The organism is Pseudomonas sp. TE3895 (genome assembly GCF_056278855.1).
The window spans coordinates 1,510,946-1,623,672 of record NZ_JBWBQE010000001.1; the positions used below are offsets into that span (position 1 = coordinate 1,510,946).

Genomic DNA, 112,727 nt, shown 5'->3' on the forward strand with positions numbered 1-112,727 from the left:
GAGGGCGGCAGTGACCCGTCCATCGCCCGCTCCTGGCTGCGCTGCCTGGAGGATTACCACCTCGACCCGGCGGTGATCGAAGCGCCGGTGGTGCTTGAGCATGGGCGCCTGCTGGAAAGCCGCGAGCGCCTGCATCAGGTGCTGCAAATTGCCGACCATGAAATGAACAGCCTGCACCAGCAGCTTTCCGGCGCAGGCCACGCGGTGCTGCTGACCGACGCTCGTGGGGTGATCCTCAATTGCGTCAGTGCCCCCACCGAGCGGCGCAGCTTCGAGCGTGCGGGGCTGTGGTTGGGCGCTGACTGGAGCGAGGCGCGCGAGGGCACCAATGGCATCGGCACCTGCCTGGTCGAGCGCCAGGCGCTGACCATCCATCAGAACGAGCACTTCCGTGGCCGTCACACCGGGCTGACCTGCTCGGCCAGCCCGGTGTTCGACCCGCATGGCGACCTGCTGGCGGTACTCGACGTGTCCTCTGCGCGCCCCGACGTATCGCGGCAAAGCCAGTTCCACACCATGGCGTTGGTCAACCTGTCGGCAAAGATGATCGAAAGCTGCTATTTCCTGCGCCATTTCGAGCAGCAATGGTTATTGCGTTTTCACCTGCAAGCCGAGTCGGTCGGCCTGTTCAGCGAAGGCTTGCTGGCGTTCGACGGCGATGGGCGCATTTGCGCTGCCAACCAAAGCGCACTGAACCTGCTGGGCACGGTACGGGGCGGCGTGCTGGGCAAACCGTTGGCGTGCTTTTTCGCGTGCAGCCATGACGAAATGTTCAGCCGTGCCACGCCCGGCGGCAGTACTGCCTGGCCGCTGCGCACCCTTGACGGTCGCCAGGTGTTCGCCAGCCTGCGGGGGCAGGCCCGGGCGCCGGTGTGGTCGGTGCCGGCCGCCCAGCCGCGGCCCGCAGGTGAAGTGGAGCCGCTGGTCTGTCTGCTGGACCCTGCGTTGCAAAATGATTTCCGCCGCAGCGTGCGGGTGTTCGAGCGCGATGTACCATTGCTGCTGCGCGGCGAGACCGGCTGTGGCAAGGAGGCCTTCGCCCAGGCTGTGCATCAGGCCAGTGAGCGGCGCGGCAAGCCGTTTGTCGCCATCAACTGCGCGTCTATCCCGGAAAGCCTGATCGAGAGTGAGCTGTTCGGGTACCGCGGCGGCAGTTTTACCGGCGCGCGCAAGGAGGGCATGCGCGGCAAGCTGTTGCAGGCCGACGGCGGCACCTTGCTGCTGGACGAGATCGGCGATATGCCGCTTGCCCTGCAAACCCGACTGCTGCGGGTACTGGAGGAGCGCCAGGTGGTGCCGATCGGGGGAGAGCCACAGGCGGTGGACGTGCGCATCGTCAGCGCTACGCACCGTGACCTGCTGGAACGGGTTGAACAGGGCAGTTTCCGCGAGGACCTGTATTACCGCCTCAATGGCCTGGAGGTAGCGCTGCCGGCGGTGCGCGAACGCAGTGACAAGGCGCAGTTGCTGGACTTTCTGCTACGCCAGGAGACGCAGGGGCAACGCATAGACATCGAGCCCAGGGCGCGGCAGGCGCTGCTCGCATTTAACTGGCCGGGGAACGTGCGGCAGATGCGCAATGTGCTGCGTACCCTGGTGGCGCTTTGCGAAGATGCCCGCATCACCTTTACGGACCTCCCCGCAGTCATTCGCGCCAGCCCACCTCCCGTGGGGGCGGGCGAGCCCGCGAAGATGTCCGACCAGGCAATAGAGGGCGAGGGCGTTGCCCTCGTTCGCGGGCAAGCCCGCCCACACAGGTCCGGCGGTGCCGCTGAGATTGTGGGTGAATCTGGAGGGCCCGAGGTTCTGCTCGACGCAGAGCGGCAAGCGCTGAAGGAGGTACTGGAGGCAAAACACTGGCATCTCACCCGTGTCGCCGAGCACTTGGGCATCAGCCGCAATACCTTGTATCGAAAACTGCGCAAACACGGCATTACCAGGGGTGACTGAGCGAAACAGCGGGTGCGATTTGTCGCGCCCTGGGCTACCCTGCCTCGATGTTTTGCGAGGTCGACCATGCATATTCACATTCTCGGTATTTGCGGCACTTTCATGGGTTCGCTGGCGGTGCTGGCCAAGGAACTTGGCCACCGCGTCACTGGCTCCGACGCCAACGTCTATCCCCCAATGAGCACCCAGCTCGAAGCCCAGGGTATCGAACTGACCCAAGGCTATGACCCGGCCCAGCTGGATCCGGCGCCAGACCTGGTGGTCATCGGCAACGCCATGTCGCGCGGCAACCCAGCGGTTGAATACGTGCTGAACAAGGGCCTGCCCTACGTCTCCGGCCCGCAGTGGCTGGCCGACCACGTGCTGCAAGGCCGCTGGGTGCTGGCCGTTGCCGGTACTCACGGCAAGACCACCACCAGCAGCATGCTGGCCTGGGTGCTGGAGCACGCCGGCATGAGCCCGGGCTTCCTGATTGGTGGCGTGCCGCAGAACTTCTCGGTGTCGGCCCGCTTGGGCGACACGCCGTTCTTTGTGGTGGAAGCCGACGAGTACGACAGCGCCTTCTTCGACAAGCGCTCGAAGTTCGTCCACTATCACCCGCGTACCGCAATCCTCAACAACCTTGAGTTCGATCACGCGGACATCTTCCCGGACCTGGCCTCGATCGAGCGGCAGTTCCACCACCTGGTGCGGACTATCCCCAGCGAAGGCCTGGTCATCCACCCGACCACCGAGCAAGCGCTGGAGCGTGTGATCGGCATGGGCTGCTGGACCCCTGTGCAAACCACCGGGGAGGGCGGCCAGTGGCAAGCCCGCCTGCTCAGCCCAGATGGCTCGCGCTTTGAAGTCCTGTTCGAGGGCGAAGTGCAGGGTGTGGTGGACTGGGCGCTGACCGGCCAGCACAACGTCGCCAATGCCTTGGCCACCCTGGCAGCAGCGCGTCATGTAGGCGTGGTGCCGGCCATGGGTATCGACGGCCTGAGTGCGTTCAAGAGCGTCAAGCGGCGCATGGAGAAGGTTGCCGAAGTACAAGGTGTGACCATCTACGATGACTTCGCCCACCATCCGACCGCCATTGCCACCACGCTCGACGGCCTGCGCAAGCGGGTGGGGGAGGCGCCTGTGATCGCGGTGATCGAGCCTCGCTCCAACTCGATGAAACTCGGTGCCCATCGTGACGGCCTGCCAGAAAGCGTCAACGACGCCGACCAGGTGATCTGGTATGCACCGGCCAACCTCGGCTGGGACCTGGCCGCCACCGCTGCGCAGTGCAAGGTACCCAGCGTGGTGGCCGACAGCCTCGAAGCGATCATCGAGCGGATCAAAGGCCAGGCTCGCCCAGGCACTCATGTGGTGATCATGAGCAACGGCGGCTTCGGCGGCCTGCACGGCAAGCTGGCCGAGGCGCTGAAGTGAACGGGCCGGAACGCATCACCCTGGCCATGACGGGCGCCTCGGGTGCCCAGTATGGCCTTCGCCTGCTCGATTGCCTGGTACGCGAAGACCGCGAGGTGCACTTCCTGATCTCCAAGGCCGCACAGTTGGTGATGGCCACCGAGACGGATGTTGTGTTGCCGGCCAAGCCCCAGGCGATGCAGGCCTTCCTGACTGAATACACCGGCGCGGCCGATGGGCAGATCCGTGTGTATGGCAAGGAAGACTGGATGTCGCCGGTAGCCTCGGGTTCTGGCGCCCCGGCGGCAATGGTGGTGGTCCCCTGTTCCACTGGCACCTTGTCGGCCATCGCCACTGGCGCCTGCAACAACCTGATCGAGCGGGCTGCCGACGTCACCCTCAAGGAGCGTCGCCAGCTGATCCTGGTGCCACGCGAAGCGCCGTTCTCCACCATCCACCTGGAAAACATGCTCAAGCTGTCGCAAATGGGCGCGGTGATCTTGCCGGCGGCTCCGGGGTTCTATCACCAGCCGCAGACCATCGACGACCTGGTCGACTTTGTCGTGGCGCGTATCCTCAACCTGCTGAACATCCCCCAGGATATGTTGCCGCGTTGGGGCGAGCACCACTTCGGGGTGGATGATTGAAGCGAGCACTGGCGGGATTGCTGGCGCTGGTGATGCTGGGTGGGTGCGCCACGGTGCGCACGCTGGATGCCAACAAGCCCGGCGCACCGGTGGTGTATGCCGGTACCCGGCTGGATTGGTATGTGATCAATGGCGGGTGTTGCCCGCGGGATCATTACGGGGCGGACGCTCCGGCGTATCCGCGCCTGGATCTGCCCGGCAGCATGCTGCTCGATACCCTGCTGCTGCCGTTGTCTTTGCTGACAGCGGCCGGCATAGGCTTCCAGGCTAGCGGCGGTCTGTGATGGCCCTTCGCGCGCACGCCCTCTTCCACAGGATCTCCGTAATCTTCCGGTGACTACTCACCAGTGGGAGCGGGCGTGCCCGCGAAGAGGCCAGCACAAGCGAAGCCTAGATCTTGCCCAACCTGCGCAACTCATCCGACTCCACAACCCGCACGCCGTCTTCTTCCTCCAGCGCCAGCCGCCACAGTGCTCGCGCCAGGGTACAAGCCTCGATTCCCCGATACTTCCCGGGTATCAACCTGGAAAATGGCGCAACAAGCTGTTCAGTGAGCCGTGGCTCCAGCCGCTCGCCCAGCAGGAACGAGGGCCGCACGATGGTCAACTGTGGCCAGTCCTGAGCCTTGAGCGCTTCTTCCATCTCGCCCTTGACCCGGTTATAGAAAATTGACGACTTAGGGTCGGCGCCCACTGCACTGACCACCAGCAGATGCCGTGCGCCCATTTCTCGGGCACGCTTGCTGAAGGCGACCACCATGTCCAGATCCACTGCGCGGAAAGCCGATTCGGAACCCGCCTGCTTCAGTGTGGTGCCCAGGCAGCAGTACGCGATGTCGACCCGCCCGGCCAGTTGCGGAAGGAATACCGCCGGGTCGCCCACCGGGTTTTCCAGGTGCGGGTGCTCGGCCAATGGCCGGCGTGTAGGCGCCAGGACACGGGTGATGGTGGGCTCGTTGAGCAGGCGGTCTAGCAGGTGTTCACCGGTCAGGCCGGTGGCTCCGGCAAGCAGGACATGCTGAGGCGTCAAGTACATGATGTCTCTCCCTTGTTACACACAAGTCTAGTGAGTGCCGGGCATTTTTGCCTGTTCCCTCACGTTGGCCTGTGTGGTGTTACGCAATGCTTCTTCGGCTTGTTGCTGGCGCAGGTGATGCCAGTGCTCAAGCACGGCCGGCGGTGCCCACAGCTGCGGCTCGGAGGCCTCGAAGCCTTCCCTTTGTTCTCTTTCGGCAACGCTGGCACGTGCCAGTTCAAACGCCTGTTTCAGGTCGTCGGTCTGGTTCAGCGCTTCAGCGAACAGGGCATCGCCAAAGTAGGTGAAGTCGGCTTCCTCCGAGCAACCGAAGGAGACGCGGTCGGCCCGGGCAGCGGTCATGATGAGCGTGCGCTCGTCTTTGAGCGGAGCGATATAGCCCCCTGAATAGCAGGCGGAGATGACGATTACCTTGTCGCGATCCTTCAGCGGCGCCAAGGCAGTGGCCAGCTCGTCAGCGGCCAGGTCGGCCAGTTGCAGACGGGGCTGGTCGAGCACCAGCTGGTGGTCCTGGCTGCCATGGCTGGTGAGGTAGATGAACACCAGGTCTTCGGGGCCGCTGCGCTCTGCCAGGATGGCGGCAGCGCGGGAGAGGTTTTCGCGGGTGGCCATGGGGCGTGTGGCCATGTGGTCGCGGTGGTTGACCAGGGTCACTTGGCCACGGGCGCCAAAGCGCACCTTTAGCAGGTTGCTGACGTAGTCGGCTTCGCGCAGGAATACGCTTTGCTGGCCATCGCCGGCCACTACCAGGCTATACAGCTGGATCGGTGGCGCCGAGCGAGGTACCCGAGCCAGCGCCTCGTCCAGCAGCCGGCCCTGGTTGAGCAACGCCAGGTCCAGTGGGTCTGGCAGCAGCTTGCCATTCTGGTCGCGCACGCGCACGCCGTTGGCCCATGTTCCGCTTTCGACCTTGCCACTGGGCAGAATCAGCCGCCCATGGCCATGGTAGGCATCGTTCAGGAAACCGCCGATGTACTTGCTGCCGTCGGCCAGTTGCAGGCTGCCCTGGCCCGACAGACGCCAGTCGGCGAACTCACCCTTGTAGTGGCTGCCATCGCTGCCCAGCAACTCGCCTTCGCCGATCAGCGAGCCGTCCTTGAATTCACCGATCCACACGTCGCCATCGGCATTTTCGTAGCGGCCTCGGCCCTCCAGGCGGTTGTCCTTGAACTCGCCGATGTACTGCTCGCCATCAACGCTGTCGTAGGTGCCGGCGCCTTGTAGCTGGCCGTTGACGAAGTGGCCGCTGAACTGGTTGCCGCTGGCATCGCTGCGCACCCCGGCGCCGTTAGGCTTGCCCTTGGCGAACAGGCCTTGGTAGCGACTGCCGTCGGCCAGTTCCAGTTGGCCTGCACCGTCGTACAGGTCGTCCTTGAACTGACCGCGGTATGTCTGGTCGGCTTGCTTGAGGGTGCCCTCGCCGTCGCGGCGGCCGTGGCGGAAGGTGCCGCTATAGTGGCTGCCTGGGGTGATCAGGTCACCCAGGCCCTGAAACAGCCCCTCGGCGAACTGGCCGCGGTAGACCTCACCGTTCTGGCCATGCCATTCGCCCTGGCCGTGCCACTGGCCGTCCTTGAAGCTGCCGGCGTACCAGCTGCCGTTGGGGTAGTCGATCCGGCCCTCACCCTGCAGCAGGCCATCGACCACCTGCCCCCGGTAACGCCCACCGTCAGGCAGCCGTGCGTCCGGCGGGAGCAGCGATTCGCCATCGCCACAGGCGGCGAGCAGCAGGACCAGGGTAATGGGGAGCAATGGACGCATGGCGATGACCGGGCAATAGGTCTGCCGAGTATGACGCAGAATGGGATCCTGAGACAGCGAGCCCCTGTGTCGGCGCACAGCCTTGGAACCTTGCGCGTGCCCTGTAGGAGCGGCTTCAGCCGCGAACACCGGCGAAGCCGGTGCCCTCGACCGTGTTGCTTCTTCGCGGGCCCGCCCGCTCCCACAGGTGCCACGTTGCCTTCAAGGTGCAATCAGCGCACACCTGGTGAAACGATGATCTTCACGTTCTCCTCTTTGTTGTTCACCAGTTCCTCGAAGCCCAGCTCGACAATCTGCTCCAATCCGATCCGGCCGGTTACCAGCGGGCGAATATCCAGCCGACCATCAGCAATGAAGGCAATCACGTCAGCAAACTCGCCGTTGTACGCCAACGCCCCCAGCACCTGTTTCTCGGTGGACACCAGCTCGAAGAAGTTGAACTCGCTGGGCTCTTCGAAAATACCCACCAGCACGCACTTGCCTGCTTTGCGGATGGTGTCGATGGCCAGCTTGGCCGTATGTTTGTTGCCGATGCACTCAAAACTCACATCGGCGCCCAGCCCTGCAGTCAGTGCGCGGATTTCCGCCAGGGCATCGCACTGGCTGGGGTCCAGCACCACGTTGGCGCCTACCTCTTTGGCCTTGGCTTTGCGTGCTGAGGACATTTCCAGGGCGATAACCTGCGCTGCGCCCGCGGCTTTGGCGCACATGATGGTGCAAAGGCCGATGGTGCCGGCCCCCACCACTACAACGGTTTGCCCAAGCAGGCTGCCGGCCTTTTTCACCGCGTGCATACCCACCGCCAGCGGTTCGATCAGTGCCCCGGCTTCGGCAGGGAAGCCCTGCGGCAGCCGGTAGAGCAGGTTGGCGGGCACGTTGACCAGCTCGGCGAAGGCACCGTTGTTCATCAGGCCGGTGAACGCCAGGCGTTCGCAGATGTTGTACAGGCCATGGGTGCAGTAATAGCAGGTACCACAATGCTGGCACGCGTCTGCCGCCACCGGGTCGCCTACGGCATAGCCTTCCACGCCTTCGCCAAGCTTGGCGATGTGGCCGCAGAATTCGTGGCCGAGGATGCACTGGCCCTGAATGCCGGTCAGCGGGTGCGGGGCCTCTACCGGGATGAACACCGGGCCGGCAACATATTCGTGCAGGTCGGAGCCGCAGATGCCGCACCAGTCCACCTTGATCTGCACCCAGCCCGGCGCTGGGTCGGCCGGCAAAGGTACCTGTTCGACACGAATATCGTTGCGGCCATGCCAGACGGCCGCGCGCATGTGGGTGTGGCTCAGGTCATTCATTGTTGTTCTCCAGGCTCACGAAAAGGGCTTAGTGCTTGCGCAGGAATGCGAGCAGTTGCTGGTTGACCTGTTCGGCCGCCTCCATCTGCACCATGTGGCCGGCCTCTGGCAGCACCAGTACTTCGGCCTCCAGGCCCTCGGCATGGCTGGCCGGGATGATCGCATCCTTGCCACCCCACACCACCAGTGCCGGGTGATTGCCAAGGACCCCGCGCAAGTCGTGGCGCTGCCGGTCGCCGTCGGCGAGCGCCCCAGCCAGCTGCTGCAGGGCCTGGTCCACACCTTCCAGGCGCTTGAACTTGAGCATGTCCTCCAGCATTTGCCGGGTGACCAGCGCCGGGTCGGCAAACAATTGCACCATCTGCGGTTTGAGTGCATTGCGGTTGGCCGCGGTGACGAAACCTTGCAAGTACTGCCCGTTGATCGCTTCGCCCAGACCGGCGCTGGCCACCAGGCTCAGGCTGGCCACCCGCTGCGGGGCCAGGCGCGCCACGTTGAGGCTGACGGCACCGCCCATGGAATGGCCGGCCAGGTGGGCCTTGGCGATGTCCAGGTGGTCGAGCAGGGCGAGCACGGTTTCGCTCAACTCATCCAGGTCGCCCCGCTGCAGGGCCTTGGCCGACTCGCCGTGGCCCGGCAGGTCGAGGGCGATGACCCGCCGCTCGGCAGCCAGCGCCGGGTGGTTGAACAGCCAGTTGTTGAGGTCACCGCCAAACCCGTGCACCAGCACCAGCGGTGTGCCGCCTTCACCCAGCTCGAACCAGCGCAGCAGGCGCCCGCCGACTTCCGCCTTCTGAGGGGCCGGCCCTTGGCTCTGGTCGGCGCCGCCTTCGGCGACGAACTCGGCCTGGAAGCGCTGTACCACGGCATCGATCTCGGCCTCTTCTGCTTCGCCTTCGACCACCACCGCCAGCAGCGCGCCGACGGGCAGGGTTTCATCCGGCTTGGCCACCTGGCGGCGCAGCACGCCGCTGAACGGCGCTTCGACGCTGCTGCTGATCTTGTCGGTCTCGACGTCCAGCACCTCGTCGCCCTTGCTGATTTCGTCACCCTCCTGCTTGAGCCAGGTGTCCACCCGGCCCTCGGTCATCGACAGGCCCCACTTGGGCATGGTCAGGGTATGGATCTGGCTCATGCGGCACTCCTTGCGGCTTCGATCACCTTGCGCACGGCGGCTTCGATCTTCGCCGCGTCAGGGATGTACAGGTCTTCCAGGGCGTCGGAGAACGGCACCGGGGTATGTGGCGCGGTGACCATTTCGATCGGCCCCTTGAGTGCGGCAAAAGCCTTCTGTGCCACCAGCGCGCTGATGTCGGTAGCCATCGAGCAGCGCGGGTTGGCTTCATCGATCACCACCAGGCGGCCAGTCTTCTCCACACTTTCCAGAATGCTGTCCTCGTCCAGCGGGCTGGTAGTGCGCAAGTCCAGTACCTCGCAGTCGATGCCCTGGCGGGCCAGGTTGTTGGCAGCCTCCAGCGCCACATGCACCATGCGCCCGTAGGTAACGAGGGTCACGTCGTCGCCATCGCGCAAGAAGTTGGCTTCGCCGAACGGTACGGTGTACACCTCTTCCGGCACCTCGCCCTGCATGCTGTACAGCAGTTTGTGTTCGCAGAAGATCACCGGGTCGTTGTCGCGGATCGCCTGGATCAACAGGCCCTTGGCATCGTAAGGCGAGGATGGGCACACCACCTTCAGGCCGGGGATGTGCGTCCATAGCGAGGTGAGCATCTGCGAGTGCTGGGCTGCCGCACGCAGGCCGGCGCCATACATGGTGCGCATCACCAGCGGGGTCACTGCCTTGCCGCCGAACATGTAGCGGAACTTGGCGGCCTGGTTGAGGATCTGGTCCAGGCAGCAGCCGGCGAAGTCGACGAACATCAGTTCGCACACCGGGCGCAGGCCCTGGGTGGCGGCACCGACGGCCGCGCCGACGTAGCCGATTTCCGACAGCGGCGCGTCAAGCACGCGGCCGGGGAATTGGTGATACAGGCCTTTGGTCACGCCCAACACGCCACCCCAGGCGTCATCCTCGCCGGGCGCACCGGCGCCGCCGGCGACGTCTTCGCCAATGATGAACACTGTGCTGTCGCGACGCATTTCCTGGGCCAGGGCTTCGTTGATGGCCTGCTGGTAGCTGATCTTTCTTGCCATGGTGGTTCTCCTGTTGTTCTTGTAATCCGCGGCTCAGGGGTAGGCGACGTAGACGTCGGTGAGCAGGTCGGCGGGCTGTGGCTTGGGATCGGATTTGGCGCGGCGTACGGCGTCTTCGATCAGGTCCTCGACGCGGGCGTCGATGGCGTCCAGTTGCTCGGCCGTGAGCAGGCCGGCGCGGGTGGTCTTGTTGCGAAATTGCATGAGGCAGTCGCGGGATTCGCGCAGGTTCTTCACTTCATCAGGGGCGCGGTAGGTTTGCGCATCGCCTTCGAAATGGCCGTAGTAACGGCTGAGCTTGACCTCGATCAGCGACGGCCCTTGCCCGGAGCGGGCGCGCTCGATGGCAGCGCCGGCGGCCTCGTAGACGGCAAAGAAGTCAAAGCCGTCGATGGTGACCCCTGGCATGCCGAAGCCGGCAGCGCGGTCGGCAATGTGGTCGCAGGCTACGGACCAGTTGGAGGCAGTGGCCTCGGCGTAGCCGTTGTTCTCGGCCACGAAGATGCAGGGCAGGTTCATGATCGACGCCATGTTCATGGCCTCGAACACGGCGCCCTCGTTGGATGCCCCATCGCCGAAGAAGGCTACCGACACGTCATCGCGGCCCTTGAGCTTGGCCGCCAGCGCCGCCCCGGCCACCAGTGGTGCGCCGGCGCCGACGATACCGTTGGCACCGAGCATGCCCTTTTCCAGGTCGGCAATGTGCATCGAGCCGCCTTTACCACCGCACACGCCGGTCTTCTTGCCGTAGATCTCGGCCATCATGCCGTATACGTCCACGCCTTTGGCGATGCAATGGCCATGGCCGCGGTGGGTCGAGGCGATGCAGTCGCTGTCGCGCAGGTGGGCCATGACCCCGGCTGCAGAGGCTTCTTCGCCGGCATACAGGTGGACGAAGCCGGGAATTTCGCCGGTGGCGAACTCCACATGCAGGCGTTCTTCGAAGGCGCGGATGGTCCGCATGACTTCATAGGCATGCAGCAGTTGATCAGTACTGAGTTGATTGGACATCTTGTTGTTCTCCGGGGTTGTCTCAACACGGGTTTGCAGGGTGCAGCCGGTGGCCGCGCGGGACGGCCAGCAGGTGGTGGCGGGCGGCATGCGCCAGCACGGCCTCGACATCCACACTGAGTGGGCCTTGGTGGTCGAGGGTGATGGTGGGGGTGTCATGCTCGGCAAATTCGATTTCGCGTTCGCCGTCCAGGGCCAGGGTGCCGCTGGCGAGGCTCAGGCGCTGGGCGACGCCGGGCGTCAGCTGACCGCAGGCGGAGATGCCGCAGGCTTGCAGCAGGCCGGGCGCCAACGGCGCCAACAGCGCCTGTTCGGCGTCGGGGGCCAGGCGTACCCAGGCGCCGTGCGGATCTTGCCGTGACACCGGGCACCACAGACCGCACAGGGCCGACAGGCCGATGGCGTGGGGTTCGGCGAAGCAGGCGAAGACTTCGCAGAGGTCCTCGCTGCGGCTGAGCGCACGGGCACCGATGAAGCGCTGCGGCGACACGGCCACCTCGACCAAGGCCCATTCGGCCAGCTGTTGTTCAGGCACGTTCACCAGTAAGCGTTTGTTGCGGCGCAAGCCGATGCTGGCCGGTACCCGGCCACTGGCAAGCAGGCCACCGGCCAGGCCCGCGCTGGTGGCTTCACGAAGTTCGGGGAAGGCGTTGTTGGTGCCGGTGGACAGGGTCAGCAGCGGCACGTCAGCGGCCTCGGCGGCGACCGCCTTGTGGGTGCCATCACCGCCCAGCACGGCGATCATCGCCACGCCGCGCTCGACCATGCGCCGGGTTGCCAGGCGGGTATCGGCCACGGTCTGGGTCAGTGGCAGGTCGAGGATCTCGATGGCCGGCCAGTGCTGGTCACGGGCCCCTGGGCCCTGGCTGGCCTTGAGCACTGCGGCAGCGATGCCGGTCATGTCGCTGGGCAACAACACCTGGCCAATGCCGGTGGCGCCGAAAGCGGCCAGCAGGCGCTGGATAGCCGAGGCCTTGTCGGTGCTTGAATAGAGCCCGGCATTGGCGGTCAGGCGGCGCAGGTCGCGGCCAGAGGCAGGGTTGGCAATGATCCCGACAATCGGGGCGGGTAGCGGCATGGCGCACCTCGTATTTTTGTTTGCAAGGGCAGGAGCAAGCGGGGTGCCAGCTTTCTTCGCGATGGCTGAAGTGGCCGGGCTAGAGGGTTCTGGTCGTGTTCGGGCAGGTCTTCACGGGTGTGGCGGCGAGACGCCGGGTGCCAGCGCCGGGCCAGCGTTGCCGAGACGCTGAGACGCTGCGTCTCAAGCCAGCCGGTAATCACACAGTGCTTGTCGGGGCATGCCCAGAGGCGCTTAATGGCCGGACAACGATAAAAACAGCAACGAGAACCGGAGGGCCTGAATGCTTGCCGCGAACTCCCGAGCCCATGTGGACTGCGTCAGCAGGGTGTTGAAGAATGCCGACCGCCTGCCGCAGGCGCCGGTACCACCGCTGATCCTCGATTCATGGCGCCGCTCCATGGATGTGTACCGCCTCGACCCCGGTTCCCAGCAGGGGCCGCGGATCCTTTCCCAAAGCCTGCTCAACGAATGCCGCGAACGCGCCGAGCTGTTCCTGCGCATCGCCAGCGATGCGGTGGCGCGCTTGCACGAACGGGTGCGCGGCGCTGACTACTGCGTGCTGCTTACCGATGCCCAGGGGCGCACCATCGATTACCGGGTCGAGTCGGCCATCCGCAACGACTGTCGCAAGGCCGGGCTGTATCTGGGGACCTGCTGGTCGGAGGGCGAGGAGGGCACATGCGGTGTGGCGGCGGTGCTGACCAGCAAGGCCCCGGTCACGGTGCACAAGCGCGATCACTTTCGCGCCGCCTTCATCGGCCTGACCTGCACAGCGGCGCCGGTGTTCGACCCGTTGGGCGAGTTGTTGGGCGTGGTCGATGTGTCGGCCTTGCAGTCGCCGGATGATCGGCGCAGCCAGCACCTGATCCGCCAACTGGTCGAGCAGACCGCCCGCGAAATCGAAAACGCTTTCTTCATGCACAGCGCCCAGGGCCACTGGGTGATGCGCGCGCATGGCACGCCGGGCTATGTGGAGAGCCAACCCGATTACCTGCTGGCCTGGGATGCCGATGGCCGCTTGCAGGCAATCAACAGCCTGGCGCGGCAACGGTTGGTGGAACGCCTGGGGCGCTTGCCCGAGCATATTGGCGAACTGTTCGACATCGACCAACTGCGCCGGGTGAGCGCGTCGTCCGCTCAGCGCCTGCCTGGTCTGGGCGGTTTGTATGGCCGGGTCAGCGCACCGCAGCAACGCCAGCGTGCGCAGCCTTTGCGCCAGGCCCAGGACACCCGTATCGAGCAACACCTGCGGTTGGCCACGCGGGTCAAGGACTGCAACCTGGCGGTGCTGGTACTGGGTGAGACCGGGGCCGGCAAGGAGGTATTCGCCCGCCAGCTGCACCAGCAAAGCCAGCGCTGTGATGGCCCGTTCGTTACCCTGAACTGCGCGGCCATTCCGGAAACCTTGATCGAGAGCGAGTTGTTCGGCTATGTGGCCGGGGCCTTCACCGGGGCTTCCAGCAAAGGCATGCAAGGGCTGTTGCAGCAGGCCGATGGCGGCACGCTGTTCCTCGACGAGATCGGGGACATGCCGCTGAACCTGCAAACCCGCCTGCTGCGGGTGCTGGCGGAGGGCGAGGTGGCGCCGCTGGGCGCGGCGCGGCGGGAGCGGGTGGATATTCAGGTGATCTGTGCGACCCATCGCGATCTGGCGGCGATGGTGGAGGACGGGCGATTTCGTGAAGACTTGTACTTCCGCCTGGCCAATGCCCGTTTCGAGCTACCCCCCTTGCGTGAGCGTGATGACCGGCTGGGGCTGATTCACCAGTTGCTGGCCGAAGAGGCGGCGGCCTGCGGGGTGGAGGTGGTGTTGGCGGATGACGCGCTGCAGGCGCTGTTGGTTTATCGCTGGCCGGGCAATTTGCGCCAGCTGCGGCAGGTGTTGCGGTATGCCTGTGCGGTGAGTGAAGGCGGGCAGGTGCGGCTTCAGGATCTGCCGCAGGAGGTGCGCGGTGAAGCGGTTGGTTCGGCTGAAAGCGGGGTGTCGTGCCCGGCCCGGCAGCTGTTGCTGGACGCGCTGATCCGCCATCGCTGGAAGCCGGCTGATGCGGCGCGGGCTTTGGGTATTTCGCGGGCGACGCTTTATCGGCGAGTGCATGAGCATCGCATCGACATGCCGCGGATGAAGGGGTAGAGCCCTGGGGGCGCAACGCGGCCCCAGCTTCAGGCAGGCAATAAAACAACCTGGCACAGAGCCGGGGGGCCACAAGGACGGCGTCAGTCCTGAGGCATGCGCGCAACCTGTGGGAGCGGCCTTGTGTCGCGATAGGGCCGCAACGCGGCCCCAGATTCAGGCAGGCAATAAAAAACCCCGGCACAGGGCCGGGGTTCTGGTACATCACACTACACGATCACTCCTGGTTGGCCAGTTTGTGCTCGAGGTAGTGAATGTTGACGCCGCCTTTGCAGAAGCCTTCATCACGCACCAGGTCGCGGTGCAGCGGGATGTTGGTCTTGATGCCGTCGACGACGATCTCGTCCAGGGCATTGCGCATGCGCGCCATGGCTTCGTCGCGGTCCTTGCCGTAGGTGATCAGCTTGCCGATCAGCGAGTCGTAGTTCGGCGGAACCGAATAACCGCTGTACAGGTGCGAATCGACGCGTACGCCGTTGCCGCCCGGGGCGTGGAAGTGCTTCACCTTGCCTGGGCTCGGGATGAACTTCTTCGGGTCTTCGGCGTTGATCCGGCACTCCAGCGAGTGGCCACGGATCACCACGTCTTCCTGGCGGAACGACAGCTTGTTGCCAGCGGCGATGCTCAGCATCTCCTTGACGATGTCGATGCCAGTGACCATCTCCGACACCGGGTGCTCAACCTGCACGCGGGTGTTCATCTCGATGAAGTAGAAGCGGCCGTTTTCGTACAGGAACTCGAAAGTACCGGCACCACGGTAGCCGATCTCGATGCACGCATCGACGCAGCGTTTGAACACTTCCTGACGGGCTTTCTCATCGATGCCCGGGGCGGGTGCTTCTTCCAGTACTTTCTGGTGACGGCGCTGCAGCGAGCAGTCGCGGTCGCCCAGGTGAATGGCGTTGCCCTGGCCGTCGGACAGTACCTGCACTTCCACGTGACGTGGGTTGGTCAGGAACTTCTCCAGGTAAACCATCGGGTTGCCGAAGGCAGCACCGGCTTCGGTACGGGTGAGCTTGGCCGAGGAAATCAGGTCCTCTTCCTTGTGCACCACGCGCATGCCGCGACCACCACCGCCACCGGCGGCCTTGATGATCACCGGGTAGCCGACGTCACGGGCAATCGCCAGGGCGACTTCTTCGTCTTCCGGCAGTGGGCCATCGGAGCCCGGTACGGTCGGTACGCCCGACTTGATCATCGCGTCCTTGGCCGAAACCTTGTCGCCCATCAGGCGAATGGTGTCGGCTTTCGGGCCGATGAAGGCGAAACCGGATTTTTCCACCTGCTCGGCGAAATCGGCGTTTTCAGCCAAGAAGCCGTAACCCGGGTGAATCGCAGTGGCGCCAGTCACTTCGGCGGCAGCGATGATCGCCGGGATATGCAGGTAGGAATCCTTGGACGATGCAGGGCCGATGCAGACCGACTCGTCTGCCAGGCCCAGGTGCATCAGTTCACGGTCGGCAGTGGAGTGCACGGCGACGGTCTTGATGCCCAGCTCTTTGCAGGCACGCAGGATCCGCAGGGCAATTTCCCCGCGGTTGGCGATCAGGACTTTTTCGAGCTTCCCAGACATCGTTGGCTCTCCGCGATTCAAACGATGGTGAACAGCGGCTGGTCGAACTCAACCGGCTGGCCGTCTTCTACCAGGATGGCGTCGATGACACCGCCAACATCGGCTTCGATGTGGTTCATCATCTTCATGGCTTCGACGATGCACAGGGTGTCGCCTTTCTTCACGGACTGGCCAACTTCAGCGAAGTTAGGCGAGGTCGGCGAAGGCTTGCGGTAGAAGGTACCTACCATTGGCGAACGGATCACGGTGCCTTTCAGGGCCGGGGCGGCAGCAGTGGCTTCGGCGGCTGGCGCAGCAGCGGCAACCGGCGCAGCGGCAGGGGCGGCGGCCATAGGCGCCGGTGCGTAGAACTGCTGGGCAGCTGGGGTCTTGCTGTGACGGCTGATACGGACCGACTCTTCGCCTTCCTTGATCTCCAGTTCGTCGATGCCAGACTCTTCCAGCAGCTCGATCAGTTTCTTGACTTTACGGATATCCATTAATCATCAACTCCCAAAGGTTCGGTCAGGGGGCGAAATACAAAAAAACGTATCTGAAACGTTTCTCTCGAACCCCGGCCCACTTAGGCCAGGGTTTTCATCATTTGGGCTGTGCGTTGGCAGCCAGTTGTTCCAGCGCGGACTCCAGGGCCAGGCGATAACCGCTGGCGCCCAGACCGCAGATCACACCTACGGCAACATCGGAAAAGTAGGAGTGGTGACGGAACGGTTCGCGTTTGTGCACGTTGGACAGGTGCACTTCGATGAATGGGATGCTCACCGCAAGCAATGCGTCACGTAATGCGACGCTTGTGTGGGTGAAAGCAGCCGGATTGATCAGGATGAAGTCCACACCCTCGTTGCGTGCGGCGTGAATGCGGTCGATCAGTTCGTATTCGGCATTGCTCTGCAGGTACTGCAGATGGTGGCCTGCGGCGCGGGCGCGTTGCTCCAGGTCCTGGTTGATCTGAGCCAGGGTCACGGCGCCGTAGTGGCCTGGCTCGCGAGTACCGAGCAGGTTGAGGTTGGGGCCGTGGAGCACCAGTAGCGTTGCCATCTGCGGATTCCTTGGATTTGTAGGGCAATTCGACACAGCGCGGCGAGTGTGCCGTAAAGCAACGGCAAGTGTCCAGTTCCCGGCAATAGCCAGCACGATGTCCGAGGTTCGCGCGAAGTATGTGACCGAATAATTAAATCCGGTCACTCATTTCAGGATTTTTCCGGGCTCGCGGGAAGTTATAGACCGACTTTGCCACGCACGCGCGTCAGAATCTGCGCAAATTCACCGGCATTTATCTCGCCAATCACCCGATCAGCGGTAATTTCGCTGCCGTTCGCAGCAAAAAACAGCAGGGCGGGTGGGCCGAACAGCTGGTAGCGGTCGAGCAGCGTGCGTTGCTCGGCATTACTGTCGGTGATGTCGAAACGTAGCAGTTTGAAGCCGGTCAGCTGTGTTTGTACTTGCGGTGCATTGAGCACCTCATGCTCGATCACCTTGCAGCTGATGCACCAGTCGGCGTACCAGTCCAGCAGCACTGGCTGGCCGGCGGCCTGGGCCTGCGCCAGGGCTGCGTCCAGAGCATCAGGTGTGCTGATGGTCTGCCAGGCATCGGCTTTTGCTGTCGGGAGGCTGCCGCTGGCGGTCAGTGATGTACCCGGCAGTGGGCGCAGTGGGTCGCCCTGGCCAGTGAGTGCGCCGTACCAGCAAGCCAGCGCGTACACCAGCAAGGCCAGACCGAGCAGTTGCGCCAGGCGCTGGGCCGCCGTCTTGACGACGAATTCCAGCGCGCCGAGGAACAGTGCCACACCCGCAGCGAGGAAACCGACCAGCAGCAAGGTCGCAGGGCCTGGCAGTACACGGCTGAGCAAGCCGATGGCCAGCCCCAGCAGCAGTACGCCAATGGCGTTTTTTACCGTATTCATCCACGGGCCGCTCTTGGGCAGCCAGGCCGCGCCACCGGTGGCCACCAGCAGCAGCGGTGCACCCATGCCCAAACCCAGGGTGAACAGCTTGAGCGCGCCGCCCAGGGCATCGCCGCTGGCGCTGATATAGAGCAAGGCACCGGCCAGGGGCGCCGATACACATGGAGAAACCAGCAAGCTGGAGAGCACACCGAGCACTGCTGCGCCCAGCAGCGAGCCGCCGCGGGTGTGGTTGGCGACGTTGTTCAGGCGGTTGCTCAGGGCCTGGGGCAGCCTCAGTTCGAAGAGGCCGAACATGGCCAGGGCGAACACCACGAAAAACAGCGCGAAGGGAACCAGCACCCAGGCCGACTGCAGGCGCGCCTGCAGGTTCAGGCTTGCGCCGAACAGGCCCATCAGTGCGCCGAGCACCGCGAAGCTGGCGGCCATTGGTAGCACGTAGGCCAGCGACAGCGCCAGGCCGCGCACGCCGCCAACCTGGCCGCGCAGCACCACACCGGAAAGGATCGGTAACATTGGCAGGACGCAGGGCGTGAAGGTCAGGCCGACCCCAGCGAGGAAGAACAGCAGCAGCGACTTCCAGTTCCAGCCGTGTTCGCGGGTGGCTGGCGTGTTTGCAGCGCCTTCGCCATCGATATTCAGGCGTGCGGTTTCCGGCGGGTAGCACAAGCCCTTGTCGGCGCAACCCTGGTAGCCCACCAGCAGGGTGAAGGCGCGTGGGTCTTTGCGCGGCAACTCGATATCGAGCACCCCGTGGTACACCTCGACATCGCCGAAGAATTCATCGTGCTTGGCCTCACCCTTGGGGATGTTCGGCGTGCCCAGGGTGATGTCGGCCGGTTCCGTGTGGAACTGGAAGCGGTGGCGGTAGAGGTAGTAGCCATCGGTGGCGACGAAGCGCAGCTTGATGGTTTGCGCATCGGCCTGGACCAGGTTGAGCTTGAAGGCCTCGTGTACCGGCAGAAAGTCGGCGTTGTTGGCCAGCGAAGCGGCGCCAAGGGTGGCGCTTGGGCGGTTGTCGAGCAGGCCTGCGGCGAAGGCAGGGCTGGCCAGCAGCAGGAACAGCATGAAAAACAGGCGACGCATGGCGGACTCGCGAGGTGGAACGTGCTCGGCATGATAACGGATGCGCAGGAATAATTGGCCCGAAACAAACGTAGGAGCGGGTTTACCCACGAAGCGCCGCGCGGGCGGCGCTCGATCTCAGACCCTGAACGCTCGCACCGCCCGGTTCAGCTCACCGCCCAGGCTCAGCAGCTGTTCACCTTGTTCACGTCCCTCGCCAATGCGCTGCAGGTTGTCTTCACCCAACGCGTGAATCCGCTCGCTGTGGTCACGAATCTCGCTCACCGCGCCACTCTGCTGTGCCGTGACATCGGCAATCCGCACCGCTGTATCGGAAATGGTGCGAATGGCACAGACAATCTCATCCAGTGCCCCATCCGCCGCCTGGGCTTGGTTGGCCGTGGCCTCGGCATGCTCCAGTTGCGCGCGCATCCCCGCCACCGAACTTCTGGCGGCCTGCTGCAGGCGGTCGATCAACGCCTGGATCTCGCCGGTAGCCCCCGTGGTGCGCTGAGCCAGTGAGCGCACCTCATCGGCGACCACGGCAAAGCCACGGCCCATCTCGCCGGCACGGGCCGCTTCGATCGCGGCATTCAGTGCCAGCAGGTTGGTCTGCTCGGCAATCGCGCGGATCACCGTCAGTACCCCGCCAATGGTGGCCGACTCTTCCGCCAATTGTTCGATCATGCGGGCGTTGCCTTGCACTTCATCGACCAGTTCACGCAAGCCCGACAGGCTCTGGCCGATTACCGCCTGGCCTTGTTCCACCGCACGCCCGGCATCGCGGCTGGCCTCGGCGGCTGCGCTGGCGTCACCTGCCACTTGTTGAATGGTCGCTTCCAGCTCGCCCAAGGCATCGCGGATCTGCCCGGTATCGCCGGCCTGGCGCTCGGCGCCGCCGTGCAGCGCAGCGCTCATGCCGGCCAGGGCGTGGCTGCTGCCGGCCACCTGCTCGGCGTTATGGCGGATGGTGCCGACCAGCTCCACCAGGTACTGACGCAGGCGGTTGAGCGACTCCTGGATGTCGTGCAGTTCGCGGTTGGTCTTGCCCAAGGCGATGGCTTGGGCGAAGTCGCCCTCGGCCCAGCGTGACAGGGCCGGGGCCAGTCCGGTCAGGGTACGCGCCAGGCGCCGTTGCAGCGTATCGATCAATAGGGCGATCAGCAGGATCAGGCCGATCATCAGGCCTTGGATGATGCGCACCTCGGCAGCGATTTTCGCATGCTGGCCGCGTACTTCGGGTTCCAACGCGGCGATGGCCTGTTGTACGGCTTCCAGGCGCTGGCCGGTGGTGGCGGCCAGCTCGGCGCGGCGCTCGATCTGTTCGCGGGTGCGTTGCAGTTCGGCCGGGTAGCGGTTGAGCAGGCTTTGCAATTCACGCTTAAGGCCCACGGCAATGTCTTCCTGCTGGGCGCTGCTCTGGGATTCCAGGCCCATCATCGCAGCGAAGTCGTCGGCTCCGGATTCGGCCGTGCGGGTTACGCCGAGCAGTGGCAGGCCGTCGACCGTCTGGGCCTGGGCGCGGATCAGTTGCAGCTCGCGTTCCACCTCATCGGCCAGCTCCGGGCGGCCGCTGCTGACCAGCTTGTCGCGAGCCAATGACAGCCGCCCCAGGTGCAGGGTGGCGTCGAGCAAGGGCAGCAAGTAGCGATTGGCCTCGGCGTTGCCACTGTCGCGGGCATAGCTGGCCATCTGCTCGAAGTTCGCCCCCAGCTCCCGCTCGGCTTGCAGCAGCAGGGCTTGTGGGTCGCCGGCCAGCTTACCGGCGGCCAGCAGTTCGTTGGCGGTGAAGGCCTGCAGGCTATCCAGGCTGGGGCGCAACTTCTCGGCCAGCTCTACGGGCCAATCCGTCAGTGCGGCCTGCAACTGCTGGGTCGCCTCCATGGCTGCGGCCTGACGCAGGGCATCGCCACTGCCCAGGTAGGCCTGGATATTGCGCGCCGTCTGGTTCTGGAACTGCTGAGACAGGCCCAGATAGCGCTCCATCAGCTGGTAGGGGCGCTCGAGGGCGCGCTGCGACCACCACAGGGTGGCGCCCAAGGCGATACACACGGTCACCAGCAACAGGGTGTTGAAATTGGTCAGCCACTTCAGGCGCATAGCCGCGAATTTCCTGCGCAGGTGAGAGGTAGGCGCCTGAAGTTATTGCGATTTTGTGACGGGGTGATGACGCCAGGGGCTTGGTGTCAGAAAAAAAGTGGCACAGTGCCTCTATTGGTGTGGCTGGCACAGTGAGTGCGAATCTCAGGGCTCAACACGAACGACGCAATTACGCCCCGCATGCTTGGCCCGGTACAGCGCCTCGTCCGCTGCACTGGCCATGGTCAGTGCATCCAACCCCTCGTCCAGTTGCACCACCCCTGCACTGAAGGTGCACTGCAAATCGCGCGGCTGCGCCGGGTAGAGAATTTCGGCAAAGCGCCGGCGAATTTCGTCCAGCACCTTGTGTGCGGCATCCAGCGCGGTATTGGGCATGACGATGGCGAACTCCTCGCCACCGTAGCGGCCAATGAAGTCGGTCTTGCGCAAGCGCTGCTTGAGGAATAGGGCAAGGCTCTTGATCACTCGGTCGCCCATGGGGTGGCCGTGGCGGTCGTTGATCTTCTTGAAGTGATCGATGTCGAGCATGGCAAAGCTCAACGGCTGCTGCTCACGGCGGGCGCGGAAGCTGCAGTCTTCCAGCAGCTGCAGGATATGAGTGTGGTTGTACAGCCCGGTCAGGCTGTCGCGGACCATGCGTGCCTTCAAATGGCGGGCGCGGGCGGCGCGGTTGCGCACGGTAGTGATCAGGTGGCGTGAGCGAAACGGCTTGGTCAAAAAGTCATCACCGCCTTCGCTCATGGCATCCAGTTGCTTGTCCAGGTCGTCCTCGGCAGACAGGTAGATGATCGGCACACTCACATAACGGTCACTGTGGCGGATTACCTTGGCCAGCTCCGGGCCGGTGCAGGCCGGCATGTACAGGTCGAGGATGATCAGGTCGGGCTGGAAGTCGGCAAGCTCGGCCATGGTGCGGATCGGGTCGGTCAGGCTGCGGGTGAGCATGCCGGCGCCGGCCAGTACACGCTCGGTGTACAGGGCCTGGGTGCGCGAGTCGTCGATGATCAGCACGCGCAACGGGTCGTGCGGGGCGGTGTTGGTCAGCAGTTCGACCTTTTCCAGCAAGCTGGAAGCTTCCAGGCTGCCGGTGAGAAAGTCCTGACCACCGGCGCGTACTGCGGCAAGGCGGGTCGGGGTGTCGGCTTCGTGATGGCTGAAGAACAGCAACGGAATGGCGCGTGCCAGGCCCTGCTGCACTTGGGCGGCCAGCAGCAAGCCCAGGCCGGCGCCGGTGAAGTCGACATCCATGATGATGGCCGAAGGCGGGTACTCGCTGATCGAGGCGAGAAACGCCGCTGTGCTGGGCAACGCTTGCACCACCAGACCAAAGAATTCCAGTTGCTGGGCCAGGCGCTGGGCGCGTTCGTGGTCCTGCAGCAGGATGTACACCGGTTTGCGCACGGGCAGCAGCAGCGGGTCGAGCGGGTCGTCCTTGCGCAGGCCGTTACGCGTCAGCTGTTGGACGGGGCACTGCGGGCTCGGCTCGACTGCTTGGCTCATGTCCTGGCTACTTATAGGTTGGGATGTGCAGGGGCAATGATGGCTCTATGCTAGCAGCTCTTTTCACGTGCGTGAGTGCCCTGCGTCAACAAAGCGGGCAGAACGAATATTCAGTTGCTGACTGAATGGTCGCTTATGCGTACGGTGGTGTCTGCTTTATAGTGCAGCCATTCGGGCTTCCCGTGGCACGCTAGCGCAGGCCTGTGGTCAAAGCCCCTGAACCGTCGTGACTGATTAAGGACAAAGCCATGCTGGACTGGAAAAACCGCGAGGCCAAAGCCGAGCCCCGTGAGCGTGTCGACGGGCGCGGCGCTGCCGCCCGTAGCTACCTTGGCGGCCTTTGGAGCCGTGCCCTGGGGACCCTGATCGGGTTGTACCTGCTGGTGTGTATCGGCCTGGGCTGGTACTGGAGCCAGGAGCCTGCTCTGTTCCCGGTGCAGCAAAACGCCCAGGCCGCAGCCGAACGTGCTGGCCAGCAGATGGTGGTGGGCTATACCACCATCGAAACCCTCAAGTCCGTGGCCGGCACCTTGCTGAACAAGCCGGGCGGGTACATTTCCAACGACCGCTTCCCGCCAGGGCTGTGGATGGACAACATGCCAAGCTGGGAATATGGCGTGCTGGTCCAGGTCCGTGACCTGTCCCGTGCCCTGCGTAAAGACTTCGCCCGTTCGCAGTCGCAGTCCACCGAAGACGCCGACCTGGCCAAGGCCGAGCCGCGCTTCAACTTCGACAACAAGAGCTGGATCCTGCCATCGAGCGAGTCGGAGTTCGAAGAGGGCATCAAGTCGCTGACCCGCTACCAGACCCGTCTGGCTGCCGGCGACAAGGGCGCTATCTTCTATACCCGCGCCGACAACCTGAACAACTGGCTGGGTGACGTGGCCACCCGTCTGGGCTCGCTGTCGCAGCGCCTGTCGGCCAGCGTTGGCCGGGTCAAGCTCAACACCACGCTGAAGACCGAGTCGGTCGTTGCCGGCCAGGCGCCGCAGGTGGATGAGGAGCTGGTGGAAACCCCATGGCTGCAGATCGACAACGTGTTCTATGAAGCCCGTGGCCAAGCCTGGGCGCTGTCGCACCTGCTGCGTGCCATCGAGGTGGACTTCGCCGACGTGCTGGCGAAGAAGAATGCCACCGTCAGCGTGCGTCAGATCATCCGTGAGCTGGAGGCCTCGCAAGAGCCGCTGTGGAGCCCGATGGTGCTCAACGGCAGTGGCTTCGGCATGTGGGCCAACCACTCGTTGGTCATGGCCAACTACATTTCCCGGGCCAACGCTGCGGTTATCGATCTGCGTCAGCTGCTGTCGCAGGGTTGATGATGGCTATCGGCCCAACCGAGGCCGCCCATCGGGCGGCTTCCGACCGCGAGCTGGTCACCTGGGTGGACGAAACCGACCAGGTACTGGGCGCCTTGCCCCGTGCCGAGCTGCGCGAGCGTGGCCTGATCGGTCGCTGCACGTTCATTCTGCTGTTCAACAGTGCCGGTGAATTGTGTGTACACCGGCGTACCCTGAGCAAGGCGCTGTACCCCGGGTATTGGGATGTGGCGGCGGGCGGCATGGTCACGGCTGGGGAAGCGTATGCCGAGTCGGCCGCGCGCGAGCTGGCCGAAGAGCTGGGCATCGAGGGCGCCGAGCTGCGCTTTCACGAGCGGTTCTACTTCGACCAGCCGGATAACCGCTTGTGGTGTGCGGTGTATTCGGCGGTGTCGGATGCACCGTTGCGGTTGCAGCCGGAAGAGGTGATCGAGGCGCGCTTCATCGGTCTGGAACAGGCTGAGCAGGAAAGCCTGAGCAAGCCTTATTGCCCGGACTCGTTGGCGGCGTTGCAGCGCTACAAGGCCACTTTGTAGGCTCGGGTTTGCCCGCGAAATACCGGCCCAGACACCCGTTTCGCAGGGCAAGGGCTTTGCCCTTGTTCGCGGGTAAACCCGCTCCTACACAACCGGCGTATTTATCGTTACACTGCGCGCCCTTTTCGGGCTGCCGCAATTCTTGCAGCAGTAGCGCCGCCCCTGCCAGAGTGGGGCTTCGCGGTCGGCCTCAACCCCAAGGCACGACCAGTTTTTGTCCTCAGCACCGAGGAACAAAAGTGGCCAAGAAAGCTTCTTCTTTTTCCGCCCTTGGCGGTCTCGTGTACTCCACCGACGCCGGTCGGCACTGCCCCGACTGTGGCCAGCCGGTGGACGCCTGCACCTGCAAGCAGCAAATCATCCCCGAAGGCGACGGCATTGCCCGCGTGCGCCGCGAAAGCAAAGGCCGTGGCGGCAAGACCGTGACCACTGTCACCGGCGTGCCGCTGCCGCCCGACCAGCTCAAGGAGCTGGCGACCACGCTCAAGCGCCGCTGCGGTACCGGCGGCGCCCTGAAGGACGGGGTTATCGAGATCCAGGGCGACCATGTCGAGCTGTTGATCGGCGAGCTGACCAAACAGGGTTTCAAGGCGAAAAAGTCCGGCGGCTGAGGCCATCGCACGATTTTTTGCCCAGCGCTTTCTAAACTCGTTCCCGTGGTCAGAGTCTATGCCTGAGCACGGATGAATCGTCATTTTCAGCTTTTACACTCGCCCCGCTGCCTGCGGGCAGTGTCTTCGACTTATTTATAGGGGACTTGAATGTCCGTACGACGCACACGCAAAGACGATGGTAGCCAATGGACCGTGGCCGACAGCCGCAGCGTTTATGGCATCCGCCATTGGGGCGCTGGCTATTTCGCCATCAATGAAGCCGGGCGCGTCGAAGTACGCCCCAACGGCCCTCAAAGTGCTCCGATCGACCTGTTCGAACAGGTCGACGAACTGCGCCAGAGCGGCTTGTCGCTGCCCTTGCTGGTGCGCTTCCCTGACATTCTGCAGGACCGTGTGCGCCAGCTGACCGGTGCCTTCGACGCCAACATCGCGCGCCTGGAATACCAGAGCCAGTACACCGCGCTGTACCCGATCAAGGTCAACCAGCAGGAAGCGGTGGTGGAAAACATCATCGCCACGCAAAACGTTTCCATCGGCCTGGAAGCCGGCTCCAAACCCGAGTTGCTGGCAGTGCTGGCGCTGGCGCCGAAGGGCGGCACCATCGTCTGCAACGGCTACAAGGACCGTGAGTTCATTCGCCTGGCACTGATGGGTCAGAAGCTTGGCCACAATGTGTTCATCGTCATCGAGAAAGAGTCGGAAGTGGCCCTGGTGATCGAAGAGGCCGCCGAGCTCAAGGTGAAACCACAGGTTGGCCTGCGCGTTCGCCTGTCGTCGTTGGCCTCGAGCAAGTGGGCCGACACCGGTGGCGAGAAGTCCAAGTTCGGTTTGTCCGCCGCCCAGTTGCTTTCGGTGGTGCAGCGCTTCCGCGATGCGGGCCTGGATCAGGGCATCCGCCTGCTGCACTTCCACATGGGTTCGCAGATCGCCAACCTGGCCGACTACCAGCACGGTTTCAAGGAAGCCATCCGTTATTACGGCGAACTGCGTGCGCTGGGCCTGCCGGTCGACCACATCGACGTGGGTGGCGGCCTGGGTGTGGACTACGACGGCACTCACTCGCGCAATGCCAGCTCGATCAACTACGACATGGACGACTACGCCGGCGTGGTGGTGGGCATGCTCAAGGAGTTCTGCGACGCACAGGGCCTGCCGCACCCGCACATCTTCTCGGAGAGTGGCCGTTCGCTGACCGCGCACCACGCCATGCTGGTGATCCAGGTCACCGACGTCGAGAAACACAATGACGACGTACCGACCATCGAGAACAAGGAAGCCCTGCCCGAGACCGTGCAGTGGCTGGTCGACCTGCTTGGCCCGACCGACATCGAGATGGTCACCGAGACCTACTGGCGCGCCACCCACTACATGGGTGATGTGGCCGCGCAGTACGCTGATGGCAAGATCAGCCTGGGTGAGAAGGCCTTGGCCGAGCAGTGCTATTTCGCCGTGTGCCGCCGCCTGCACAACTCGCTGAAAGCCCGCCAGCGCTCGCACCGCCAGGTGCTGGACGAGCTGAACGACAAGCTGGCCGACAAGTACATCTGCAACTTCTCGGTGTTCCAGAGCCTGCCAGACACCTGGGCCATCGGCCAGGTCCTGCCGATCATCCCGCTGCACCGCCTGGACGAAGAGCCGATGCGGCGTGCGGTATTGCAGGACCTGACTTGCGATTCCGACGGCAAGATCAACCAGTACGTTGACGAGCAGAGCATCGAAACCAGCATGCCGGTGCATGCGGTGAAGGAAGGCGAAGATTACCTGCTGGGCGTGTTCCTGGTGGGTGCCTACCAGGAAATCCTGGGTGACATGCACAACCTGTTCGGTGACACCGACTCGGTGAACATCTACCAGAATGCCGACGGCAGCGTGTACCACGCGGGTATCGAAACCCACGACACCATCGAAGACATGCTGCGCTACGTGCACCTGTCGCCGGAAGAGTTGATGACGCATTACCGCGACAAGGTCGCCAGCGCCAAGATCACTGCGCGTGAGCGGACCCAGTATCTGGATGCCTTGCGCCTGGGCTTGACCCGGTCTTCGTACCTGTCGTCGTAATTGACGGGGCCGCCCCGCAAAAACTGCACGGTTTGCTTGTTTTTGTGGGCGCGGCCTCGCGTCGCGATATGAGGGCGAAGCCCTCACCGTGTCATACCCGGTAATGGTCCTGTCCTCGCCCGTCGCATTCGCGGCGCTAACTTTGAATGCACAATTCAAAGGAGAACGACATGGAACGTCCAGGCTCCCATCGTTTACGTAATGGCCGGGTGTCCGAATCCGGGCGCCTCTACCTGTTGACTACAACTACCCGCAGCCGAACGCCGTTGTTCAAAGACTTCCGATTCGCCAGGACCGTGATCCAGCAGTTGCGGTTCAGCGATGAGCGCAAGGCTTGTCGATCGCTGGCATGGGTGTTGATGCCGGATCACCTTCACTGGCTCATCGAGCTGGGTCCAGTGAGCCTGGGTAGGCTGATGTGCGAATTCAAATCCAGAAGCAGCTGTGCCTTGTACAAGGCCGGTGTTGAAAGACGGCATATCTGGCAAACCAGCTTTCATGACCGGGCTTTGCGTCGCGAGGAGGATGTGCGAGCGGTGGCCCGCTACATCATCGCCAACCCCATTCGGGCCGGCCTGGTGCGGCGGGCTGGCGAGTATCCCCACTGGGACTGTGTATGGCTGTGAGCATGTGAGGGCTTCGCCCTCATTTCGCGACACAAGGCCGCTCCCACAGGGACCGCGAAAGCAGGCCGACCCGCTATCCCATGTGGGAGCGGCCTTGCGTCGCGATGGGCCGCAAAGCGGCCCCAATCAGCCAAACCACAGGTCCCTCTGCTGCAACCGCCACCCGACCCACCCCAACGTCACCGCCCGCAACCCCATGAACCCAAGAAACGCCATCCACAACCCATGGTTGCCCAACCCGCTCATGGCCAGTGCCACCGGCAGCGCAATCAACACCGAAACCAGCATTGCATTACGCATTTCCCGCGCCCGGGTCGCGCCGATGAACAAGCCATCCAGCAAGTAACTCCACACCGCGATCAACGGCAGCAACGCCAGGTAGGGCAAATACGGATAAGCCGCCGCCCGCACACTGTCGATATCAGTCTGCAAGTCGATGAACAGGTGCCCACCCAGCAGGAACAGCCCGGCAAAGCCCAGGCTGGTGATCAGTGACCAACCACAAGCGACCACCAGCGAGCGGCGCAAAGTGTCGCGGTCACGGGCACCAATGGCATGGCCGCACAAGGCCTCCACCGCATGGGCCAGCCCATCCAGCGCATAGGCCGTCAGTAGCAGGCCATTGAGCAACAGGGCGTTGGCCGCCACGGTCGCTTCGCCCAGACGCGCGCCCTGCACGGTGATCAGCAGGAACACCAGTTGCAGCGCCAGGCTACGCAGGAAGATGTCGCGGTTCACCGCCAGCAGTGGCCTCCAGGCCTGCCAGCGCTTGAGCGCTGCCCACACGATCTGCCCCGGGTAAGCCCGCAGGGCCGGGCGGGTCAGGGCCAAACCGAGCAGGGCGGCACTCCATTCGGCAATCACCGACGCCCGCGCCGAGCCCAGCACACCCCAGTCCAGGCCCAGCACGAACCACAGGTTCAAGGTGATGTTCAGCAGGTTGGTGGTCAGCAGGATGGCCAGTGGCGCCCTGGCGTTCTGGGTGCCGAGGAACCAGCCGACCAGCGCGTAACTGGCCAGCGCCGCAGGCAGGCCAAGCAGGCGGGTATGGAAGAAGTCTTCGGTGGATTGCTGCAGGGCTGCGCTGGGTTGCATCGCATGGAGTGCCAGCTGGCTGAAGGGCAGGGCCAGCAGGCCGATCAACAGGGCGAAGCCGACCGCCAGCAGCAGCCCTTGCACCAGTACCTGGCGTAGCGCTGCACCGTCGCCACGGCCGGCGGCCTGGGCAGCGAAGCCGGTGGACCCCATGCGCAGGAAGCCCATCAGGCCGACCATGAAGGTGAACAAGGTGGCGCCCACGGCCACGGCGCCCAGTTGGTGGGCGTGCGGGAGATGACCGATGACCGTGCTGTCGACCAGCGCCACCAGCGGTACCGAGATGTTGGACAGGATCATCGGCGCGGCCAGCGCCCAGACCTTGCGGTGGGTGGGGCGGTGGCGCCAGTCGGCAGCGAGTTGGGGCATGTGCATTCCATGAGATTTTGGGGCCGCTGTGTGCCCCTTCGCGAGCTTGCTCGCTCCCACAGGAAAGTGTTGCTCTTGCGGCCGGCGCCAAACCTGTGGGAGCGGGCAAGCCCGCGAAGGGACGCAATGCGGCCCCTTTAACGAATGGCCACAGTGTAACGACCAGGCAACCATTTAGCGCGACCATGGTCTGACCTGGCGCGCAACGCCGGGTGCTGCACCTGACGTTGCGCTATAGTTGCTGCCCTCACGTACACGCTGCCCAAGAGTTCCTATCTCATGTTCAACAAAGGATTGTTGCTGGCCTGCGCGCTGGCGTTGCTCAGTGCCTGTGACTCTTCCACGCCGGGCAAACCGGCGCCGGTCGAGAAAACCGTGGCGCCCGCGCCCGCCGAAACCCCCGCCCCCAAGCGTGAGGACCCGGCCGTGCTCGCCAAGCGCTACGAGGGCCGCGAACTCACGGTGCTGGACGTATCGGAAGTGCAGCTCGATGGCGCGGCAACGCTGTCGATCAGCTTCTCAGCACCGCTGGATGCCAAGCAGGACTTCGCTACCAAGGTGCACCTGGTCGACACCGTCAAGGGTAAGCTAGATGGCGCCTGGGAACTCTCCGACAACCAGATGGAGCTGCGCCTGCGCCACCTGGAGCCGCAGCGCAAGCTGGTGCTGACCGTCGACAAGGGGCTGCTGGCAGTCAACGGCAAGCAGCTGGACAGCGAGTCGATCACCCGCCTGGAAACCCGCGACATGCAGCCGACCATCGGCTTTGCCAGCCGCGGCTCGCTGTTGCCTACGCGCCTGGCCGAAGGCCTGCCGGTGATTGCCCTGAACGTCGACAAAGTGGATGTCGAGTTCTTCCGCGTCAAGCCAGACATGCTCTCGACCTTCCTGGCCAACTGGGGACGCAACAGCAGCCTGTACTACTACCAGTCCAAGGAAACCTTGGACATGGCCGAGCTGGTCTACAGCGGCCGCTTCGATCTAAACCCGGCGCGCAACACGCGCGAGACCGTGTTGCTGCCGATTGCCGGCATCAAACCGTTGCAGGCGCCAGGCGTGTACCTGGCAGTGATGCGCGCCTCGGGTACCTACGATTATTCTCAGCCGGCAACCCTGTTCACCCTCAGCGACATCGGCGTGTCGGCCCACCGCTACCGCGACCGCATTGACGTGTTTGCTCAAGCCCTGGAAGGCGGCAAGGCGCTGAGCGGCGTCAACCTGGAAGTCCATGACGAAAAGGGCAAGCTGCTGGCCCAGGCCACCAGCGATGGCAAGGGGCATGCCCAGCTGCCGATCACGCCCAAGGCCGATACCCTGATCGCCACCCAGGGCGTGCATACCACGCTGCTGCGCCTGAACACCGCAGCCCTGGACCTGGCCGAATTCGACATCACCGGGCCTCAGGCCAACCCCCTGCAGTTCTTCATCTTCGGCCCGCGTGACCTGTACCGCCCGGGTGAGACGGTGCTGCTCAACGGCCTGCTGCGCGACCAGGACGGCAAGCCGGTCAAAGCCCAGCCGGTGAGCGTGGAAGTGCGTCGCCCGGATGAACAGGTGAGCCGCAAGTTCGTCTGGGAAGCCGACAGCAATGGCTTGTACCAATACCAGTTGCAACTGGCCACCGAGGCCCCGACTGGCCGTTGGCAACTGCTGCTCGACCTGGGTGGCGGGCGCAAGCAGGTCTATGAATTCCTCGTTGAAGACTTCCTGCCCGAGCGCCTGGCGCTGGAGCTCAAGGGCAGCAGCACACCGCTTTCGCCGGATGAAGATGCGCGTATCCAGGTCAATGGCCGTTACCTCTATGGTGCGCCGGCCGCCGGCAACCGCCTGAGCGGTCAGGCCTATGTACGCCCGCTGCGCGAGGCAGTACCGGCGTTGCCTGGCTACCAGTTCGGCTCGGTCACCGAAACCGATCTGAACCAGGACCTGGAACTGGACGAAGTCACCCTTGACCAGGCCGGCAAGGCGGTGGTCGATATCGAAAGCCGTTGGGCCGAAGCCCGCTCTCCGCTGCAACTGACCGTGCAGGCCAGCCTGCAGGAGTCGGGTGGACGGCCGATCACCCGGCGCCTGGAGCAGCCTATCTGGCCGGCTGAGCGCCTGCCGGGCCTGCGAGGCCTGTTCGAAGGTGAGGAGACCGATAGCGACGGGCCCGTGGAATTCGAATTCCTGGTGGCCGACCGCGACGGTAACAAACTGGCGGCCGACGCGCTCAAGGTGCGCCTTGTTCGCGAACGCCGCGATTACTACTGGAATTACTCGCAAAGCGACGGCTGGAGCTACGCCTACAACGAGAAATTCCTGACCCAGAACGAAGAGACGATCAGCGTCAAGGCAGGTTCCACCGCCAAACTCAGCTTCCAGGTTGAGTGGGGCCCTTACCGCGTCGAGGTGGAAGACCCGCAGACCGGTCTGGTATCCAGTGAGCGCTTCTGGGCCGGCTATCGTGCCCAGGACAACGCTGAGGGCGGCGCGGTGCGGCCGGACCAGGTCAAGCTGGCGCTGGACAAACCCTCCTACACCGATGGCGCTACTGCCAAGGTCACCGTCACCCCGCCCGCTGCGGGTAGCGGCTACCTGATGATCGAGTCCAGCGATGGCCCGCTGTGGTGGCAGGAGATCGATGTGCCCGCCGAGGGCAAGACCTTTGACGTGCAACTGGACAAGGCCTGGGCCCGTCACGACCTGTACATCAGCGCGCTGGTTATCCGCCCTGGTGAGCGCAAGGCCAATGCCACGCCCAAGCGCGCCGTGGGCGTGCTGCACCTGCCGCTGGACCGCGCCGAGCGCAAGCTTGCGCTGAGCCTGCAGGCGCCGGAAAAAATGCGCCCGAAACAGCCTTTGACAGTGAAGGTAAAGGCCGCCAACGCCGATGGCAGTGTGCCCAAGCAGGTGCATGTGTTGTTGTCGGCGGTGGACGTGGGCATCCTCAACATCACCGATTTCAAAACCCCCGACCCGTTCGCCAGCCTGTTCGGGCGCAAGGCCTATGGTGCCGATCAACTGGACATCTACGGCCAGTTGATAGAGGCCGGCCAAGGCCGCCTGGCCAGCCTGGCGTTCGGTGGTGACGCAGCGATGGCCAAGGGGGGCAAGCGACCCAACACTACGGTAACCATCGTCGCCCAGCAGAGCCTGCCGGTGACGCTGGACGACAAGGGTGAGGGCCAGGCCACGGTCGACATCCCCGACTTCAACGGTGAACTGCGGCTGATGGCGCAGGCCTGGACCGAAGAGCACTTCGGCATGGCCGAAGGCAAGACCGTGGTCGCCGCGCCGTTGATTGCCGAGCTTTCGGCCCCGCGCTTCCTGGCCGGTGGCGACCGTACCAGCCTGGCACTGGACCTGGCCAATCTGTCCGGCCGCGCCCAGCAACTGAGCGTCGAAATCACCACGGCGGGGCAACTGAGCCTGGCGGCCAATGCCGTGCAGAGCGTTAACCTGGCCGAAGGGCAGCGCTCGACGCTGATGATTCCGGTGCAGGCCCAGGGGGGGCTGGGGCAGGGCAAGGTGCATGTACGGGTGACTGGCCTGCAACTGCCGAACGAGCCGGTCAATGCGTTCGAACGTGAGTGGACGCTGGGCGTGCGCCCAGCCTACCCGGCAATGCTCAAGCACTACCGCGTGGCCTTGAAGGACCAGCCGTGGACTTTGCCCGAAGCAGACCTGGCCGCCTTCGAGCCCGCTGGCCTGGAAGCCAGCCTGGCCTTGTCGAGCCGGCCGCCGCTGAACCTTGCCGAGCAGATTCGCGCGCTGCAAGCCTACCCCTACGGCTGCCTCGAACAGACCACCAGCGGCCTGTACCCTTCGCTGTACGCCGATGCCGACAGCCTCAAGCGCCTTGGCATCAAGGGCGAGCCGGCGGATGTGCGCAAACGCAAGATCGAAATGGGCATCGAGCACCTGCTGGGGATGCAGCGCTACAACGGCAGCTTTGGCCTGTGGAGTTCGGACAGCGAGGAAGAGTACTGGCTGACCGCCTATGTGACTGACTTCCTGCTGCGTGCCCGTGACCAAGGGTATGGCGTACCCGCCGAGGCATTGAAGAAGGCCAGTGAGCGCCTGCTGCGTTACCTGCAGGAACGCAACCTGATCGAAGTGGACTACAGCGAAAATGCCGACCACACGCGCTTTGCGGTGCAGGCCTACGCGGCGCTGGTGCTGTCGCGCAGCCAGCAGGCGCCGTTGGGTGCCCTGCGCGGGCTGTTCGAACGTCGCGCCGATGCCCGCTCCGGTCTGCCGCTGGTACAACTGGCAGTGGCGCTGGACAAAATGGGCGACAAACCGCGTGCCAAGCAAGCCTTGCAGGCGGGCTTGGGCATCAGCCGTGGCAAAGGCTGGCTGGCCGATTATGGCAGCGCCCTGCGTGACCAGGCACTGATCCTGGCACTGCTGCAGGAGAGCAACCTGGCCAGCAGCCAGGTCGATCAGCGCCTGTTCGCCCTGTCGGATGAACTGGCGGCCAACCGTTGGTTGTCGACCCAAGAGCGCAATGCACTGTTCCTCGCTGGCCGTGGCCTGCTGGGCAAGCCGGAAGGCCAGTGGCAGGCACGTCTGGACAGCGCGGGTGAAGTGCGCGAGTTGAACAATGCCGAGGCCGGTATGAAGCTGGAAGGCCCGTTACTGGCCTCGCCTCTGAGCGTGCAGAATGAAGGCAACGAGACGCTGTACCAGCAGCTGACCTTGTCCGGCTACCCACGACAGGCACCTGCTGCTGGCGGCAACGGCCTGCAGATTCACAGAGAGTACCTGGCCATGAATGGCCAGCCGCTGGACCTGCACAACCTGCGCAGCGGCGACCTTGTGCTGGTGCACCTGGCGCTCAAAGCTGAGGACCGCGTGCCGGATGCGTTGGTGGTAGACCTGCTGCCGGCCGGCCTGGAGCTGGAAAACCAGAACCTGGCTCAAAGCGCCGCCAGCCTGGACAACGCCAGCAGTGCAGTGAAGGCGTGGCGCGAGTCGATGCAGAATGCCAGCGTGGTGCATCAGGAGTACCGTGATGACCGTTATGTTGCCGCGCTCAAGCTTGACGGCTATGGCACCACCCACCTGCTGTACCTGGCGCGAGCAGTGACCCCGGGCACCTACCGCGTGCCGCCGCCGCAGGTCGAGTCGATGTATCGGCCGAACCTGCAGGCCGTGGGCGATGGGCAAGGGGAGATGACGGTGAAGGCCCGCTAGAGGCCCGCTCTACGCGGACAATGTGGGAGCGGCCTTGCGTCGCGATAGGGCCGCAAAGCGGCCCCGACAATTCAAGCGGCGAAGCTGAAAGCCTGGGGCTGCTGTGCAGCCCTGTCGCGACGCAAGGCCGCTCCCACAAAGACCGCGCAGATCAGTGGATCACCCAGCTCATCACCCACAGCCCCAGCACCAGCCAGATGATTCCGAGGATGATCGAGGCGCGCATGAATGCGCGGATTGCCGAGTACAGCAGCATCAGGCCGATGATCAGGGCCAGGATGCTCAGCAGCGAGGTGTCCATGCCCAAGGTGCGCGACAGGCCATCGATGAAGTTGCCACCGGCATTGGCCAGCAGGTTGAACAGCCCGCTCAATGCGTCGACGATGAAGCGGATCAACGACCCCAGTGCCTGGCCCAGCCACTCGAAAAAACCTTCTACATGCATAGTTGCTTCCTGATGAAAAAATCGGCGAGGTTGTCGTCCCAAAGCCTTTGGCCATTACCTGGCCAGGTCGGTTCCCGATGCCAAGCTTAGCGCGACCACGGTGCCGTGCGGGCAGGTTGTTGCGTGCCGCGCTGATCAGTCTGCTGGTGCTCGGCGGCCTGTTCTGGCTGGCTGATCGCATCTGGCCGCTGCCGCTGCCAGGTGATGACCTGGCCCGGGTAGTGCTGGCCGAAGACGGCACGCCCTTGTGGCGCTTTGCCGATGCTGATGGCGTGTGGCGCTACCCCGTAAGCCCTGAAGAGGTTTCGCCGCTTTACCTGCAGGCTTTGCTGACTTATGAGGACCGTTGGTTCTACAACCACCCAGGGGTCAACCCGCTGGCATTGGCCCGCGCGGCCTGGCTGAACCTGCGCGGCGGGCGTGTTGTGTCGGGCGGCAGCACATTGTCGATGCAGGTGGCACGCCTGCTCGACCCGCACGACCGTACCTTGGTCGGCAAACTGCGCCAGCTATGGCGCACCTTGCAGCTGGAATGGCACTTGTCCAAGCGCGACATCCTGCAGATCTACCTGAACCGCGCACCGTTCGGCGGCACGCTTCAGGGCGTGGCGGCAGCCAGCTGGGCGTACCTGGGCAAGTCGCCCCTGCACCTGACACCTGCCGAAGCGGCACTGCTGGCCGTGCTGCCCCAGGCACCCAGCCGGCTGCGCCCGGACCGCCACCCCGAGCGTGCCCAGCGTGCCCGGGACAAGGTGCTGCAGCGCCTGGCTGAATACCAGGTATGGCCAGCCCAGCAAATTCGCGAGGCGGCCGAGGAGCCGCTGGTGTTGGCGCCACGCCAGGAGCCGGCCCTGGCGCCATTGTTGGCCCGGCGCCTGAACAGCGCTGACAGCCCGCCGCTGATCCGTACCACGCTTGACGCTGCGCTTCAGCGGCGCCTCGAAGACTTGCTGCTGGGCTGGCGCGCACGGCTGCCGGAGCGTACCTCGGCCGCCATTCTGGTGGTCGAAGCGCAGAGCATGGCGGTGCGCGCGTACCTGGGCTCGATAGATTTGTCTGATGAGCGCCGCTTTGGCCATGTCGACATGGTGCGCTCGTTACGTTCGCCCGGCTCCACCCTCAAGCCGTTTCTTTACGGCATGGCGCTGGACGATGGCCTGATCCATTCCGAATCGCTGTTGCAGGATGTTCCACGACGCTATGGCGACTATCGCCCTGGCAACTTCTCCATGGGGTTCAGCGGGCCGGTGTCGGCCAGCTCGGCGCTGGCCCTGTCGCTCAACCTGCCCGCCGTGCAATTGCTGGAGGCCTACGGCCCGAAACGCTTTGCCGCACAACTGCGCATGGCGGGCATGCCGTTGATACTGCCCCCCCTTGCCGAGCCCAACCTGTCGTTGATCCTGGGCGGTGCCGGCAGCCGGCTGGAGGACCTGGTCGGCGGCTACGCGGCGCTGGCGCGGGGTGGCAACAGTGCGCAGGTGCGCTTGCAGCCACAGGCCCCCTTGGTGGAGCACCGGTTGCTGTCACCGGGGGCGGCGTGGATCATCCGGCGTATCCTCAGCGGCCAGGCGCGCCCGGACCGCGACCCGCACGCCGAACTGGTGCAGCGCCCGCTACTGGCCTGGAAAACCGGCACCAGCTACGGCTTTCGCGATGCCTGGTCGATTGGCGTGGGGCCGCGTTACCTGATCGGCGTATGGATTGGCCGCCCCGACGGTACACCGGTGCCTGGGCAGTTCGGCCTGGCGTCGGCGGCGCCGCTGATGTTGCAGGTGCACGATCTGTTGAGCAATCGCGACAGCCAACGCGGCATCAGCGTCCCGGTAGCGCCGGTACCTGCGAATATCGGCGTTGCGGCGATCTGTTGGCCGCTGGGCCAGCCGATGAGCAAGCAGGACACCAACTGTCGGCGTCAGCGCTTTGCATGGACCCTGGACGGCACCACGCCGCCAACCTTGCAGGCAGCCGACCAGCCGCTGGGCCTGGGCTTGCGCGAAAAAGTGTGGGTCAACGAGCAGGGCTTGCGGGTGGATGGTAGCTGCCCGGGCGCCAAGGCGCGTGACATCGCCCTGTGGCCGGCGCCGCTGGAGCCTTGGCTACCCCGTGTCGAGCGGCGCATGGCGCGTTTGCCGGCCATCGACCCGGCCTGCCCACCGCAGGCGCCGGCCAGTGCACCACCGCTGTCGATCGTCGGCGTGCGCCCAGGCGACAATCTGCGCCGCCCGGCCACCAGCACTGAGCCGTTGCAATTGCAGGTCTCTGCCTTGGGTGGTGGTGGACGGCGCTGGTGGTTCCTCAACGGCCAGCCGTTGGGTGAAACCCAGGGGCAGGACAGCCTGTTGCTGCGTTTGCCACAGGTCGGGCAGGCCGAACTCAGCGCGCTGGACGAAAGCGGTCAGACGGCGCGGGTGGCGTTCCAGGTCAGTGAGTAGGTGTTCGACGACAGCCGGGCCAGCACCTACGCTTGCAAGTGACGGGTGTGACCGGCTGGTGCCCCACAACCCATGGGAACATGGAGTGCCCTATGCGTCCTCTGGTCGCGCCCCTGATGTTGCTGCTTTGGGCACTTGCTGCCCACGCCGAGCCGTTGCCGGGGTTTCTCGACAGCCATGAGTACGAGCGGCGTCTGCCCAGCGCCAACCTGCCGATGACGGACTACTCCCCTGTGAGCCCCCACATACGGCTGGCCGGGGCGGCTATCAACAACCCCGACTGGGCCCCGGCCAACACCCGGCTGGTACTGCATAAAGTGCGCTTCGAGGGCGGCACGGTGTTCCCCTTGGGCGACCTGCGCGAACACTATCAGCCGCTGATCGGGCGCGAAACCACGTTGGGTGAATTGCAGCAATACACCCAGCGCCTGACCCAACGCTACCGGCAGGAGGGCTACTTGCTGTCGTATGCCTACTTGCCTGCTCAGGATGTGGCCGATGGCAGGGTCAACGTGGTGCTGGTCGAAGGTTACGTACGTGATTACCGCGTGGACGGCGATATTGGGCCGGCCAGCGAGTATTTGCAGCAGCTGCTGGCGCGCATTGAGGCCGAGCGCCCACTGACCCGCGAAACGCTGGAGCGCTATCTGGGCCTGGCTACGCGCATGCCAGGGGTTGTGGTAGAGGCCGAACTGGCAATGGCGCGGGCTGCCGATGGTGTCGCCCAGCTGACCGTGCATGCACGGCGCAAGCCGCTCAGCGCCGCTGTGACCGTGGCCGACTCCAGCCGTGATGCTGCACAGGCCCTGATCACCGTAGCCAGCAATGCCCAGACCCGCCATGGCGAACTGGTCACGGCCAGCTGGCTGCTGCCCCCTGGCAATGACCGGGTCTACTACCAGCGTCTCGATTACAGCCAGTACCTGGACGCCGCCGGTAGCCAACTGCTGCTGTCGGCGTCGCGCTACCGCAGCGAGCCCGGCACGCGCATACGTTTGAACGATGGCCGCGATATCACCCGCGAGCACGACAGTGAGCGCTATGCGATCGGCCTGCGTCAGCCGGTGGTTGTCAGGCCGAATGAGTGGCTGGCGGTGCAGGGGCACGTGTACTCGGTCAGTGAGCATGATGAAGACCGGATGGCCGAGCAGCCATCGTCTCGCAAGTACGACACCTATGTGCGGGCGCTGTCATTCGAAGGTGACTGGCGCAAGGTGGAGCAGGGGCGTTTGCGTATCGTCAGTGCCGGGGTCCATCAGGGGCTGGACTACCTGGGGGCGCGCAGCGATGCTGACTACGATCTCGACTTCCTGCGCTTGCGGCTTTCCGGTTTGCAGAGCGACACCCTGTTGGAAAACGGGCAGGGGGTGGTGTCCGGGGCGTTGTACTGGAGTGATGATCGATTGCCCGACAGCGAGCGTGCGGGGTTTGGCGGGCAGAGTTTCGGGCGCGGTTACCCGCGCGATCAGGCGGACGGTGACAAGGGCTGGGGTGTGGCTTACGAGCTCAACTACAGCGTGCGCAGTCGCTGGCTTGCGCGGGTTCAGCCCTATGCGGTGGTGGATACCGCTCAGGCCTGGCACAACCGGGGACCGGTGGAGGACGCCCATCTGGCTTCGGTGGCGCTGGGTGTGCGGTTAGGGGGTGGGCATATGTTCAATGTGGCGCTGGAAGTGGCCAAGCCGTTGGCGGATGTGGCGCTGGATAGCCTGGACCGTCGGCCTCGGCTGTCGTTGAACCTGGCGATCCAGTTGTAGCAGGCAACTATGGGCTTGCAGGAGCAGCCTTTCGCAGCGCAAGGCCGCTCCAGAATGGTGTGCCGAGCCCTCACTCAATGGGTCGTGAACCGCTGGTGCACGGGCGACGAGCTGGGGGTCAGCGCCAGAGCCAGTTGGGTGCGGTTGTGCATATGCGTCAAACGCAAAACCTGAGACACATACAGCTTCACGGTGTTTTCGGTAATGCCCAGTTCGCAGGCGATCTGGTAATTGGTCTTGCCCTTGCTAACCAGGCGCGCCACTTCCAGCTGGCGTGGTGACAGTTTCTCGAACGCTGCTGGCAGCTCGCTTTCGCTTTCTTCTGCATCACTGGCACGCCGGTGGGTGCCTTGGCCACGGGCTTTTTCCAGGTCCTGATACAGTTCGTCCACCGACTCGGCCAGTTCCTGCAAGCGCTGGTTCAGCCCACCCAGATCACGGAGGTTGCGCTGGCGCTCCAGCAAGGCCTCTTCCTGCCGGCGTACGCCTGCCAGCAGTTCATCAAGGTCCATCGGCTTCTGGTAGTAATCGGCAAAACCTTCGCGTATCGCCCGGATCAAGTCCTGTTTCTCGGCCCGCCCAGTCAACATGATGGCTTCGAACGTGCGCTGGCTGCCGTTGATTTCCTTCAAGGCGCGCACCAGCTCGATGCCATCCCGATCTGGCATGTGCAGGTCACAGATGAGCAAGCCGATGGTCGGGTCTGCCACATAGTGCTCGATGGCTTCGTCGGTTGAGAGGGCTGTAACGCAGGTATAGCCCTTGGTTTGAAGGAATTCACTCAGCTGTTCGACAATGACCGGTTGGTCATCAACCACCAACACCTTTACTTCACTCACTGATCTGGACACGATCAACTCCCTGTTCTTATACAGCCCTGCTCCCGTGCCAGACGCTCTGGCAGCTTAAAAGTAGTCGCACTCAGCGAATATGTACAAGGCGTGTACAGGTTATCGGACCACTGGAAAGCTTATTGGATCCATACGGCCGTTAGAAGAAAACCTGATAACACATAGGGCACGAACGCCTGCTTGTCGCCCATTTCCTCGGTCAGGGCCTGCAAACGCTTCTTTACCTTGGGGTTGAGCAGAGTCCACAGGCGGCGGCGGGTCAGTAGCCAGACCAGTACAGTGACACCCGCGCCAATGAAGGTGCCGAGCACATATTGCGGGCTGGTGGCCAGGGCCAGGGCGCCCATCAGCTTGACGTCGTCGGCGCCGAAGCGGCCGAGCATGTAGCCTGGCAGGGTCAGCAGCATGACGATGGCCAGCGCCCAACCGGCCTCGTTGGCTTCGGCGCCTATCCAGCTGTGGCCGGTGCTGAACAGCCAGGCCAGGGCGCAGCCAGCCACTCCCAGGGTCAGCACGTTGGAGATCTGGCGTTGACGCACATCCTGTTCGGAGCACAAGGCAAGCCACAGCAGGAGAACAATGCTTTGCATTGGCAGGTCGCCTTTCCCAAATGTTGAACACATCTACCCGGTCAGTCAGGTTTCCTTAAATGAAGATAGACGGGAACGTGCGGGGGAGTGCGGTTGGCATCTGAAAAAAGGCGTGCGTGGAATGGATTTTGTCGTAGCTGACACAGGCCAGGTCGGTGACGCAGTCGTACTTGGAATCGCCACCTATGTAGGCGTGGGTTCACCCGCGAACACCCGCGAAGCCGGTGCCATGCACCGGGCCAATTGCTTCGGGGGTAAACCCGCTCCCGCAGGGCCACGGTGCATGCAAAAGCCGCGTTCCAACGCTATTTTTTGCTGCCCGGTGGGTAGTTGCCCAGCACCTTGGCCACGGTGTTGCGGATTGCGCTGTTACGTTCTTCCGGGCTTGGCGGGTAGTTGTTCATGATCTGCTCGGCACTGCCGCGCCATACCAGCTTGCCGTCACGCCCATCGAACATGTCGACCTGGATGGTGGCGACCTTGTAGTCGACACTGCGGGTTTCGTTGTACATCGGGCCACCCCAGTAGCCGCCCCAGTAGCCACCCCAGCCACCGCCGTAGTTGGTGGTGATCTGTTGTTGGCGCTGCTCCACGATCAGGTATGTGCGTACTGCCAGGTCGGGCCGCGCTCCGCCTTGTACCGGACGCAGGCCGCGCTGGTCGAGTTGGTCTGCCACCGCCTGGCGAATGCGCTGCTCGGTGAGGTCGCTCTTGATCCGCGGGTCATCCGGGCGGTACTGCAGGCCTGGCTCCTGCCATGCCCAGCTGCGGTAGGCGGCAAAATCGCGGCTGGCATCGAAATCCTGCTGGACGTTGTTGCTTGAGCAGGCAGCGAGCAACAACGCGAATGACAGTAGAACGAGACGGCGCAACATGATGGTTCTCCGTTAGCTATTAACTGGGAGGATAGCCGCTGAGTGCCTTGTGCACAGAATCGCGCAAGGCACTTTCGCGTTCGCGGGGCGAGTCCTTGTTGCTGCTGCTTTCGGCGCTGGCGCTCCAGACCGGCTGGCCGCTGCGGGCGTCGTACAAGTCGATGCGCACCACCAGGACTTCGACCTCGTAGGTACGCACGATGGGCACGCTGGCATAGCCTCCATAACCGTGGCGGTAGCCGCCATAGCCGACCCCCCCATAGGGATACGGCCCGTAGTAGGGGTCGTAGGTGTCGTAGTCACGCACTTGGCGCAAGCGTTTTTCCAGGCGCATATCGGCGCTCACCAGCAAGTCGCCAGGGCCTGTGCGAGCGGGGCGCAGGCCATGCTGGTCGAGCGCACCGCTGACGGCATCGGCCAGTTGCGCCGGGTCGGCATCGACAGCGCCGCTGGGCAACTGGCCGTTGCGCCAGCTCCAGCTGCGGTAGTGCCCATAATCACGAGCGGGCGCAGGGTATGCACTGGCGTCGAAGGTGGTGGCCGCCTGGGCAGGGGCTGGTGGTAACGGGCGGCTGCTGGCCACATAAGGGTTGCTGCCCTGGCAGCCAGCCAGGGCAATGGGCAGCAGGGCCAGGCACAACAGACGGTACGGCATGTGTTCCTCCTGGCGCGGCGGATTAGCGGGGGCGGCAAACCCAGTGCAGGTAGCGGCCAAGCCCGGCGAAGGTGGGGTGGCGACGGTGGGCCAGCTCCATTTCCAACAGGTCGAGCAGCTCGGCCTTGCCCTGGAATTCCTTGGGCATATAGTCGTGAAACACCCGCACGCCGCTTTCGCTTTCAACCTGCCACATAGGCTCAAGTTGCGCCTTGAGTTCGCGTGGATCAAGCGGTTTCTGTGGGGTCAGGCTCTGCTTTTCACCTTCCAGCCGGTTGCTGCGCAACTTGCGGAAATGGCCCTTGAGCAGGTTGCGATAGACCAGTGCGTCGCGGTTGTAGAAGGCCAGCGATAACCAACCGCCGGGGGCCGTGAGCTGGTGCAGCACCGGCAGGATGCTCTCGGGTTCGGCCAGCCATTCGAGCACGGCGTGGCAGAGCACCAGGTCGTAGCGCTCGGTCAGCTGACCGAGCAGGTCTTGCCAGGGCGCCTGGATGAAGGTCGCGGTCTGGCCGGCTTCGGCAAAGCGCGCCCTGGCGCCGTCGAGCATGGGCGCCGCAGGTTCGGCCAGGGTCAGCTGGTGGCCACGCTCGGCCAGCCACAAGGCCATGTGGCCCAACCCGGCGCCGATGTCGAGGATGCGTAGCGGGCGGTCGGGTAGCGCTTCGGCCAGGTCGGCCTGCAGCACGGCCAGGCGGATCGCACCCTTGGCGCCGCCATAGATCTTTTCGGCAAAGCGGGTGGCCAGCTCATCGAAATGACGGTCGTTCATCGGGCGAAGCGCCTCTCGCTGTCGGCCAGCTTGGCACGCACCACTTGGTCCATGTCCAGACCCAGTTCGCTGCACAGCAGCAACAGGTAGAGCACCACGTCACCGATTTCCTGGCCGGCGTGGGCCAGTTTGTCGGCAGGCAGCTGGCGCGATTCGTCCTCGCTCAGCCACTGGAAGATTTCTACCAGTTCGGCCATTTCGACGCTGGCGGCCATGGCCAGGTTCTTCGGGCTGTGGAAGCCGCGCCAGTCATTGGTATCGCGGATCTGATGCAGGCGTTGGGTGAGTTCTTGCAGGTTCATCGGGGGTCTCCTATTGCTGCATAGCTTCTGCCCAGGCCCGATGCAAAGCAAGCGTATACCGCCAGGACAGGCCCGGCCCTACAGGCACTCCCAACGGCCGACCATATGCAGCACGTCCCCGTGCCCGTCCAGGCGCAGTTGGCCCGAAGGGCCCGCTTCACTGGCACTGAGCACCACCTCTGAAGGCAACCTGACCGGCTTGCGGAAGTCCACCTCAAAGGCATAGCCACTGTGCGGCAAGTGCCCGCGCAGCGCGGCCAAGGCCATGGCCTTGGTCCACATGCCATGGGCAATGGCCGTTGGAAAGCCGAATAACCGCGCACTGACCGCACTGAGGTGGATAGGGTTGTAATCCCCGCACACCTTGGCATATCGCCGGCCGATATCACTGTCGGCGTACCAGCGGGTGGCCTCGGGTAACGGATCAGGCTCAGGGTCGGCGGGCTCACTTGCCTCGCCTTCCAGGGCCAAGCCACGCACCAACATGCGGCTGGTCTCGCGCCAGAGCAGGCCGAGGCCATCTTCAGCCTCGGTGACCAGGTCGAAGGTGCCCCCTTTGGCATGGCGCTGCAGGTTGTGCGCGTACACCGCAAAGCGCAGCCCTTCGACAGCACCAAGCGGGCGCAGCACTTCGATGCGGTTGTGCAGGTGTACCAGACCCAGCAGCGGGAAGGGGAAATCATCGGCCGTCATCAGCTGCAATTGCAGGGCAAACGCCATCACATGTGGATAGGTCCCCGGCAGGCGGCCATCATCGGGAAAGTGGCAAAGCCTTCGATAGGCACCCAGATTGCCCGGTTGGACCCGAATGAAACAGCGCAGGCCATCGTCCGGCAGCCGGTCGCCGCTGATGGAGCGTTTGCTGGCTGCGCGCAGGTACAGGCTGGCGCGGGCGGCCGGGTTGTGCAGGTCGTGCCATTGTCGGCTCATGTTCAAGCCCCCATCAGTGCCTGGCCGCACACCCGCAGCACCTGGCCGTTGACCGACCCGGAGCCTGGCTGGCTGAGCCACGCAATGGCTTCGGCGACATCCTGCGGGCGCCCACCCTGGCCCAGCGAACTCAAGCGCCGGCCCGCCTCGCGCAGGCCCATGGGCATGGCTGCAGTCATGTGGGTTTCGATGAAACCGGGGGCGATGGCGTTGATGCTGCCACCGCGCTCGGCGAGCCGTGGCGCCCAGGCCTGGGCCAGGCCGATCAGCCCGGCCTTGCTCGCGGCATAGTTGGCCTGCCCGCGGTTGCCGGCAATGCCGCTGACCGAGGCCAGCAGGGTGATGCGCGCGTTTTCCCCCAGCGCGCCGTTGTCATACAACGCCTGGGTGAGCACTTGCGGTGCCTTGAGGTTCACGGCCAGCACGGCGTCCCAGTATTCCGGCGTCATGTTGGCCAGTGTCTTGTCGCGGGTGATACCGGCGTTGTGCACCACGATATCGATGCCGTCGGGCAGGGCCGCGAGCAGTTGCGTTGCCGCATCGCTAGCGCATATATCCAGTGGCAGTGCCTTGCCGCCGAGGCGTGCAGCGAGGGCGTCGAGGTCCTGGCTGGCCTGCGGTACATCCAGCAGCAGCACATCGGCGCCGTCCCGTGCCAAGGTTTCCGCAATGGCGGCGCCGATACCGCGCGCAGCCCCCGTGACCAGCGCACGGCGGCCGCCGAGTGGGCGGGTCCAGTCCTCCACCTGGCTGGTGCAGGCTTGCAGGCGCAGTACCTGGCCAGAGATGAAGGCACTCTTCGGCGAGAGGAAGAAGCGCAGGGCGCCTTCCAGCTGATCTTCGGCACCGGGGGTGACATACAGCAGCTGGGCAGTCGCGCCATTGCGCAGTTCCTTGGCCAGTGAGCGGCTGAAGCCCTCAAGGGCACGCTGTGCAACGCTGGCCAGTGGGTCGTCGAGGCCTTCCGGTGCACGGCCCAGCACCAGTACATGGGCGCATGGGGCCAGGCTGCGTAGCAGCGGCTGGAAAAATTCACGCAACTGCTTCAGTGCATCGCTGTCGGACAAGTGACTGGCATCGAATACCACGGCCTTGATTTTCGGCCCCAGGCCGGCCACCCAGGCTTCAGCCTGCAGGTTGTCGGCATTGAAGCTGTATACCTCGTCAGTGAGGCGCGGGGCGATGGCTTCGACCTGCGTCGCCAGTGGCCCGCCACCCAGTACCAGGGCACCTTCCACCGGCCGCAGGCGGCCAGCCTGCCAGCGCTCCAGTGGCGCCGGGCGTGGCAGGCCAAGGGCATCCACGAGGCGGCGGCCGAGATTGGAGTTGGCAAAACCGAGGTAGCGATCGCTCATGAGGGGTCTCCCGAAAGGCAAGCTTGAAAGTGTGGACCAACTTTGCGGCAGGGTCGTTCGAATGCGGTAAAAACACCTAGGCTGTACCGAACAAATTGTTTCAGGAGGAACACGCGCATGCGTTCAACTCGCCGGGTCGCGATCCTGGGCGGCAACCGGATCCCTTTCGCCCGCTCCAATGGCGCCTACGCCACGGCCAGCAACCAGGCGATGCTCACGGCCGCGCTTGAAGGCTTGATCGAACGCTATCGCCTGCACGGGCTGCGGTTGGGCGAGGTGGTGGCCGGTGCTGTGCTCAAGCACTCGCGCGACATGAACCTGACCCGCGAGTGCGTGTTGGGTTCGCGCCTGTCACCGCAGACCCCGGCCTATGACATCCAGCAGGCCTGTGGTACCGGGCTGGAGGCTGCGCTGCTGGTAGCCAACAAGATTGCCCTGGGGCAGATCGACTGCGGTATTGCAGGCGGTGTCGATAGCACCTCCGATGCGCCGATCGCCGTCAACGAAGGCTTGCGCCATATATTGCTGCAGGCCAACCGTGGCAAAAGCCTTGGCGAACGGTTACAGCCCTTCCTCAAGCTGCGGCCTCATCACCTGAAACCCGAGCTACCACGCAATAGCGAGCCGCGTACGGGGTTGTCGATGGGCGAGCATTGCGAGCGCATGGCCCACACTTGGCGCGTTGGCCGCGCCGAGCAGGACGAATTGGCGCTGCTTAGCCATCAAAAGCTGGCCGCTGCCTATGCCGAGGGTTGGCAGGACGACCTGTTGACGCCGTTTCTTTCGCTGGTGCGGGACAACAACCTGCGCCCCGACCTGAGCCTTGAGCAGTTGGCCAGGCTCCAACCAGCCTTTGACCGCAGCGGGCAGGGCACGTTGACGGCGGGTAATTCCACGCCGTTGACCGATGGTGCTTCGCTGGTGCTGTTGGGCAGCGAAGCGTGGGCGCAGCAGCAGGGGTTGCAGGTGCTTGCCTATCTGGTCGATGGCGAAACCGCTGCGGTGGATTTTGTCACGGGGCGCGAAGGGTTGTTGATGGCGCCGGTGTATGCCGTGCCGCGCTTGCTGGCACGCAATGGCCTGACGCTGCAGGACTTTGACTACTACGAAATCCACGAAGCCTTTGCTGCCCAGGTGCTGTGCACGCTCAAGGCCTGGGAAGATGCCGATTACTGCCGTGAGCGGTTGGGCCTGGAGGCGCCGCTTGGCGCGATCGACCGCAGCAAACTCAATGTCAAGGGCAGTTCGCTGGCAGCCGGGCACCCGTTTGCGGCAACCGGTGGGCGGATATTGGCCCACCTGGCCAAGCTGTTGGCGACGGCGGGTAAGGGGCGCGGGCTGATTTCGATCTGTGCGGCAGGCGGGCAGGGGGTGACCGTTATCGTCGAGCGCTGAAGCACCTCCAGGGTAACGGCAGAGGCGGCGAGTGCCTCGATCATGATCCAGCTGTTAGGCTTGTCTGGTCAGAACTAAAAGAAAATACCATGCCGATCATCGGACACCCCCGCGCTATCCCCGCGCTGGAACACCTGCCCAGACCGCTCTACGCCCGTGCCGAAAGCCTCGGCGCCGGTTCGTGGACCACTCGCCACCAGCACGACTGGGTGCAGTTCTCCTACGCCATCAGCGGTGTACTCGGCGTGTACACACGCGACGGCAGTTACTTTGCCCCACCGCAGTGGGGGGTGTGGATCCCCGCCGATGCCGAGCATGAAGTGGTCACCTCGATGCAAGCCGAGATGCGCAGCCTGTATGTGCGCCGCGATGCCTGCCCATGGGCGCCGGAACAATGCCGAGTGCTGGAAGTGACGCCGCTGGCGCGCGAGCTGATAAAGCAGTTCTGCCTGTTCCCGGCAGATTACCCAGAGGACGACAGCGCCGAATCGCGTCTGGTGGCAGTGCTGCTCGATCAGTTGCGCACCTTGCCGGAAGTCGGTTTTTCGCTGCCGTTGCCCCGCCACCCTGGTTTGCTGGCGCTGTGCAATGGCTTGATCGCTGCACCAGACCAGCCGCAGACCTTGCAGCAGTGGGCGCGGGAGCTGGGGTGTTCGGAGAAGACGCTGATGCGGCTGTTTCAACGGGAGACCGGCTTGAGCTTTCGTAATTGGCGCCAGCGCATGCGGTTGTTGTCGTCGCTGGCGTTGCTGGAGGCGGGGGAGAATGTGACCGAGGCGGCGCTGGGGTGTGGGTATGACTCCACCTCGGCCTACATTGCGGCATTCAAGCAGCTATTTGGCGCGACACCGGGGGAATTGAAGCTCTGATTTTCGGTTTCCTGTGCCGGCCCTTTCGCGGGGTTATCCGCGAAAGGGCCGGCACAGGCCATGCATCATCAGGTGCGGAACCTGCGCACCAGCGTATCCAGCTCATTGGACAGCCCGGCCAGGCTCTCGGAGTCCTGGCGCGCCGCCTGGGCCAGCTCGGCCACCAACTGCGCATCCCCGTGAATCTGGCTGATGTGCCGGTTGATGTCCTCAGCCACCTGATGCTGTTCTTCGGCTGCCGTGGCGATCTGGGTGTTCATGTCGCGGATCACGTCCACCGACTCACGGATCTGCCCGAAGCTGTCGCGGGCCAGACCAATGCGGCTGACCGACTGCTGCGACACTTCCAGGCTGGCGTGCATCTGCTCGGCCACTTCGGCGGTACGGCTGGCCAGGTTGCCCAGCAAACCGTCGATTTCAGCGGTGGAGTCGGCAGTACGCTTGGCCAGCGCCCGCACTTCGTCGGCCACCACGGCAAAGCCGCGGCCCTGCTCACCGGCACGGGCCGCTTCGATGGCGGCGTTCAGGGCCAGCAGGTTGGTTTGTTCGGCAATCGAACGGATGGTGCCGAGGATCGACTGAATGGCGTTGCTGTCACGCTCCAGCTGTTGAATCGACTGGGCCGATTGCTCGATTTCGTGGCTCAGGCGATCAACGCTGTGTACCGCCGCATCGATCTGCTGCTGGCCTTCGCGGGCCTGCTGCTGGCCGCTGTCGGCCGACTGCGCCGCCTGGCTGCAGGACCGTGCCACTTCATTGGCGGTGGCGACCATTTCGTGGAATGCGGTGGAAACCATGTCCACGGCTTCGCGCTGGCGGCCGGCCGCCTCGGCCATGTCGCTGGAGACGCGGGTCGAGCTGCTGGACGTGCTGAGGATCTTGCTGGCGGCAGCACCGATGTGCTGGATCAGGCTGCGAATGGCACCGAGGAACTGGTTGAACCAGCTGGCCAGTTGCGCGGTTTCGTCGCGGCCGCGGATTTCCAGGTTGCGGGTCAGGTCACCCTCACCTTGGGCAATGTCTTCCAGGCCATTGGTGACGCTGTTGATCGGGCGCACGATCAGTTTGGCGAAGGCCGCACCGACCACCGCGAACAGCGCGGCCAACACCACAGCGATGACACCGATCAGCCAGGTGAGCCGGGTGGTGGTCTGCATCACTTCGCTTTGTTCGATCAGGCCGATGAAGGTCCAGCCCAGCTGCTGATCGGGGTAGACGTTGGCCATGTAGTGCACGCCATTGAGTTCGACCTCGACCAGGCCTTTGCCGGCTTTGGCCAGCTTGGCGTAACCGTCGCCAAAGCTTCCCAGCTGCTTGAAGTTGTGGGCGGCGTCGCGCGGGTCGACCATCACGTTGCCGTTGCTTTCCACCAGCATCAGGTAGCCGCTTTCGCCCAGTTTGATCTGCTTGACGATTTCGGTCAGGCCCTTGAGCGACACGTCGATGTTGACCACGCCGCCGGGGTTGCCCAGCTGGTTGGCCACGGTGCGCACGGTGCTGACCAGCACCGCATCGTCGGCGGCCCAGTAGTAGGCGCCGGTACGCATCGTCTTGCCAGGGTTGGCCATGGCAAGTTGGTACCAGGGGCGTGTGCGTGGGTCATAATTGACAAACTTCTGGCCGGCCGGCCAGCCAGTGTAGCCGCCATCATTCACCCCGTAGGACAGGTAGGCGTAGGCGGGGTGTGAGTTGGCCAGGCGAGTCATGAAGTCGAGAATTTTGCTGGCCTGCTCGCCCAGTTCGTAGGACGGGGTTGCGCTCATGTACTTGTTCAGCTCGCTGCCCGTGGCGGCAACCATTGGCTGGGAAGCCATGTACTCGACGTTCTGGTTGATCCCCTGGAAGAAGATGTTCATCGCGTTGCTGACCTGGCGGATTTCCCGGCTGCTGCTGTCGAGGAATCCGTCGCGGGCTTCGCCGCGCAGGTTGATGACCACCAGGGTGGCCACGAGAACGATGGGCAAGCCGGCGATGACCGCGAATGCCCAGGTCAGTTTCTGTTTGATGCTCATCGACGCTCCCGGAATTTTTGTTTTCGACACACGAGGCAGGTAGCAACTGCATCGGCAGCATCCGGGTTTTATGAAGCCAAAACGCCCGTATTTATTGGATAAAGTCGTGGTTGGTGACTATTCGGTCGTGTTTGGACATTTATGGCATGCCAAAGGCGCGTGGCAGCTCAGTGACAGCAGCTGCCCGCAGCGCCATTGGCCAGGTCTTTGAGGATCGGGCAGTCCGGACGGTCGTCACCCTGGCAGTGCGAAACCAACTCGCCGAGGGTGTCGCGCAGGCTCACCAGCTCCTCGATGCGCCGGTTCAGTTCATCGATGTGGTGCATGGCCAGCGCCTTCACATCGGCGCTGGCACGTTGGCGGTCCTGCCACAAGGTCAGCAATTTGCCGACCTCTTCGAGGGAAAAGCCCAGGTCGCGGGAGCGTTTGATGAAGGCCAGGTTGTGCAAGTCTTGCGCCTGGTACAGGCGGTAGCCGCTGTCGCTGCGAGTGGCGGGTTTGAGCAGGCCGATGGACTCGTAGTAACGGATCATCTTGGTGCTGAGCCCGCTGCGGCGGGCGGCCTGGCCGATATTCATGGCGCCTCCTGGGTGCTGCTGGTGGGTTTCCACGTTTTAAGCCACAGTGCATTGCTGACGACGCTGACACTGGACAGGGCCATGGCGGCTCCTGCCAGTACCGGGTTGAGGTAACCCAGCGCGGCGAGCGGAATGCCGATCAGGTTGTAGATGAAGGCCCAGAACAGGTTCTGGCGGATCTTCGCGTAGGTCTTGCGGCTGATTTCCAGCGCGGCGGGCACCAGGCGCGGGTCGCCACGCATCAGGGTGATGCCGGCGGCCTGCATGGCCACGTCGGTACCGCCACCCATGGCAATGCCGATGTCGGCCGCGGCCAGCGCCGGTGCATCGTTGATACCATCGCCAACCATGGCGACCACTCCATCCTGCTTGAGCGCGGCCACGGTCGCGGCCTTGTCGGCCGGTAGCACTTCGGCATGCACATCGTCGATGCCCAGGGCCTCGGCAACCACGTTGGCGCTGCCACGGTTGTCACCCGTCAGCAGGTGGCTGCTGATGTGTTGGGCGTGCAGGGTTTCGATGGCCTGCGCAGCGCCAGGCTTGAGGCTGTCACCAAAGGCGAACAGGCCCACCACTTTCGGTTGCGCGCCGCGCTCGATCAGCCACGACAGTGTGCGCCCTTCAGCTTCCCAGGCCTGGGCCTGGGCGGCCAAATCGCCGGGCTGCAGACCGCTTTCGTCAAGCAGTCGGCGGTTGCCCAGCGCCAGTTCACGGCCTTCAACGCGCCCGGCAATGCCGCGCCCGGTCAGTGACTGGCTGTCGGCAACGGTTGGCACGTCCAGCCCTTGCTCTGCACAGGCCACCAGTACCGCCTTGGCCAGCGGGTGTTCACTCCCGCGCTGCAGGGCGCCGGCCAGGCGGTGAAGGTCGGCACTGTTGCCGTCCAGCGCCTGGCTGTGAACCACCCGCGGGCTGCCGGAGGTGAGGGTACCGGTTTTGTCGAACACTACGCGGTTGACCGCATGGGCACGCTCCAGAGCTTCGGCATCCTTGATCAGGATGCCGTGGCGGGCGGCGACCCCGGTGCCGGCCATGATCGCGGCGGGCGTGGCCAGGCCGAGGGCGCAGGGGCAGGCGATGACCAGCACGGCGACGGCGTTGATCAGCGCGGTTTCCAGCGGTACCCCAGCCAGCCACCAGCCAATCAGGGTGATCAGCGCCAGTACCAGCACGGCCGGGACGAACACCTGGCTGACGCGGTCGACCAGCTTCTGGATCGGCGCTTTGGCGGCCTGGGCGTCTTCCACCAGGCGGATGATGCGCGCCAGCACGGTCTCGGTGCCCAGCGCCTGGGTACGCACCAGCAGCCGGCCTTCACCATTGATGGCGCCACCGGTGACGCTGTCGCCGGGCTGCTTGGGCACTGGCAAGCTCTCGCCGCTGATCAGGGCCTCATCGGCATGGCTGCTGCCGTCTTCGACCACGCCGTCGACCGGGAAGCGTTCGCCGGGCTTGACCAGTACCAGGTCGCCCAAGCGCAAGTGGGCGATGGCCACGTCCTCTTCCACGCCGTCGACCACGCGCAGGGCGCGTTCCGGGCGCAGGGCTTCGAGGGCTCGGATGGCACTGGCGGTCTGGCGTTTGGCGCGGCTTTCCAGGTACTTGCCCAGCAATACCAGGGCAATCACCACGGCTGAGGCTTCGAAGTACAGGTGCGGGGCCATACCGGCGGGAGCCTGTGCCCATTGGTACAGGCTCAGGCCATAGCCAGCGCTGGTGCCCAGGGCCACCAGCAGGTCCATGTTGCCGGCACCGGCGCGCACGGCCTTCCAGGCTGCAATGTAGAAGCGGGCACCGAGAATGAACTGCACGGGTGTGGCCAGCAGGAACTGCGCCCAGGCGGGTAGCATCCAGTGCAAGCCGAACGGTTGTACCAGCATGGGTAATACCAGCGGCAGGGCCAACAGCAAGGCTGCACCGACTGCCAGGCGCTCGTTGCGCAGGCGGCGCTGGACAGCGCTTTGGTCGTCCTTGGTCGATTGCGGCAGGCTGGCGCTGTAGCCTGCCTTTTGCACAGCGTCGATCAGCAGGTTGTCATCAAGGGCCGCAAGCACTTCGAGGTGCGCGCGTTCGCTGGCCAAGTTGACGCTGACCCGCTCGACCCCGGCCAATTTGCCCAGGGCGCGCTCTACTCGGCCGACACAACTGGCGCAGGTCATGCCGCCTATCTGCAGTTCGAGGGTGCGGGTTGGTACCCCGTAACCGGCCTCGCGCACGGCTTCGACCAAGGCTGGCAGGCTGGCAGGCGGGGCCAGAACCCGAGCTTTTTCAGTGGTGAGGTTTACGCTGACCTGTTCAGCGCCGGTGACCTTGCGCAGGGCGCGCTCGACCCGGCCAGCACAGCTGGCGCAGGTCATGCCGGAGATCGGCAGGTCGTATGTGGTGGATGCGGGCATGGCTCTCCTCCTTGGACAGGCCTCCAGCATCAACCTTGCCACGCAGGCAAGGTCAATAGCCCAGGTCGGCTCGTTTCAACTCCAGCCCATATTGCCCCATGGCGATGCGGTATTTGTTGATCTGGCCCGCCTGCAGATTCAAACGCGTGCTGCGCTGGTCCTCTATACCTGGGGCGCAACCCGGCATTTGCCCAGGCAGCAGGCGCAGGCGAACATCCACCGTGCCAGGCGGCAGGTTGAACGAGGTGGACTGCTCCTGGAAAACGCGCCCGGAAAGCTGGTCGTTGAGGTACACGCCGATTTCGCAACTGGTGGCCACTTCCAGGCGCTCCCGGGAAATGATCAGTACGCTGTAGGCCGAGTTGCCCTCGGCGAATGCCGGTGGCACCACAGCCAGCGCGCCCAAGAGCCCGACGACGCCCAATGCTGCCCTGAACATGAAAAATCTCCTGCTTGCCTGATCGTCAAAGGCGCAGCTTGGCCGACGCGGACGCGGATTTCCACCCCGGGTGTTGCAGGCAGGGCTTGACCTTGCCCTGATGGCAAGCTTGAGACTTGTGAAAAACCTGAAGGAGGTAACCCCCATGCAAGTGTTCAATGTACAAGGCATGACCTGCGGCCATTGCGTGAAAGCCGTGACCCGCGCGGTGCAGGAGCAGGATGCGGCAGCCAGGGTGGAAGTTGATCTGGCAGGTAAACAGGTGCGTGTGCAGAGCGAGTTGGCGCAGGAGCAGATTCTCACTGCGATTCGCGATGAGGGGTATCAGGCCGAAATCGCCTGAAGACCTGATTGCTCCCACCGGGGGTAACAGTGTTGCAAATGTTTTCACATTGACAGGGTCCACAGCAGGTAGAATCAGTCACTTGCTTAGCCTGCTATGGATTCCTGATGAACCTGCGAATGGTGCTCATCCTGGGCGCACTCAGTGCGTTCGGGCCCTTGGCGATCGACTTTTACCTGCCAGCCTTCCCGGCCATGGCGCAAGCGTTCGCCACCGATGAAAAACACGTCCAGGCCACGTTGGCCGCCTACTTCCTGGGCCTGTCTATCGGGCAGTTGGCCTATGGGCCGGTTGCCGACCGCTTTGGCCGACGCAAACCGCTGATGTTCGGCGTTACGCTGTTCACCTTGGCATCACTGGCCTGTGCCTACGCCCCCAACCTCGATACCTTGGTGGTGGCGCGTTTCATCCAGGCACTGGGTGGTTGTGCCGGCATGGTGCTTTCGCGGGCCATCGTCAGCGACAAGTGCGACCCGGTAGCTTCAGCCAAAGTGTTTTCGCAACTGATGCTGGTCATGGGCTTGGCGCCGATCCTGGCACCGATGCTGGGTGGGGTGCTGGTGAACCTGGCCGGCTGGCAGTCGATCTTCCTTGCGCTGAGCCTGTTCAGTGCCGGCTGCCTGCTGGCGGTAAGCCTGGGCCTGCCGGAAAGCCTGCCCGAGCATATACCCCGGCAACCGCTGTCTGGCGCCTTGCGCCAGTACCTGCGGCTGCTGGCTGACCGGGTTTTCCTCGGCCATGCCCTGACCGGCGGAATCGCCATTGCCGGCATGTTTGCCTATATCGCCGGTTCACCTTTCGTGTTCATCAAACTGTATGGCGTGCCCGCTGAGCACTACGGCTGGCTGTTCGGCACCAACGCCGCAGGTTTTATTCTGGTGGCGCAGGTGAACGCCCGCCTGCTGGCCAAACGCGGGCCGGCCTTCCTGCTGGGCCGTGCGGTGTGGCTGTATCTGGTTGCGGGCCTGGTGTTGCTGGGCGTGGCGGCGTTGCGCCCTGCGCAACTGTGGCCGCTACTGGTGCCGCTGTTCATCTGTATCGCCAGCCTTGGTTGCATCATTCCCAATGCTTCGGCCTGCGCCATGAGTGGACAGGGCGCGCGTGCCGGCAGCGCCTCGGCACTGATGGGCTGTGTGCAGTTCAGCGTAGCTGCGGGTGCTGCGGCGCTGGTCGGGCTGCTGCATGATGGCAGTGCGGTGCCCATGGCAATCGTGATCAGCCTGTGCGGGGCGCTGGTGGTCAGTGTTGCGCTGTTGACCCGGCGTTTGCAGGCCAAGGCTCCCGCATGAGCGGGTGAGGTGCCTGCAGCCGGGTTTCCAGCGTGGCGACGAAGGCACGCGCCTCAGCCTCGCTGCGGAAACTGACCACATGCTGATCGAGCTGGACTTGCCAAGGGCAGGCGGGGTTTCGGCTCGACGCACTTACGATAATTTTCATCGCTGCATACCTCCAGGAAGGGGAGCCGCTCAAGTGTAGCGCTGGCCCGCCAGCCTGCCATGACACGGCTTCAGCGTCCTGACTGACGGTAAGTGTGTGCATTTTCCTGGCGGTGTCTCCTACTTTGGGCGCAATGCCTGCAAACCCGCAGAACCTTCGCTTTGTTTCGCACTATTTGTGGAAGGTTGCTGTGGGCCACATCTGAAATGGCTGCAAGTTTGTTTTCATCAAGATGTTTCAGCGCGTTTGTGTGGGCGTACCGGTGCCTTGATTGACTGGGTGCCGGGGCGTTTTCGAAGCCGCCTCGCTGCTTGCCATGGGTAGGCATACCCAGTGGTTTTTCGTCATGAGTACGATGGCACCTGGCCGTCTGAACCGGCGTTTTCTGCGGCTTATACTGGCGAGCCAGGCCAGTGCCAGCGAGAGGCGCTTCCCTGGCAGGGTTGGCCATCGCATCCCCACAGTGAACTTGCAGGGAGTTACAAGGACATGAACGCAGCCAGCAGTATCAGCCAGATCGCCAGCCTGATGGCCGACCCCAAGCGAAGTGCCATGTTGTGGGCATTGATCGATGGCACACCGCGGTTGGCCAATGAGCTCGCGATAATGACTGGCCTGACTTCATCGTCAGCCTGCGCGCACCTTTCGCTGCTGTCGTCGGCCGGTTTGCTCAGGCATGAAGCCAGGGGCCGCAAACGTTACTTCTGCCTGGCTACCCCGCAGGTCGGAGCGGCGGTAGAGGCCTTGGCCAGCGTACAGCTGGAAAGCGCCAGGGGAGAGCGTGCCGAAGCGCCGGTATCGTCGCTGCCGCTGTCGATGCGCCGGGCGCGCCGTTGTGGCGATCACCTGGGTGGGGAGTTGGCCAGTGAGCTGTACCATCGCATGGTGGTGGCTGGCTGGTTGGAAGGCAGCGGACGGCACTTGAGGGTCAGTGACGAGGGGCGGGCGCAGTTGGCCTTGGTCGGGGTGTACATCGATGCCCTGGCGCCACACCAGCAACGAGGTTGCGTGATCTGCCGCTGCACCGAATGGAATGACCAAGGCCCGCATCTGGGTGGCGTACTGGGTCAGGCCTTGTTCAGGTTGTTCCTGCAATCTGGCTGGATGCGCGAGATAGAGGACTCACGGGCACTGCATATTTCGGCGCTGGGTATCCAGCAGATCAATCGCATAGCCCGCGTGGCGACGTTGCAGGTCGGTTGAGCGCAACGTCGTCATGCTACTCAAACCAGCCGTGCGTCCAGGCTGTTCTGCGCCAGGCGACGAGCCTGGTCTTCGGTCATGCCCAAGTGGGTATGCAGAGCGTGGAAGTTCTCCGTGACGTAGCCACCGAAGTAGGCCGGGTCGTCCGAGTTGACCGTGACTTTCACACCACGCTCGAGCATGTCGAGGATGTTGTGCTGGCTCATGTGGTCGAACACGCAGAGCTTGGTGTTGGACAGCGGGCACACCGTGAGCGGGATCTGCTCGTCGATGATGCGCTGCATCAGGCGCTCGTCTTCGATGGCGCGCACGCCATGGTCGATACGTTTGATCTTCAGCAGGTCGAGGGCTTCCCAGATGTACTCGGGCGGGCCTTCTTCGCCAGCATGGGCAACGGCGACGAAGCCTTCGCTACGGGCGCGGTCGAACACCCGCTGGAACTTGCTGGGCGGGTGGCCCATCTCCGAGCTGTCCAGGCCTACGGCAATGAACGCATCGCGGAACGGCAAGGCCTGATCGAGGGTCTTGTGCGCTTCATCCTCGCTGAGGTGGCGCAGGAAGCTGAGGATCAGGCCGCTGCTGATGCCCAGTTGTTCGCGGCCATCCTTGAGCGCCTGGCTGATGCCGTTGAGCACCACTTCGAAAGCAATGCCGCGGTCGGTGTGGGTCTGCGGGTCGAAGAAGGGTTCGGTGTGGATCACGTTCTGGGCCTTGCAGCGTTGCAGGTAGGCCCAGGTCAGGTCGTAGAAGTCCTGCTCGGTGCGCAGCACATCTGCGCCCTGGTAATACAGGTCGAGGAACTCCTGCAGGTTGTTGAAGGCATAGGCACCGCGCAAGGTCTCCACATCGGCCCAGGGCAAGGCGATCTTGTTGCGCTCGGCCAGGGCGAACAGCAACTCCGGCTCCAGTGAGCCTTCCAGGTGCAGGTGCAGTTCGGCCTTGGGCAGGGCGTTCAACCAGTCATACATAGTGGTCATCTCAATCAGGTACGGTTGCGGCCATTCTACAGGGGCTGGCTGGGCAATGCGCCCAGCCGGGCTGCGACCTGGTGAATCACCAGACCAAGGGTTCGCCCTTGTAGTTGATGAAACGCAGGCCGCCCTTGCCGCTTTGGGCCTTGATCTGTTCGATCATGCCGCGGGTGCTGGTGAGCACATCGATTTCGGCGTTTTCGCCACCCATGTCAGTTTTCACCCAGCCCGGGTGCATGGCCAGCACGCACAGGTCCGGGCGCTGCTGCTCAACGAAGAAGCTGTTGATCATCGAGTTCAGTGCCGCCTTGCTGGCCTTGTACAGGCAGATTTCGCCACCGTCTGGGATGGTGACGCTTCCCAGGATCGAGCTCATGAAAGCCAGCACACCACTGCCTTCGCGTATTTGACCCACCAGGCGGCGAGCCACGCGTATCGGCGCCACAGCGTTGGTCATGAACAGATCGCCAATGTCGCTGTTGTGGACTGCCTCCAGGTCTTGCGGCAGGGGGCCCATGACTCCGGCGTTGACGAATATCAGGTCGAACACCTGGCCTTGCAGGCGTTGCTTCAGGCTGTCGAGCTGAACGGTGTCGTTCATTTCCAGCTGCTCGATATGCACGCCGGGCACGTTCGCCAGGGCGCCGGGCTGCTGCGGGTTACGGACGGTGGCAGTGATGTGCCAACCGTCTTCGTGCAGGCGTTGTACCAAGCCCAGGCCAAGGCCGCGCGAGGCGCCGATGATGAGGGCAGTTCTTGAATTGGCCATAGGAACATTCCTTTATCGGTGTAGGAGAAAGGAATTGAGCATACGTCACGGCGAATACGCGTGCCTGGTTTGCGTCTGGTTAAAAAATGGTCAGTTTTGTCTGGGCCTTGCGGGGCCGGGCGCTTCGCCTGTTGGCGCACGGGTTATCCACAAGCTGGTCCACAGTTATTGTGTGCAAGGTGAGCAAGCGGGGTGCGGCTTGGATGGGCGGTTCGCTGGGGATAAGTCGCGCACATTCAGCAGTTTACGACTGTCATCAAATAGTGATCAAAATATGATCAAAGCTCTGGGGGCCTCGAAATCACTAGCCTGCAAGAGAGTGCCCCAAGCTTATCCACAGGCAGGCCCACAGTTGTTGTGGGCAATGTTCAGCGTGCTTCGAGCAAAATACGCCCGCGGCTCAGGTCCGCCAGTTGCTGTTGCAATGGCGCCAGGTGGGCGTCACCGAGGGCAATCACCAGGTCCACACCATTGGCGGTGAACTGTTCATCCAGGACCAGGCCGTCAATCTCGGCCAGGCGCAACTTCACCAGCGCCAGTTCGCTGAAACTGCAACTGCAGCTGAAGTGGCTGCGCTGCACCAGTAGGCGCTTGGGCGCCTGTTGCAGGCACTTGTTGGCGCCGCCGCCATAGGCCCTGGCCAGGCCGCCGGTACCCAGCTGGATGCCGCCGTACCAACGGATCACCAGCACCACCACCTGGTCGCAGTCCTGCGCTTCAATGGCCGCCAGGATCGGCCGCCCTGCAGTGCCGCCGGGTTCGCCGTCGTCACTGCTGCGGTACTGCGCGCCGAGTTTCCAGGCCCAGCAGTTGTGGGTAGCGGCCAGGTCGCTGTGGCGTTCGATGAAACTCATCGCTTCGGCGGCGCTGCTGATCGGCCCGGCGAGGGTGATGAAGCGGCTTTTGCGGATTTCCTCGCGGTATTCGCAGAGGTCGAGCAGGGTAGAAGGCATAAAGGACAGTCAGGCAGCCGGCTTGATGCCGCAGCCCTTCAAAATGATGTGGATAAGGTTGTTGCTCGCGTCTTCCATGTCCTGCTTGGTCAGGCGGCTGCGGCCAGTCACCTGGCAGATCTGGGTGGCGAAGTCGGCATAGTGCTGGGTGCTGCCCCAGAGCAGGAAGATCAGGTGCACCGGGTCGACCGGGTCCATTTTGCCTGCTTCGATCCAGGCCTGGAATACCGCAGCACGGCCGCGGAACCATTCGCGGTAATCGGCACTGAAGTATTCGGTCAGGCAGGTGCCACCGCTGATCACTTCCATGGCGAAAATGCGCGAAGCTTGCGGGTTGCGCCGGGAGAACTCCATTTTGGTGCGGATGTACTGGCTCAGGGCTTCACCGGGGTCGTCATCGACGCTCAAGGCGTTGAAGGTGCTGTCCCACAACTCGATGATGTTGCTGAGCACGGCGATGTACAGGCCCAGCTTGTTGGTGAAGTAGTAATGCAGGTTAGCCTTGGGCAACCCCGCCTTGAGGGCGATGGTGTTCATGCTGGTGCCCTTGAAACCATGGCGGGCGAACTCATCTTCGGCGGCCTGGATAATGGCCTGTTCGTTCTTCTGGCGGATACGGCCCGCGGGCTTGCCCGAGGCGGAGAGGCGATGCGCAGGGACTTCTAGGGTCATGGACGATTCCGTACGGGGCAGTGGCTGCGGCTGTGGGACAAGATTACCTGCCTGTGCCGAAGTGACAAGCGTTTGCGGCACAGACTGGCATCAACGTGTCGCAGCCAGGCTTTCGAGGAAGCTTTCCAACACCAGGTTGGGGCGCCGACCTTTGCGGGTAACCCAGCTCAGGCTCAGGTCATAAAAGCGCTCCTTGGGCTTGAGCGCACGCAAACGGCCTTGCTGTACCCAGAACATGGCGTAGTGGTCGGGCAGATAGCCAATATAACGCCCGGTGAGGATGAGAAACGCCATGCCCTCGCGGTCAGAAGCACTGGCTGTGCAATTCAGCGCCTGGTAGTGCGCCTGGATGTCGGCCGGCAGGCGGAAGGTGGGGGTGATGGCTTCCTGGCTGTTGAGGCGTTCGTCGTCTATCTGCTGGTCGTCGGCGTAGAACAGCGGGTGGCCGACTGCGCAGTACAGCAGCGAGCGTTCGCTGTACAGCGGTTGGTACTCAAGCCCCGATAGCGGGCTGGTCTGTGGGACGACGCCAACGTGCAGGCTGCCGTCGAGCACGCCGTGCTCGACCTGGCTGGGGGCGATCATGCGGATCTGGATGCGCACATCAGGGCCCCGATCCTTGAGTTCCGCCAGGGCATGGGTGATACGCATGTGCGGCAGGGTCACCAGATTGTCGGTCAGGCCGATGTTCAGCTCGCCGCGCAAATGCTGGTGCAGGCCGTTGACCTCGGTGCGGAAGCTTTCCAGCGCGCTGAGCAGTTGCAGGGCTGAATGGTAGACCTCGCGGCCTTCCTCCGTCAGCGAGAAACCGGCGCGGCCGCGCTGACACAGGCGCAGGCCGAGGCGTTGTTCGAGGTCGTTCATCTGCTGGCTGATGGCCGAGCGACCAATGCCCAGTACGTTTTCGGCAGCGGAGAAGCCACCGCACTCGACGACGCTGCGATAGATCTTCAGCAGGCGGATGTCGAAATCGCTGACTTGGGCGAGTGGATCGGGTCTTCGGCTCATCAGTTTAGTCTCGGCCTGCCTGAAGGTTAGAAATGTAGGCTTTTTCAGACTCTATCGCCGTGCCAACTTAGCTGCAACAACATCCATCGTTGCCTAATCGTCTTCCGAGGAACCGCCGATGAACATGCCCGAAACCGCCCCCACGGGTATCGCCAGCCAGCTCAAGCTGGACGCCCACTGGATGCCCTATACCGCCAACCGCAACTTCCAGCGCGACCCACGCCTGATCGTGGCGGCCGAAGGCAACTACCTGGTCGATGACCACGGGCGCAAGATCTTCGACGCCCTGTCTGGCCTGTGGACCTGCGGCGCAGGGCACACTCGCAAGGAAATCGCTGACGCGGTGACCCGCCAACTGAGTACGCTGGACTACTCCCCAGCGTTCCAGTTCGGCCACCCGCTGTCGTTCCAGCTGGCGGAAAAGATCGCCGAGCTGGTTCCGGGCAATCTGAATCACGTCTTCTATACCAACTCCGGTTCCGAGTGCGCCGATACCGCACTGAAGATGGTGCGTGCCTACTGGCGCCTGAAAGGCCAGGCAACCAAGACCAAGATCATCGGCCGTGCCCGTGGTTACCATGGCGTGAACATCGCCGGTACCAGCCTGGGTGGCGTCAACGGTAACCGCAAGATGTTTGGTCAGCTGCTGGACGTCGACCACCTGCCTCACACCGTGTTGCCAGTGAACGCCTTCTCCAAAGGCATGCCGGAAGAGGGCGGTATCGCGCTGGCTGACGAAATGCTCAAGCTGATCGAGCTGCACGATGCCTCCAACATCGCAGCAGTCATCGTCGAGCCGCTGGCCGGTTCGGCCGGTGTGCTGCCGCCGCCGAAGGGTTACCTGAAGCGTCTGCGTGAAATCTGCACCCAGCACAACATTCTGCTGATCTTCGACGAAGTGATCACAGGCTTCGGCCGCATGGGCGCGATGACCGGCTCGGAAGCCTTCGGCGTTACCCCGGACCTGATGTGCATCGCCAAGCAGGTGACCAACGGCGCCATCCCGATGGGCGCAGTGATTGCCAGCAGCGAGATCTACCAGACCTTCATGAACCAGCCGACCCCGGAATACGCCGTGGAATTCCCACACGGCTACACCTACTCGGCGCACCCGGTAGCCTGTGCCGCCGGTCTCGCCGCGCTGGAACTGCTGCAGAAGGAAAACCTGGTGCAGTCCGCGGCTGAACTGGCGCCGCATTTCGAGAAGCTGCTGCACGGCGTGAAGGGCACCAAGAATATCGTCGATATCCGTAACTACGGCCTGGCCGGCGCCATCCAGATCGCCGCCCGTGACGGTGATGCCATCGTTCGCCCATACGAAGCGGCCATGAAGCTGTGGAAAGCCGGCTTCTATGTACGCTTTGGTGGCGACACCCTGCAGTTCGGCCCAACCTTCAATACCAAGCCGCAGGAACTGGACCGCCTGTTCGATGCTGTAGGCGAAACCCTGAACCTGATCGACTGATCTTTCCGATTTTGATGCCAGGCGCATGCCCGCAGCGCGCGCCTGGCTCTCCTTTGTTTATCTGGAGTTTTGCATGAGTATTGTTCAGCACCTGATTCACGGCGAACTGGTTACCAAGGGTGAGCGCACCGCCGATGTCTTCAACCCGTCCACTGGCCAGGCCGTTCGCAAGGTCGAACTGGCCAGCCGCGCAACCGTGCAGGAAGCGATCGACTCGGCCAAGGCAGCCTTCCCGGCCTGGCGCAACACCCCTCCGGCCAAGCGCGCCCAGGTGATGTTCCGCTTCAAGCAACTGCTGGAGCAGAACGAAGCCAAGATTTCGCAGATGATCAGCGAAGAGCACGGCAAGACCCTTGAAGACGCCGCCGGAGAACTGAAGCGTGGTATCGAGAACGTCGAGTTCGCGTGTGCAGCCCCTGAAGTGCTGAAGGGCGAGTACAGCCGCAACGTCGGTCCGAACATCGACGCCTGGTCCGACTTCCAGCCGCTGGGCGTGGTTGCCGGTATCACCCCATTCAACTTCCCGGCCATGGTGCCGCTGTGGATGTACCCGCTGGCCATCGCCTGTGGCAACGCATTCATCCTCAAGCCTTCCGAGCGTGACCCGAGCTCGACCCTGTACATTGCCCAGTTGCTGCTGGAAGCCGGCCTGCCGAAGGGCATCCTCAACGTCGTGCACGGTGACAAGGAAGCGGTGGATGCGCTGATCGAAGCGCCGGAAGTCAAAGCACTGAGTTTCGTGGGCTCGACCCCGATCGCCGAGTACATCTATGCCGAAGGCACCAAGCGTGGCAAGCGTGTACAAGCCCTGGGTGGCGCGAAGAACCACGCGGTGCTGATGCCGGATGCCGACCTGGACAACGCCGTCAGTGCACTGATGGGCGCGGCTTACGGTTCGTGTGGCGAGCGTTGCATGGCCATTTCGGTAGCGGTGTGCGTGGGCGACCAAGTGGCCGATGCCCTGATTGCCAAGCTGGAGCCACAGATCAAGGCGCTGAAGATTGGTGCCGGCACCTCGTGCGGCCTGGACATGGGCCCGCTGGTGACTGCGGCAGCGCGTGACAAGGTCGTGGGTTACATCGATGACGGTGTTGCTGCTGGTGCCAAGCTGGTGGTGGATGGCCGTGGTTTCCGAGTGGCGGGTAATGAAGATGGCTACTTTGTGGGTGGCACCCTGTTCGACAAGGTGACCCCGGAGATGCGCATCTATAAAGAGGAGATCTTTGGCCCGGTGCTGTGCGTGGTCCGTGTGAATAGCCTGGAGCAGGCCATGCAGCTGATCAACGATCACGAGTATGGCAACGGCACCTGCATCTTTACGCGTGACGGTGAAGCGGCCCGTCTGTTCTGCGACGAGATCGAAGTGGGTATGGTGGGTGTGAACGTACCGCTGCCGGTACCGGTGGCCTACCACAGCTTTGGTGGCTGGAAGCGTTCGTTGTTTGGTGACCTGCATGCCTATGGCCCGGATGGTGTGCGCTTCTATACCCGTCGCAAGGCCATTACCCAGCGTTGGCCGCAGCGGGCCAGCCATGAAGCGTCGCAGTTTGCATTCCCTAGCCTTTAAGGGAAGTAGATGAAGCGGGGAGGCCGTCAGGCCTCCCCGCTTTGTTTTTGGGGGTTGGTTGTTGCTGTTGTAGGGGGAGGTGTGGTGGGTATGTCTTGAGGTGGTTTTGGCGGTGAGATGTGTCTGCCATAACCCCTGCAGCGCCTGTGAGATCGAGCGCCGCGCGCGTCCGGCTTGAGACATTCACCGCCTATGAGATCGAGCGCCGCCCGCGCGGCGCTTCGCGGGTAAACCCGCTCCTACGTTTGTTTCGGGCCAGTCTCTCCTGTGCCGGGCGCGCGCGACCGCCTTGTTTGTTCGACGCGATATTGAGACAGGCACCAAAGCGTTCGCGCGCGAATCCCACAGGCATAATTGGCCCGAAACAAACGTAGGAGCGGGTTTACCCGCGAAGCGCCGCGCGGGCGGCGCTCGGTCTCACAGGCGCTGAAACTGTCGTGGCGAACACTTGGCAGCCCCGATACGGTCTTTTCCCCTTATATTTCACTTTCTTGAAATTAAAGGTTGACGGGCTTTCGAATCCCCTTATAATGCGCCCCACTTCCAGCGACAACGGAACGAAAAACTCCTTGAGATTCAATGGGTTAAGTAGTTAAGGCGAAAGCTGGAAGGGCTACGATCAAATGATCGAAAGCGGTTAAAATGGTGGTTGACAGCGCTTCCAAGTGCTGTATGATTCGCCTCCCGCTACGAGAGATCGCAGCGAGCCAAGTGTTTGAAGCTAAACGAGTTTCTCGCGAAAAACTTCAAAATAAACGCTTGACAGGCTCTGAGGAAAGCGTAGAATGCGCGCCTCGGTTGAGACGAAAAGCTCTTAACCAAACGCTCTTTAACAAATTGAATCAAGCAATTCGTGTGGGTGCTTGTGAGTACGGACTGATAGTCAAAAAGATTATCAGCATCACAAGTGGCCATGCGAGAAATCACATAGTCATTTGAGATTGCTGAGCCAAGTTTAGGGTTTCTTAAAAACCCAAGCAGTATTGAACTGAAGAGTTTGATCATGGCTCAGATTGAACGCTGGCGGCAGGCCTAACACATGCAAGTCGAGCGGATGACGGGAGCTTGCTCCTTGATTCAGCGGCGGACGGGTGAGTAATGCCTAGGAATCTGCCTGGTAGTGGGGGACAACGTTTCGAAAGGAACGCTAATACCGCATACGTCCTACGGGAGAAAGCAGGGGACCTTCGGGCCTTGCGCTATCAGATGAGCCTAGGTCGGATTAGCTAGTTGGTGGGGTAATGGCTCACCAAGGCGACGATCCGTAACTGGTCTGAGAGGATGATCAGTCACACTGGAACTGAGACACGGTCCAGACTCCTACGGGAGGCAGCAGTGGGGAATATTGGACAATGGGCGAAAGCCTGATCCAGCCATGCCGCGTGTGTGAAGAAGGTCTTCGGATTGTAAAGCACTTTAAGTTGGGAGGAAGGGCAGTAAGCTAATACCTTGCTGTTTTGACGTTACCGACAGAATAAGCACCGGCTAACTCTGTGCCAGCAGCCGCGGTAATACAGAGGGTGCAAGCGTTAATCGGAATTACTGGGCGTAAAGCGCGCGTAGGTGGTTTGTTAAGTTGGATGTGAAAGCCCCGGGCTCAACCTGGGAACTGCATCCAAAACTGGCAAGCTAGAGTACGGTAGAGGGTGGTGGAATTTCCTGTGTAGCGGTGAAATGCGTAGATATAGGAAGGAACACCAGTGGCGAAGGCGACCACCTGGACTGATACTGACACTGAGGTGCGAAAGCGTGGGGAGCAAACAGGATTAGATACCCTGGTAGTCCACGCCGTAAACGATGTCAACTAGCCGTTGGAATCCTTGAGATTTTAGTGGCGCAGCTAACGCATTAAGTTGACCGCCTGGGGAGTACGGCCGCAAGGTTAAAACTCAAATGAATTGACGGGGGCCCGCACAAGCGGTGGAGCATGTGGTTTAATTCGAAGCAACGCGAAGAACCTTACCAGGCCTTGACATGCAGAGAACTTTCCAGAGATGGATTGGTGCCTTCGGGAACTCTGACACAGGTGCTGCATGGCTGTCGTCAGCTCGTGTCGTGAGATGTTGGGTTAAGTCCCGTAACGAGCGCAACCCTTGTCCTTAGTTACCAGCACGTTATGGTGGGCACTCTAAGGAGACTGCCGGTGACAAACCGGAGGAAGGTGGGGATGACGTCAAGTCATCATGGCCCTTACGGCCTGGGCTACACACGTGCTACAATGGTCGGTACAGAGGGTTGCCAAGCCGCGAGGTGGAGCTAATCTCACAAAACCGATCGTAGTCCGGATCGCAGTCTGCAACTCGACTGCGTGAAGTCGGAATCGCTAGTAATCGCGAATCAGAATGTCGCGGTGAATACGTTCCCGGGCCTTGTACACACCGCCCGTCACACCATGGGAGTGGGTTGCACCAGAAGTAGCTAGTCTAACCTTCGGGGGGACGGTTACCACGGTGTGATTCATGACTGGGGTGAAGTCGTAACAAGGTAGCCGTAGGGGAACCTGCGGCTGGATCACCTCCTTAATCGACGACATCAGCCTACTGATGAGCTCCCACACGAATTGCTTGATTCATTGTCGAAGACGGTTTTTCCTGGTCAGAACCTGGAAATGAGCATTCGCATCGAATGTTGATTTCTGGCTTTTGTCAGATCGTTCTTTAAAAATTCGGATATGTGATAGATATAGACTGAACACCAGTTTCACTGCTGGTGGATCAGGCTAAGGTAAAATTTGTGAGTTCTGCTCGAAAGAGCAACGTACGAATTTTCGGCGAATGTCGTCTTCACAGTATAACCAGATTGCTTGGGGTTATATGGTCAAGTGAAGAAGCGCATACGGTGGATGCCTTGGCAGTCAGAGGCGATGAAAGACGTGGTAGCCTGCGATAAGCTTTGGGGAGTCGGCAAACAGACTGTGATCCAGAGATCTCTGAATGGGGGAACCCAGCCAGCATAAGCTGGTTATCTTGTACTGAATACATAGGTGCAAGAGGCGAACCAGGGGAACTGAAACATCTAAGTACCCTGAGGAAAAGAAATCAACCGAGATTCCCTTAGTAGTGGCGAGCGAACGGGGACCAGCCCTTAAGTTGATTTGAGATTAGTGGAACGCTCTGGAAAGTGCGGCCATAGTGGGTGATAGCCCCGTACACGAAAATCTCTTGTCAATGAAATCGAGTAGGACGGAGCACGAGAAACTTTGTCTGAATATGGGGGGACCATCCTCCAAGGCTAAATACTACTGACTGACCGATAGTGAACCAGTACCGTGAGGGAAAGGCGAAAAGAACCCCGGAGAGGGGAGTGAAATAGAACCTGAAACCGTATGCGTACAAGCAGTGGGAGCCTACTTTGTTAGGTGACTGCGTACCTTTTGTATAATGGGTCAGCGACTTATATTCAGTGGCGAGCTTAACCGAATAGGGGAGGCGTAGCGAAAGCGAGTCTTAATAGGGCGTTTAGTCGCTGGGTATAGACCCGAAACCGGGCGATCTATCCATGGGCAGGTTGAAGGTTAGGTAACACTGACTGGAGGACCGAACCGACTACCGTTGAAAAGTTAGCGGATGACCTGTGGATCGGAGTGAAAGGCTAATCAAGCTCGGAGATAGCTGGTTCTCCTCGAAAGCTATTTAGGTAGCGCCTCATGTATCACTGTAGGGGGTAGAGCACTGTTTCGGCTAGGGGGTCATCCCGACTTACCAAACCGATGCAAACTCCGAATACCTACAAGTGCCGAGCATGGGAGACACACGGCGGGTGCTAACGTCCGTCGTGAAAAGGGAAACAACCCAGACCGTCAGCTAAGGTCCCAAAGTCATGGTTAAGTGGGAAACGATGTGGGAAGGCTTAGACAGCTAGGAGGTTGGCTTAGAAGCAGCCACCCTTTAAAGAAAGCGTAATAGCTCACTAGTCGAGTCGGCCTGCGCGGAAGATGTAACGGGGCTCAAACCATGCACCGAAGCTACGGGTATCATCTTATGATGATGCGGTAGAGGAGCGTTCTGTAAGCCTGTGAAGGTGAGTTGAGAAGCTTGCTGGAGGTATCAGAAGTGCGAATGCTGACATGAGTAACGACAATGCGAGTGAAAAACTCGCACGCCGAAAGACCAAGGTTTCCTGCGCAACGTTAATCGACGCAGGGTTAGTCGGTCCCTAAGGCGAGGCTGAAAAGCGTAGTCGATGGAAAACAGGTTAATATTCCTGTACTTCCAGTTATTGCGATGGAGGGACGGAGAAGGTTAGGCCAGCCTGGCGTTGGTTGTCCAGGTTTAAGGTGGTAGGCTGAAATCTTAGGCAAATCCGGGATTTCAAGGCCGAGAGCTGATGACGAGTTGCCTTTAGGCGACGAAGTGGTTGATACCATGCTTCCAAGAAAAGCTCCTAAGCTTCAGATAACTGGGAACCGTACCCCAAACCGACACAGGTGGTTAGGTAGAGAATACCAAGGCGCTTGAGAGAACTCGGGTGAAGGAACTAGGCAAAATGGCACCGTAACTTCGGGAGAAGGTGCGCCGGCGAGGGTGAAGGACTTGCTCCGTAAGCCCATGCCGGTCGAAGATACCAGGCCGCTGCGACTGTTTATTAAAAACACAGCACTCTGCAAACACGAAAGTGGACGTATAGGGTGTGACGCCTGCCCGGTGCCGGAAGGTTAATTGATGGGGTTAGCGCAAGCGAAGCTCTTGATCGAAGCCCCGGTAAACGGCGGCCGTAACTATAACGGTCCTAAGGTAGCGAAATTCCTTGTCGGGTAAGTTCCGACCTGCACGAATGGCGTAACGATGGCGGCGCTGTCTCCACCCGAGACTCAGTGAAATTGAAATCGCTGTGAAGATGCAGTGTATCCGCGGCTAGACGGAAAGACCCCGTGAACCTTTACTATAGCTTTGCACTGGACTTTGAATTTGCTTGTGTAGGATAGGTGGGAGGCTTTGAAGTGGGGACGCCAGTTCTCATGGAGCCATCCTTGAAATACCACCCTGGCAACTTTGAGGTTCTAACTCAGGTCCGTTATCCGGATCGAGGACAGTGTATGGTGGGTAGTTTGACTGGGGCGGTCTCCTCCCAAAGAGTAACGGAGGAGTACGAAGGTGCGCTCAGACCGGTCGGAAATCGGTCGTAGAGTATAAAGGCAAAAGCGCGCTTGACTGCGAGACAAACACGTCGAGCAGGTACGAAAGTAGGTCTTAGTGATCCGGTGGTTCTGTATGGAAGGGCCATCGCTCAACGGATAAAAGGTACTCCGGGGATAACAGGCTGATACCGCCCAAGAGTTCATATCGACGGCGGTGTTTGGCACCTCGATGTCGGCTCATCACATCCTGGGGCTGAAGCCGGTCCCAAGGGTATGGCTGTTCGCCATTTAAAGTGGTACGCGAGCTGGGTTTAGAACGTCGTGAGACAGTTCGGTCCCTATCTGCCGTGGACGTTTGAGATTTGAGAGGGGCTGCTCCTAGTACGAGAGGACCGGAGTGGACGAACCTCTGGTGTTCCGGTTGTCACGCCAGTGGCATTGCCGGGTAGCTATGTTCGGAAGAGATAACCGCTGAAAGCATCTAAGCGGGAAACTTGCCTCAAGATGAGATCTCACTGGGATCTTGAATCCCCTAAAGGGCCGTCGAAGACTACGACGTTGATAGGTTGGGTGTGTAAGCGCTGTGAGGCGTTGAGCTAACCAATACTAATTGCCCGTGAGGCTTGACCATATAACACCCAAGCAATCTGCTACGCAGATTGTGGTGGTGAAGACGAAAGACCCGAAAATTCGTAAGACCACAAATATCGCATATCCGAATTCGCTGGGCTGTCCATTTGGACATTCTGGCAACAGAATTTCTTGACGACCATAGAGCATTGGAACCACCTGATCCCATCCCGAACTCAGTAGTGAAACGATGCATCGCCGATGGTAGTGTGGGGTTTCCCCATGTGAGAGTAGGTCATCGTCAAGATTCATTTCGCAAAACCCCTATCTGCACATGCAGGTAGGGGTTTTGTCTTTGTGGGCAAAAAAACTGAGCTTGTTTGAATCCCTGTGGAGCGGAGATGGCACCGGCGTTGCCGGTGTTCGCGGGTAAACCCGCTCCTACAGGAAGGGGGCAACGCCAGGCAGGGGCGCACACCCTCCTGGCCAATGTCGCCTCCCACAATTCGAGCCAGAACACTAGAATAGCCACCACGCACCTATTCAGAAGCGCCATATGTCCAATTCTGTCGAACCTGAAACCCTGGCCCAGCTGCCGTTGGACGAGCTTGTCGCCTGCCATGAATGCGACCTGCTGCTGCGCAAGCCCGTGCTGCAGCATGATGAGAAAGCCCAATGCCCGCGCTGCGGCTACGAGCTCTATGCCCACCGGCACAATGTGGTCAATCGCAGCCTGGCCTTGGTGCTGACGGCCCTTTTGCTGTTCGTGCCGGCCAATTTCCTGCCGATCATGCAGTTGCACCTGCTTGGCCAGACTTCGGACGATACGGTCTGGAGTGGCGTGCTAGGCCTGTACAACTCGGGGATGCGCGGTGTTGCCGTAGTGGTGTTGCTCTGTAGCATGGTCATTCCGCTGGCGAAGCTGCTCTGTCAGCTGGCCGTGCTGTTGAGCATCCGCTTGAACTTCGGGCGTGACTACGGCCTGGTCTTCTACCGCATCTATCACCACCTGCGTGACTGGGGCATGCTCGAGGTCTATTTCATGGGGGTACTGGTGGCCATCGTCAAACTGGTGGACCTGGCCGAACTGACCGTGGGCCTTGGGCTGTTCTGTTTCATCAGTCTGTTGTTGATCCAGGTGTGGCTCGAGGTGGTGATGTCACCCCACCAGATCTGGAGTGCGCTATCGGGGGAGGACCTGCATGCGGGCGATTGACGCAGGCATTGTTGTCTGCAATGAGTGTCACGAGCTGAACAGGCAAGAGCCAGACAGCACTTCGCAAACCTGCACACGTTGCGGCGCTATCGTGCATGCACGCCGGCCGAACAGTATCGTGCGCACCTGGGCGTTGCTGATTGCGGCGTCGATCCTCTACATCCCGGCCAACATACTGCCGATCATGACCGTGAGTACCCTCGGTCAGGGCAGCCCGGACACCATCATGTCCGGTGTCATCACCCTGCTCAAGCACGGCATGGTGCCCATTGCGGCTGTGGTGTTCATTGCCAGTATCCTGGTCCCCACGTTCAAGCTGGTGGGCATCGGCTTGCTGTTGTACTCCGTTCAGCGGCGGCAGCCGCTTTCGGCCCGGCAGCGGATATTGATGTACCGCTTCATCGAATTCATTGGGCGCTGGTCCATGCTGGATATCTTCGTCATTGCCATCCTGGTGGCAGTGGTGAATTTTGGCCGAATAGCCAGTGTCGAAGCCAACCTGGGCGCTGTCGCCTTCGCAACTGTGGTGATCCTGACAATGCTTGCCGCTTTAACTTTCGATCCCCGACTGATTTGGGATAACACGGAGTCGGATGACGACCATGAGTGACCTGCCAACGGCTAAAACCCGCCCAGCCTCGAACTGGTCGGCCATCTGGATCCTGCCTTTGATAGCGCTGATGATCGGTGGCTGGCTCGCGTGGCAGGCCTACCGCGACGCTGGCGTGGAAATTGAAGTCCGCTTCGAGTCGGGAGAGGGTATCGTCGCCAACAAGACCGAGGTCATCTACAAAGGCATGCCGGTTGGCAAGGTGAAAAGCCTGGTGCTCGACGCCAAGGGCGACACGCAGGGGGTGATCGCTACCATCGAGATGAACAAGGCTGCCGAGCCCCATCTAACCAAAGGCACGCGTTTCTGGCTGGTGAAGCCGAGTGTCAGCCTGGCCGGTATATCTGGCCTTGAAACACTGGTGTCGGGTAACTACATCGCCGTTAGCCCGGGAGAGGGGGAGCGTACCAAACGCTTTGTGGCATTGAAGGTGGCGCCACCGCTCTCGGATTCTGAGCCAGGCCTGCACCTGACTCTCAAGGCCGACAGGCTGGGCTCGCTCAACCGTGACAGCCCGGTGTTCTACAAGCAGATTCAGGTTGGCCGGGTGAAAAGCTACCGCCTGTCCGAGGACCAGAGCACCGTAGAGGTGAAAGTATTCATCGAGCCGGCCTACGCCAGCCTGGTGCGCAAGCACACGCGTTTCTGGAACGCCAGCGGTGTCAGCATCGATGCTTCGCTTTCGGGTGTGAAGGTGCGCAGTGAGTCGTTGTCGAGCATTGTGGCGGGTGGTATCGCCTTCGCCACGCCGGAGTACCGCAAGGACAGCCCGCCCACCGATCCGAGCCTGCCGTTCCGCCTGTACGAGGACTTCGATGCCGCCCAGGCGGGTATCCGGGTAAAAGTGAAGCTGAGCGATTATGAAGGCCTGCAGGCGGGTCGCACGCCGGTCATGTACAAGGGCATCCAGGTGGGCTCGCTGAAAGCCCTGAAGATGGAAGACAACCTGGCCAGCGCTTCCGCCGAGCTGACACTCGACCCGCTGACTGAGGACTACCTGGTAGACGGGACACAGTTCTGGGTGGTCAAACCGTCGATTTCCTTGGCGGGAATCACTGGCCTGGAAGCGCTGGTCAAAGGTAACTACATCGCCATTCGTCCTGGTGAAAAGGGCGCACGGCCAGAGCGTGAGTTCGAGGCGCGTGCCAAGGCGCCGCCGCTCGACCTCAAAGCGCCGGGCCTGCACATGGTGTTGTTCGCCGACACTTTGGGTTCGCTGGAAATCGGCAGCCCGGTGACGTACCGCCAGGTGAAGGTGGGTAGCGTGCAGAGCTATCAGTTCGCCCGTAACAGCAACCGCATCCTGATCGGTGTGCATATCGAGAAGGAGTACGAGAAGCTGGTCAATGGTTCGTCGCGCTTCTGGAACGTCAGTGGGATCACCCTGACCGGCGGCCTGTCGGGCATCAAGATCAAGAGTGAGTCGCTGCAAACACTGATGGCCGGCGGTATTGCGTTCGATACGCCACGGCCCGATGTACCGCTGAAACGGCACATTCCACGCTTCCGCCTGCATGACAGCCAGGAAGCGGTGAACCGTGCGGGTACGTTGATCACCATCCGTGTGGAGCGTGCCGATGGCCTGAAACCGGGCACGGCCATCCGCTTCCGCGGCCTGGATGTGGGCAGCATCGAGAGCGTCGACCTCACCGATGACCTGCAGGCGGTGCTGCTACGGGCGCGCATTACCGAATCGGCGGATCGCATTGCCCGTGCTGGTACGCAGTTCTGGGTGGTCAAGCCGGCCCTGGGCCTGGTGCGCACTGAAAACCTGGACACCTTGATAGGTGGGCAGTACCTGGAAGTGCAGCCAGCAGCCAAGAACCGTGGGCCACAGCGCGATTTCATCGCCCTGGCCGAAGCACCGGAGGTAGCAGGGCCAGAGGTCGGCCTGCCATTGACGCTCAGTGCGCCACGCCGCGGCTCGATCAAGCCGGGTGTGCCGGTTACCTATCGTGAGGTTACGGTGGGCAAGGTGACAGGCTTCGAGCTGGGCCAGAGCGCTGACCGCGTGCTGATTCATATCCTCATCGAGCCGCGCTATGCCGCCTTGGTGCGCAGCGGTAGCCGCTTCTGGAACAGCAGTGGTTTCGGTTTCGACTGGGGTCTGTTCAAGGGCGCTACAGTGCGTACCGAGTCGGTGGAAACCCTGATCGATGGTGGTATCGCCTTCGCAACGCCAGATGGCGAGCAGATGGGTAACCCGGCACGGCCGCAGCAGACCTTTGCCTTGTTCGAAAAGGCCGAGGATGAATGGCTGCAGTGGGCACCGAAGATTCAGATCGCCAAGTGATGTAAAAGTAGGGCCGCCAAGCGCGGCCCCGCTTTTTTGTGGGAGCGGCCTTGCGTCGCGAAAGGGGCGCGTAGCGGCCCCTCGGTCTCAGCGCAGAAGCTGAGATTGCCGGGGCTGCTCCACAGCCCTTTCGCGACACAAGGCCACTCCCACAGATCGAGTCCCACATGGGGCTGTGCCCGCAAGCATAAATCGCAGGCAACAAAAAACCGACCCTAGGGTCGGTTTTTCGACTAGCGCGTCGCTTAGGCAGCTGCAGCTTCTTTCAGCGCCTTGATGTGGCCATTCAGACGGCCTTTGTGACGAGCAGCCTTGTTCTTGTGGATGATACCCTTGTCGGCCATACGGTCGATTACAGGTACAGCCAGAACGTAAGCGGCTTGCGCTTTTTCGGCGTCTTTTGCGTCGATGGCTTTAACTACATTCTTGATGTAGGTGCGGACCATGGAACGCAGGCTGGCGTTGTGGCTGCGACGCTTCTCAGCCTGTTTTGCACGTTTCTTGGCGGAAGGTGTGTTGGCCACCGTCGAGCTCCTCGAAAGACTTTAGGTAAATAGCAAACAAAATAGGCCGCGAATCATGCCGATCAGTCGAGCGGATGTCAAGGCCACCTGCAAGGTTCCGCCGAGCGGTGCGCCAACAAGCGGGAAAGATTCCTTTCTGCTGCGCGACCTGTACACTCGGGAATTTTTGGCTCCCCTGCGAAGGCGCGGGAGTATCGCACATTCGGACGCTGTCTGGCAGCGTCCTCTGTCATTGGCGTGAATCTTTTCGATGAACCTGCTCAAATCCCTGGCTGCAGTAAGCTCGATCACCATGATTTCGCGGGTGCTGGGCTTTGTTCGCGACACCATCCTGGCCCGCATCTTTGGTGCTGGTGTCGCTACCGATGCCTTCTTCATCGCGTTCAAACTGCCCAACCTGTTGCGGCGCATCTTCGCCGAAGGTGCATTCTCCCAGGCCTTCGTGCCGATTCTGGCCGAGTACAAGACCCAGCAGGGCGAGGAGGCGACGCGCACCTTCATTGCCTATGTCAGCGGCCTTCTGACCCTGGTGCTGGCCCTGGTGACCGCCATCGGCATCCTCGCTGCACCGTGGGTGGTGTGGGCGACGGCCCCGGGTTTTGTCGACAGCACCGAAAAATACGAGCTGACCACCGACCTGTTGCGGGTGACGTTTCCTTATATATTCCTGATCTCGCTGTCTTCCCTGGCCGGAGCGATCCTCAATACCTGGAACCGCTTTTCGGTGCCGGCCTTCACGCCTACCTTGCTGAACGTGGCGATGATCGCCTTCGCCGTGTTGCTGACGCCGTACTTCAACCCGCCAATCATGGCGTTGGCCTGGGGCGTGCTGGCGGGTGGCCTGGCGCAGTTGCTGTACCAGCTGCCAGCGCTGAAGAAGATCGGCATGCTCGTGCTGCCGCGCCTGAACCTCAAGGACGCGGGTGTGTGGCGGGTACTGAAGCAGATGCTGCCGGCGATCCTGGGGGTGTCGGTGAGCCAGATCTCGCTGATCATCAACACCATCTTCGCCTCCTTCCTGGTGGCCGGCTCGGTGTCGTGGATGTATTACGCCGACCGCCTCATGGAGCTGCCTTCCGGTGTGCTGGGCGTTGCCCTGGGCACCATCCTGCTGCCGACCCTGGCCAAGACCTATGCCAACAAGGACCGCGAGGAGTACTCACGGATTCTCGACTGGGGCCTGCGCCTGTGCTTCCTGCTGGTGCTGCCCTGCACCCTGGCGTTGGCCATTCTTGCCGAGCCGCTGACCGTTGCGCTGTTTCAATATGGCAAGTTCAGCGCGTTTGATGCAGCGATGACCCAGCGAGCGTTGATCGCCTATTCCGTAGGCTTGCTGGCGATCATTCTGATCAAGGTACTGGCACCTGGCTTCTATGCGCAGCAGAATATCCGCACGCCGGTGAAGATCGCAGTCTTCACCCTGGTCTGTACCCAGCTGTTCAACCTTGCCCTGGTCGGCCCGCTTGCACATGCCGGCCTGGCATTGGCGATCAGCCTCGGTGCCTGCCTGAATGCCGGTTTGCTGTTCTGGAAGCTGCGCAGTCAGCAGCTGTTCGAGCCTCAGCCTGGCTGGGCAGTGTTCCTGCTCAAGCTTGTGTTGGCGGTGACGCTGATGTCGGCGGTACTGCTGGCGGGCATGCACTATATGCCGGCCTGGGAGCAGGGCATCATGCTCGAGCGCTTCCTGCGGCTTGGGGCGCTGATCCTGGCGGGCGTCGTGACGTATTTTGGCTGCCTGTACCTGTGTGGCTTCCGGCCCCGGCATTTCGCTCGCAAGGCCTTGCACTGAGGCTTTTGGCGGGTCAGGCGTCGGTTTTTCGCATTCCACGCCGCCCTTGGGCGCTGCTGCCTGTCACCAGCGCCCGGGTGTGGTTATAATCGGCCACTTTATGAGCAAGAAGCGCGTTATGCAGCTGGTTCGAGGTCTTCACAACCTGCGCCCCGAGCACCGGGGCTGTGTCGCCACCATTGGCAACTTCGACGGGGTTCACCGTGGCCACCAGGCAATCCTGGCGCGCCTGCGCGAGCGCGGTCAGGCCTTGGGCCTGCCGACCTGCGTGGTGATCTTCGAACCGCAACCACGCGAGTACTTCGCACCCGATACCGCGCCGGCACGTCTGGCCCGGCTGCGCGACAAGATCGAGCTGCTGGCGACCGAAGGCATCGACCGGGTGCTGTGCCTGGCGTTCAACCATCGTCTGAGCAAGCTCAGTGCCGATGCCTTCGTCAAGGCCATCCTGGTCGACGGCCTGGGCGTGCGTCATCTCGAAGTGGGCGATGACTTCCGCTTCGGCTGCGACCGTGCTGGCGACTTCGCTTTCCTGGTCGAGGCCGGCAAGGCGTACGGCTTTACCGTCGAGGCCGCCAACACGGTCATCCAGGACGGCCTGCGGGTCAGCAGCACCGAAGTGCGCAAGGCCTTGTCTGAGGGCAACTTCGAGCTGGCCGAACACTTGCTGGGCCGCCCGTACCGCATTACAGGCCGCGTGCTGCACGGCCAGAAGCTGGCCCGCCAGCTCGGCACACCAACCGCCAACATCCAGCTCAAGCGCCGCCGCGTGCCGCTGTCCGGGGTATACCTGGCCAGCATCGTGATCGACGGCAAAGCTTGGCCGGGTGTCGGCAATATCGGCGTGCGCCCCACCGTTGCCGGTGATGGGCGCCCGCACCTGGAGATTCATCTTCTGGACTTTGCCGGCGATCTTTACGGCCGGCGCCTGACGGTGGAGTTCCACCACAAGCTGCGTGAAGAGCAGCGATTCGCCTCCCTGGAGGCGCTGAAGTCGGCGATCGATGCGGATATCGCCGCCGCACGTGCACATTGGCACGCTCAACCGCTAACGAAGAGCCTGAAATGACCGACTACAAAGCCACGCTTAACCTTCCGGACACCGCCTTCCCCATGAAGGCCGGCCTGCCTCAGCGCGAACCGCAGATCCTGCAGCGCTGGGACAGCATTGGCCTGTACCAGAAGCTGCGCGAAATTGGCAAGGATCGTCCCAAGTTCGTCCTGCACGACGGCCCGCCCTATGCCAACGGCAAGATTCACATCGGTCATGCGCTGAACAAGATCCTCAAGGACATGATCGTCCGTTCCAAGACCCTGGCCGGCTTCGATGCGCCGTACGTGCCAGGTTGGGACTGCCACGGCCTGCCGATCGAACACAAGGTCGAGGTTACCCACGGCAAGCACCTTTCCGCCGACCGTACCCGCGAGCTGTGCCGCGAGTACGCTGCCGAGCAGATCGAAGGGCAGAAGACCGAGTTCATCCGCCTGGGCGTGCTGGGTGACTGGGACAACCCATACAAGACCATGAACTTCGCCAACGAGGCCGGTGAAATCCGCGCTTTGGCCGAGATGGTCAAGCAAGGCTTCGTGTTCAAGGGCCTGAAGCCGGTGAACTGGTGCTTTGATTGCGGTTCGGCGCTGGCTGAAGCAGAAGTCGAGTACGCCGACAAGAAGTCGCAGACCATCGACGTGGCCTTCCCGGTTGCCGATGAGGCCAAGCTGGCCGCCGCCTTCGGCCTGGCCTCGCTGACCAAGCCGGCCGCCATCGTGATCTGGACCACCACCCCGTGGACCATCCCGGCCAACCAGGCCCTGAATATCCACCCGGAATTCAAGTACGCCCTGGTCGACACCGGCGAGCGCCTGCTGGTGCTGGCTGAAGAGCTGGTCGAGTCGTGCCTGAAGCGCTACAACCTGGAAGGTTCGGTCGTTGCCACCGCCCAAGGTTCGGCGCTGGAACTGGTCAACTTCCGTCACCCGTTCTACGACCGCCTGTCGCCGGTGTACCTGGCTGACTACGTCGAGCTGGGCGCCGGTACCGGCGTGGTGCACTCCGCGCCAGCCTACGGTGAAGACGACTTCGTCACGTGCAAGCGCTACGGCATGGTCAACGACGACATCCTTACCCCGGTGCAGAGCAACGGCGTGTATGTCGAGTCGCTGCCATTCTTCGGCGGCCAGTTCATCTGGAAGGCCAACCCGGCCATCGTCGAGAAGCTGAGCGAAGTCGGTGCGCTGATGCACACCGAAACCATCAGCCACAGCTATATGCACTGCTGGCGCCACAAAACCCCGCTGATCTACCGCGCCACCGCGCAATGGTTCGTGGGCATGGACAAGCAGCCGAGCACCGGCGAGCCGCTGCGTGAGCGTGCGCTGAAAGCCATCGAAGACACCAAGTTCGTCCCGGCCTGGGGCCAGGCGCGCCTGCATTCGATGATCGCCAACCGCCCGGACTGGTGCATCTCGCGTCAACGCAACTGGGGCGTACCGATCCCGTTCTTCCTGCACAAGCAGACCGGCGAGCTGCATCCGCGCACTGTCGAACTGATGGAAGAAGTGGCCAAGCGTGTCGAGCAGCAAGGCATCGAGGCCTGGTTCAAGCTGGACGCCGCTGAACTGCTGGGCGCTGAAGCCGACCAGTACGACAAGATCGCCGACACCCTCGACGTGTGGTTCGACTCCGGTACCACCCACTGGCACGTATTGCGTGGCTCGCACGACATCGGCCACGCCACCGGCCCGCGCGCTGACCTGTACCTGGAAGGTTCCGACCAGCACCGCGGCTGGTTCCACTCGTCCTTGCTGACCGGTTGCGCCATCGACAACCACGCGCCGTACCGCGAGCTGCTGACCCACGGCTTCACCGTGGACGAGAACGGCCGCAAGATGTCCAAGTCGCTGGGTAACACCATCGAGCCGGAGAAGGTCAACAACACCCTGGGTGCCGATATCCTGCGCCTGTGGGTTTCGGCCACCGACTATTCCGGTGAAATGGCCGTTTCCGAGCAGATCCTGCAGCGCAGTGCCGACGCCTACCGGCGTATCCGCAATACCGCCCGCTTCCTGCTGTCCAACCTGTCCGGCTTCGACCCGGCCCGCGACCTGCTGGCCTCGGAAGACATGCTGGCGCTGGACCGCTGGGCCGTGGACCGTACCCTGCTGCTGCAACGCGAGCTGGAAGAGCACTACAGCGAGTACCGTTTCTGGAACGTCTACTCCAAAGTGCACAACTTCTGCGTACAGGAACTGGGCGGCTTCTACCTCGACATCATCAAGGACCGCCAGTACACCACCGGCGCCAACAGTGTCGCCCGCCGTTCCTGCCAGACTGCGCTGTACCACATCAGCGAGGCGCTGGTGCGCTGGATCGCGCCGATCCTGGCATTCACCGCCGACGAAATCTGGCAGTACCTGCCGGGCGAGCGCAACGAGTCGGTCATGCTCAACGGCTGGTACGAAGGCCTGAGCGAGCTGCCGGAAGGCACCGAGCTTGGCCGCGCTTACTGGGACCGCGTGATGGCGGTGAAGGCATCGGTGAACAAAGAGCTGGAGAACCAGCGTACCGCCAAGGTCATTGGCGGCAACCTGCAGGCTGAAGTGACCCTGTACGCCGACGAAGGCCTGAGTGCCGACCTGGGCAAGCTGGGCGACGAGCTGCGCTTCGTGCTGATCACCTCGGCCGCCAGCGTGGTGCCGTTCGCACAGGCGCCGGCCGAAGCGGTAGCCACCGAAGTCGAAGGCCTCAAGCTGCAAGTGGTCAAGTCCGGCCACACCAAGTGCGGCCGTTGCTGGCACTTCCGCGCCGACGTCGGCAGCCATCCGGAGCACCCGGAAATCTGCGGCCGTTGCGTCGACAACCTGACCGGCTCGGGTGAGGTACGCCACTATGCCTAACCCTGCAGCGGGGCGCTTCGGGCGCCTTGCATGGCTTTGGCTGAGCTTGCTGGTCCTGGTCATCGACCAGGCCACCAAGCTGTACTTCAACAACGCCCTGACCATGTACCAGCAGATCGTGGTCATTCCTGACTACTTCAGCTGGACCCTGGCCTACAACACCGGTGCCGCGTTCAGCTTCCTGGCTGACGGAGCGGGTTGGCAGCGCTGGTTGTTCGCCCTGATCGCCGTGGTGGTCAGCGCGGTACTGGTCGTCTGGCTCAAGCGCCTGGGGCGCAACGAGACCTGGCTGGCCGTGGCGCTGGCGCTGGTGCTGGGTGGGGCGATTGGCAACCTGTACGACCGCATCGTGCTGGGCCATGTGGTCGACTTCATCCTGGTGCACTGGCAGAACCGCCATTACTTCCCGGCCTTCAACGTGGCCGACAGCGCCATCACCGTTGGTGCGGTGATGCTGGCGCTGGATATGTTCAAGAGCAAGAAGTCCGAGGATCCGGTCCATGACTGACACCCGTATCGGCCAGAACACCGAAGTCACCCTGCACTTCGCGCTGCACCTGGAAAACGGCGACACCGTCGACAGCACGTTCGATAAGGCCCCGGCTACTTTCAAAGTGGGTGATGGCAACCTGCTGCCGGGCTTTGAAAGCGCCCTGTTCGGCTTCAAGGCCGGTGACAAGCGCACCGTGGCAGTGGCCCCGGAGAACGCCTTCGGCCAGCCTAACCCGCAGAACGTGCAGGTCATGCCGAGGTCCAACTTCGAAGGCATGGAGTTGTCCGAAGGGTTGCTGATCATCTTCAACGACGCCGCCAACACCGAGCTGCCGGGTGTGGTCAAAGCGTTCGATGACGACCAGGTCACCATCGACTTCAATCACCCACTGGCTGGCAAGACCCTGACCTTCGAGGTGGAGATCCTCGAGGTGAAGGCCCTGTAAGCCTGGAGCCGAGCATGCAAATCAAACTCGCCAACCCGCGCGGCTTCTGCGCCGGGGTCGACCGGGCGATCGAGATCGTCAACCGCGCGCTGGAAGTCTTCGGCCCGCCGATCTATGTGCGTCACGAAGTGGTGCACAACAAGTTCGTGGTGGAAGACTTGCGTAACCGCGGCGCCATCTTTGTCGAAGAGCTGGACCAGGTGCCGGACGATGTCATCGTCATCTTCAGTGCCCACGGTGTTTCCCAGGCTGTGCGCCAGGAAGCTGCTGGCCGTGGGCTGAAAGTGTTCGATGCCACCTGCCCGCTGGTGACCAAGGTTCACATCGAAGTGGCCAAGTACAGCCGCGATGGCCGTGAGTGCATTCTCATCGGCCACGAAGGGCACCCGGAAGTCGAAGGCACCATGGGCCAGTACGATGCCAGCAACGGCGGCGCCATCTACCTTGTCGAAGACGAGGAAGATGTTGCCAACCTGCAGGTGCGCGACCCCAACCACCTGGCTTTCGTCACCCAGACAACACTGTCGATGGACGACACCAGCCGCGTCATCGATGCGCTGCGTGCGCGCTTCCCGAACATCGGCGGCCCGCGCAAGGACGACATCTGCTACGCCACCCAGAACCGCCAGGATGCCGTCAAGCAACTGGCTGGCGAAAGCGACGTGGTGCTGGTGGTCGGCAGCCCGAACAGTTCCAACTCCAACCGTTTGCGCGAGCTGGCTGAGCGCATGGGCACCCCGGCCTACCTGATCGACGGTGCCGAGGACCTGCAACGCGGCTGGTTTGACCAGGCCGCGCGGATCGGCATCACCGCCGGTGCTTCTGCGCCCGAAGTGCTGGTGCGTGGCGTGATCGAACAGCTCAAGGCCTGGGGCGCCACTGGCGCTGAAGAGCTGGACGGGCGCGAAGAGAACATCACCTTTTCAATGCCCAAAGAGCTGCGGGTTCGCTCGCTGATCTGACGGGCAGCACCGCCGCCAATGCAGGGGCTGCTTTGCAGCCCTTGCGCGACACAAGACCGCTCCTGCCATGACCGCGCTAGCAGCGGTCATTGCTCAGGTCCTCCGTAAGCAACCTGACTCTGCCGCTTGATGCCAGCACCACCTGATATCGGCTGCGAGCAGCGGCGCGTTCGCACATTTCCAGTTTTGCGCCCAACCAGCTGTTGCCCAACGTCATTGGCACGCCCAGCGCACTGAATTTGAACTGCTCACCGCGATTGCTGGTTATTTTCAGCGGCTTTGAAAGGCGCTGTTCGCGCAGCACCTGCCGGTTATGCTCCAGCACTACCCGCCAACCATTCCCCCAATGACCGTCCAGCGCCAGCACCAGCACCGGCTGACCCTGCAAAAGCGCATGGCTGCGTGCACTGCGCAGCGCCTGCGCCAGATCACGGGCAGCCGCCGCCCGGTGCAGGTCATCGCTCATTCGGGCGTAGGCCGGCATGCCCAGTTGGGTCAGCAAGACCGCCACGGCCAAGGCCGACATCATTTGTATCAGTGTTACGCCGCGTTGCTTCACCGTGCATTCCTCCCTGGACGTGCTTGGCTATAGCTTCCTGGCGGTTGGACAAGAGGTCCAGTCGCCCAAGTTGAAAGCAATGACGGGAAAAGTCGCAGGAGGTGCAGGGATGCACGCAAGGCAAGGGGGCATGACGCTTCTGGAAGTGTTGTTGGCGGTTGTGGTCGTGGCCGTGGGTATGTTCGCCGCAGCGGGGCTGCAACTGCAGGCCTTGCAGGCTGTGGACAGTGCGCGGCGCAATGGGCAGGCGGCAATGGCGGCGCACAGCGAGCATGAACGGGGGCGTCGATGAGGCGCGGCCAACGTGGTTTTGGTTTGGTTGAGCTGATGTTGGCGCTGACTATCGGGTTGATGCTGTTGGCGGCCGCCAGTCAGCTCTTTGCATCGGCTCACCAGGCCTGGCGCCTGCAAAGTACTGCGCTGCGCATGCAGGATGAGGCGCGGCAGGCGTTGCTGCGCATGGCCCAGGATATTCGCATGGCCGGCATGTTTGGCTGTTTGCGCCTGAAACCTTCCGATTTCGATGACCCGGCATTACAGCAGGTCTTCGCTCGCCCCCTGGTGATCGAAGCGTCCACCCTCAGCCTGATCGTGGCGGAGTTGCCTGGGCAAGCTGGCCGACCTGACTGGTTTCTGCACACCAATTGCCTGACCGAAGTGTCTGTCGATGCAGCGCGCAAGGCTGGGGACCCACTGGTGTACCCGGTCAGCAGGTATGTCTACCAGCTCCAGGACGATAAGCTGAGGTTCAAACGCGGAAACAGCAAATTTCAACCGTTGGTTGATAATGTGCAGGCGATGCGTGTGGAGCGTGTGCAGATGGTGGGGGGAGAACGGGTGGATATCAGCCTGACGCTTTACGAACCCACGCTCAAGGTTCAGCAGCGCCATGAGTTGAGCGTCGCAATCCGCAACCCGGTCCCCGCTTCATGACTCACCAGCGTGGCGTGGTTCTTCTACTGGCCTTGGTCCTGAGCGTCCTGCTGGGCCTGCTTGCCACATCTGCCCTGCGCGCCGCGCTGGTGGAAACGCGGATGACCGGCTACCTGAGCGATGGCCTGATGGCGCTGGAAGAGGCTGAGGCCACTTTGCTGGCCGGGGTACGCGAACTTGAACGGGCGCCCCCTGACGCTTGTAACGCGTGCCTGCCACCGCCCAGGCCGCACGATCTGGTGGGGCAGTGGCAAAGTACCCAGACCGGCTTTTTCCAGCTGCAGAACCTGGGTGTCAGCACACGTGCCGCGCACATGCCCGAAGGGCAGCCGGTTAGCCTGTTCCGGATTACCGCCGTCAGCAAGCAAAGCCGCTCACGGCATGTGCTGGAAGCGGTCTACGCCGTGGCCGGCAATCAAACCCAACGCATCACCTGGCGGCAAAGATTGCGAGGAGACTGACATGCAGCAAGGCTTGAGCCTGATCGAGTTGTTGATTGTGCTGGCCGTGACCGGCATTCTGGCAGCCATTGCCTACCCCAGTTACAGCGACCAGCTTCGGCGAGCCGCGCGCAGCGAAGTGGTTGGCCTGCTGCATGATGCCGCCCTGCGCCTGGAGCGCCACCGCGTGCGCACTGGCCAATACGCCGAGGGCGACCTGGTCTTGCCCGAAGGTACCCGCTACTACAGCCTTCAGGCCCAGCGCGACAGTGACACCTTCACGCTGCGCGCCCGGCGGCTACCGCATGGGCTGATGGCGCAGGATGGCTGTGGCGATTTCCAGCTCGACCAGGCTGGCGTGCAGCACAATCCGGGCGCCGTTGAGCACAGCACGCACTGTTGGGGAAGTTGAAGGTTCAATGATGCCCGGTGCATCGCGGTTTTACTTCAGGTGTTGGATCGACAGATGAGCAAGCAAGTAGTGGTGGTTGGCGGCGGGGTGATCGGCCTGCTGACGGCATTCAACCTGGCAGCCAAGGTCGGCCAGGTGGTGGTGTGCGATCAGGGTGAGGTTGGCCGAGAGTCGTCCTGGGCTGGCGGAGGCATTGTCTCGCCGTTGTACCCGTGGCGCTACAGCGCCGCAGTGACCGCTCTGGCGCATTGGTCGCAGGACTTTTATCCACAGCTGGGCGAGCGTCTGTTCGCCAGCACTGGCGTCGACCCCGAAGTTCACACCACCGGGCTGTACTGGCTCGACCTGGACGACGAGGCCGAAGCGTTGGCCTGGGCCGCGCGCGAGCAGCGGCCGCTGAGTGCCGTGGATATTTCGGCGGCCTACGATGCGGTGCCGGTGCTGGGCCCGGGCTTCAAGCACGCCATCTACATGGCTGGCGTGGCCAATGTGCGCAACCCGCGCTTGGTCAAGTCGCTGAAGGCGGCGTTGCTGGCGCTGCCGAACGTGACCTTGCGCGAACACTGCCAGATCACCGGCTTCGTGCAGGAAAAGGGGCGCGTGACCGGTGTACAGACGGCTGATGGCGTACTGGCGGCGGATGAGGTTGTGCTCAGCGCAGGCGCCTGGAGTGGCGACCTGTTGCGTACCCTTGGCCTTGAACTGCCGGTGGAGCCGGTGAAGGGCCAGATGATCCTGTTCAAGTGTGCTGAAGACTTCTTGCCGAGCATGGTGCTGGCCAAGGGACGTTATGCAATCCCGCGACGTGACGGGCACATTCTGGTAGGGAGCACGCTAGAACACGCCGGGTATGACAAGACCCCGACCGGGGATGCGCTGGATAGCCTGAAGGCATCGGCGGTGGAGTTGTTGCCTGAGCTTGAAGGCGCCACAGTGGTGGCGCACTGGGCGGGACTGCGGCCGGGGTCGCCAGAAGGCATCCCTTACATTGGGCCTGTGCCAGGGCATGAAGGGTTGTGGCTGAACTGCGGGCATTATCGCAATGGGCTGGTGCTGGCGCCGGCTTCGTGCCAACTGTTTACCGATTTGCTGACAGGGGCCGAGCCGATTATCGACCCGGCGCCGTATGCGCCAGAAGGGCGTTTGGGCTGAGGACCTCTTCGCGGGTAAACCCGCTCCCACACGAGCGGGTTCACCCGCGAAAGGGCCGCAGAAGCCAACACAGATTTCAGCCAGTAATTGGTGCGTGTAGGAGCGGGTTCACCCGCGAAAGGGCCGCAGAAACCAATACAAATTTCAGCCAGTAATCGGTGCGTGTAGGAGCGGGTTCACCGGCGAAAGGGCCGCAGAGGCCCATACAGATTTCAGCCAGTAATCGGTGCGTGTAGGAGCGGGTTCACCCGCGAAAGGGCCACAGAGGCCCATACAGATTTCAGCCAGTAATCGGTGCTTGCAAGTGCCGGCTCGGATAATGCTGCTCATACACCTTGCACACCCGCAGCACTTGCTCATCGGCAAAGCGCCCTGCCACCACCTGCAGCCCCACCGGCAACCCCTCGCGGGTGAACCCGCAGGGTACCGAGGCCGCCGGCTGTTGGGTCAGGTTGAAGGGATAGCTGAACGGCGTCCACTCCATCCATTGCGCCATCCCCGACCCAGGCGGCACGTTGTGTCCGGCTTCGAACGCCACCAACGGCAGCATCGGCGATACCAGCACGTCATATCGCTGATGAAAGGCATTCATCTTCGCAATCAATTCTGCCCGTGCCTCTAGCGCCTGGGTGTATTCGCCAAGGCTGATCTGTGCACCTTGTTCGGCAATCCAGCGTAGCCCCGGGTCAAGCAACGCTTTCTGCTCATCGCTCAAGGCACTGGCCAACCGCGCCGCGCCGGCAAACCACAGGGTATTGAAGGTTTCCAGCGGGTCGCTGAAGCCCGGGTCCACTTCCTCTACCTGCGCACCCAGCCGCGCCAGGCGCTGCACCGCTTGCGCCACCAGTGCCTGGATCTGTGGGGCGACCTGCACGTAACCGAAGTTGGCGCTGTAGGCGATGCGTAGCCCACTCAGATCTTGCTGCTGGCTGAGCCAAGGCGCCTGCCGGGGTGCGCCGGCCAAACCGTCGCGGGCATCGGGGCGCGCTACGCAGTCAAGCATCAGCACCGAGTCGTCCACCGTACGCGTCATCGGCCCCAGGTGCGACAGCACGGTCATGGCGCTGGCCGGCCATTGCGGCACATAGCCGAAGGTCGGTTTGATGCCGAAGGTGCCGGTAAAGGCGCAAGGGATGCGAATCGAACCACCGGCATCGCTGCCCTGATGCAGCACCCCCAGGTTCAGCGCGGCGGCTGCCGCAGCACCACCAGACGAACCACCGGCAGTCAGCCTGGTATCCCACGGGTTGCGGGTAATGCCGTAAAGCGGGTTGTCGGTCACGCCTTTCCAGCCGAACTCTGGCGTGGTGGTCTTGCCCACCAGCACTGCACCGGCTTCACGCATGAAGGCACTGAAGGGCGCATCGATTTCCCACGGCCCGGTACCCGAGGTAGTACGCGAGCCTTTGCGGGTAGGCATGCCGCGGGTCAGGGTCAGGTCCTTGATCGAGGCGGGTACGCCATCCAGCCGACCACAGGGCTCGCCGCGTTGCCAGCGCTGTTCGCTGGCGCGGGCGGCGGCGCGGGCACCTTCGCCGTCGACATGGCAGAAGGCGTTGACCGCCGGGTTATGCAGGTCGATGCGCGCCAGCACATCGTCGACCACCTCGACGGGTGACAACTGGCGGCGCTGGTACAGTTCGAGCAGTTCGACGGCGGTGAGTTCGCCAATCGCGGTTTTCTGGGTCATTTCAACGGGCTCCCGGGTTGGCGGCCTGGAACATGGCGCGCAACAGGACGTCGCAACCATCGGCCAGGTCCTGGGGCGCGGCATTTTCGATTTCGTTGTGGCTGATGCCGCCTTCGCATGGCACGAAGATCATCCCGGCCGGGCCCAGCTCGGCGAGGAAGATTGCATCGTGACCGGCGCCGCTGACGATATCCATGTGGCTCAGGCCCAGCGCACGCGCCCCTTGGCGCACGGCATCCACGCACTGCTCGGCGAAGTATAGCGGCGGGAAGTCGGCTGTCGGAGTCAGCTGATAGCTCAGGCCATGTTTCACCGTGCTGGTTTCGATGGCTGCGCGCACTTCGCTGACCATGGCGTCGAGGTGCTCAGGGTCGAGGTGGCGCAGGTCGATGGTCATGTGTACCTGGCCGGGGATGACGTTGCGCGAACCTGGGTGCAAGGTCAGGCAGCCGACCGTGCCGCAGGCATGTGGCTGGTGCGCGTGAGCGACGCGATTGACCGCAGCCACCACCTCGGCAGCGCCGACCAATGCGTCCTTGCGCAGGTGCATGGGTGTGGGGCCTGCATGCGCCTCGACGCCGGTAAGGGTCAGGTCGAACCATTTTTGCCCCAGGCAGCCCTGGACCACGCCAATGGTGGTGCGCTGGTCTTCCAGCACCGGGCCTTGTTCGATATGTGCTTCGAAGTAGGCGCCCACGGCATGCCCGGTGGGCACGCGCGGGCCGGCGTAGCCGATGCGCTGCAACTCAGCGCCGACCGACAGACCTTGGTCATCGACCTTGTCCAGGGTTTCCTGCAGGCCGAACTTACCGGCAAACACGCCCGAGCCCATCATGCAGGGCGGGAAGCGCGAACCTTCTTCGTTGGTCCATACCACCACTTCCAGCGGGGCTTCGGTGGTCAGGTGCAGGTCGTTGAGCGTGCGCATCACTTCGAGGCCGGCCATGACGCCGTAGCAGCCATCGAACTTGCCGCCGGTGGGTTGGGTGTCGATGTGGCTGCCGGTCATGATGGGCGGCAGGGCAGGGTTGCGCCCGGGGCGGCGGGCGAAGATGTTGCCGATGGCGTCGACGCTGACCGTGCAGCCGGCCTCTTCGCACCAGTGTACGAACAGGTCGCGAGCCTGGCGGTCGAGGTCGGTCAGGGCCAGGCGGCATACGCCGCCCTTGGCGGTGGCGCCGAGCCGGGCCAGGTCCATCAGCGATTGCCACAGGCGCTCGCGGTTGACCAACGGGCCTTGGCCGAGCAGGTGCTGCGAGGGATCGATGCGGGTGTTCATGATTCATCTCTCCTGAAATTACTGGGTTGCTTGTACCGGCCTATTCGCGGGTGAACCCGCTCCTACAAAAGCCTCGCAGGGCTGAGGGTGGTGACACCTTTGTAGTCGCGGGTTTGCCCGCGAAAGGGCCGGTACAGGTAAGCACGGTCGGGTCAGGCGCTAAGGGCCAGGTAACGGTTCTTGATGCTCGGGTCCTCGCGGAACTGCGCCGCACTGCCCTGGTAAGCGACGCGGCCCTGCTCCAGCACATAGTGGCGATCAGCAAGGGCATCGCAGACCATCAGGTTCTGCTCTACCAGCAGGATCGACAGCCCTTCGTCCTTGATCCGTCGCAGGATCTTCACCAGTTCATCGACAATCACCGGGGCCAGGCCTTCGGTGGGCTCGTCGAGGATCAGCAGCTTGGGGCCGTTGAGCAGGGCGCGGGCGATGGCCAACATTTGCTGCTCGCCACCGGACAGGGCGAAACCACCGTTGCGGCGCCGCTCCTTCAGGCGCGGGAACATGCTGTACACGTCCTCCAGCTGCCACCGGCTGGCCTTGCGCACGGCAATCTTCAGGTTCTCCTCCACGCTGAGCTGGCGGAAAATGCCGCGGTGTTCCGGCACCAGAGCAATGCCGAGCCGGGCGATATCGAAAATTTCGCGGCCAACCAGTTGCTGGCCGTTGAAGCTGATCTGCCCCTGCCGTGGGCGGACGATGCCGAGGATGCTGCGCAAGGTGGTGGTCTTGCCTGCACCGTTGCGCCCCAGCAGCGTTACCAGTTCGCCTGCCTCGACCTTGAGCGAGACACCTTCGAGCACATGGCTCTTGTCGTAGTAGGAATGGATCGAATCGACGTTGAGCATCAGGCGGCCTCTCCAAGGTAGGCGGTGCGTACGCGCTCGTCGTTGCGCACCTGTTCAGGGGTACCCTCGACCAGGATCTGGCCGTGACTCATCACCGTGATGCGCTGGCTGATCGACATGACAATGCTCATGTTGTGCTCGATCAGTAGCACGGTATGGTCGCGGCCAAGGTCGCTGATCAGGTCGGTCATCACCGGGATGTCGTCGATGCCCATGCCCGAAGTGGGTTCGTCGAGCATCAGCAGGGTGGGCTTGGCGCAGATCGACATGCCCACTTCCAGCACCCTTTGCTGGCCGTGCGACAGCTCGCCCGCCAGGGTTTCGGCACGGGCGCTCAGTTTCAGGCGCTCCAGCACCTGGTCGGCGGTGTTCCAGTGGCTGCGCTTGTGCTCGACGCTGCGCCAGAAGTTCAGCGCGCCCAGGCCATCACGGCCCTGGGCGGCCAGGCGTAGGTTTTCGCGCACTGACAGGTTCTGGAACAGGCTGGTGAGCTGGAACGAACGGGCCATGCCCAATGCCACGCGCCCGTGGGATGGCTTGCGGATGATGTCCTGGCCGTTGAACAGGATCTTGCCAGCAGTGGCCTGACGTTCGCCGGTCAGGCAGTGGAACAGGCTGGTCTTGCCGGCGCCGTTGGGGCCGATAATGGTGTGGATGGTGCCGGCTCGCACTTTGAGGTCAACGCCCGCGACCGCCTTGAACGGCCCGTAGGCCAGCTCCAGCTGGCGAGTTTCCAGGAGGTAGTCGCTCATCACAGGGTCTCCTTGGTCTTGGCCTGGGGTTTGTCATCGGCATTGCGGGTGGCCAGCAGGCGCTTGCCCAGTTCGGTCAGGCCCCCCCACAGGCCGCCACGCATGAACACCACCACCAGAATCAGGATCACCCCCAGCAGCATCAGCCAGCGTGGCCAAAGTTCCGACAGCACGTCACCCAGCAGCACGATGGCGCCGGCCCCCAGCAGCGAGCCGAACAGTGAGCCGGTGCCGCCGACGATGGTCATGATCAGGATGTTCTCGCTCATCATCAGGTCGATGTTCGACAGCGGCGCAAAGTGCAGCAGCATGGCGTAGAGCGCCCCGGCGATGCCGGTGATGGCGCCCGACAGCATGAACACCAGAATCTTGAAATGGCGGGTGTCGTAGCCGATGGCGGCGGCGCGGGTCTCGTTCTCACGGATAGCCAGCAGGGTGCTGCCGAATGGCGAACGGATCACCCGCAGGGCTGCGGCGAAGATCAACAGGAACAGCACCGCGACGAACACATAGAAGTGCCGCGGATCGGCCAGGTCGACCAGCACATGGCCGGCGATTTCGATATTCGGCCGTGGCACATCAAGCAGGCCGTTGTCACCGCCGGTCCAGCCGCTGAGGGTATAGGCCAGGAAGTAGGCCATCTGGCTGAAGGCCAGGGTCAGCATGACGAAGTAGATGCCCGTGCGACGGATCGCCAGTGCGCCCACCAGCAGCGCGAGGAAGGCGCCGAACACAGCTGCGCCAAGCAGCGCGGCGAACATGCCCCACTGCAGGTGGATCATCAGCAACGCTGCGCCATAGGCGCCCACGCCAAAGAAGATGCCCTGGCCGAACGACAGCAGTCCGGTGTAGCCGAGCAGCAGGTTGCAGGCCAGTGCGGCCATGGCAAAGATCAGGATCTCGGTGGCCAGGGTGGCCGAGGGCAGCAACAGCGGCAGCGCCACCAGGCTGGCAACTACCAGCGACAGCAGCGCCGGGGCGCGGCCCTTGGCGACTGGCAATGGGTTTTTCTCGCTCATCTCAGGCTCTCCCGAACAGGCCGTAGGGACGGACCAGAATCACTGCTGCCATGGCGCCATAGATCATCAGGCTGGCGCCTTGCGGCCAGAGACTGGTCATCATGCTTTGCACCACACCCACCAGCAGGCCGCCAACCAGCGCCCCGCCGAACGACCCCATGCCGCCAATCACCACCACCACGAAGGCAATGCCGAGGATTTCCGGGCCGACGAAGGGCTGGGCGCCCCGTAGCGGCGCAAACAGCACACCCGCCACACCTGCCAGGCCCACGCCCAGGGCGAATGTCAGGGAGAACAGGCGGAAAATGTTGGTGCCCAACAGCGACACGGTCTCGGTGCTTTCGCTACCGGCCCGCACCAGTGCGCCGAAACGGGTGCGTTCCAGCAGCAGCCACAGGCCAATACCGATCAGCGCCGCGAAGCCGATCAGGAACAAGCGGTAGTAGGGGTAGATGAAGTCGCCGAGTATCAGCACCCCGCGCAGTTCGGGTGGCACGGCAATGTTCTTGCCCACCGGGCCCCAGATCAGCACCGACGCTTCCTGGATGATCAGCGCGATGCCGAGGGTGACGAGGATCTGGAAGGTGTGCGGCAGGTGGTAGATGCGTTTGATCAACAGGCGCTCGACCGCCCAGGCCAGCGCGGCCACCACCAGTGGCGCAATCAGCAGCGCCAGCCAGAAGTTGCCGGTGACGGCCACGGCGGTGTAGCACAGGTAGGCGCCCAGCAAGAAAAACGCGCCGTGGGCGAAGTTGACGAAGTTGAGCAGGCCGAAAATGATCGTCAGGCCCACGGCGATGAGGAAGTAGATCATCCCCAGGCCCAGGCCGTTGAGCAGTTGGAACAGGTACAAATCGAGCATGAGCGTGCCCTCGACAGCGCGCCGGGCGGCTGCCTGTACAAGTGTTTGTGACTAACGCCGCAGCTTCAGGCCAGGGCGCAACCGGTGTGATCGACCTCGACGAATGAGCGGCCCGAACTGATGACTTCGGCCAGGTCGTCCTCGTCGCGCATCTGCCCCTGGGGCTTGCCGCGCAGCAGGTAGTAATCCTTGAGCACCTGGTGGTCACCCGGGCGGATCAGTTCTTCGCCGGTCGGGCCCTGGAAGCGCATGCCCTGCAATGCCGCAGACACGGCGGCCCCGTCCAGGCTGCCGGCCTTGACGATGGCCTCGAGCATCACCTTGGTGCCGATGTAGTCGGCGGCCAGCGGGTAGTTGGGGTTGATGCCATAGGCCTTGCGGGTGGCGGCGACCAACTGTTTGTTCAGCGGGGTGTCGACCTGGTGCCAGTACTGCGCACCCAGGTACACGCCCTCGAGCACGTCGCTGCCCAGCTCCTGGAACTGGTCGAGGCCGGCAGACCACACCATCAGCACTTTCATGCGGTCCTTGATGCCGAAGTTGACCGCCTGGCGCAGGGCGTTGGAGGCCTGGCTACCGAAGTTGAGCAGCACCAGCACGTCGGGCTTGGCGGCGATGGCGTTGGTCAGGTAGCCGGAGAACTCCTGCTCCTGCAACGAGTGGTAGCTGTTGCCGATGTGTTCCACGCCGAGCTCGGCGAACACTTTGCGGGCGTTGTCCAGCAGGGCATCGCCGAATACGTATTGCGGGGTGATGGTGTACCAGCGCTTGGCCTGGGGCAGCTGGCGGCTCATCGGCACCAGGGTTTCGCGGATGGCACCATAGGTGGGCACCGACCAGCGGAAGGTTGAGGCATTGCAGTCCTTGCCGGTGATTTCATCGGCGCCCACAGGCGTCATGAACACGCCGCCGGCTTTGTGGATTTCCTTGGACACCGCCAGTGCCGAAGACGACAGGGTGCACCCCTGGAAGAAGCGTGCACCATCCTGGCCGATGGCTTCCTGCACCTTGCGCACCGCCTTGCCGGCGTTGCCTTCGGTGTCGATGACTTTGTACTTGAGCGGGTGGCCGAGCAACTGCGGGTGCTCGGCGATGGCCAGGCGCGAGCCCATGTCGGCGTACTTGCCGTAGCTGGCGAAGGCGCCCGACATGGACTTGAGCCCATAGAAGGTCAGCGGTTGGTCGGCGAATGCCCGGTGTGCCCCCAAGGGGAGGCTACCTAAGGCACCCAGGGCAAGGCCTGCCTTGAGCAGGGTACGTCTTTGCATGAGTAACTCCTTGTTTGTGGTTATTAGGCAGGAGTGGCAATGACAAAGCGGGTACGGCCGGGCCTGTGTGCAGGCCTCTTTACAGGCGCATCAGTGGTGGTGATCGAACTCCAGCAGGAAGTTACGGGCAACCTCGCCTTCCAGCGCGGTCATATGGTGCTCGGCGTCGCACATGTGTTCGTGCATCAGCCGGCGTACGGCGGGTTCGTCGCTGGCGCGCAAGGCGGTCAGCAGTTGCTTGTGGTAGTCGATGTTGGCGGCGGCGAACTGCTGGCGCTTGGGCAGGTAGGCCTTTTTCAGCACCACCAGGTCGCGCAGCAGGTCGTTGAGGAACACCGCCATGAAACGCAGCAACGGGTTTGGGCAGCGGTCGGCCAGCAGGGTGTGGAATTCAAGCTCCGCCAAGCGCTGCTCACGCTGGCCTTCTTCGCTGTCTTCCGGCGCGCTGCAGAAGTCGATGTTGGCCTGCAGCGCGGCATAATCGGCCTCGCTCAGCTTGCCCATCACCGACACCGCCAGTTCTACCTCGATGACTTTACGCAGCTGGTACACCTGTTCGCCGTCCAGGTGCTGGAAATGCAGGTAGTTGCGCAGCGCGCGGCTGGCTGGCTCGGTGCCCACTTCGTTCAGGTAGGCGCCCCCGGTCGGGCCGGTGCGGGTGCTGACCAGGCCTTCGACTTCGAGCGCCTTGAGCGCTTCGCGGGCGGTGCCCTTGGAACATTCGAAATGCTCCATCAGCTCACGTTCGGTGGGCAGGCGGTCGCCGGGGTGCAGCGCTTCGGTGACGATCGAGCGCTTGACTGATTCGACGATCACATCGGACAGCTTCTGGCGCTTGCGTTTGGGTTTGAGCATTTCGCTATTTTTCATATTTATGCGGATAAATAGGATTTAGCGAATTTTGGCCGGGCGGGTCAATGCTGGCGGGGGGGAGGGGTCGTAAATGGTGTGAAAGGGTCGGGGAGGGATATGTGGGGAGGGGGCTGTAGGGGTTGGGGGAGCCGCGAATGCTGCAGTGGCGCTGCTGACGCATTCGCGGGTGAACCCGCTCCTACACAGGGCCCTGCTGCAGGTGGGCCTGGCTGCAATACCACTCATTGCCCTGCTGCAGCGCCCGGTCGTTGGGCAGGTGCACGCCGCAATGGGCACAGCGCACCATCTTCAGCGGCGCATCCAGCTTCGCCTCGGGGTGCGACTGCTGGCTGACTTTGAACTTGCGCCACAGCCAGAACGCGGCGGCGATCAGGGCGATCCAGAAAAGTAGGCGAACCATGGTGTCCAGCTTGTCGATTGAAGAAGCCAACAGTCTAGGACGCGGCCAATAAAAAAGGGAGGCCCAAGGCCTCCCTTTCATTCACCACTGAAGGTCAGTCGAACAGACCAAAGGTCATGTAGCTGAACCAGGAACGGTCTTTCTCGGCTTCTTTCGGGCCTTCCGGCACGATCGGGTCGCCGTTCTCGTCTTTAGGCAGCAGCTCTCGCGGCATCTCGTCGCGCGCGTCCTGGAACTGCTTGACCACGTCCTGGTTGGCGCGGGTTTCGCCTGGCGGCAGCGGAGTATCGGTTTCGATCAGGCCCAAGGTGGCCTTGGACAGCCAGCCGCGGCCGTCAGACTCGGTCTGCTTGGGCTGGAACTCGCCATCGACCAGGCTCGGGTGGTCCGGGTAGTTGAGCTTGAGGGTTTCCAGGCTCGTGGCGGCCAGTTCGTCCAGGTGCAGCTTCTGGTACGACTCGACCATCACTGCCAGGCCGTCACCGACGGACGGGGTTTCCTGGAAGTTTTCGACCACGTAGCGGCCACGGTTGGCAGCCGCTACATAAGCCTGGCGGCTCAGGTAGTAGTCGGCCACGTGGATTTCGTACGAAGCCAGCAGGTTGCGCAGGTAGATCATGCGCTGCTTGGCGTCTGGCGCGTAGCGGCTGTTGGGGAAGCGGCTGGTCAGCTGGGCGAACTCGTTGTACGAGTCGCGGGCGGCGCCCGGGTCACGCTTGGTCATGTCCAGCGGCAGGAAGCGCGCCAGCAGGCCACGGTCCTGGTCGAACGAGGTCAGGCCCTTGAGGTAGTAGGCGTAATCGACGTTCGGGTGCTGCGGGTGCAGGCGGATGAAGCGCTCGGCGGCCGACTTGGCGGCCTCGGGCTCAGAATTCTTGTAGTTGGCGTAGATCAGCTCGAGCTGCGCCTGATCGGCATAGCGGCCGAACGGGTAGCGCGACTCCAGGGCCTTGAGCTTGTTCACGGCGCTGGTGTAGCTGGAGTTGTCCAGATCAGCCTGGGCCTGCTGGTACAGTTCGGCCTCGCTGAGGTTCTCGTCAATGACCTCTTTATTAGAGGAACAGGCCGCGGTAAGCCCGAGGATGGCGATCAGCAGCAGGTGTTTCACTCGCATGGCGGCTTGCGTCCCTTTGACGGCCGCTGTCTTGGGCGGTGCCGTCCTGTTATGATGAGCGCCCCGGCCAACCCCGGGACAAAAGAAGCCGTATTTAACCACAAGCTCGCAGCCGAAACCAAAGGCTGTGCGCCCGCCGAATCGAGCATGTCCGAGATCATTCAACTTAGCGCAGAGGTACCGTCCGAACTGGGCGGCCAACGCCTCGACCAGGTCGCCGCCCAATTGTTCGCCGAGTACTCGCGTTCGCGGCTAACTTCGTGGATCAAAGAGGGCCGCCTGACGGTCGATGGTGCAGTCGTGCGCCCTCGAGACCTTGTTCATGGTGGCTCTCAGCTTGCCCTGGAGGCCGAACAAGAGGCCCAGGGCGAGTGGATCGCAGAAGATATCGAACTGGATATCGTCTACGAAGACGACCACATCCTGGTGATCAACAAGCCTGCCGGGCTGGTTGTGCACCCGGCGGCCGGGCATGCCAGCGGTACCCTGCTCAACGCGCTGCTGCACCATGTGCCAGACATCGTCAACGTGCCGCGCGCCGGTATCGTGCACCGCCTGGACAAGGACACCACCGGCCTGATGGTGGTGGCCAAGACCCTGCAGGCGCAGACCAAGCTGGTCGAGCAGATGCAGGCCCGCAAGGTCAGCCGCATCTACGAGTGCATCGTGATTGGCGTGGTGACTGCCGGTGGCAAGATCGACGCGCCCATCGGCCGTCACGGCGGCATGCGCCAGCGCATGGCTGTAACCGACGGCGGCAAGCCGGCGGTCAGCCACTACCGCGTACTCAAGCGCTTCCGCTCGCACACCCATGTGCGGGTCAAGCTGGAAACCGGCCGTACCCACCAGATTCGCGTGCACATGGCCCACGTGGGTTTCCCACTGGTTGGCGACCAGACATACGGCGGGCGCTTCCGTATTCCGCCCGCTGCCAGCCCGACCATGGTCGAGGCGGTCAAGACCTTCCCGCGCCAGGCGCTGCATGCGCGTTTCCTCGCCTTGGCCCACCCGATTACCGGTGAAGTCATGAAGTGGGAATCGCCACTGCCGGATGACTTCGTCTGGTTGCTGTCGCTGCTGAACCAGGACCGCGAGAGCTTCATCGGATGAGTGACCTGACGCAGGCGTTGCTGTTCCCCGACTGGCCGGCCCCGGCTTCGGTCCGCGCCTGTGTCACCACCCGTCAGGGCGGCGTAAGCCTGCCGCCCTACGAAACCTTCAACCTCGGCGACCATGTTGGGGATGACCCTGCCGCGGTCGCCGAGAACCGCCGCCGCCTGAGCGAACAGTTCACCATCCAACCGGCCTGGCTCAAACAGGTGCATGGGCGGGTGGTGGCAGATGCCGACCCGGCGGTGGTCGCCGAGGCCGATGCCAGCTGGACCCACCAGCCTGGCATTGCCTGCACCGTGATGACCGCCGATTGCCTGCCTGCGCTGTTCTGCGACCGTGCCGGCACCCGCGTGGCGGCGGCACATGCGGGCTGGCGCGGGCTGGCGGGTGGCGTGCTGGAAGCCACGCTGGACCGGCTGGCGCTGCCGCCAGAAGAGGTGCTGGTGTGGTTGGGGCCTGCCATCGGCCCGCAAGCGTTCGAAGTGGGGCTGGAAGTGCGTGATGCCTTTACCGCCGTGCACTCGCAAGCAGCTCGGGCATTCGTCGACGGCGAACGGCCAGGCAAGCTGTTGGCGGATATCTATGAGCTGGCGCGTATTCGCCTGGCTGCCCGTGGCGTGACTGCTGTTTATGGCGGTGGTTTGTGCACGGTCAGTGATGCGCGGTTCTTCTCCTATCGCCGTACCCCGCAGGGTGGGCGTTTTGCATCGTTGGTCTGGCTGGACCCGCGCTAGCCTGTACCGGCCTCTTCGCTGGCACGCCCGCTCCTACCGAGATTCTGCAAACGTTGAAACCGGTGGTGTACCTGTGGGGGCGAGCATGCCCGCGAATGGCCCCCGTTAATCCAACAGGTTGACTTTGGTCAACCCCGCTACGCTTGAATCTTCCAGAATCAGCCTTATCTATAAAGGCATCTCAGGCAGGTTTCTTTATAAACAGGCGCTGTCCATCGCTCCGACCTGCCCTTTAAAGGAAGGTACACCATGCGAATAGACCGTTTAACCAGCAAGCTGCAACTTGCAATATCCGATGCCCAGTCTTTGGCCGTTGGCATGGACCACCCTGCCATCGAGCCCGTGCACCTGTTACAGGCGCTGCTCGAACAGCAGGGCGGTTCCATCAAGCCGCTGCTGATGCAGGTAGGCTTCGACATCAATGGCCTGCGCCAGGGGCTGGTGAAAGAGCTCGACCAACTGCCAAAAATACAGAACCCTACCGGCGACGTGAACATGTCGCAGGACTTGGCACGCCTGCTTAACCAGGCAGACCGCCTGGCACAGCAGAAGGGCGACCAGTTCATTTCCAGCGAGCTTGTGCTGTTGGCCGCCATGGACGAAAACAGCAAGCTCGGCAAGCTGCTGCTGAGCCAAGGCGTGAGCAAGAAAGCGCTGGAAAATGCCATCAACAACCTGCGTGGCGGCGCGGCAGTGAATGACGCCAACGCCGAGGAATCGCGCCAGGCGCTGGACAAATACACCGTCGACCTGACCAAGCGTGCCGAAGAGGGCAAGCTGGACCCGGTCATTGGCCGTGACGATGAAATCCGCCGTACCGTGCAGGTGCTGCAACGCCGTACCAAGAACAACCCGGTGCTGATCGGTGAGCCTGGCGTGGGTAAAACCGCCATTGCCGAAGGCCTGGCCCAGCGCATCATCAATGGTGAAGTGCCCGACGGCCTCAAAGGCAAGCGGCTGCTGGCGCTGGACATGGGCGCGCTGATTGCCGGTGCCAAGTACCGCGGTGAGTTCGAAGAGCGCTTGAAAAGCCTGCTGAACGAACTGTCCAAGCAGGAAGGCCAGATCATCCTGTTCATTGACGAACTGCACACCATGGTCGGCGCCGGCAAAGGCGAGGGTGCCATGGACGCCGGCAACATGCTCAAGCCGGCCCTGGCCCGCGGCGAGCTGCATTGCGTAGGTGCCACCACGCTGAACGAGTACCGCCAGTTCATCGAGAAGGACGCCGCCCTGGAGCGCCGTTTCCAGAAGGTGCTGGTCGAGGAGCCGAGCGAGGAAGACACCATCGCCATCCTGCGTGGCCTGAAAGAGCGCTATGAAGTGCACCACAAGGTGGCCATCACCGACGGTGCAATCATCGCTGCGGCCAAGCTCAGCCACCGCTACATCACCGACCGCCAGCTGCCGGACAAGGCCATTGACCTGATCGACGAAGCGGCCAGCCGCATCCGCATGGAGATTGACTCCAAGCCGGAAGTGCTCGACCGCCTTGATCGCCGCCTGATCCAGCTGAAGGTGGAGTCGCAGGCGCTGAAGAAAGAAGAAGACGAAGCGGCGAAAAAGCGCTTGGAGAAGCTGACCGAGGAAATCGAGCGGCTGGAGCGTGAGTATTCCGACCTGGAAGAAATCTGGGCTTCGGAGAAAGCTGAAGTGCAGGGCTCGGCGCAGATCCAGCAAAAGATCGAGCAGTCTCGCCAGGAGCTGGAAGCCGCCCGTCGCAAAGGCGACCTGAACCGCATGGCCGAACTGCAGTACGGGGTGATCCCGGACCTGGAGCGCAGCCTGCAGATGGTCGACCAGCACGGCAAGACCGACAACCAGTTGCTGCGCAACAAGGTCACCGAGGAAGAAATTGCCGAAGTGGTGTCGAAGTGGACCGGCATTCCTGTGGCCAAGATGCTCGAAGGCGAGCGTGAGAAGCTGCTGAAGATGGAAGAGCTGCTGCACCAGCGCGTGATTGGCCAGAGCGAGGCGGTAACCGCCGTAGCCAACGCCGTACGCCGCTCACGTGCCGGGCTGTCCGACCCGAACCGGCCAAGTGGTTCGTTCCTGTTCCTCGGCCCGACCGGTGTGGGCAAGACCGAACTGTGCAAGGCGCTGGCCGAGTTCCTGTTCGATACCGAAGAGGCGATGGTGCGCATCGACATGTCCGAATTCATGGAGAAGCACTCCGTAGCGCGCCTGATCGGTGCACCACCAGGCTATGTAGGGTATGAAGAGGGCGGTTACCTGACCGAGGCCGTGCGGCGCAAGCCTTACTCGGTGGTGCTGCTGGACGAGGTGGAAAAAGCCCACCCGGATGTGTTCAACGTGCTGTTGCAGGTGCTGGAAGACGGCCGCCTGACCGACAGCCACGGGCGCACTGTGGACTTCCGCAACACCGTGATCGTGATGACTTCCAACCTGGGCTCTGCGCAGATTCAGGAACTGGTGGGTGACCGCGAGGCACAGCGTGCGGCGGTGATGGATGCGGTGGGGGCGCACTTCCGTCCCGAGTTCATCAACCGCATCGACGAAGTGGTGGTGTTCGAGCCATTGGGCCGCGAGCAGATTGCCGGTATTACCGAAATCCAACTCGGCCGCCTGCGCAGCCGCCTGCTGGAGCGCGAACTGTCGCTGAGCCTGAGCCCAGAGGCGTTGGACAAGCTGATTGCCGTGGGTTACGACCCGGTGTACGGCGCGCGGCCGCTGAAGCGGGCGATCCAGCGCTGGATCGAGAACCCGCTGGCGCAGCTGATTCTGGCCGGCAAGTTCCTGCCCGGCACGGCGATCACCGCCAAGGTGGAAGGCGACGAAATCGTCTTTGGCTGATTGTGTTGCACCATGAGCCCCGCGTTTGCGGGGCTTTTTTTACCCGTTGCCAATGCCGGCACAGCCCAGCTATTTCGGGCCTTTGCGCCAATCCGGGGTAACCGCCTGAAATTTTTGAAATTTTTGCTTGCATCAAATTTAGAGTGCCCCTAATATACGCCGCGTTGTCAGGCACTAAGCGAATCACCAGCAACATCGGTGATCGCAAAACAACTTACAAATCAGTAAGTTGAATGAAAAAAAGTGGTTGACAAGCAAAACGAAGAATGTAGAATAGCCGGCCTCAGCAGCGACAACGCGAAAGCGAAGAAGCTAAAGAGTCCGAAGCGAACACAGTCTTCGGAGTTGTACCGAAGTTCAGTTCCGCGATAGCTCAGTCGGTAGAGCAAATGACTGTTAATCATTGGGTCCCTGGTTCGAGTCCAGGTCGCGGAGCCAATCTCGGGGTGTAGCGCAGTCCGGTAGCGCGCCTGCTTTGGGAGCAGGATGTCAGGAGTTCGAATCCCCTCACCCCGACCATTTTCCGGGTCGTTAGCTCAGTTGGTAGAGCAGTTGGCTTTTAACCAATTGGTCGTAGGTTCGAATCCTACACGACCCACCATGTAGAAAAGGGCATCTCAAAGAGATGCCCTTTTTTTTGAAACACTCGGGGTGTAGCGCAGTCCGGTAGCGCGCCTGCTTTGGGAGCAGGATGTCAGGAGTTCGAATCCCCTCACCCCGACCATTTTTGGGTCGTTAGCTCAGTTGGTAGAGCAGTTGGCTTTTAACCAATTGGTCGTAGGTTCGAATCCTACACGACCCACCATGAACAAAGGGCATCTCGCATGAGATGCCCTTTTTCTTTTGCCTCGAATAATGCGCCCATCGGTGCAAATCCCACCTGCATCTATTTGCCACACCGCCCCTTTGTAGGAGCGGGTTCACCCGCGAATGCGGCAGTGCAGCCACCATCGCATTCACAGGTAAACCCGCGCCTACAGGGCATGGGGGCGCCTGTTAGTGCAACTTCAGGCGCGGCTCAGTACCCCGGCCAATCTTGCTGCCCAGCATCATCAACGCCGTGCGGAAGAACCCGTACAGCGCCATCTGGTGCATGCGGTACAGCGACACATAGAACATCCGCGCCAGCCAGCCTTCCAGCTTCACGCTGCCCATCAGGTTACCCATCAGGTTGCCCACCGCCGAGAAGCGCGACAGCGACACCAGCGAGCCATAGTCCTTGTACTCGTACGTCGGCAGGGCCTTGTTCTCCAGGCGCGCCTTCAGGCTTTGCGCCAGCATCGAAGCCTGCTGGTGCGCCGCCTGTGCGCGCGGCGGCACGTTGCGGTCGCTGCCAGGCTGCGGGCAGGCGGCGCAGTCACCGAAGGCGAAGATGTTGTCGTCGCGGGTGGTTTGCAGGGTAGGGCGCACCACCAGCTGGTTGATGCGGTTGGTTTCCAGGCCATCGATGTCCTTGAGGAAACCTGGCGCCCGGATACCGGCTGCCCACACTTTCAGGCTGGCCTGGATCACTTCACCGTCCTTGGTTTTCAGGCCGTCCTCGGTTACTTCACTGACTGCGGCGTTGGTCATCACCTTCACCCCGAGTTTTTCCAGGGTTTTGTGAACCGGTACGCTGATGCGCTCCGGCAGCGCGGGCAGAACGCGCGGGCCCGCCTCGATAAGGGTGATGTGCATGTCCTTGGGCTGGATGCGGTCCAGGCCATAGGCCGCCAGCTCGTGGGCAGCGTGGTGCAGCTCGGCCGCCAGCTCTACACCGGTGGCACCGGCGCCGACAATGGCTACGCTGATTTTCTCGCTGGCCACGTCGCCGGCGTGGGCACGCAGGTAGTGGTTCAGCAGTTGCTGGTGGAAACGCTCGGCCTGCTTGCGGGTATCCAGGAACAGGCAGTGCTGCGCTGCGCCCAGGGTGCCGAAGTCGTTGGTGTTGGAGCCCACGGCAATCACCAGGGTGTCGTAGCCCAGGGTGCGCGCAGGCAGCAGCTCGCGGCCCTCTTCGTCGAGGGTGGCAGCCAGTTGAATCTGCTTGCCTTCACGGTCCAGGCCGCTCATGCGCCCCAGCTGGAAATTGAAGTGGTTCCACTTGGCCTGAGCCACGTAGTTCAGTTCGTCTTCCGAGGAGTTCAGCGAGCCGGCGGCCACTTCGTGCAGCAGTGGCTTCCAGATGTGCGTGAGGTTGGTGTCCACCAGGGTGATTTCGGCCTGCTTGCGCTTGCCCAGGCTTTTACCCAGGCGGGTCGCCAGTTCCAGGCCGCCGGCGCCGCCGCCGACAATCACGATGCGATGAGTCATGGGAATATCTCATAAGGTTTACGGAATTCGTGGCCCTGGGGGCCGGCCGCAAACTGCACGAGGGGAGGGCGAGCGCGAAGCAGCTCATAGCACCAGTCCACTCAGCAGGCGGCTGATCAGACCCAACCCGATGGTCACGGCCAGCACCAGCACAAGGAGCAGCCACGGCCGGAAGGGCCTGCGCTCGACTTGGTGCTGGGGGGCTCGCAGATACTCATCGACACGACGCTGATCTTCCGGGTTCAGGCGACTGGTCATGGTGGGCCTCGTCAGGTAGACGTTTGTGACTGCGCAAACGCTACAGCGTTCGCGCAGGCGCTTGAAACAAATGATAATGCTTTCTATCCCTGGCGCCGAGTGTACGCCATCGCAAACAGTCGCTGCACTGGATCAAAGACTGATGCCTACGTCGAAGACGATGCTGCGGCCCAGGTTGCCGCGCAGGAAATCCGGCGCATCGGGGTGGGCAAACAGTACCCGGGCAAAGGTTGGCCCGACCAGCGACAGCGAACGCCAGCCTTGGCGCAGGTATTCGGTAGGCGGCGGGAAGTGGGTGTTGAGGTCGAGCACTTCGCGCTTGAGGCTGGAGAACGCGATGATGTCCAGCTCGTTCAGCTCCAGCCCGCGTTCCCGGTAATTGTGCGCCTTCTTGCGCAAGGTGGGCGCCAGGCGCCCCAGCAGTTCGGTGGCACTGATGCGCCGCGGGCGTGCTTCGCGGCGTACCAGTTGCGCCAGGGAAAACGCACTGCGCCGCCGCTGCAGCTCCTCGCGCCATTCATCGTTCAGCCGGCGGCCCTCGTCGAGCACGAAAAACACCTCGAAGGCGGCGTCGCGGAACAGCACGTCTGGTGGCTCCTGCCCCGCCGGGGTGAAGTCCTCGCTGCGGTAGGGAATGTTCAGCCCCTGCAACAGGCGCTGGCACACCCAACGCTCCCGCTCCCACTTACGGGCGTTGGAGAGAAAGGCATTGGCTTGTTCGGCCTGGATGGTAAGCAGGCGCAGGTAGTCTGAGTCATCCATGCAGACAAGCTTAGCCGCTAATCGATGACGGTAAGATGCTGTTTAAGCGTGAAAATCAGCCCAGCACCGGCCACTGCTGCACCAGCCCGACCAGATGCACCACGCCAAAGCCCAGGCAGATCAGCGAACTGACCACGATAAAACGCTGCGAACGCCCGGTGCCCGCCAGCAATCCTGGCCCCAGCAGGCCGCGTAGCAAGTACACCAGGGTGATCAGGCAAATGACTGGCAGCAGCAAGGGCAGCCGCCCGATCGCCCCGGCAGCCGACAGCGCATAGGCCGACCAGGCCAGCAACACGCAGGCGATGGCGGCAGTAATCAGCGCCGGGTAGCAGCGGCCCTTTTCGGCGGCCACCGCCATGCGCTCACCGGCCCCGAACAAACGGTACCAACGCGGCCCCACGGCGATGATGGCCAGGTGAAGTACGCCGATGATGGCGTTGAGTGCCGCTGCCAGTAGCAGGGCGGGGTTGGTTCCTTCCAGCATGACCAATGCTTCCTGCATCGAACGGAAGCGTCAGCCTACCGCAGCCGAAGGAATGGGAGAATGGGTGTAGACTCGGTTTTATCCACATGGCCGCAAAGGGTATTTTTCAGGTGATCAGCGCGCAGGTGTTATCCGGCACCACCCTTACCCTTGGCTGGCTGGGTTATGTGCCGTTGTTGATCTGGGCGGTGAGCCGGGTTCGCTGGGTTGAACTGTTTACCGACCGGCGCCGCCAGCATTTGCTGTTTGGCACGGTGTTCTGCCTGTTTGCGCTGTGGCTGGTGCGGCGCGACTTTGATACCGGGGTGTCGTACCACTTTATTGGCATGACGGCGGTTACCCTGTTGCTGGACTGGCCGCTGGCGGTGCTGGGTGGCTTCATGGCCCAGCTTGGCTTGCTGGCGCTTGGGCGACAAGATCTGGCGGCGTTGGGGGTGAACGGCTTGTTGCTGATTGGTTTGCCGGTGCTGATTACCGAGGTGTGCGCGATAGTGGTCGAGCGCGCCCAGCCGCGAAACCTGTTCGTTTATATCTTCTGTTCGGGGTTCTTCCCGGCAGCGCTGACCGTGCTGATTTGCGTCCCCGCAGCGCTAGGGGTGTTGTGGCTGGACGGGCGTTTTGCCCTGCCGGAGTGGCTCAGCGACTTTGTGGGCTACCTGTGGCTGATGATGTTCCCCGAGGCGTTCATCAACGGCATGGTGATCAGTGCGCTGGTGGTGTTTTGCCCCGAGTGGCTGGAAACCTTCAACCGCACACGGTATTTGCAGGCGCCCTGGAAGGAAGATGAGCGGTGATCATGCGGCGGCTCTGCCATCACATCTAAAACCTGACGCGGTCTCTGTGGGAGCGGCCTTGTGTCGCGAAAGGGCTGCGAAGCAGCCCCAGATTCGGTGGTAACTCAAAAAATGCCGGGGCTGCTTCGCAGCCCTTTCGCGACACAAGGCCGCTCCCACAGGCCGGCACAGCCGCCCTGCAATCAGCTCAATGCCGCGGCTCCAGGTCCCCCGAATACAGCTCATCTTCGGACCCTTCCGACCCCGCAATCTTGTGCTCCTCGGCTGCCCAGGCGCCCAGGTCGATCAGCTTGCAACGGTCCGAACAAAACGGTCGGAACGCGTTTTTTTCGCTCCATTCCACAGGCGCGCCGCAAGTCGGGCAATCGACGGTCAATGGCTGGCTCATGGCTGGCCTCCTTTCAAAGTCAGGTAAAAGTGGTGCAGGCGGTCAATCTGCTCATGCAGCGCGGCCAGGCCGCCGTCATTGACCACCACATCATCGGCATGGCGCAGGCGATCCTCACGGGCCAACTGCGCCTGCAAAATGGCCTGCACGTGCTCGGCACTGGTGTTGTCCCGCGCCAGGGTTCGGGCTATTTGCAGGTCCTGCGGCGCATCGATCACCAGCACACGTTGGGTCTTGTGGTGCTGGCCCGATTCGATCAGCAGCGGCGACACATAGACCGCATAAGGCGACTGCGCCTTGGCCAGATAGCTGAAAATCTCCTGACCGATCAGCGGGTGCAGCAGTTGCTCCAGCCATTTGCGTTGGGCCGGGTCGGCGAATATCAGCTGGCGCAGGGCGGCACGATCGAGCTGGCCGTCGCCCTGCAGCACGCCCGGGCCGAAGCGCTCGACGATGCTGGCCAGGGCCGGGCGACCAGGTTCGACAACCCAGCGCGCCGCCTGGTCGGCATCGACCAGGTGCACGCCAAGCTCGACAAAGCGCTCGGCAGCGGCACTTTTGCCGCTACCAATGCCGCCGGTCAGGCCGAGAATCCAGGGGGTAAAGGCCGCAGTGGTCATCAGTATCCAAGCAGTTGCATGTATGAGGCGTATATTTCATCACCCCAGAGCACGGCAATCCACCCCGCAATTGCCAGATAAGGGCCAAACGGGATTGCCGTGCCCAAGGCATGCCGGCGAAAACGCAGCAGGCACAGACCAACAAGCGCCCCCACCACCGACGACAACAGCAGCGTCAACGGCAGCACCTGCCACCCCCCCCACGCCCCGATCAGCGCCATCAGCTTGAAATCGCCATAGCCCATGCCTTCCTTGCCGGTGACCAGCCTGAACACCCAGTACACCGTCCACAGGCTGAGGTACCCGGCCACTGCGCCCCACAGGGCATCGGCCAGGGGCACATGGATGCCAAAGGCATTGACGATCAGCCCTAGCCACATGGTCGGCAGCACCAGCACATCCGGCAGCAACTGGTGGTCCGCATCGATCAGGCTCAGCGCCAGCAGGCACCAGGTCAGCGGCAACGCCAGCAACGCTTCTACCGAAGCGCCGAAGCGCCAGGCCACTACCAGCGACAGCAGCGCGCTGGCCACTTCCACTACCGGGTAACGCAGGCTGATGCGGTTTTTGCAGGACGAACAGCGCCCGCCCAAGGCCAGGTAGCTGATGACCGGAATGTTCTCCCACGCACGAATCCGGTGCGCGCAGTGTGGGCACCGGGAGGCGGGCAGGCACAGGTCGAAACGCGCGTGCTGCGTGGTCGGCAGCCCCAACACCTCTTGCGCCTCACGCTGCCATTGGCGCTCCAGCATGATCGGCAGGCGATACACCAGCACGTTGATAAAGCTGCCCACCAGCAGGCCGAGCACCGTGGCAAGGGTGAGGAAATACGCTGGCTGTTCAACCAGCAAAGCCCATAAAGTCATGTTCAGATCAAACTACCCAACTGGAAGATCGGCAGGTACATCGCCACCACCAGGCCACCCACCAGCAAGCCCAGGATCAGCACGATGGCCGGCTCCAGCAGGCTGGTCAACTGGTCCAGCGCCTGGCTGACCTGTTCCTCGTAATGGCTGGCGGCTTTTTCCAGCATCTGGTCCAGCGTGCCGCTGGATTCACCGATGGCCGTCAACTGCACCAGCAAGGGGGGAAACAGCGGTTCACCGGCCATCGCCTGGTTCAACCCTTGCCCATTGGCCATGCCTTGGCGTAGCCGCAACACCGCCTGCTCGTGCAGGTCGCCACCCGTTACCCGCGCCACCGTACCCAGCGCATCCAGCAGCGGCACCCCGGCGCCGTAGGACGTTGCCAGGCTGCGCGCAAACCGCGCCAGCGCGGCCTGCCCCAGCAACTTGCCAAACACGGGCAAGCCCAGCACCCGCCGAGATATCCACAGGCGCGCTGGCGCGTGCTGCCGGTAAAGCTGGCGCACGGCAACACCCAGCATTAAGCCCATCACCAGCAGCAGCGGCGCAAAACGGCTCAGCCCTGTGGACAAGTTGATCACCCATTGGGTAAATGCCGGCAACGCCGCGCCCATGCCCGAGAACATGCTCTCGAATTTAGGAATCACCTCCAGCAACAAGATCGCCGACACCCCCAGCCCGGTCAGCAACAGCAGCAGCGGGTAGATCATCGCCTTGCGCACCTTCTTGTGCAGCACCCGGCGCTGTTCCAGCATGCCGGCCAGCTGCTCCAGCTGCCGGTCGAGCGTACCGGACTGCTCGCCCACCCGTACCAAGTTGCAATACAGCGCATCGAACCATGCCGGGTGACGCTGCAACGCATCCGCCAACCCCAGGCCCGAGGCCACATCCTGTTTCAATCTTTCCAGCAACGCCGCCTGCGCCGCATCGCAACCACTGCGGCCCATCACCTCGAACGCTTGCAGCAGCGGCACGCCGGCCTTGAGCAACGTCGCCAACTGCCGGCTAAACCCCGCCGGGTCGACCTTTTCGCGCCGCTTTGGCAAGCTGAACGCCAGCCCGCTGGCCGGCCGCAAACTCGCCACCGTGATGCCCTGGCGAATCAGCCCGGCGCGCACATAAGCCGGGCTGCGCCCGGGTGTTTGGCCGCTGACCGGCGTGCCATTGGCGTCGGTGCCGTGCCAGCGGTAGAGAAGTGAAGATGAAGTCATGCAAAGGTCCTTGTTCAGCCCCGGCGACAAGCCTGGAAACAGCTTGCCGCGTCCATGCAAGGGCACGCGTCCGTGATGCTCACTAGAGTAGTTCAGCGAAGATGACGCCCGTGCGGGCAGGGGTGACAAAAGGTGTCTGTTCAGGCCTACTGCGCCGCTGCCGGTTGGGGCGCAACTGACCTCAATGTGTAAGCGAATCAAAAAGGAACTACGTTCATGAAAGGGCAACGCGGTATCACCCTGATCGAACTGATGATCGTCGTCGCGATCATCGGCATTCTGGCGACCATCGCCTTACCGATGTACACCAACCACCAGGCACGCTCCAAGGCCGCGGCCGGGTTGCTGGAGATCAGCGCGCTGAAGACGGCGATGGATCTGCGGCTGAATGATGGAAAGGATGTAGCGGATGTCGCCGCCCTGGGTGGCCAGCCGGCGACGGCGCATTGTGCGATCACGGCCAGCGGCAAGGCCGCAGATGGTAGCGGCAGCATTGTCTGCACCCTGGTGGATGCGCCTGCCAACGCGCTGGGCAAGGCCCTGACCCTGACGCGTTCGGCCAGCGGCTGGGCGTGCACGACCGACATCGAGGAAGACCTGGCGCCCAAAGGGTGCAAGGGGGCTTGAGGGCAGAGCAATAAACCAGCGGAAACAGGGGTTTGCGTTACGGGTGTGAGCAGTGGTACGTTGCGCTACACGCCGGTGTAGCTCAGTCGGTAGAGCAGCGCACTCGTAACGCGAAGGTCGCAGGTTCGATTCCTGTCTCCGGCACCAGAATCAGTTGGCCTATGGCGATTTCTCGCTACTTGGCACCAATAGAAGCCCGCCTTGTGCGGGTTTTTTTGTTCCCGCTTTTTTTCCCACGGATCTGCGTGTTTTTGACGTAACGGTTCGCAGTTTTCCACTTAGGGTTGGACGTATTTTTAGATAATGGTTAGCTGTCGATCAGGTTTTGGCCAGTGTTTACGGGGTGAGAACCGAAATTTTTCTAGATAATGATTTTCCCGTTTAGAGAAAATTTTGAGATGCCCCAGTTTTCTCACCGCGACCTGCAGCTACTGAACCCGTCCTTCGACTCGCCGCTGGTTGCCGTTCTGGCCGAGCTCGAATTTCTGCGCAGGCTGAGGCTGGAAGGGGACGACGGCTTTTTTCAGACAGAGTCTAGTTCTCAAACCGTTAGGTCGTGCCTAGTCCTAAATCCGCGTTGCTCGTAGGAATCGTCTCGTTAGCTGCTCGAGGCCTCATTTGCCCCTTCTTAGCTGTTAGGTTCTTTCGCTCCTACAGTTCGCAAGGGACTCTGAAATGCGCGTCAGTCTGGATGGGCTTGGCCAAGCAGTAGACGGTGATGTAACCACCACAGGTGCGATTTGCATCGCCACCGGGGAAGGTTACCTCGACGAGGGACGAATGGTCCTGAGGATGGGAGATCCCACCACACCTTGTCCACTTTGCGGGCTGGAAGGAAAGGTCGTCGAAGGGGTGTGGCACTTCATCTCGGATGGCCAGCCAGTCGCGATGGATGGCGCGTTAGTTGATTGCGGTTGCCCAGAGGGTAGCAACCGGGTGGTGGCGCCTTTAGGGGAAATGCCCCCGCCGCGGCTGCCGGTTGCCGTACGCACTAGCCTCAAACCCGCTGGCTCTGGGAGCTCTAGCGCTTTGGCAGGGGCTTCGCCCGCCATGGTTGGCGGGTTGCCTGGGCAGATGCAGCCGGGATTCTATGTGGTGCCCCGGAGCATGTCGTTCCCGCAGATTCTGTTGGAGCTGGCTAGCCATGATTCGACCTTGCCCATTTCGTACCTGCAACGCCTGAACCCGACTTTCGAGCAGGGGTTCAAGGCAGGGGAAATCTTCGTCATCGGCGATCCGGATAACGGTTATGCCTGCACCCAGGAGGAGGGCCAACTCATGGCGGCCGCCGAGCGCGCGCGACGTTCCTTGGCTGTACTCGATTTTGCCGAGTCAGATTTCATGATGGAGTATCAGGCTGAAATTGCCGGACTGCTTAGTGACGCCAGTCTCTCCATGGGTGTGGGTAAGGACATGATGGACCACGGCCTCCGGCAGCTTCGCAGCACACTTGGCAACATCGAGCGTTTGCATCAGCAAGAATTTCTGCGCCATGGCCATCTGAATAGTCCATCGTTCTTCGCCGAACGACGGCTGTTATTGGAGCAGCTAGATGGTCAGCTGAAGGCGACTTTTCTAAATAAACATCTGAATCTTGGGGCCTACGAGCGGCTGAAGAAAAGCTTGAATATCTCGACCAAGAGCCTTGTGCATCATTGGTCAAAAGCCGGTGGGCCAGGGCAGATTCCTGGGTACGCCACATACTTGGACAAAGTGGCGAAGCTTAGTAAGTACCTTCGGTATGGTGGGCATGTCGGAATTGGCTTAGGTGGTACATCTTCCTATCTGAAAGTCCAAGAGGCCTGCTGTGCAGGGGAAACCGAAGTCTGCAAAAAAATTCGTTTGTCTGAGGCAGGTGCTTTCGCTGGGGGGCTGGCGGGAGGGATCGTGGGTGGCAAGATTGCTGGGATCACTGCGCTCGCTGTATGTGGGGTGTTCTCTGCTGGTACCGCGGGTTTCGGGGCGCCGGTATGTGGCATTGCGCTGGTCGGGGGAGGGGCTTTTGCTGGGAGCATCGCCGGTGCGGAGGGCGGTGAGCAAATGGGCGAGCTGATCTACGAATCACATTATGACTGAGTTCGAGAGTTGGCCCGTGTGGCTGAAGTGGATAATGCTGGCGTGTCCGTTCGTGATCGCGTTGGCCGGTTGTGCGGTCAGTGCATTCATCGCGGGTACAAGAAATTTCACTGTTGCAACCTCGGCTATCCAAAGTCATCCCGGCCTGGAGCAAATGAAACTGTTTTTGGGCACGCGGCGCTTTGGCGCTCGGTGGCTGCTGATAACGTTTCTTTGTGGAATACTCATTTGGCCTGGCGTACATATGCGCCGAGGGCATCTGGACATCGAAGAACTAGAAAACTTCCCTGCAAAACTTAAGTTGGCTCTACAGGTATCCACGTGGCTGACGGCCTTTGGCTTCGCTTGGATGTGGGTGACCTATGGATTCATCAAGGAGTGAACGTTGATGCCACGGCGGTCGTAGCTCTCACTGGATCCTTCGCAAGTCCCGATTCGATTCCACTGAAAGCCATAAATAGCTGATTTTTTTTTAGATACCCTATGAGGTACGTCTATAAATCCACCAAATTCCAGCCCCGTGAAAACCGGGCCCTGACGCCCTACAACCGTCCGTCTGTCTCCGCACCAGACAATTTGGCCGATGGTGATTTTTGCTATCGGGCCATCAATGTAAGCCAGCCTAATGCGGGCTTTCTTATGCCTGTCTTTTCTCATCAGGCCTGCAAACCTCGGACTTAGCCGTTCCACCCCCCTGTAGGAGCGGGTTTACCCGCGAACACGGGCGAAGCCCGTGCCATCCACCACCTACCCAGCGCAATTAAACATAGTCCTATAACCCAAAGGCCGAGTCACATGCAGTTCCTGCTTCCCAGGCGCAGTAACGACCTGTAGCACCCACCGGCGCGCTGTGAATGCATAATCGGTAGTGTGGTGCCGGTTTGCCCGCACTTAAGCTTTTAATCGGCAAAATATTGCCGGTTCCTGCCGTGCGCACTAGTTTAATCGGCATTCAAATGCTGATTAATGGTGTCGCGATGCCGCTCAGACTCACGATCCGGGCTTCTCCGATGGCGCATGGCGCGAGGCAGCGACACTCTCGGTTGAGAACCCCGAGCGTGTTGCTGATGGAAGCTGCCTTGTCGCCTACGACGACTACATCATCGCGATCTGCTGAACCGCATTCTAGGGAGCACCGATAACCACGGCCGCAACACCTGCATCATGCGTGTGGGTGGGAGGTTTCGTTTGGCGCCAATCTATGACCTCGCGCCAACGATCCTGGATGAAGAGGGCATCACACGGACGACGAAGTGGGCGGCGGAGCGCAAGCGGTCTTCTAATTGGCGCGACAACTGCGCTGAGCTTGTTGGTTACACTGATCCCGATGTCCTGCTGCAACGGTTGATGCATGCGGCTGAGGCATTCAGGGCGTTGCCCGATCTGTTGACCGATGCGCCTGAATCGATGCGCAATGCAGCCTCTCTACCTGTGAATAACCTGGATAAACGACTCGTGGAGTGGGGACTGCGATGAAAAAACTACAGCCTGAAGAGCGCGCCCAGCTCGTAGAGGATATCGTCAAGCGCAACGCGGCGGGGTTCGATCCAATTGGGACATCCATCCGCCGTCTGCGGCTCGAAGTCACCGGGCTTGATCAAAAGACCTTCGCGGCCATGTGCAAGATGTCCACGAAAAGCCTGTACGAACTGGAAAGCGGGAAGTCGAATCCGAAGCTCAGCACTTTGGAGGCCGTGCTGCGTCTCTTTGGCGTGCGGATGGGTATGGTGATGACTGCCAAAGATAAGCCCACTGCAACGCTCGTCGGCAACAATGTCGGTCCGTTGAAGGCTGGTGGGCCAAACGCTGTGGCCGCGCCGCTGGCCAGTTCCTACGTGGTGGCCGGACCGAAACGAGGGAAAAGCCCTGCGGCAGCCAAAGCGAAGAAGGCAGTGTCGAGGCCGACATCGCCACGGGCACGGAAAAGCAGTCAGGAACAGTGAGATTGATGTGGGATGCAAATGAAGTCTCATCCCATTTTCCTCTTACTGATCGGTTGCGGTATTAAGTCTGGTTGCTCGCAGTGGTTCTGAACCACGACGGCTTCATGCTTGTAACGATCATGGGCGCTCGTGCGCTAAACACACCGTATCTCGCTGCCCTGCAGGAACCTATTCGCTTGGTCGACTATTGCGCCAACCTGTGCCTGTCTCTTTCTCTGGAAAGAGACGGGCACTTCTAGCACTGCTGCAGCCCTTATCGCATTTGGGTTTGCGGCAACTCCCCTCGTGACATCGGCGTGACAAACGCCGATGTCACCAGCAATAGCGCTCTAGATGATGGTGCCGCAGACCAAGGAATGGATTGCACCTGACTGACAGTCAGGCATGCCCCGGTCATCGCATTGCTGCTTGCGCCCGCCTCAGAATCTCGCGGCACAGGTCTTGTCATCCAATGCAGCCTCCACCCGCCCACCGGTAACGGCGCTCAAAAGGCCGTGTTGAGCGACTATGCGGCGTATCTACGCGACTTAGAAGATTCGGTGGCCTTGCTGTCAGCACCGCGCCAAACCGACTATCCAGCGTCAGCAGGACCATGGCCGCACTTCGCGGTGATCAATACCTGAAGTTGGCCAGTCATGAGGCGGGTGGCGGTGTGTCGTTTAAACTGAAACTGTGGAGCAGGTGATAGTTAATTAGGCTTCATGGGTTTGAAAAAACGCTCCAGCATCCAGAGCGGTGCCTGTCAATTTTTTGTTTGGCGAAGTGGTCGAAGAAGGCTTCCTATTTTGGCGAGTTTCCAATACTCAAAGCGCATCTTG

General features: G+C 62.4%; 97 protein-coding genes, 6 tRNA genes, 3 rRNA genes and 3 pseudogenes (2 of these 109 running past the window's edge). 54 read left to right on the top strand and 55 right to left on the bottom strand.

Annotated features, from left to right (window positions below; all coding sequences use genetic code 11):
• The 4 genes from ACZ889_RS06780 to ACZ889_RS06795 all read left to right on the top strand — a co-directional run.
• Positions 1-1,950 carry the 3' portion of a sigma-54-dependent Fis family transcriptional regulator gene (locus ACZ889_RS06780; protein ID WP_180688912.1) on the top strand. It extends 66 nt beyond the left edge of the window, so the window shows 1,950 of its 2,016 coding nt (coding positions 67-2,016); the start codon falls outside the window, past its left edge; the stop codon is at positions 1,948-1,950.
• Positions 1,951-2,016: 66 nt separating this feature from the next.
• Positions 2,017-3,366, top strand: a complete 1,350-nt coding sequence (gene mpl / locus ACZ889_RS06785) for a UDP-N-acetylmuramate:L-alanyl-gamma-D-glutamyl-meso-diaminopimelate ligase (RefSeq protein ID WP_003255349.1) — start codon at positions 2,017-2,019, stop codon at positions 3,364-3,366.
• A complete protein-coding gene (gene ubiX, locus ACZ889_RS06790; RefSeq protein ID WP_003255348.1) occupies positions 3,363-3,992 on the top strand; it encodes a flavin prenyltransferase UbiX in 630 nt (209 codons plus the stop codon). The genes mpl and ubiX overlap by 4 nt, the downstream gene beginning before the upstream one ends.
• Positions 3,989-4,276, top strand: coding sequence for a YceK/YidQ family lipoprotein (locus ACZ889_RS06795; protein ID WP_004577011.1), 288 nt, complete (start codon positions 3,989-3,991; stop codon positions 4,274-4,276). Before ubiX ends, ACZ889_RS06795 begins: the two co-directional genes overlap by 4 nt.
• Before the next feature lie 106 nt (positions 4,277-4,382).
• Here ACZ889_RS06795 and ACZ889_RS06800 read toward each other — a convergent pair whose 3' ends face one another.
• The 7 genes from ACZ889_RS06800 to ACZ889_RS06830 form a co-directional block, all read right to left on the bottom strand.
• Positions 4,383-5,027, bottom strand: coding sequence for an oxidoreductase (locus ACZ889_RS06800; RefSeq protein ID WP_003255346.1), 645 nt, complete (start codon positions 5,025-5,027; stop codon positions 4,383-4,385).
• Between the two features lie 27 nt (positions 5,028-5,054).
• On the bottom strand, positions 5,055-6,788 hold the full coding sequence (locus ACZ889_RS06805; RefSeq protein ID WP_180688911.1) for a C13 family peptidase: 1,734 nt from the start codon (positions 6,786-6,788) through the stop codon (positions 5,055-5,057).
• A gap of 212 nt (positions 6,789-7,000) precedes the next feature.
• The gene (locus ACZ889_RS06810; RefSeq protein WP_223279163.1) at positions 7,001-8,065 is read right to left on the bottom strand and encodes a 2,3-butanediol dehydrogenase; all 1,065 of its coding nucleotides are present in this window, start codon (positions 8,063-8,065) and stop codon (positions 7,001-7,003) included.
• A 52-nt stretch (positions 8,066-8,117) separates the two neighbouring features.
• On the bottom strand, positions 8,118-9,224 hold the full coding sequence (locus ACZ889_RS06815; protein WP_003255342.1) for an acetoin dehydrogenase dihydrolipoyllysine-residue acetyltransferase subunit: 1,107 nt from the start codon (positions 9,222-9,224) through the stop codon (positions 8,118-8,120).
• Positions 9,221-10,243, bottom strand: coding sequence for an alpha-ketoacid dehydrogenase subunit beta (locus ACZ889_RS06820; RefSeq protein ID WP_003255340.1), 1,023 nt, complete (start codon positions 10,241-10,243; stop codon positions 9,221-9,223). Before ACZ889_RS06820 ends, ACZ889_RS06815 begins: the two co-directional genes overlap by 4 nt.
• A 33-nt stretch (positions 10,244-10,276) precedes the next feature.
• Complete coding sequence (locus ACZ889_RS06825) at positions 10,277-11,254, bottom strand: thiamine pyrophosphate-dependent dehydrogenase E1 component subunit alpha (protein WP_003255338.1); 978 nt, start codon at positions 11,252-11,254, stop codon at positions 10,277-10,279.
• A 22-nt stretch (positions 11,255-11,276) separates the two neighbouring features.
• Positions 11,277-12,332 carry an ATP-NAD kinase family protein gene (locus tag ACZ889_RS06830; protein ID WP_003255336.1) on the bottom strand — a complete coding sequence of 352 codons (1,056 nt, stop codon included), beginning with the start codon at positions 12,330-12,332 and terminating at the stop codon, positions 11,277-11,279.
• Positions 12,333-12,615: 283 nt separating this feature from the next.
• Here ACZ889_RS06830 and ACZ889_RS06835 point away from each other — a divergent pair, with 283 nt between their 5' ends.
• On the top strand, positions 12,616-14,469 hold the full coding sequence (locus tag ACZ889_RS06835; protein ID WP_003255335.1) for a sigma-54-dependent Fis family transcriptional regulator: 1,854 nt from the start codon (positions 12,616-12,618) through the stop codon (positions 14,467-14,469).
• Between the two features lie 217 nt (positions 14,470-14,686).
• Here the strand turns inward: ACZ889_RS06835 and accC are convergent, their stop codons facing one another.
• From accC to ACZ889_RS06865, 6 genes are all read right to left on the bottom strand, one after another.
• Positions 14,687-16,042, bottom strand: coding sequence for an acetyl-CoA carboxylase biotin carboxylase subunit (gene accC, locus ACZ889_RS06840; protein WP_003255333.1), 1,356 nt, complete (start codon positions 16,040-16,042; stop codon positions 14,687-14,689).
• A gap of 17 nt (positions 16,043-16,059) precedes the next feature.
• Positions 16,060-16,521, bottom strand: coding sequence for an acetyl-CoA carboxylase biotin carboxyl carrier protein (gene accB / locus ACZ889_RS06845; RefSeq protein ID WP_003255332.1), 462 nt, complete (start codon positions 16,519-16,521; stop codon positions 16,060-16,062).
• A 100-nt stretch (positions 16,522-16,621) separates the two neighbouring features.
• A complete protein-coding gene (aroQ, locus tag ACZ889_RS06850) occupies positions 16,622-17,077 on the bottom strand; it encodes a type II 3-dehydroquinate dehydratase (RefSeq protein WP_003255330.1) in 456 nt (151 codons plus the stop codon).
• Positions 17,078-17,256: 179 nt separating this feature from the next.
• Positions 17,257-19,029 carry a protein-disulfide reductase DsbD gene (locus tag ACZ889_RS06855; RefSeq protein WP_476257260.1) on the bottom strand — a complete coding sequence of 591 codons (1,773 nt, stop codon included), beginning with the start codon at positions 19,027-19,029 and terminating at the stop codon, positions 17,257-17,259.
• A 117-nt stretch (positions 19,030-19,146) separates the two neighbouring features.
• On the bottom strand, positions 19,147-21,108 hold the full coding sequence (locus tag ACZ889_RS06860) for a methyl-accepting chemotaxis protein (protein ID WP_476257261.1): 1,962 nt from the start codon (positions 21,106-21,108) through the stop codon (positions 19,147-19,149).
• A 144-nt stretch (positions 21,109-21,252) separates the two neighbouring features.
• Positions 21,253-22,608 (bottom strand): diguanylate cyclase, encoded by a 1,356-nt coding sequence (locus ACZ889_RS06865; protein ID WP_003255323.1) that lies wholly within the window; start codon positions 22,606-22,608, stop codon positions 21,253-21,255.
• Positions 22,609-22,856: 248 nt separating this feature from the next.
• Between ACZ889_RS06865 and ACZ889_RS06870 the strand changes: the two genes are divergently transcribed.
• The 5 genes from ACZ889_RS06870 (at position 22,857) to ACZ889_RS06890 (ending at position 27,761) form a co-directional block, all read left to right on the top strand.
• Positions 22,857-23,924, top strand: a complete 1,068-nt coding sequence (locus ACZ889_RS06870; RefSeq protein ID WP_108192069.1) for a DUF2333 family protein — start codon at positions 22,857-22,859, stop codon at positions 23,922-23,924.
• Between the two features lie 2 nt (positions 23,925-23,926).
• Positions 23,927-24,460: an NUDIX hydrolase gene (locus ACZ889_RS06875; RefSeq protein ID WP_180688906.1), complete on the top strand. Its 534-nt coding sequence runs from the start codon at positions 23,927-23,929 to the stop codon at positions 24,458-24,460.
• Between the two features lie 239 nt (positions 24,461-24,699).
• Positions 24,700-25,071 carry a translation initiation factor Sui1 gene (locus tag ACZ889_RS06880; protein WP_003255318.1) on the top strand — a complete coding sequence of 124 codons (372 nt, stop codon included), beginning with the start codon at positions 24,700-24,702 and terminating at the stop codon, positions 25,069-25,071.
• A 150-nt stretch (positions 25,072-25,221) separates the two neighbouring features.
• Entirely contained in the window at positions 25,222-27,135 is a 1,914-nt protein-coding gene (gene speA / locus ACZ889_RS06885) for an arginine decarboxylase (protein WP_003255317.1), read from the top strand.
• 170 nt (positions 27,136-27,305) lie between these two features.
• Positions 27,306-27,761, top strand: a complete 456-nt coding sequence (locus ACZ889_RS06890) for an REP-associated tyrosine transposase (protein WP_017148076.1) — start codon at positions 27,306-27,308, stop codon at positions 27,759-27,761.
• Between the two features lie 126 nt (positions 27,762-27,887).
• Here ACZ889_RS06890 and ACZ889_RS06895 read toward each other — a convergent pair whose 3' ends face one another.
• Positions 27,888-29,225 (bottom strand): MATE family efflux transporter, encoded by a 1,338-nt coding sequence (locus ACZ889_RS06895; protein ID WP_476257262.1) that lies wholly within the window; start codon positions 29,223-29,225, stop codon positions 27,888-27,890.
• A 279-nt stretch (positions 29,226-29,504) separates the two neighbouring features.
• On the opposite strand from ACZ889_RS06895, the gene ACZ889_RS06900 reads away from it, so the two are divergent.
• Positions 29,505-34,406 carry an alpha-2-macroglobulin family protein gene (locus ACZ889_RS06900; protein ID WP_180688904.1) on the top strand — a complete coding sequence of 1,634 codons (4,902 nt, stop codon included), beginning with the start codon at positions 29,505-29,507 and terminating at the stop codon, positions 34,404-34,406.
• A gap of 151 nt (positions 34,407-34,557) precedes the next feature.
• Here ACZ889_RS06900 and ACZ889_RS06905 read toward each other — a convergent pair whose 3' ends face one another.
• Positions 34,558-34,851, bottom strand: coding sequence for a hypothetical protein (locus ACZ889_RS06905; protein ID WP_004577004.1), 294 nt, complete (start codon positions 34,849-34,851; stop codon positions 34,558-34,560).
• Positions 34,852-34,928: 77 nt separating this feature from the next.
• On the opposite strand from ACZ889_RS06905, the gene pbpC reads away from it, so the two are divergent.
• Both pbpC and ACZ889_RS06915 read left to right on the top strand, forming a co-directional pair.
• Complete coding sequence (pbpC, locus tag ACZ889_RS06910; protein WP_476257263.1) at positions 34,929-37,283, top strand: peptidoglycan glycosyltransferase PbpC; 2,355 nt, start codon at positions 34,929-34,931, stop codon at positions 37,281-37,283.
• Positions 37,284-37,375: 92 nt separating this feature from the next.
• Positions 37,376-39,040 (top strand): ShlB/FhaC/HecB family hemolysin secretion/activation protein, encoded by a 1,665-nt coding sequence (locus ACZ889_RS06915; protein WP_476257264.1) that lies wholly within the window; start codon positions 37,376-37,378, stop codon positions 39,038-39,040.
• 74 nt (positions 39,041-39,114) lie between these two features.
• On the opposite strand, the gene ACZ889_RS06920 is transcribed toward ACZ889_RS06915, so the two are convergent.
• The 8 genes from ACZ889_RS06920 to ACZ889_RS06955 all read right to left on the bottom strand — a co-directional run bounded on the left by ACZ889_RS06920 (position 39,115) and on the right by ACZ889_RS06955 (position 45,370).
• Positions 39,115-39,891 (bottom strand): response regulator transcription factor, encoded by a 777-nt coding sequence (locus ACZ889_RS06920; protein WP_047605352.1) that lies wholly within the window; start codon positions 39,889-39,891, stop codon positions 39,115-39,117.
• 119 nt (positions 39,892-40,010) lie between these two features.
• Complete coding sequence (locus ACZ889_RS06925) at positions 40,011-40,481, bottom strand: A24 family peptidase (RefSeq protein WP_003255306.1); 471 nt, start codon at positions 40,479-40,481, stop codon at positions 40,011-40,013.
• A gap of 305 nt (positions 40,482-40,786) precedes the next feature.
• Positions 40,787-41,356, bottom strand: a complete 570-nt coding sequence (locus tag ACZ889_RS06930; protein WP_180688901.1) for a DUF4136 domain-containing protein — start codon at positions 41,354-41,356, stop codon at positions 40,787-40,789.
• Positions 41,357-41,375: 19 nt separating this feature from the next.
• Complete coding sequence (locus tag ACZ889_RS06935) at positions 41,376-42,011, bottom strand: DUF4136 domain-containing protein (protein WP_003255302.1); 636 nt, start codon at positions 42,009-42,011, stop codon at positions 41,376-41,378.
• Between the two features lie 22 nt (positions 42,012-42,033).
• Entirely contained in the window at positions 42,034-42,783 is a 750-nt protein-coding gene (locus tag ACZ889_RS06940; protein WP_012051096.1) for a methyltransferase domain-containing protein, read from the bottom strand.
• Positions 42,780-43,085 carry a MazG-like family protein gene (locus ACZ889_RS06945; RefSeq protein ID WP_003255298.1) on the bottom strand — a complete coding sequence of 102 codons (306 nt, stop codon included), beginning with the start codon at positions 43,083-43,085 and terminating at the stop codon, positions 42,780-42,782. Before ACZ889_RS06945 ends, ACZ889_RS06940 begins: the two co-directional genes overlap by 4 nt.
• A gap of 78 nt (positions 43,086-43,163) precedes the next feature.
• Positions 43,164-44,015 (bottom strand): MaoC family dehydratase, encoded by an 852-nt coding sequence (locus ACZ889_RS06950; protein ID WP_476257265.1) that lies wholly within the window; start codon positions 44,013-44,015, stop codon positions 43,164-43,166.
• A gap of 2 nt (positions 44,016-44,017) precedes the next feature.
• The gene (locus tag ACZ889_RS06955; protein ID WP_476257266.1) at positions 44,018-45,370 is read right to left on the bottom strand and encodes a 3-oxoacyl-ACP reductase; all 1,353 of its coding nucleotides are present in this window, start codon (positions 45,368-45,370) and stop codon (positions 44,018-44,020) included.
• A gap of 117 nt (positions 45,371-45,487) precedes the next feature.
• Here ACZ889_RS06955 and ACZ889_RS06960 point away from each other — a divergent pair, with 117 nt between their 5' ends.
• Together ACZ889_RS06960 and ACZ889_RS06965 are read left to right on the top strand one after the other, a co-directional pair.
• The gene (locus ACZ889_RS06960; RefSeq protein ID WP_476257267.1) at positions 45,488-46,765 is read left to right on the top strand and encodes an acetyl-CoA C-acetyltransferase; all 1,278 of its coding nucleotides are present in this window, start codon (positions 45,488-45,490) and stop codon (positions 46,763-46,765) included.
• Positions 46,766-46,854: 89 nt separating this feature from the next.
• Complete coding sequence (locus tag ACZ889_RS06965) at positions 46,855-47,634, top strand: AraC family transcriptional regulator (protein WP_003255291.1); 780 nt, start codon at positions 46,855-46,857, stop codon at positions 47,632-47,634.
• A 68-nt stretch (positions 47,635-47,702) separates the two neighbouring features.
• Here the strand turns inward: ACZ889_RS06965 and ACZ889_RS06970 are convergent, their stop codons facing one another.
• From ACZ889_RS06970 to ACZ889_RS06990, 5 genes and pseudogenes are all read right to left on the bottom strand, one after another.
• Positions 47,703-48,470, bottom strand: a complete 768-nt coding sequence (locus tag ACZ889_RS06970; RefSeq protein WP_370688781.1) for a methyl-accepting chemotaxis protein — start codon at positions 48,468-48,470, stop codon at positions 47,703-47,705.
• A gap of 90 nt (positions 48,471-48,560) precedes the next feature.
• A pseudogene (locus ACZ889_RS06975) lies at positions 48,561-49,646 on the bottom strand (HAMP domain-containing protein); the annotation flags it as partial.
• A 167-nt stretch (positions 49,647-49,813) separates the two neighbouring features.
• On the bottom strand, positions 49,814-50,224 hold the full coding sequence (gene cueR / locus ACZ889_RS06980) for a Cu(I)-responsive transcriptional regulator (RefSeq protein ID WP_004576995.1): 411 nt from the start codon (positions 50,222-50,224) through the stop codon (positions 49,814-49,816).
• A complete protein-coding gene (locus ACZ889_RS06985) occupies positions 50,221-52,620 on the bottom strand; it encodes a heavy metal translocating P-type ATPase (RefSeq protein WP_476257268.1) in 2,400 nt (799 codons plus the stop codon). The genes cueR and ACZ889_RS06985 overlap by 4 nt, the downstream gene beginning before the upstream one ends.
• 52 nt (positions 52,621-52,672) lie before the next feature.
• Positions 52,673-53,059 (bottom strand): hypothetical protein, encoded by a 387-nt coding sequence (locus tag ACZ889_RS06990; protein ID WP_010951859.1) that lies wholly within the window; start codon positions 53,057-53,059, stop codon positions 52,673-52,675.
• A gap of 145 nt (positions 53,060-53,204) precedes the next feature.
• Between ACZ889_RS06990 and ACZ889_RS06995 the strand changes: the two genes are divergently transcribed.
• Together ACZ889_RS06995 and ACZ889_RS07000 are read left to right on the top strand one after the other, a co-directional pair.
• Positions 53,205-53,402, top strand: coding sequence for a heavy-metal-associated domain-containing protein (locus ACZ889_RS06995; RefSeq protein ID WP_003255286.1), 198 nt, complete (start codon positions 53,205-53,207; stop codon positions 53,400-53,402).
• Between the two features lie 107 nt (positions 53,403-53,509).
• Positions 53,510-54,691: a multidrug effflux MFS transporter gene (locus ACZ889_RS07000; protein ID WP_003255285.1), complete on the top strand. Its 1,182-nt coding sequence runs from the start codon at positions 53,510-53,512 to the stop codon at positions 54,689-54,691.
• Here ACZ889_RS07000 and ACZ889_RS07005 read toward each other — a convergent pair.
• The gene (locus ACZ889_RS07005; protein ID WP_003255284.1) at positions 54,642-54,839 is read right to left on the bottom strand and encodes a hypothetical protein; all 198 of its coding nucleotides are present in this window, start codon (positions 54,837-54,839) and stop codon (positions 54,642-54,644) included. The genes ACZ889_RS07000 and ACZ889_RS07005 overlap by 50 nt on opposite strands.
• Positions 54,840-55,328: 489 nt before the next feature.
• Here ACZ889_RS07005 and ACZ889_RS07010 point away from each other — a divergent pair, with 489 nt between their 5' ends.
• Positions 55,329-56,042 (top strand): ArsR/SmtB family transcription factor, encoded by a 714-nt coding sequence (locus ACZ889_RS07010; protein WP_004576993.1) that lies wholly within the window; start codon positions 55,329-55,331, stop codon positions 56,040-56,042.
• Positions 56,043-56,062: 20 nt separating this feature from the next.
• Here ACZ889_RS07010 and ACZ889_RS07015 read toward each other — a convergent pair whose 3' ends face one another.
• The 5 genes from ACZ889_RS07015 to ACZ889_RS07035 form a co-directional block, all read right to left on the bottom strand.
• Positions 56,063-57,010 (bottom strand): adenosine deaminase, encoded by a 948-nt coding sequence (locus ACZ889_RS07015; protein ID WP_003255282.1) that lies wholly within the window; start codon positions 57,008-57,010, stop codon positions 56,063-56,065.
• Between the two features lie 85 nt (positions 57,011-57,095).
• Positions 57,096-57,782, bottom strand: a complete 687-nt coding sequence (locus tag ACZ889_RS07020) for an SDR family oxidoreductase (protein WP_003255281.1) — start codon at positions 57,780-57,782, stop codon at positions 57,096-57,098.
• A 368-nt stretch (positions 57,783-58,150) separates the two neighbouring features.
• Positions 58,151-58,735 carry an IMPACT family protein gene (locus tag ACZ889_RS07025; protein WP_003255280.1) on the bottom strand — a complete coding sequence of 195 codons (585 nt, stop codon included), beginning with the start codon at positions 58,733-58,735 and terminating at the stop codon, positions 58,151-58,153.
• A 9-nt stretch (positions 58,736-58,744) separates the two neighbouring features.
• A complete protein-coding gene (locus tag ACZ889_RS07030) occupies positions 58,745-59,407 on the bottom strand; it encodes a TetR/AcrR family transcriptional regulator (protein WP_003255279.1) in 663 nt (220 codons plus the stop codon).
• A 90-nt stretch (positions 59,408-59,497) separates the two neighbouring features.
• Positions 59,498-60,418 (bottom strand): LysR family transcriptional regulator, encoded by a 921-nt coding sequence (locus ACZ889_RS07035; RefSeq protein ID WP_029611808.1) that lies wholly within the window; start codon positions 60,416-60,418, stop codon positions 59,498-59,500.
• Positions 60,419-60,533: 115 nt separating this feature from the next.
• Here ACZ889_RS07035 and aptA point away from each other — a divergent pair, with 115 nt between their 5' ends.
• From aptA to ACZ889_RS07075, 8 genes are all read left to right on the top strand, one after another.
• Positions 60,534-61,880, top strand: coding sequence for an omega-aminotransferase AptA (aptA, locus tag ACZ889_RS07040; protein WP_180688895.1), 1,347 nt, complete (start codon positions 60,534-60,536; stop codon positions 61,878-61,880).
• Between the two features lie 73 nt (positions 61,881-61,953).
• Entirely contained in the window at positions 61,954-63,447 is a 1,494-nt protein-coding gene (locus tag ACZ889_RS07045; RefSeq protein ID WP_003255276.1) for a CoA-acylating methylmalonate-semialdehyde dehydrogenase, read from the top strand.
• Positions 63,448-64,432: 985 nt separating this feature from the next.
• Positions 64,433-65,969 (top strand): 16S ribosomal RNA (locus ACZ889_RS07050).
• Between the two features lie 293 nt (positions 65,970-66,262).
• Positions 66,263-69,155: ribosomal RNA gene (locus ACZ889_RS07055) — 23S ribosomal RNA — on the top strand.
• A 130-nt stretch (positions 69,156-69,285) separates the two neighbouring features.
• Positions 69,286-69,401 (top strand): 5S ribosomal RNA (rrf, locus tag ACZ889_RS07060).
• Together the 16S, 23S and 5S rRNA genes form the textbook arrangement of a ribosomal RNA operon.
• Before the next feature lie 249 nt (positions 69,402-69,650).
• A complete protein-coding gene (locus tag ACZ889_RS07065) occupies positions 69,651-70,310 on the top strand; it encodes a paraquat-inducible protein A (protein ID WP_020190949.1) in 660 nt (219 codons plus the stop codon).
• A complete protein-coding gene (locus tag ACZ889_RS07070) occupies positions 70,297-70,920 on the top strand; it encodes a paraquat-inducible protein A (RefSeq protein WP_014589576.1) in 624 nt (207 codons plus the stop codon). Before ACZ889_RS07065 ends, ACZ889_RS07070 begins: the two co-directional genes overlap by 14 nt.
• Positions 70,913-73,213, top strand: coding sequence for a PqiB family protein (locus ACZ889_RS07075; protein ID WP_029615415.1), 2,301 nt, complete (start codon positions 70,913-70,915; stop codon positions 73,211-73,213). The genes ACZ889_RS07070 and ACZ889_RS07075 overlap by 8 nt, the downstream gene beginning before the upstream one ends.
• A 245-nt stretch (positions 73,214-73,458) precedes the next feature.
• Here ACZ889_RS07075 and rpsT read toward each other — a convergent pair whose 3' ends face one another.
• Positions 73,459-73,737: a 30S ribosomal protein S20 gene (gene rpsT, locus ACZ889_RS07080; RefSeq protein WP_003247625.1), complete on the bottom strand. Its 279-nt coding sequence runs from the start codon at positions 73,735-73,737 to the stop codon at positions 73,459-73,461.
• Positions 73,738-73,987: 250 nt separating this feature from the next.
• On the opposite strand from rpsT, the gene murJ reads away from it, so the two are divergent.
• The 6 genes from murJ to ispH all read left to right on the top strand — a co-directional run bounded on the left by murJ (position 73,988) and on the right by ispH (position 81,323).
• Positions 73,988-75,526, top strand: coding sequence for a murein biosynthesis integral membrane protein MurJ (gene murJ / locus ACZ889_RS07085; RefSeq protein ID WP_161774648.1), 1,539 nt, complete (start codon positions 73,988-73,990; stop codon positions 75,524-75,526).
• A 118-nt stretch (positions 75,527-75,644) separates the two neighbouring features.
• On the top strand, positions 75,645-76,595 hold the full coding sequence (ribF, locus tag ACZ889_RS07090) for a bifunctional riboflavin kinase/FAD synthetase (RefSeq protein WP_476257269.1): 951 nt from the start codon (positions 75,645-75,647) through the stop codon (positions 76,593-76,595).
• Positions 76,592-79,423, top strand: a complete 2,832-nt coding sequence (ileS, locus tag ACZ889_RS07095) for an isoleucine--tRNA ligase (protein ID WP_476257270.1) — start codon at positions 76,592-76,594, stop codon at positions 79,421-79,423. Before ribF ends, ileS begins: the two co-directional genes overlap by 4 nt.
• Complete coding sequence (gene lspA, locus ACZ889_RS07100; RefSeq protein WP_003247609.1) at positions 79,416-79,931, top strand: signal peptidase II; 516 nt, start codon at positions 79,416-79,418, stop codon at positions 79,929-79,931. Before ileS ends, lspA begins: the two co-directional genes overlap by 8 nt.
• Positions 79,924-80,361 (top strand): FKBP-type peptidyl-prolyl cis-trans isomerase, encoded by a 438-nt coding sequence (fkpB, locus tag ACZ889_RS07105; RefSeq protein WP_180688893.1) that lies wholly within the window; start codon positions 79,924-79,926, stop codon positions 80,359-80,361. Before lspA ends, fkpB begins: the two co-directional genes overlap by 8 nt.
• A gap of 14 nt (positions 80,362-80,375) precedes the next feature.
• Positions 80,376-81,323, top strand: coding sequence for a 4-hydroxy-3-methylbut-2-enyl diphosphate reductase (gene ispH, locus ACZ889_RS07110; RefSeq protein ID WP_088513560.1), 948 nt, complete (start codon positions 80,376-80,378; stop codon positions 81,321-81,323).
• Positions 81,324-81,399: 76 nt separating this feature from the next.
• Here the strand turns inward: ispH and ACZ889_RS07115 are convergent, their stop codons facing one another.
• Positions 81,400-81,882, bottom strand: a complete 483-nt coding sequence (locus tag ACZ889_RS07115) for a GspH/FimT family pseudopilin (protein WP_180688892.1) — start codon at positions 81,880-81,882, stop codon at positions 81,400-81,402.
• A 109-nt stretch (positions 81,883-81,991) separates the two neighbouring features.
• Here ACZ889_RS07115 and ACZ889_RS07120 point away from each other — a divergent pair, with 109 nt between their 5' ends.
• Genes ACZ889_RS07120 through thiO form a run of 5 tightly spaced genes read left to right on the top strand, consistent with a single transcriptional unit; the run spans position 81,992 to position 84,819 of the window.
• A complete protein-coding gene (locus ACZ889_RS07120) occupies positions 81,992-82,174 on the top strand; it encodes a prepilin-type N-terminal cleavage/methylation domain-containing protein (protein ID WP_049588116.1) in 183 nt (60 codons plus the stop codon).
• A complete protein-coding gene (locus ACZ889_RS07125) occupies positions 82,171-82,815 on the top strand; it encodes a PilW family protein (protein WP_180688890.1) in 645 nt (214 codons plus the stop codon). The genes ACZ889_RS07120 and ACZ889_RS07125 overlap by 4 nt, the downstream gene beginning before the upstream one ends.
• A complete protein-coding gene (locus tag ACZ889_RS07130) occupies positions 82,812-83,276 on the top strand; it encodes a hypothetical protein (RefSeq protein WP_180688889.1) in 465 nt (154 codons plus the stop codon). Before ACZ889_RS07125 ends, ACZ889_RS07130 begins: the two co-directional genes overlap by 4 nt.
• Position 83,277: 1 nt before the next feature.
• Positions 83,278-83,667, top strand: coding sequence for a type IV pilin protein (locus ACZ889_RS07135; RefSeq protein WP_010951877.1), 390 nt, complete (start codon positions 83,278-83,280; stop codon positions 83,665-83,667).
• A 54-nt stretch (positions 83,668-83,721) separates the two neighbouring features.
• Positions 83,722-84,819 carry a glycine oxidase ThiO gene (gene thiO, locus ACZ889_RS07140; protein WP_180688888.1) on the top strand — a complete coding sequence of 366 codons (1,098 nt, stop codon included), beginning with the start codon at positions 83,722-83,724 and terminating at the stop codon, positions 84,817-84,819.
• 280 nt (positions 84,820-85,099) lie between these two features.
• On the opposite strand, the gene ACZ889_RS07145 is transcribed toward thiO, so the two are convergent.
• The 10 genes from ACZ889_RS07145 to ACZ889_RS07190 all read right to left on the bottom strand — a co-directional run bounded on the left by ACZ889_RS07145 (position 85,100) and on the right by ACZ889_RS07190 (position 94,924).
• A complete protein-coding gene (locus tag ACZ889_RS07145; RefSeq protein WP_476257271.1) occupies positions 85,100-86,509 on the bottom strand; it encodes an amidase in 1,410 nt (469 codons plus the stop codon).
• A gap of 1 nt (position 86,510) precedes the next feature.
• A complete protein-coding gene (locus ACZ889_RS07150) occupies positions 86,511-87,788 on the bottom strand; it encodes a Zn-dependent hydrolase (RefSeq protein WP_257645130.1) in 1,278 nt (425 codons plus the stop codon).
• Positions 87,789-87,940: 152 nt separating this feature from the next.
• The gene (locus ACZ889_RS07155; RefSeq protein WP_012051120.1) at positions 87,941-88,636 is read right to left on the bottom strand and encodes an ABC transporter ATP-binding protein; all 696 of its coding nucleotides are present in this window, start codon (positions 88,634-88,636) and stop codon (positions 87,941-87,943) included.
• Positions 88,636-89,388 carry an ABC transporter ATP-binding protein gene (locus tag ACZ889_RS07160; protein WP_012051121.1) on the bottom strand — a complete coding sequence of 251 codons (753 nt, stop codon included), beginning with the start codon at positions 89,386-89,388 and terminating at the stop codon, positions 88,636-88,638. The genes ACZ889_RS07155 and ACZ889_RS07160 overlap by 1 nt, the downstream gene beginning before the upstream one ends.
• On the bottom strand, positions 89,388-90,407 hold the full coding sequence (locus ACZ889_RS07165) for a branched-chain amino acid ABC transporter permease (protein ID WP_003247567.1): 1,020 nt from the start codon (positions 90,405-90,407) through the stop codon (positions 89,388-89,390). Before ACZ889_RS07165 ends, ACZ889_RS07160 begins: the two co-directional genes overlap by 1 nt.
• Before the next feature lies 1 nt (position 90,408).
• Positions 90,409-91,269, bottom strand: a complete 861-nt coding sequence (locus ACZ889_RS07170; RefSeq protein WP_003247565.1) for a branched-chain amino acid ABC transporter permease — start codon at positions 91,267-91,269, stop codon at positions 90,409-90,411.
• Positions 91,270-91,334: 65 nt separating this feature from the next.
• The gene (locus tag ACZ889_RS07175) at positions 91,335-92,537 is read right to left on the bottom strand and encodes an ABC transporter substrate-binding protein (RefSeq protein ID WP_003247562.1); all 1,203 of its coding nucleotides are present in this window, start codon (positions 92,535-92,537) and stop codon (positions 91,335-91,337) included.
• A 90-nt stretch (positions 92,538-92,627) separates the two neighbouring features.
• On the bottom strand, positions 92,628-93,392 hold the full coding sequence (locus ACZ889_RS07180; RefSeq protein WP_003247561.1) for a FadR/GntR family transcriptional regulator: 765 nt from the start codon (positions 93,390-93,392) through the stop codon (positions 92,628-92,630).
• Between the two features lie 196 nt (positions 93,393-93,588).
• Positions 93,589-93,810, bottom strand: coding sequence for a PP0621 family protein (locus tag ACZ889_RS07185; RefSeq protein ID WP_180688886.1), 222 nt, complete (start codon positions 93,808-93,810; stop codon positions 93,589-93,591).
• A gap of 94 nt (positions 93,811-93,904) precedes the next feature.
• The gene (locus ACZ889_RS07190) at positions 93,905-94,924 is read right to left on the bottom strand and encodes an outer membrane protein assembly factor BamD (RefSeq protein ID WP_004577276.1); all 1,020 of its coding nucleotides are present in this window, start codon (positions 94,922-94,924) and stop codon (positions 93,905-93,907) included.
• Between the two features lie 147 nt (positions 94,925-95,071).
• Between ACZ889_RS07190 and rluD the strand changes: the two genes are divergently transcribed.
• The 8 genes from rluD (at position 95,072) to ACZ889_RS07230 (ending at position 100,390) form a co-directional block, all read left to right on the top strand.
• Positions 95,072-96,034: a 23S rRNA pseudouridine(1911/1915/1917) synthase RluD gene (rluD, locus tag ACZ889_RS07195; protein ID WP_049588123.1), complete on the top strand. Its 963-nt coding sequence runs from the start codon at positions 95,072-95,074 to the stop codon at positions 96,032-96,034.
• Positions 96,031-96,771: a peptidoglycan editing factor PgeF gene (gene pgeF / locus ACZ889_RS07200; RefSeq protein ID WP_180688885.1), complete on the top strand. Its 741-nt coding sequence runs from the start codon at positions 96,031-96,033 to the stop codon at positions 96,769-96,771. Before rluD ends, pgeF begins: the two co-directional genes overlap by 4 nt.
• A gap of 249 nt (positions 96,772-97,020) precedes the next feature.
• On the top strand, positions 97,021-99,585 hold the full coding sequence (gene clpB / locus ACZ889_RS07205) for an ATP-dependent chaperone ClpB (RefSeq protein ID WP_010951887.1): 2,565 nt from the start codon (positions 97,021-97,023) through the stop codon (positions 99,583-99,585).
• A gap of 362 nt (positions 99,586-99,947) precedes the next feature.
• Positions 99,948-100,023 (top strand) — tRNA-Asn (locus ACZ889_RS07210).
• 4 nt (positions 100,024-100,027) lie between these two features.
• Positions 100,028-100,104, top strand: a tRNA-Pro gene (locus ACZ889_RS07215).
• 6 nt (positions 100,105-100,110) lie between these two features.
• Positions 100,111-100,186, top strand: a tRNA-Lys gene (locus ACZ889_RS07220).
• A gap of 46 nt (positions 100,187-100,232) precedes the next feature.
• Positions 100,233-100,309 (top strand) — tRNA-Pro (locus ACZ889_RS07225).
• Between the two features lie 5 nt (positions 100,310-100,314).
• Positions 100,315-100,390: transfer RNA gene (locus tag ACZ889_RS07230), tRNA-Lys, on the top strand.
• 191 nt (positions 100,391-100,581) lie between these two features.
• Here the strand turns inward: ACZ889_RS07230 and ACZ889_RS07235 are convergent.
• From ACZ889_RS07235 to ACZ889_RS07250, 4 genes are all read right to left on the bottom strand, one after another.
• Positions 100,582-101,877 carry an NAD(P)/FAD-dependent oxidoreductase gene (locus ACZ889_RS07235; protein WP_003247549.1) on the bottom strand — a complete coding sequence of 432 codons (1,296 nt, stop codon included), beginning with the start codon at positions 101,875-101,877 and terminating at the stop codon, positions 100,582-100,584.
• 84 nt (positions 101,878-101,961) lie between these two features.
• A complete protein-coding gene (locus ACZ889_RS07240) occupies positions 101,962-102,135 on the bottom strand; it encodes a DUF3094 domain-containing protein (protein ID WP_008091951.1) in 174 nt (57 codons plus the stop codon).
• 132 nt (positions 102,136-102,267) lie between these two features.
• Positions 102,268-102,897 (bottom strand): DUF1780 domain-containing protein, encoded by a 630-nt coding sequence (locus ACZ889_RS07245; RefSeq protein ID WP_003247546.1) that lies wholly within the window; start codon positions 102,895-102,897, stop codon positions 102,268-102,270.
• Between the two features lie 55 nt (positions 102,898-102,952).
• On the bottom strand, positions 102,953-103,384 hold the full coding sequence (locus ACZ889_RS07250; RefSeq protein WP_012051128.1) for a hypothetical protein: 432 nt from the start codon (positions 103,382-103,384) through the stop codon (positions 102,953-102,955).
• An 86-nt stretch (positions 103,385-103,470) separates the two neighbouring features.
• Between ACZ889_RS07250 and ACZ889_RS07255 the strand changes: the two genes are divergently transcribed.
• Positions 103,471-104,178: an energy-coupling factor ABC transporter permease gene (locus tag ACZ889_RS07255; protein WP_476257272.1), complete on the top strand. Its 708-nt coding sequence runs from the start codon at positions 103,471-103,473 to the stop codon at positions 104,176-104,178.
• Positions 104,179-104,365: 187 nt separating this feature from the next.
• Here the strand turns inward: ACZ889_RS07255 and yacG are convergent, their stop codons facing one another.
• The 4 genes from yacG to ACZ889_RS07275 are packed head-to-tail and all read right to left on the bottom strand — an operon-like array spanning position 104,366 to position 107,263.
• Positions 104,366-104,566, bottom strand: coding sequence for a DNA gyrase inhibitor YacG (yacG, locus tag ACZ889_RS07260; protein ID WP_003247540.1), 201 nt, complete (start codon positions 104,564-104,566; stop codon positions 104,366-104,368).
• The gene (gene coaE, locus ACZ889_RS07265; protein WP_004575721.1) at positions 104,563-105,186 is read right to left on the bottom strand and encodes a dephospho-CoA kinase; all 624 of its coding nucleotides are present in this window, start codon (positions 105,184-105,186) and stop codon (positions 104,563-104,565) included. The genes yacG and coaE overlap by 4 nt, the downstream gene beginning before the upstream one ends.
• A complete protein-coding gene (locus tag ACZ889_RS07270) occupies positions 105,186-106,052 on the bottom strand; it encodes a prepilin peptidase (RefSeq protein WP_318075734.1) in 867 nt (288 codons plus the stop codon). The genes coaE and ACZ889_RS07270 overlap by 1 nt, the downstream gene beginning before the upstream one ends.
• 2 nt (positions 106,053-106,054) lie before the next feature.
• Complete coding sequence (locus tag ACZ889_RS07275) at positions 106,055-107,263, bottom strand: type II secretion system F family protein (RefSeq protein ID WP_476257273.1); 1,209 nt, start codon at positions 107,261-107,263, stop codon at positions 106,055-106,057.
• Between the two features lie 216 nt (positions 107,264-107,479).
• On the opposite strand from ACZ889_RS07275, the gene ACZ889_RS07280 reads away from it, so the two are divergent.
• From ACZ889_RS07280 to ACZ889_RS07315, 8 genes and pseudogenes are all read left to right on the top strand, one after another.
• The gene (locus ACZ889_RS07280; protein WP_012051131.1) at positions 107,480-107,890 is read left to right on the top strand and encodes a pilin; all 411 of its coding nucleotides are present in this window, start codon (positions 107,480-107,482) and stop codon (positions 107,888-107,890) included.
• A gap of 71 nt (positions 107,891-107,961) precedes the next feature.
• Positions 107,962-108,037 (top strand) — tRNA-Thr (locus ACZ889_RS07285).
• A 251-nt stretch (positions 108,038-108,288) separates the two neighbouring features.
• A pseudogene (locus tag ACZ889_RS07290) lies at positions 108,289-108,447 on the top strand (Fic family protein); the annotation flags it as partial.
• Between the two features lie 118 nt (positions 108,448-108,565).
• A complete protein-coding gene (locus tag ACZ889_RS07295; RefSeq protein WP_476257274.1) occupies positions 108,566-109,966 on the top strand; it encodes a PAAR domain-containing protein in 1,401 nt (466 codons plus the stop codon).
• Positions 109,959-110,348, top strand: a complete 390-nt coding sequence (locus tag ACZ889_RS07300; protein WP_180688882.1) for a hypothetical protein — start codon at positions 109,959-109,961, stop codon at positions 110,346-110,348. Before ACZ889_RS07295 ends, ACZ889_RS07300 begins: the two co-directional genes overlap by 8 nt.
• Before the next feature lie 692 nt (positions 110,349-111,040).
• Positions 111,041-111,442 carry a HipA domain-containing protein gene (locus ACZ889_RS07305; protein ID WP_257645188.1) on the top strand — a complete coding sequence of 134 codons (402 nt, stop codon included), beginning with the start codon at positions 111,041-111,043 and terminating at the stop codon, positions 111,440-111,442.
• On the top strand, positions 111,439-111,909 hold the full coding sequence (locus ACZ889_RS07310; RefSeq protein WP_180688881.1) for a helix-turn-helix domain-containing protein: 471 nt from the start codon (positions 111,439-111,441) through the stop codon (positions 111,907-111,909). The genes ACZ889_RS07305 and ACZ889_RS07310 overlap by 4 nt, the downstream gene beginning before the upstream one ends.
• A gap of 467 nt (positions 111,910-112,376) precedes the next feature.
• Positions 112,377-112,543: pseudogene (locus ACZ889_RS07315) on the top strand (integrase domain-containing protein); the annotation flags it as partial.
• A 169-nt stretch (positions 112,544-112,712) separates the two neighbouring features.
• On the opposite strand, the gene ACZ889_RS07320 reads toward ACZ889_RS07315, so the two are convergent.
• Positions 112,713-112,727, bottom strand: partial view of a hypothetical protein gene (locus ACZ889_RS07320; protein ID WP_156747531.1) — the 3' end only. 450 nt of this gene lie beyond the right edge of the window; only the last 15 of its 465 coding nucleotides appear in the window; the start codon falls outside the window, past its right edge; the stop codon is at positions 112,713-112,715.

What these genes read in the sequence shown, in the direction of transcription:
- mpl (WP_003255349.1), top strand. Translation starts at nt 2,017, where the DNA reads ATGCATATTCACATTCTCGGTATTTGCGGCACTTTCATGGGTTCGCTG.
- ACZ889_RS06800 (WP_003255346.1), bottom strand. Translation starts at nt 5,027, where the DNA reads ATGTACTTGACGCCTCAGCATGTCCTGCTTGCCGGAGCCACCGGCCTG.
- ACZ889_RS06805 (WP_180688911.1), bottom strand. Translation starts at nt 6,788, where the DNA reads ATGCGTCCATTGCTCCCCATTACCCTGGTCCTGCTGCTCGCCGCCTGT.
- ACZ889_RS06810 (WP_223279163.1), bottom strand. Translation starts at nt 8,065, where the DNA reads ATGCGCGCGGCCGTCTGGCATGGCCGCAACGATATTCGTGTCGAACAG.
- ACZ889_RS06815 (WP_003255342.1), bottom strand. Translation starts at nt 9,224, where the DNA reads ATGAGCCAGATCCATACCCTGACCATGCCCAAGTGGGGCCTGTCGATG.
- ACZ889_RS06820 (WP_003255340.1), bottom strand. Translation starts at nt 10,243, where the DNA reads ATGGCAAGAAAGATCAGCTACCAGCAGGCCATCAACGAAGCCCTGGCC.
- ACZ889_RS06825 (WP_003255338.1), bottom strand. Translation starts at nt 11,254, where the DNA reads ATGTCCAATCAACTCAGTACTGATCAACTGCTGCATGCCTATGAAGTC.
- ACZ889_RS06830 (WP_003255336.1), bottom strand. Translation starts at nt 12,332, where the DNA reads ATGCCGCTACCCGCCCCGATTGTCGGGATCATTGCCAACCCTGCCTCT.
- ACZ889_RS06835 (WP_003255335.1), top strand. Translation starts at nt 12,616, where the DNA reads ATGCTTGCCGCGAACTCCCGAGCCCATGTGGACTGCGTCAGCAGGGTG.
- accC (WP_003255333.1), bottom strand. Translation starts at nt 16,042, where the DNA reads ATGTCTGGGAAGCTCGAAAAAGTCCTGATCGCCAACCGCGGGGAAATT.
- accB (WP_003255332.1), bottom strand. Translation starts at nt 16,521, where the DNA reads ATGGATATCCGTAAAGTCAAGAAACTGATCGAGCTGCTGGAAGAGTCT.
- aroQ (WP_003255330.1), bottom strand. Translation starts at nt 17,077, where the DNA reads ATGGCAACGCTACTGGTGCTCCACGGCCCCAACCTCAACCTGCTCGGT.
- ACZ889_RS06855 (WP_476257260.1), bottom strand. Translation starts at nt 19,029, where the DNA reads ATGCGTCGCCTGTTTTTCATGCTGTTCCTGCTGCTGGCCAGCCCTGCC.
- ACZ889_RS06860 (WP_476257261.1), bottom strand. Translation starts at nt 21,108, where the DNA reads ATGCGCCTGAAGTGGCTGACCAATTTCAACACCCTGTTGCTGGTGACC.
- ACZ889_RS06865 (WP_003255323.1), bottom strand. Translation starts at nt 22,608, where the DNA reads ATGAGCCAAGCAGTCGAGCCGAGCCCGCAGTGCCCCGTCCAACAGCTG.
- ACZ889_RS06870 (WP_108192069.1), top strand. Translation starts at nt 22,857, where the DNA reads ATGCTGGACTGGAAAAACCGCGAGGCCAAAGCCGAGCCCCGTGAGCGT.
- ACZ889_RS06875 (WP_180688906.1), top strand. Translation starts at nt 23,927, where the DNA reads ATGGCTATCGGCCCAACCGAGGCCGCCCATCGGGCGGCTTCCGACCGC.
- speA (WP_003255317.1), top strand. Translation starts at nt 25,222, where the DNA reads ATGTCCGTACGACGCACACGCAAAGACGATGGTAGCCAATGGACCGTG.
- ACZ889_RS06890 (WP_017148076.1), top strand. Translation starts at nt 27,306, where the DNA reads ATGGAACGTCCAGGCTCCCATCGTTTACGTAATGGCCGGGTGTCCGAA.
- ACZ889_RS06895 (WP_476257262.1), bottom strand. Translation starts at nt 29,225, where the DNA reads ATGCCCCAACTCGCTGCCGACTGGCGCCACCGCCCCACCCACCGCAAG.
- ACZ889_RS06900 (WP_180688904.1), top strand. Translation starts at nt 29,505, where the DNA reads ATGTTCAACAAAGGATTGTTGCTGGCCTGCGCGCTGGCGTTGCTCAGT.
- ACZ889_RS06905 (WP_004577004.1), bottom strand. Translation starts at nt 34,851, where the DNA reads ATGCATGTAGAAGGTTTTTTCGAGTGGCTGGGCCAGGCACTGGGGTCG.
- pbpC (WP_476257263.1), top strand. Translation starts at nt 34,929, where the DNA reads ATGCCAAGCTTAGCGCGACCACGGTGCCGTGCGGGCAGGTTGTTGCGT.
- ACZ889_RS06915 (WP_476257264.1), top strand. Translation starts at nt 37,376, where the DNA reads ATGCGTCCTCTGGTCGCGCCCCTGATGTTGCTGCTTTGGGCACTTGCT.
- ACZ889_RS06925 (WP_003255306.1), bottom strand. Translation starts at nt 40,481, where the DNA reads ATGCAAAGCATTGTTCTCCTGCTGTGGCTTGCCTTGTGCTCCGAACAG.
- ACZ889_RS06930 (WP_180688901.1), bottom strand. Translation starts at nt 41,356, where the DNA reads ATGTTGCGCCGTCTCGTTCTACTGTCATTCGCGTTGTTGCTCGCTGCC.
- ACZ889_RS06935 (WP_003255302.1), bottom strand. Translation starts at nt 42,011, where the DNA reads ATGCCGTACCGTCTGTTGTGCCTGGCCCTGCTGCCCATTGCCCTGGCT.
- ACZ889_RS06940 (WP_012051096.1), bottom strand. Translation starts at nt 42,783, where the DNA reads ATGAACGACCGTCATTTCGATGAGCTGGCCACCCGCTTTGCCGAAAAG.
- ACZ889_RS06945 (WP_003255298.1), bottom strand. Translation starts at nt 43,085, where the DNA reads ATGAACCTGCAAGAACTCACCCAACGCCTGCATCAGATCCGCGATACC.
- ACZ889_RS06950 (WP_476257265.1), bottom strand. Translation starts at nt 44,015, where the DNA reads ATGAGCCGACAATGGCACGACCTGCACAACCCGGCCGCCCGCGCCAGC.
- ACZ889_RS06955 (WP_476257266.1), bottom strand. Translation starts at nt 45,370, where the DNA reads ATGAGCGATCGCTACCTCGGTTTTGCCAACTCCAATCTCGGCCGCCGC.
- ACZ889_RS06960 (WP_476257267.1), top strand. Translation starts at nt 45,488, where the DNA reads ATGCGTTCAACTCGCCGGGTCGCGATCCTGGGCGGCAACCGGATCCCT.
- ACZ889_RS06965 (WP_003255291.1), top strand. Translation starts at nt 46,855, where the DNA reads ATGCCGATCATCGGACACCCCCGCGCTATCCCCGCGCTGGAACACCTG.
- ACZ889_RS06970 (WP_370688781.1), bottom strand. Translation starts at nt 48,470, where the DNA reads ATGGCCGAGGCGGCCGGCCGCCAGCGCGAAGCCGTGGACATGGTTTCC.
- cueR (WP_004576995.1), bottom strand. Translation starts at nt 50,224, where the DNA reads ATGAATATCGGCCAGGCCGCCCGCCGCAGCGGGCTCAGCACCAAGATG.
- ACZ889_RS06985 (WP_476257268.1), bottom strand. Translation starts at nt 52,620, where the DNA reads ATGCCCGCATCCACCACATACGACCTGCCGATCTCCGGCATGACCTGC.
- ACZ889_RS06990 (WP_010951859.1), bottom strand. Translation starts at nt 53,059, where the DNA reads ATGTTCAGGGCAGCATTGGGCGTCGTCGGGCTCTTGGGCGCGCTGGCT.
- ACZ889_RS06995 (WP_003255286.1), top strand. Translation starts at nt 53,205, where the DNA reads ATGCAAGTGTTCAATGTACAAGGCATGACCTGCGGCCATTGCGTGAAA.
- ACZ889_RS07000 (WP_003255285.1), top strand. Translation starts at nt 53,510, where the DNA reads ATGAACCTGCGAATGGTGCTCATCCTGGGCGCACTCAGTGCGTTCGGG.
- ACZ889_RS07005 (WP_003255284.1), bottom strand. Translation starts at nt 54,839, where the DNA reads ATGAAAATTATCGTAAGTGCGTCGAGCCGAAACCCCGCCTGCCCTTGG.
- ACZ889_RS07010 (WP_004576993.1), top strand. Translation starts at nt 55,329, where the DNA reads ATGAACGCAGCCAGCAGTATCAGCCAGATCGCCAGCCTGATGGCCGAC.
- ACZ889_RS07015 (WP_003255282.1), bottom strand. Translation starts at nt 57,010, where the DNA reads ATGTATGACTGGTTGAACGCCCTGCCCAAGGCCGAACTGCACCTGCAC.
- ACZ889_RS07020 (WP_003255281.1), bottom strand. Translation starts at nt 57,782, where the DNA reads ATGGCCAATTCAAGAACTGCCCTCATCATCGGCGCCTCGCGCGGCCTT.
- ACZ889_RS07025 (WP_003255280.1), bottom strand. Translation starts at nt 58,735, where the DNA reads ATGCCTTCTACCCTGCTCGACCTCTGCGAATACCGCGAGGAAATCCGC.
- ACZ889_RS07030 (WP_003255279.1), bottom strand. Translation starts at nt 59,407, where the DNA reads ATGACCCTAGAAGTCCCTGCGCATCGCCTCTCCGCCTCGGGCAAGCCC.
- aptA (WP_180688895.1), top strand. Translation starts at nt 60,534, where the DNA reads ATGAACATGCCCGAAACCGCCCCCACGGGTATCGCCAGCCAGCTCAAG.
- ACZ889_RS07045 (WP_003255276.1), top strand. Translation starts at nt 61,954, where the DNA reads ATGAGTATTGTTCAGCACCTGATTCACGGCGAACTGGTTACCAAGGGT.
- ACZ889_RS07065 (WP_020190949.1), top strand. Translation starts at nt 69,651, where the DNA reads ATGTCCAATTCTGTCGAACCTGAAACCCTGGCCCAGCTGCCGTTGGAC.
- ACZ889_RS07070 (WP_014589576.1), top strand. Translation starts at nt 70,297, where the DNA reads ATGCGGGCGATTGACGCAGGCATTGTTGTCTGCAATGAGTGTCACGAG.
- ACZ889_RS07075 (WP_029615415.1), top strand. Translation starts at nt 70,913, where the DNA reads ATGAGTGACCTGCCAACGGCTAAAACCCGCCCAGCCTCGAACTGGTCG.
- murJ (WP_161774648.1), top strand. Translation starts at nt 73,988, where the DNA reads ATGAACCTGCTCAAATCCCTGGCTGCAGTAAGCTCGATCACCATGATT.
- ribF (WP_476257269.1), top strand. Translation starts at nt 75,645, where the DNA reads ATGCAGCTGGTTCGAGGTCTTCACAACCTGCGCCCCGAGCACCGGGGC.
- ileS (WP_476257270.1), top strand. Translation starts at nt 76,592, where the DNA reads ATGACCGACTACAAAGCCACGCTTAACCTTCCGGACACCGCCTTCCCC.
- lspA (WP_003247609.1), top strand. Translation starts at nt 79,416, where the DNA reads ATGCCTAACCCTGCAGCGGGGCGCTTCGGGCGCCTTGCATGGCTTTGG.
- fkpB (WP_180688893.1), top strand. Translation starts at nt 79,924, where the DNA reads ATGACTGACACCCGTATCGGCCAGAACACCGAAGTCACCCTGCACTTC.
- ispH (WP_088513560.1), top strand. Translation starts at nt 80,376, where the DNA reads ATGCAAATCAAACTCGCCAACCCGCGCGGCTTCTGCGCCGGGGTCGAC.
- ACZ889_RS07120 (WP_049588116.1), top strand. Translation starts at nt 81,992, where the DNA reads ATGCACGCAAGGCAAGGGGGCATGACGCTTCTGGAAGTGTTGTTGGCG.
- ACZ889_RS07125 (WP_180688890.1), top strand. Translation starts at nt 82,171, where the DNA reads ATGAGGCGCGGCCAACGTGGTTTTGGTTTGGTTGAGCTGATGTTGGCG.
- ACZ889_RS07130 (WP_180688889.1), top strand. Translation starts at nt 82,812, where the DNA reads ATGACTCACCAGCGTGGCGTGGTTCTTCTACTGGCCTTGGTCCTGAGC.
- ACZ889_RS07135 (WP_010951877.1), top strand. Translation starts at nt 83,278, where the DNA reads ATGCAGCAAGGCTTGAGCCTGATCGAGTTGTTGATTGTGCTGGCCGTG.
- thiO (WP_180688888.1), top strand. Translation starts at nt 83,722, where the DNA reads ATGAGCAAGCAAGTAGTGGTGGTTGGCGGCGGGGTGATCGGCCTGCTG.
- ACZ889_RS07145 (WP_476257271.1), bottom strand. Translation starts at nt 86,509, where the DNA reads ATGACCCAGAAAACCGCGATTGGCGAACTCACCGCCGTCGAACTGCTC.
- ACZ889_RS07150 (WP_257645130.1), bottom strand. Translation starts at nt 87,788, where the DNA reads ATGAACACCCGCATCGATCCCTCGCAGCACCTGCTCGGCCAAGGCCCG.
- ACZ889_RS07155 (WP_012051120.1), bottom strand. Translation starts at nt 88,636, where the DNA reads ATGCTCAACGTCGATTCGATCCATTCCTACTACGACAAGAGCCATGTG.
- ACZ889_RS07160 (WP_012051121.1), bottom strand. Translation starts at nt 89,388, where the DNA reads ATGAGCGACTACCTCCTGGAAACTCGCCAGCTGGAGCTGGCCTACGGG.
- ACZ889_RS07165 (WP_003247567.1), bottom strand. Translation starts at nt 90,407, where the DNA reads ATGAGCGAGAAAAACCCATTGCCAGTCGCCAAGGGCCGCGCCCCGGCG.
- ACZ889_RS07170 (WP_003247565.1), bottom strand. Translation starts at nt 91,269, where the DNA reads ATGCTCGATTTGTACCTGTTCCAACTGCTCAACGGCCTGGGCCTGGGG.
- ACZ889_RS07175 (WP_003247562.1), bottom strand. Translation starts at nt 92,537, where the DNA reads ATGCAAAGACGTACCCTGCTCAAGGCAGGCCTTGCCCTGGGTGCCTTA.
- ACZ889_RS07180 (WP_003247561.1), bottom strand. Translation starts at nt 93,392, where the DNA reads ATGCTCAAACCCAAACGCAAGCGCCAGAAGCTGTCCGATGTGATCGTC.
- ACZ889_RS07185 (WP_180688886.1), bottom strand. Translation starts at nt 93,810, where the DNA reads ATGGTTCGCCTACTTTTCTGGATCGCCCTGATCGCCGCCGCGTTCTGG.
- ACZ889_RS07190 (WP_004577276.1), bottom strand. Translation starts at nt 94,924, where the DNA reads ATGCGAGTGAAACACCTGCTGCTGATCGCCATCCTCGGGCTTACCGCG.
- rluD (WP_049588123.1), top strand. Translation starts at nt 95,072, where the DNA reads ATGTCCGAGATCATTCAACTTAGCGCAGAGGTACCGTCCGAACTGGGC.
- pgeF (WP_180688885.1), top strand. Translation starts at nt 96,031, where the DNA reads ATGAGTGACCTGACGCAGGCGTTGCTGTTCCCCGACTGGCCGGCCCCG.
- clpB (WP_010951887.1), top strand. Translation starts at nt 97,021, where the DNA reads ATGCGAATAGACCGTTTAACCAGCAAGCTGCAACTTGCAATATCCGAT.
- ACZ889_RS07235 (WP_003247549.1), bottom strand. Translation starts at nt 101,877, where the DNA reads ATGACTCATCGCATCGTGATTGTCGGCGGCGGCGCCGGCGGCCTGGAA.
- ACZ889_RS07240 (WP_008091951.1), bottom strand. Translation starts at nt 102,135, where the DNA reads ATGACCAGTCGCCTGAACCCGGAAGATCAGCGTCGTGTCGATGAGTAT.
- ACZ889_RS07245 (WP_003247546.1), bottom strand. Translation starts at nt 102,897, where the DNA reads ATGGATGACTCAGACTACCTGCGCCTGCTTACCATCCAGGCCGAACAA.
- ACZ889_RS07250 (WP_012051128.1), bottom strand. Translation starts at nt 103,384, where the DNA reads ATGCTGGAAGGAACCAACCCCGCCCTGCTACTGGCAGCGGCACTCAAC.
- ACZ889_RS07255 (WP_476257272.1), top strand. Translation starts at nt 103,471, where the DNA reads ATGGCCGCAAAGGGTATTTTTCAGGTGATCAGCGCGCAGGTGTTATCC.
- yacG (WP_003247540.1), bottom strand. Translation starts at nt 104,566, where the DNA reads ATGAGCCAGCCATTGACCGTCGATTGCCCGACTTGCGGCGCGCCTGTG.
- coaE (WP_004575721.1), bottom strand. Translation starts at nt 105,186, where the DNA reads ATGACCACTGCGGCCTTTACCCCCTGGATTCTCGGCCTGACCGGCGGC.
- ACZ889_RS07270 (WP_318075734.1), bottom strand. Translation starts at nt 106,052, where the DNA reads ATGACTTTATGGGCTTTGCTGGTTGAACAGCCAGCGTATTTCCTCACC.
- ACZ889_RS07275 (WP_476257273.1), bottom strand. Translation starts at nt 107,263, where the DNA reads ATGACTTCATCTTCACTTCTCTACCGCTGGCACGGCACCGACGCCAAT.
- ACZ889_RS07280 (WP_012051131.1), top strand. Translation starts at nt 107,480, where the DNA reads ATGAAAGGGCAACGCGGTATCACCCTGATCGAACTGATGATCGTCGTC.
- ACZ889_RS07295 (WP_476257274.1), top strand. Translation starts at nt 108,566, where the DNA reads ATGCGCGTCAGTCTGGATGGGCTTGGCCAAGCAGTAGACGGTGATGTA.
- ACZ889_RS07300 (WP_180688882.1), top strand. Translation starts at nt 109,959, where the DNA reads ATGACTGAGTTCGAGAGTTGGCCCGTGTGGCTGAAGTGGATAATGCTG.
- ACZ889_RS07310 (WP_180688881.1), top strand. Translation starts at nt 111,439, where the DNA reads ATGAAAAAACTACAGCCTGAAGAGCGCGCCCAGCTCGTAGAGGATATC.